The sequence below is a fragment of the Nibrella saemangeumensis genome (genome assembly GCF_039541915.1).
Taxonomy (GTDB): domain Bacteria; phylum Bacteroidota; class Bacteroidia; order Cytophagales; family Spirosomataceae; genus Nibrella; species Nibrella saemangeumensis.
On the sequence record NZ_BAABHD010000003.1, the window covers coordinates 57,672 to 173,014 of the forward strand.

Sequence of the window (115,343 nt, forward strand, 5' to 3'; positions counted from 1 at the left end):
CCCTCCCGGAATGATTTGCCAGTACCAGCGTCACCGGCGGTCACGATACCATGGACGATACCGCCCGCCGTCCGGCAGAACGTAGCAATTTCGCCAAACTGCTCTTTCACCAGCGGAGCCACGCCCGGAGCGACAAAGTCGCTGGCATTTCCGGACTTAGACTGAAACACGACCCGGTACAGATGAGGTAGATTGGTATGAAACTGATTAACACTCCGCTCGAAGCTGATATACTCCAGAATGAGCAGGCAGGCCGCCATGCCCAATGCCAGGCCGGCCATGTTGATTCCGGCGAAGACCTTGTTTTTCCAGAGGCTACGAAAGGCGATTTTAAAGTAGTTGCGGAGCATATATCGTTTGGGTTACTTTTGTCTAACTTAAAATCTACTTGTATGTACTTCCCTCCTGTAGCCGGTCTGCCCATTGTTGGCGAAGACCAGGGTGTCTGGGCACCCGTCGAACACCAGCGGGTTATTGCCAAGCTAACCGTCGGCCTGGGTATACTCTTCTACCGCGAAAAAGCGATTGACCTTGAACCCCTCCCGGAAACCATGCTCGACGAGGGGAAGGCCAGTCAGGTCCCGGATATATCGCTCCGGGATAATCAAAAAGCCCAAACGCCGGTCATTATCGAAATCTGTCATACCAACGGTCTGAAAAGCGATTTGCATAAAATTATCCAGCTAATCGACGAAGACTTCTACGGCATTCGCGAAGGCTTTCTCTATGATTATAAAACCAACCAATGGCTCCGCTATCGCTTCGGCGACGGCGGCATTGCTACCCCAACATCTTACTCTGACCTGCTCCAGTTGGACCTGGCCCAGTTTCTACAGTAAACAGTGGGCAGACCCTCAAGAAATGTGGTGGCCACTCTTGTGCCTACTGCCTCATTTGCTGCCTACTCCGATCTCAAACTCTTTACCGGGTTCGTCAAAGCCGCCTTTACACTTTGGAACGAGATGGTTAACAGGGCAATAACAATCGCCAGCACACCCGCCAGGACAAACATCCACCACTCCAGAGCGACCCGGTACGGAAAATCCTCCAGCCACTGATCCATGCCATACCAGGCAATGGGGGTGGCAATCAGGATGGCAATGAATACCAGCTTCAGAAAGTCTTTGCTGAGCAGAGCCACCACGCTGAGCACCGACGCCCCCAATACCTTCCGAACACCAATTTCTTTGGTCCGCTGCTGCGCCGTAAAGGTAGCCAGACCGATCAGGCCGAGGCAGGAGATAATGATCGTCAGTATCGCAAACAGGCCGGAGAGCGTAGCGATGCGTTGCTCGCTGGCAAACTTTTTGGCGTACTCCTCGTCTACAAACATGTACTCAAACGGGTATTCCGGATTGTATTTTTTGAAAATAGTTTCGGCTTTACGGAGGTTATCAGCCGTGGTGTATGCTCCGTTCAGCTTAATGTGCATCACGTTGAAGGAGCCTTTTGCCCCCGCAATGACCATTGGCTTGGTTGGGTAATAAGGTGACTGCAGAATAAAATCCTTCACGACCCCGATCACGTGCCAGTCGATGCCGTTGTCTTTCACAATTTGCCCGATCGGGTCTTTAAAACCCATGGTTTTAAGGGCCGATTCGTTCAGTAACATGCCGGTAGAATCGGTGGGGTATTGAGTCAGGTCAAAGTCGCGGCCGCTGACTAGTTGCAAGCCGGCGGTGGTGGCCATCTTATCATCGACAACATACCGGTCAAAATCCGTTTTGTCGTTGGGATCCTTGCCGGCCCATTGTATGCCCCAGCTGTCACTCCAGCCCTGGGTGAGCGGAGAACTCGTTTTGGTAACCGAAAGCGCGATGTTGCTGTTGAGCAGTTCGCTTTTGATCAGCTTATAATTCTTGCCAATATCGCCGGTCAGGTAATGATAGATCAGGTTATCTTTGGCGTAACCGGTTTCGCGGTCGCGGGCGTGTTTGATCTGCTCCCGGATAATGATGGTGCTGATGATGAGCAGCACGGCGAACGTAAACTGTAGGACCACCAGTACCTTGCGGGGTGTTACCACGGCATTTACCCGCCGGAACGTACCCTTCAGCACATTGACTGGCTTGAACGACGACAGGAAGAATGCTGGATAACTACCCGCCAACAGGCCCGCCAGCAGAATAAAGCCGACGAACGCCAGCCAGAAATACGCCCGGCCATAGTCAATGAACAGGATTTTATCCGTCAGTTTATTAAAGGCCGGTAAGCTGAGTTGCACTATTAATAACGCTAAGATGCCGGCAATACAGGCGATGAGAATTGACTCACCAAGGAACTGGCCAATCAAGGAGCTCTTTTCGGCACCGGCTACTTTCCGGATACCTACTTCCTTCGCCCGCTTCTCACTCCGCGCCGTACTCAGGTTCATGAAGTTAATGCAGGCAATCAGCAGAATAAATGCAGCGATAATGCCAAACAGCCTGACGAAGTCAATGAGGCCGCCCGTTTCAACCCCTTCGTCAAATCGTGAGTAGAGTCGCCAGCGGCTCATCGGGTAGATAAACATTTCCCACCTGCCGTCTTCGTCTTTATCGTAGCGCGGTTTAAAGCCCTTCATTTTGGCATTCATCGAGGCCTCCGTCGCGTTCGGCTTTAGCAGGACATACGTGCGGGTGGAGTTGTTACCCCAGTTTTCGTCATCTCCGCCAATCTGGCGCATATACGACCAAGGCAGAAGATACTCGAATTTGAAGCGGGTATTGCCGGGTAAGTCTTTGAGCACCCCCGTTACGGTGAAATTGTCTTTGTTATCCAGCTTGACAACGCGCCCCATTGGGTCGGCGTCGCCAAACAGCTTCCGGGCAAAGGTTTCGGTCACCACAATGGAGTTAACCTCGCGCAGCACCTGCTGCGGATTACCCTTTAGCAATGGAAAGCTGAACACGTTCAGGAAAGACGAGTCAACGATGTTACCCAGGGCGGTCATTCGCTTGTCGCCGACGCTGAACAGGAAATTCCTGGGCCAGTCGACCCGGACCGCCTGCTCTACCTCCGGCAGGTCTCGCTCCATGGTTCGGGCCAGAATTTTAGGCGTTGTGTTCCAGCACTGAAGCTCCCCGCTGAACTCTGCCCGGTTCCAGGCTTCGTAGATGCGGTCTTTCTTTTCGTGAAACTGGTCGTAGCTCAGCTCATGCTGGATCCAGAGCAGAATCAGAATCGAGCTGGCCATGCCGATTGCCAGACCAGAGATGTTAATAAACGAGAAGCCTTTGCCCCGAAGCAAGTTTCGGAAAGCGATTTTGACGTAGTTCTTCAGCATACGTTAACGCAGGCAGCATCCCTGCTGCTCTTTTGATTTCGGATGAAAAGCAGCACGGATACTGCCTGAGATCGCATCAACTACACAAGGGCCAACTTCACACCCAGGAAAGCGACCAAATGCTATACCAAATACATAAATACATTCAATATCAACGCCTTATATAGTTTATATCAATAAAAATGTCCGCAAACGGACAGCGGCCGTACATTTGCGGACATTACATCCTGAGCTGACTTTCAATTGCTTATTTTACTTCTTCCCCATCATTGTTGTATTTTGTTGGCCATGCAGCGACTGATTATACTTTTTACCAGACAGATAACGCTTTACCGGCAACCGATGAAATACTTTCTACTCCTGGCACTGCTCAGCAGCACCATCACCACCTTCAGCCAATCAACCGCTAACATCGATTCCACTCAGGTTACCCTACCCAAACAACCGGTGGTTATCGTGGGCGGCAACCTGATAGACGTGGAAACCGGTAAAGTGCGGGAAAACATGACCCTGCTGGTGGAGGGTGAAACCATCCGGAAGATTGGGAAGAATCTCAGGGTGCCTGAAGGGGCCACCGTCATCGACGCCAAAGGCAAATGGTTGTTACCTGGCCTGATTGATAGCCATATTCACCTTTTTCAGTCCGGCAGCATCTACACCCGCCCCGATGCTATGAACCTGACCAAATACCGGCCCTACGAAACCGAACGCCAGTGGCTCCGCGACAACATGGGCGATCTGCTGCGCCGGTACCTGGCCTGCGGGATTACTACGGTCATTGACATTGGCGGACCGCTCTACCAGTTTCCGTACCGCGACCGCTTCAACCAGCGCTATACCAGTCCGCAGATCCTAATGACCGGGCCGCTGGTATCCACCTACCAGCCCGAAGCATTTAAGGTAGATGACTCCCCCATCATTAAAGCCAGCACACCCGAAGAAGCCCGCGAACTGGTACGCCGGCAATTGCCGTATAAACCTGATTTCATCAAGGTCTGGTTTATTATTCGGGGCATGGGTAAAACCGGCGAGGAGATGATTCCGGTGGTGCAGGCCGCGATTGATGAAACGCATAAACATGGCCTCAAGCTGGCTATTCACACGCAGGAGTTGCTAGCAGCCAAGCTGGGCGTAAAGTACGGTGCCGATTTCCTGGTCCATAGTCCCGAAGATGGCGTTGTCGATGACGAACTGCTCGACCTGATGCGTAAAAACAAGGTGAGTTACTGCCCTACCATCATTGTCAGCCGGGGCATGTCCGGCTTTTTTGCCGATAATCGTCAGCTAACGGCTTACGAGTTCAGCAAAGCCAATCCGTATGTACTGGGAACGCTATTTGACATGAAGCACCTGCCGGAGCCCGCCATTCGTCAACGATACAGCAGCACCTTCATCAGCCCCGCATACAAGGCGCGTGCTGCCCGGATTGACTCCATCAAGCGGGTTAATCTGAAAAAAGTGTGGAACGCGGGCATCAATGTAGCTGCCGGTACCGATGCGGGCAACCCCGGCACCTTTCACGGCACTTCATACATCGACGAACTGAAAGCAATGCAGAAGGCTGGACTCTCCAATGCCGACCTGCTGAAATCAGCAACCATCAACGGAGCAAAGATCTTTGGAAAGGAAGGCCAGATGGGGAGCCTGGCAGAAGGTAAGATGGCTACCATTCTCGTGCTACAACAGAACCCGCTGGACAACATAGAAGCTATCACCCAAATCGAAACCATTGTCAACCGCGGATACGTCACGACACCTGAGAAGCTTCTCCCCTCCTCTCCTGAAGACCTCGCGCAGCGGCAGCTAAACGCCTATAACGCCCGCAACATCGACGCGTTTCTAGAACCCTACGCCGAGGATGTCGAAATTTATGACTTCCCCGATCAGCTGCGATACAAAGGCAAAGACACCATGCGGAAGCAGTACGGCAGCATGTTCGAACGCACCAAAGCGCTGCACTGCGAACTTGTTAACCGCATTGCCGTCGGCAACACCGTGATTGACCATGAACGCGTAACCTTCGGCTCCACTCGTGCGCCGGTACAGGCAGTAGCGATCTACAAGATTGAAAATGGGAAAATCAAAAAAGTATATTTTACCCGCTGAACCGCGGAGCTGATGGCAACAGCTGAATCCGGGCCAGTAATCAGCTTGAAGCCAAAGCCTTTTGTTCTGCTTTTTGGTTATATTTGAAAAAACTCGTGTGATGGAAGCAGTCGTTGAACACTTATCGGATTACGAACGCGGGCGCGGAAAACCCATGCCCACCCTAAATCATGCCTTTGTTCAGGCTAACATCCTGGCTGAACTGAGAACGCGTTATAGGAAGAGTTATACTTGTTTGTCAGAACTTAATCTGACTATGCCTGAACGGCCCGATGCTGTGCCCGACATTGCGGTATACCCAAAACTACAAATCGACTTCCTGCATGATGTTACATCCATGACCGAGATGCCGCTGATAGTCGTCGAAATTGTATCTCCCTCGCAGTCGAACGATGAGATTCTTGCCAAGTTTGAACGCTACTTCAAAGCTGGCGTTAAGTCGTGCTGGTTAGTTTTGCCCAGTTTTCAGGCTATCTCAGTCTACTCAGCCATTGGCAAATATCAGTTCTTTACAGAAGATTCGACCCTCTTCGACTCGGTTACAGGCATCGAAATACCGTTGAATACCGTATTCGAGTAACTACTCGGCCCGCAGACTCTTCACCGGGTTCATCAGAGCGGCTTTGATACTCTGGAAGGAAACCGTTAATAGGGCAATGACTATCGCCATAACCCCCGCCAGCGCAAATACCCACCACTCCAGACTAATCTTATAGGCAAAGTCCTGCAGCCAGCGGTTCATGACGTACCAGGCAATGGGCGAAGCGAGCAGAATAGCCACCAGAACAGGCTTGAGAAAATCCCGGCTGAGCATGGAAACAATACCCGCCACACTGGCGCCTAACACCTTCCGCACGCCTATTTCTTTGGTGCGCTGCTCAGCCGTAAACGTTGCTAAGCCGAACAGTCCCAGGCAGGCAACAAAGATGGTCAGCCCAGCAAAAATGCCGAGGATACTACCCATTTTCTGCTCAGCCCGATAGGCATCCAGAAAACGCTTATCCAGAAAGGTATATTCCAGCGGGGCATCAACGGCAAATTTGGTCCATTGTTCCTCCACCGAAGCCAGCAGACCACCGACGTCTTTAGTCTTCACTTTCGCAATCACCAGACCATTGTTATTCCCCAGGGTCATGGCCAGCGGGGCAATACGCTCGTGCAGCGATCGGAAGTGAAAATCCTTAACGACACCGATGACCCGATACGAAATCTTACGTCCATCATTTTCGGGATGGGTAATGATATGCCCCAGCGCATTAGCGCCAAGCCCATACGCTTTGACGGCTGTTTCGTTGAGAATAATGCCGGTTGAATCGGTACCAAACTCCGGAGAGAAATTCCGACCGGCGACCATCTGCATACCAAGCGTTGGAATATAGTGGTCATCGACATCATACCGCAATGCCTTTACGTATTGCGCTGAATTATTGTCGGCGTAGGTAATGAAGTTGTTGTTGTAGGATGGACCGGCCGGCAGGAAGCCGGAGATTGTTGCATTCACCACGCGGGAATCCTGCAAAAGCTGCTGCCGGAACACGGCTTCGTTCTTGCCTAACCGCCAGGTTTCCTGCAAAACCAGCACCTGGTCTTTATCGTACCCCAGCTTCATGTTCTGAATGTAGGAAAGCTGCCGGTATACCACCGTCGTGCCAATAATCAGGATAATGGAAATGAAGAACTGAAACACGACCAGTCCACCGCGCAGACTGATGCCGCGGCTACGCCCAGTAAAAGTTAATCGGCCTTTCAACACCGAAACGGGCTTGAAAGATGACAGAAAAAAGGCCGGATAACTACCCGCCAGTACACCCACCAGCAACCCAAACAGCAACAGACCGGGCAATAACCAGGGGGTCTGTGTGAACGATAAGGAAAGCTCCTTGCCGGAAAGTTGGTTGAAGGCTGGTAAAGCCATATAGACCAACCCGATCGCCAGCACCAGCGCAATGCCCGTTAGGACAATGGATTCGGTCAGAAACTGGTTGACCAGCGCCATTTTAACAGAACCCAGCACCTTGCGAATTCCTACTTCCTTTGACCGCTTTGAGGCTCCGGCTGTCGACAGGTTCATGAAATTGATGCAGGCAATCAGCAGCATAAACAGGGCAACGGTCCCGAAGATATAGACGTACCGGATATCACCCGACGGCTCCAGGTCATACGAAAGGTCTGAATGCAGGTGAATATCGGTCAGCGGTTGCAGATACAGGCCTACGTTGTTGCCTTTTTTCTGAAACTGCGCCAGACTCATGCCAAATGCCTGCTGCAACTGGGGGCCCATATGCTTCTCGACCACCTGCGGCAGCTTAGCCTCCAGCTTTTTGTAGTCATATCCCTCCGGCAGCACCAGGTAGGTATAAAACTCGGAAACCATCCACGACGTCGATTTGGACTCCGGGAAAGAAGCCATCGATACAAAAAAGTCGAAATGGAAGTGTGAATTGGCCGGTACCGGATCGATTACCCCCGTAACGGTGCAGGCAGCATTACCGCTCTTGATGGTGAGTACCTTACCAAGCGGGTCGTCGTTGCCGAAGTATTTATTAGCGACAGCCTTTGTAATGACCACCGTATTGGGGTTCACCAGGGCTGTTTTGGGGTCGCCTTTCAGAAAAGGGAAGGTAAATACCTGAAAGAAGTTAGAGTCCGCAAACGTAATAGCGGTTTCCTTAAAAACCTTTTCACCATACGCAATAATGGGGGCACCAGCCGTCCGAATGCGCGTAGCCTCCAACACCTCCGGGTACTCCGCTTTCAACGTTTGGGCGGTTGGGGGCATCACCGACGGCTCCCTCATGCTGCCTCCGTTAACAGTTCCCCGGAAAATAACCCGCACAATCCGGTCGGCTTTTTCGTGGTAACGGTCGTAGCTCAGTTCATCAATGACGAACAGCATAATGAGCAGACACGTAGCCAGCCCAATAGCCAATCCGACAATATTGATGGCCGAGAAAGCACGGTTGCGGACGAGGTTGCGCCAGGCGATTTTGAAGTAGTTGCGTATCATACCGGTGTTCAGTGAGAAAGGTGTGGCTGTTTACTGGTCAAGCAGTTGTATAGCATTGCACAAATGCAGTGCCAGCAGCCAAATCTAACCCAAAAGCGCATTTTACAAGCAGCAATGTCCGCTTTTGGACAGCCGCCGTACTGAAATGGACAGCATTATGTACAGGTTAGCCAGAGGCTGGCCCGTACACGATTACTCCGACCGCAAACTGGTAATTGGATTCCCCAGTGCAGCTTTAATGCTCTGAAAGCTGACCGTCAACAGGGCGATCAGGATTGAGAGAATAGCTGCGGATACGAACGTCCAGATGCTGATGTCAATGCGGTACGGGTAATTTTCCAGCCAAGCCCGAATGGCATACCAGGCGGCCGGAAAGGCTAAGAGAAAGGAGAACCCCACTAATCGCAGGAAGTCTGAGGAAAGCAGTTGAACAAGGCTTGAGACAGAGGCCCCCATCACTTTGCGAATACCGATTTCCTTGGTACGTCGCTCGGCCGAGAGGGTAGCCAGTCCAAACAGGCCAATGCAGGAAATGAAGATGGTCAGAATGGCCCCGAACAGCATAATCTGCTTCCATTTGGCTTCGGCTTCGTACTTACTGCGGTTGTCCTCATCCAAAAAGGTATACGCATACGGGTTAATGGGGAATAGCTTTTTGAAGGTTTTTTCGATGTAATTCAGACTGGCAGTTTCTGAGCCGGGCTTTATTTTGATGAAAGCTTTACCATAGCTGTTGCCGGGCTTCATCGTAAATAACTGCGGCCCAATCTTCTGATTCAATGACTCGAAATGGTGGTCCTTCACAACTCCCACAACTCGGTACTTCTCATTGGGATTATACCAGAAGTCGACTACCTGTCCAAGGGGGTTCTTCCAGCCGGATTCTTTCACAAACGTTTCGTTGACCAGCACCGATTGCGTAGAGTCGGTCGGCAGATCAGCCGAAAAGTTGCGCCCTTTGACAACGGGTATCCTGAACAGAGACAGATACGTGGGGTCGACCGTTTCGTAGGTGAAGTTCTGTTGCGTTTCGCCGTTTATTTTGGCTATCGTACCCCACTGACCACCATTCTTAAGCGCAACCGACACAATAGTCGGGTTCTTCAGCAGTTCTTCCCGAAACAGTTTAGCTTCGCTATGCTTTAGGCCCGACTTTTCGACACTAATCACATGGGTATCGTCATAACCCAGACTTTTTGTGGTGAGGTAATCGAATTGCGCGTGAATGGTGAGGGTCCCAATGATCAGAAAGGAAGCGATGGCAAACTGCAGCACTACCAGCGACTTCTGCAGGTAATTTCTACCCGATAGCCGGAACCGGCTGTAGAGTGTTTGGACAGGATTGAAGCTCGACAGCACCAGCGCCGGATAAAACCCAGCCAACAGCCCGGTCACAAAGAACAGCGCAATATAGCCGGCCACCAGGTTGGCATCAAACAGGTACGAGAGCGCCAATGCTTTGTTGGAGAGTTGATTGAAGGTAGGCAGCACCAACTGCACCAGAATCAGCCCGAAAGCAAACGCACAGAAGCACAGCAGGAACGACTCGCCCAGGAACTGAAGCGTCAATTGCGTTCTGCCCCCGCCTACTACCTTCCGGATCCCAATTTCCTTTGCTCGTTTCAGCGATCGTGCTACCGTCAGATTAACAAAATTGATACAGGCAATCACCAGAATAAACAGCGCAATACCCGACAGAATATAGGAGTATACGGGATTACTGCTATCCACCAGCCCATTATCGGCAGGCAGTTCTTTGTTCAGGTGCATATCGGTAAAGGGCTGAAGCGCGTACTCCACCTTGCTTTTGAACCCGTATTTAGTGGCCATCTCTTTGATAGTCTCCTTCGCATCGGCCAGATAAATCTGGTTCATTTTCGACGCTACCCGGCTTATATCCGCCTTTGGCTCCAGCAAGACAAACGTGTTCAGGAAAATATTGAACCAATTCGTCTTATTCTCCATGTCCTCCTTCGAAACCACTAATGGCACCAGCACATCAAATTTTATGGAGGAGTTTTGGGGGCTTTTCTGCGCTACACCGGTTACGGTATAGGGCTCAAACTGGCTATTCTCAGCATAGGAGTCCTTGAATTGAATGATCTTCCCTAACACATCGGTAGTCCCAAACTGCTTTTTGGCCATTTCGTCGGAAATCACCACTGACTTCGGTTGCAGCAGGGCCGTTTGCGGATTACCGCTAAGCAAGGGAAATGAAAAGACAGCGAAGAAATTGGGATCGGTAAAAAGCACCTGCTGGCTTGTCACCTCGGTGCCTTGTTTTATATCGTAGCGGTGGTTCCGGATGCGCACAAAGGACTGGATTTCCGGTACACCCTCCGAAAATTTAGGCCCCTGAAAATAGCCCGTGTTTCCCCCAACACTCTCCTGTTTGCCTTCGGGAGTAATATTCCTGGTGGTAATCCGGTAAATGTTCGGGTTGTTGGCGTGGAACTGGTCGTAGCTGACCTCATCTTTAGTATACAGCATAATCAGCATGGCCGCGGCTAAGCCGATACTGAGGCCAATCACATTAATGAAGGTATAAACCTTGTTATGGGCCAGGGTCCGCCAGGCGATGGTCAGGTAATTGCGTAACATATCAGGACTTAGTATAAAGGTGGTTCGGTACTCCGGTTGTGGATACTCGTGTGATTGTATGGGTTTGGCAAACGGTCGCAGTAATCGTAGCACACTAATGCCATACCGCCGGTTTGCCTCCTTTTCACCGACGGTCTGAACCCAATAGTCGTGAAGCTCAAGTAAATCGCCCTGCACCTCTTCGAGCGTATCAGGATGGCCCCACCAGGTCAGTAGCTTTTCTGCCCAGCGGGGCGGTTTAACAGTTCCGGGGCTATACGGTCTCATGTTCATGGCTGTATGAATTAAGAGCCCATCAGTTGCAGCGTCTGCGGAGGCAGCGCCCGCCACAATTCATCACGAACCAACTTAACCTCGTGCAAGGCTTTTCGGCCGGTCGCTGTAACCATGAAAAAGCGTTTCCGGCGACCGCCCCGCTCGGCAGTGGCTCCACCCATCCGGGACGACAAATACCCTTTCTCTTCCAGCCGCTGTAAGGTCGTATGAACGGTGCTGAAGCCGACCGCGCGACCGATTTTCTGCTCTAACTCCTGCGTAATGGTAACGCCGTAAGCCTCTTCGTCGAGGACGGCTACCGTTAGCAGAACTACTTCTTCAAACTCTCCCAAAAAGGCCCGTTTCATGCCGCTGCTATTTTATACGATAATGTCGATCAAATGGAATGCCAATATAGAAAAAGCTATATTTCAGAGAACTGGCGCGGCTACACCTTTAGATAATGTCCACTTTTGGACAGTGAATGTACTGAAATGGACAGAGATTATTTCTTAACTTCGCCTACCAATCTCGTACACCACTATGTACAACACGCGCTACTCAGGCAGCCCCATCGTCCACGAGGAGGAGATGGGGGTTAATGCCCCAATGGAACACCAGCGGGTTATTAGTAAGCTGAACGTTGGGCTGGGGAAGCTGTACTATTACGACAAAGCCATCCGGCTTGAACCCCTTCCGGAAACGATGCTGGACGAAGGCCGCACCAGTCCAACACCCGACCTGGTGCTCTATGACAATTCAGCCGATCAGATCCCCATCATTATTGAAGTATGCCATACTCGCGGTTTGAAAGGCGATTTGCAAAAGGTAATCAGCTTAATTGAAAACGCACCTTACGACATTCGCGAAGGCTTTGTGTATAACTACAAAACCAGCCAGTGGCTTCGCTACCGTCTTGGTGATGGCGGAACAGCCACTGAATCATCGTTTTCTGAGATTCTGCAGTTGGATTTAGACCAATTTCTAAAATAGATCAATTCTGCAGCCCAATGTACGGGTCAGCCGAAACGTCGGACCGCTCTGGCTGGCCCGTACATTACTCCGTCCGTAAGCTCTTCACCGGATTCATCAGGGCGGCTTTCAAGGTCTGGAACGAAACCGTCAGTAAGGCAATCAGCAGCACTACGGCAAACGGCAGCACAAATACCTCCCAGTTGGGTGTGATGCGGAAGGCATACCCCTGCAACCATTGGCTAACGGCGTACCAGGCAATGGGCGTAGCGACCAGAAAAGCGATTAAGACTAATTGTGCAAACTCTTTGTAAAGCAACCGCAGGATTTCCGGAATCGATGCCCCCAGCACCTTCCGGATACCAATCTCCTTAGTACGCTGAACGGTGGTAAACGACGCCAGCCCGAACAGGCCCAGACAGGCTACCAGAATAGCCAGACCAGTGAATAAGCCAAATACCTGTCCAAAGCGCTGGTCAGCGCGGTATTGCTCGTTGAAGCGATCGTCGAGAAACGTATACTCGAAGGGATTGCCGGGGAAGAAGCGGTTCCACTCATCACGCACTTTGTCGATGGTACTACGGATGTCACCCGCAGCCATTTTAACGGAAAAATAGCCGCGTACATCCGGTATCAGGCGGAGAATCAAAGGCTCATACGCATCCCGGAGCGACTGCTGGTGAAAGTTATCGGTTACGCCTACAATCGTAAAGATTTCACCCCAAAAGTTTATCTCTTTTCCAACGGCTTGTTCCGGTTGCGCAAAGCCCAGGTGCTGAGCCGCCATTTTGTTAAAAACAACAGCCTTAGGGTCGGTGCCGAACTCTTTGGCGAAGTTACGGCCGGCCAGCAATTTCAGATCATAGGTCTTCAGGAAATCATAATCGACGCCAATGATGCGGTACTGTTTACCGTCGCCCTCTGCGGTTCCTTTCAAGCGAATACCGCCGGCGTTCCAGTCTGATGCCTGACCGGGCACCACCGTCGACGCGGCAATATGCCGAATGGATGGCTGACGGAACAGTTCCTCCTTAAAAGCCGTCATCTGCCGCAAAAACGTAGAGTCGTTCTTAATAATGGGCGGATTAATGATCAGCGTCTGGTCGATATTAATACCCAGCGACTGCTCCCGCATGAATTGAATCTGCCGGAACACTACAAACGTACCCACCAGCAGAAACAGGGAAGCCGCAAACTGCAACACCACCAGCCCCTTCCGGAGTACGGCGCCCTGTCGCGACGCGCTTACTTTCCCTTTCAGCACAGCCACCGGATTGAAACTGGACAGCACAAGCGCCGGGTATAGTCCTGAGAAGAATACCCCAATAAGGTATAATCCAGCCAGCGCCAGCCAGAAGTTACCTTTGCTCAGCAGCGATAACGTCAGCTCGTGCCCCGACAGGTCGTTAAACAAGGGTATGGCTACCATCACCATGATTAAGGCCAGTACTACAGCCAAACCATTCAGCAAAGCGGACTCCATCATAAACTGCCGGATAAGCTGACTCCGCTGCGAGCCAACCGCTTTCCGCACACCCACTTCTTTGGCCCGGTTGATCGCCCGTGCCGTGGCCAGGTTGATGTAGTTGACCCAGGCAATGATTACAATGAAGAACGCCACGCCCAGCAGGAGGTATACCGTGGTACCGTCACCATTGGGCTCGGCTTCTTCCATGTAATGCGAGTACAGGTGGATGTCGCGTAGAGGCTGTAGCAGGTAAATGGCCGCCGACCGGTATTTTTTGTGCTCCTCTCCGGCCAGTTTGTCAACTACCGTCGGGAATTTGGCTTCCAGGGCAGTAGGGTCAGTACCGGGGCGGAGCAGCAGGTGCGTTAGGCAACCATCCCACTGCCAGGCCGTTTCGGGACCGCTACCGTCCGGGTTACCCGCTTTTACCTGATTGACAAACGTGACATACGACCGCAGCATATCTATCTTCAGGTGCGTGTTGGTCGGCAGGTCTTTCAGTACACCCGTTACCTTATACACCTGCTCCGCGTTAAGCTGAATGGTTTTGCCAATCGGGTTCTGAGTACCAAACAGCCGCCGGGCCACCGTCTCTGTGATAACCGCTGTATTAGGCTCCGCCAACGCCAACGCAGGGTTGCCCTGCACCAGCGGATACGAAAAGACTTTGAAGAAAGAAGCCGAGGCCCAGTAGACCTTCTCGATCTTCAGCCGCTCGTCGCCGTTGGTAGCAATCATGGCCCGCGACTTCACCAGCTTCACATAATCCTCAATCTCGGCAAAAGCATCCTTAAACGAATTGCCTGCGGCAAACGCGCCACCTGCCCATTGGGTACTCAGCACGCCATCGTTGTAGCGGTCCTGCCGAACCCGATAGATACGGTCACCTTTCGAGTGGAGTTTATCAAAACTCAATTCATAGCTGACATACTGAAGAATCAGCAGACAGGCCGCAATCCCGACCGACAGGCCGACGATGTTGATGAACGAAAAACTCTTGTGCCGCAGCAGGTTGCGGAGGGCGATTTTGAGGTAGTTGCGGAGCATGGTGTTTGAGTGTGCAGTTTGCAGTTCTCAAGCGGCTGATTGACCGGCATCTTATTCTGCCTACTGTAAACTGCACACTGAGAACTTTTATTCTGCCCTCAAAGACGTAACCGGATTCATAAACGCTGCTTTGATGCTCTGAAAACTTATGGTGACAAAGGCAATTAGTAACGCGCCTATACCGGAGACGACAAACACCCACCACGGCATATCAATCCGGTAGGCGAAGTCTTCCAGCCAGCGGCTCATCGCGTACCACGCAATCGGTGAAGCAACCAGAATAGCGACCAGTACCAGCTTCAGGAAGTCGAAACTGAGCATCGAGATGAGACTTGGTACAGACGCACCCAGCACTTTCCGGATACCGATCTCTTTGGTACGGCGTTCTGCGGTAAAGGTAGCCAGACCAAACAGGCCCAGGCAGGCAATCAGGATGGCCAGCCCGGCGAAGATGCTGAAAATACGCGCCAGCCGCTGTTCAGCTTTGTATTGTCGGTCGAAGTCCTCGTCCAGGAATCGGTATTCAAACGGGTAACCGGGGAAACGTGATTTCCAGAATTGTTCTACCTGGGCCACGGAGGCCGGCACATCGCCGGAGCCAAGCCGCAAGGCCATGTAACGGAACGCATACGGCGCGATAAAGGTCAGCACCGGTTTTATCTTTTCCTGTAAGCCATGCTGGTGGTAATCGGCCAGTACACCAATTACCTGCCCACCCTCGAGTCCGGCGGTGCTTAATTTCTTACCTACGGCTTCTTCCGGCTTCCAGCCAAAAGCCCGGCAGGCGGTTTCGTTCAGCAAGACACCACTGGTGGCATCGGTGCTGAAGGCAGTGGAATAATCACGACCATGCCGAATGTTGAGCCCCAGGGTTTTGGCATAATCATGGTCAACGGTAATTACCTCCAGCGTGACGGCCTGGTCCTGCGGCCGCCCTTCCACCCAAACTAACTGCCCTTCCCACCCCGATTGACCCGGCAAGGCGGCTGTTCCGGTTACCGTCTGAACATTGGGCAACGCGTTAGCCTGCTGCTTAATGCTTTCGTAGTTCTCGATGAAGTCCCGGCGCGGTGTTTTGCGGAGTTCTATCGCCAGCACGCGTTCCTTATCAAAGCCAAGTGTCTGGTTTTGCATGTATTTTAACTGACGGCTAACCACCAGCGTACTGATAATAAGCACCAGCGACACGCTGAATTGGAATACGACCAGCCCCTGACGCAGCCAGGTGCCTGTTGCCGTCGTTGAAAGCCTGCCTTTTAACGTATCCACGGGCCGGAACCGCGCCAGCACCAGCGCTGGATACCAACCCGCTACCACACCTGTAAACAGCAAAAAGCCCAGAATGACCAGCAGCGCCACCGGTTGCCGCAGTAAGGCTACGGTGATGGTCTTTTCGGTGATGTCATTTAACAAGGGCAACATCAGCACCACAATTATTAAGGCCAGTATACCCGACAACAAAGCCAGCAATAGCGATTCGCCGATAAACTGCCCTACCACGGCATAGTAGGCCGCTCCAATGGTCTTGCGGATGCCCACTTCTTTCGCCCGTTCGCCCTGGTGTGCGGTAGTCAGGTTAATGAAGTTGCTACACGCCAGCAGAAGAATAAACAGCCCGATGATGCCCAACAGCTGTAATTGCCTGGCGCTGCCGGTGGCCCGGTTGAGACCGCCGGCTTCGGAATGCAGGTAGATGTCGGGTACGGCTTCGAGGGTATGCGTTACCTCATAGCCATTGTTACGGTACTCCTGACCATTATACCGCATCGACAACGCCGAAATCTTCGACTCCGCAGCGGCCGGGCTGGCGTTTTCCGGCAGCAGTACATAACAGGTTTCGTCCCAGGTAAACCAGGGCGTGCGGTCGCCACCCGTTGCGTAAAACGTGGAGAGTGACAGCAGCACCTGAAAATCCATATGCGAAGGCTGTGGCTCAGCCAGTACACCCGTTACGGTAAACGGCAACGTATCGCCCAGCATCAGCACCTTCCCCAGGGCCGACTTCCCGCCAAAGTATTTCCAGGCCGTACTTTGGGTAAGCACCAGCGAATAAGGCTCACGTAAGGCAGTTTGCGGGTCTCCCTCCAGTAACGGGAAAGAAAATACGTTTAGAAAGTGTTCCCCAGCGAATAGCTGCTTTTCGTAGAAGTACTGGTTGTTGTATGTAATGGCCAGATTCGTCGTTCGCACCGGTACTACTTTGTCAACCTCGGGTACCTCGGCTTCTATTTTTTGCGCCAGCGGCCGGCCTACCGTGCTGTTTACGCCAGACTCACCCTTTACGCGGGTATTGGTAAGCACCCGGTAAATGCGGTTGCCCTTCTCATGGAACCGGTCAACCCGCCATTCATCAAAGATGTACAGGCTGATCAGGCCAAAAGCCGCCAGACCAATGGTAAGGCCAAATATGTTGGTAAAGGCATATACCTTGTTTTTGAAAAGGCTGCGTACAGCCACCTTCAGGTAGTTCCGGAGCATTTGCGTAGAATGGGTGAGTGGTTGATTAGCTCATCGGTTGAATAGCTGAGTAGTTAACTAATAACCAGTGAACCACTCAACTATTCAACCCTTCACGGTCTAGCCTGTGCGTATTTAGGTGGAGATTGCCAGAGTACATTCACAATGTACCAGGTGCCATTCTCCTTCATCAGGTGCAGGTAATCAATACCCCACACGGCCCTGACCTTGGCAGCCGCCGTTTTATCAGCTATTTCAAAGATTTCCACGTCTCTCGGAGATTGTCCATTAGCCCGGTTTCCGTCTTTATTCCAGACCTTGGCCAGCCGCACCAGCGCTGGAAACGGCATTTCCAGTTGTTTGGAGTAGCTGTCGGCCTTCGCATCGAAGGAAAACCCGCGCTTCTGCAACGTTGGATGTACACTCTTATACGCCAGCGTGGTATCTGCTCTATAAAAAGCATCGATGTAGTTGAAACAGGCCTGCTTAACGGCCGCCACATTGTCAATCTGGCTACTCTGGGCGTATGCGCCGGAGAAAGCAGCGGTAAACAGGGACAGGAAGATGAATTTTTTCATGGTTATCTATTATTCAGTCTTTAAACTCTTGACCGGGTCCTGAAAAGCGGCCCTGATGGATTGCAGACTTACCGTCAGAAAGGCAATGGCGATGGCCAGTATACCCGCGATGACAAATACCCACCACGGAATATCGATCCGGTAGACAAAGTCTTTCAGCCACTGGTTCATGGCGTACCACGCCAGAGGAGAAGCAATCACAAGGGCAACCACAACCAGCTTCAGAAAATCTTTAGAGAGCAGGGTTACAATGCTCATAACAGAGGCACCCAGGACTTTACGGATCCCGATTTCTTTGGTGCGCTGAGCCGTAGTGTAGGCGGACAAGCCAAACAGCCCCAGGCAGGCCAGGAAAATTGACAGAAACGCAAAGACACTGAAAATACGGCCGGTTCGTACTTCACCGGCATAAAGCTTACTGAACTCCTCGTCCATAAACTCATATTCAAACGGCCGGTCAGGTACCAGCGCTCGCCATTTAGCCTCCAGATACTGTAAGGTGCTTTCGAGCTGATTACCCGATAGTTTGACCAGCATAACATTTCCACCGCCCTCGGGAAAAATCACCAGCGGCCCGACCTGTTGCTTCATCGAGGCAAAGTGGAAATCTTCTATTACGGCTTTTACCTCGCCTTTGCGGTTGCCACCCATGTCCATTTTCTGGCCGATAGCCTGCTGTGGGGTCCAGCCCAGTTCTTTCACGGCCGATTCGTTCAGGACAAAATAGTAGTAATTCAGCGTATCACCGTCTGGTCTGGAGGCCATTTCAACATCTTTCTGGGTGAGATCCCGGCCGGCAATGATGCGCAGACCCATCGTGCGGATAAAGTCCTCATCAACCGGCAGACCATTGGCCATTTTGTACTGATCGTCGGGCATGTCCTGCCGGTGCATACCGTAGCCCCCATTGATGTACACCGGCGACTCATAAGCCAGCGTTATATCCCGTACGTTGGCATTCTGTTTGAATACGTTCTTCAGGGATTTAATCTTTTCGACCACCTGCTTGTCGGCCGGCAGCACCAGCACATGGTCTTTATTGTAGCCAAGCTTCTTGTTTTGAATAAACGAAAGCTGATTTTGTACGATGAGGGTGCTGGTAATCAGGAAAGCTGTAATGGCAAACTGAAACACGATCAGTGCCCGGCGGAATTGGCCGGCCCCGACCGTTTTCAAATTACCTTTCAGCACCTTCACCGGACGGAACCGAGCTAGTATCAAAGCCGGGTAGGTACCGGCAATGAGGCTTACCAGCAGGGCAACTCCAAGCAGCAGCAACAGGTATTTGGGCTGTACCCACATGTCAAACGTAAACGCCCGCGCCGACAACTCGTTGAACAGCGGCAAGGCCAGATAAGCCAGTAATACCCCTAGTAATAATGCCGATAACGTTACCAGCACCGACTCACCGATGAACTGCCCGAACAACTGCGCCTGAAGCGCCCCCATTACCTTTCGGACCCCCACCTCCTGCGCCCGCTCCACCGCCCGCGAGCTAGCCAGGTTGACGTAGTTAACGCAGGCAATAATCAGAATCAGGAGGGCAATAGAGCCAAAGATGTAGATGTAAATCAGGTCGCCGTTCGGCTCGAAGTTTCCTTCTACATCTGAGTACAGATGCACCCGGCGCAACGGCTCCAGATTATAAGTCAGATAATCTTTACCCGTCAGACTCAGTTCGCCGAACTGCGTTTTCATAAACGCCGGAATCTTCACCTGTAGGGGCGCAATAGACTCTGGCCGACGCAGCAGCAGGTAGGTAGCATAATTGGCTGAATACCACTGCTCAGGCTCTCTGGCTGCGGCTAGCGTGGTAAACGAAGCCAGTAAATCATACTTTATCTGGGAATTGGCCGGGCAATCCTGCACTACACCCGTAACGGTAAAATCTTTGTCACTCCGTCCGGTATTGATCCGCAGCACTTTACCAATAGGCTCCTCCTTGCCGAAGTACTTTTGCGCCGTTGATGCCGACAGCACAACCAGGTTAGGCCCGGCCAGCACCTGTTGCGGATTGCCCTTCAGGAGACGGAACGAAAAGATATTGAACAGCGACGAGTCTGCATACACAAAACGTTTTTCGCTGAACTGCTGGTCACCGTATCGCACAACCGCCTGACCGTTCAGCAACCTCACCGCCGACTCCACTTCCGGAAATTGCCGGCCAAACTCCGGACCAACTCGGGTGCCGGTCACGGGTGCTTTACTGACCTTTCCCTCCAGGCCAAACTCCATGGTAACGCGAACAATCCGGTCACCATTCTCGTGGAAATCATCATAGCTCAGCTCATGCGACAGGTACATGAACAGCAGCAGACACGAGGCCAGTCCAACGGCCAGACCAAAGATGTTAATCAGCGAGAACCCCTTGTTTCTCCAAAGGTTCCGCCAGGCGATTTTGAGGTAGTTCTTTAGCATATGTTTTAGGTTTGCAGGGGCCGACTCCTACATGTATCACTCCGCGCGAAGCGAACGAACTGGATTCATCAAGGCTGCTTTGATACTCTGGAAACTGACAGTCAGGAAGGCGACGGCTACCGCTATAGCGCCAACCACGACGAATACCCACCACTCGATGCCGATGCGGTAGTTGAAATTCCGGAGCCACTGGTCCATGGCGTACCAGGCAATGGGTGTGGCAATCAGAATAGCAATGAGCACCAATTTTAGAAAATCTTTGCTGAGCATCGAGACGAGGCTCGGTACCGACGCGCCTAATACTTTACGGACGCCAATCTCCTTGGTGCGCCGGCCAATGACGAAGGTTGCCAGGCCCCAAAGACCCAGACAGCAGATGATTAAGGCCAGACCGGCAAAGACGCGCAAAAGCGTAAACTGCCGCATTTCTTCTTCGTACTGCTCCTGCAGGCTCTGATCCAGAAACTCGGCATCGAAATAATCGTCGGGATAAAATTTGCGCCAGACGCGCTCAATCGATACCATGGCGGCAGTGTAGTTACTGGTGTGCAGCTTCACGCCAATGCTACGGTAGAAATACGGGAAGTTCATCATCACCATCGGCTGAATCGGGTTGCGGAGCGAGCTGGTATGGAAATCTTTTACAACACCTACAATCTCGGCATTGATGCCATTCAGGCCGACACCGATTTTACGTCCGAGTGCCTGCTCGGACCGCGAATACCCCAGCGCTTTCACCGCGTTTTCGTTCACCACAAACACATACCGCCGTTGCTCCTCTGGAACGCTACTCGCAATAGCCAGCGTGTCGCTGTGGGCAAGGAAGCGGCCGGCCAGCAGTCTAAGTCCATATGTCTTCAGATAATCGGCGTCGGCTATTTTGAGCGCAATGCCTATTTTCTTCTCCTGATTGGCAGGGTCAGGCCGCATGTCGGTACCAAAGTTGTTACCAGATGTGGGGGCACCCAGCGCAAACGTAATGTTGTCGACGCCCGGAATCTGCCTCAGCTCCTCAGCAATTGGTGTCAGATTCTTTGTCTGGGGTATTCCAACCGTCACAATGGCCTCCCGGTTAAAGCCCAGGTCCTTCTGGCGGAAGTAATTCATCTGCCGGTAGACAATCAGCACCCCTACGGCCAGCACCAGCGAAATTGTAAACTGAAACACCACCAGGCCCTGCCGCAGCCAGCCCTGGCCACCCCGGCCCGGTTCAGCTATCGATTTCAGCACCCGAACGGGCTTGAACCGCGACAGAAAAAACGCTGGATACACCCCCGCCGATACGGTGGTCAATAAAGCTAAGATGACCAGCAGGCCTACAGCCTCTGTCCACCGAAAGGCAATCTGCTTTTGCAGAAAATCATTGACCTGCGGCAGCAGACTATAACTGAGTACCAGGGCCAGCAAAGCCGAGAAGGCCGCCAGCCAGAAGGCCTCGCTTAGAAACTGCCGCACCAACTGGCCCTGCGTGGCCCCCACTACCTTCCGTACACCCACCTCGCGGGCGCGGGTCATGGCGCGGGCGGTAGACATATTGATGAAGTTGACGCAGGCAATCAGCAGTACAAACAAGCCCACAGCACCGAAGACGTAGATGTATGTCGGTGCGATAGCCGGAGAGAATTGGCTGCCCTCGTAATCCGTATTAAAGTGAATGTCATAAAGTGGCTGAAGCAGCAGCTCGTTCTGCTCACCTTTACGATCGGCAAAGTATTTTTGACTCGCGGCAGCCAATCGGGCGGTGTACTGCTCTGGCGCCTTTCCTTCGGGCAGCAGCGCAAACACACTTCCACCAGAGCGCACGCCCCATTGGTCGATACCGAGTTGAAAATAATCTTTCATCGTGGCAAACGACACCAGCATACTCGCGTTCAGGTTCGACTGCGAGGGAATGTCACGCATAAGACCGGTTACCTGCACAGTGACTCTGTTGTCCAGGCGAAATGTTTTACCGACCGCCGGGGCCGTGCCAAAATATTTCCGGGCGGTAGTTTCACTTAATATAACCTGGTTAGGCTGACCGAGTGCAACCCGGCCGTTACCGGTCACCATCTCCACATCGAACATATCGAGCAGCTCCGGCTCCGCAAACAGCACCCTGTCTTCCAGCAGAATTTTCTCCCGCGAAATGGTTACCGACACATCCCGGTCTGCGTGAATGCGGGTGATCTTTGACCAGTCGGGAAAATCAAGACGCATGGCCGGTGCCAGGGGATAGGGTGACGTACCCGAACGATCCACCTCCTCACCAGTCGTCTGGATTTGGTTAACCCGGTAAATACGCCTGCCGAGCCGGTGATGCTGGTCGTAGCTCCACTCGTTCTGGATGAACAGCAGAACCAGCAGACAAGTCGTCAGTCCAAGCGTTAGACCCAGCAAGTTGATACTGGTCGTGGTCGGGTGCTTCAGCAGGTTCCGCCAGGAGATTTTGAGGTAATTTCGTAGCATATGGTTATAATTTTGTACGAACCAGCCAGAGGCTGACCCGTACAATATCACTCCGACCTCAGCGAGGTAACCGGGTTCATCAACGCGGCTCTGATACTTTGGTAGCTAACGGTCAGGAAGGCGATCAGCACGGCGACTGTACCAGCGGCTACAAACATCCACCAGGGGATGTCGACACGATAGGCAAAATTTGCCAGCCATTGGTTCATCGCCCACCAGGCAATCGGTGAGGCTATGATTATGGCAATCAGGACCAGCTTCAGAAAGTCCCAGCTCAGCATCGAGACGAGATTGGGGACAGAAGCTCCCAGTACCTTGCGCACACCAATTTCCTTAAAGCGCTGCTGCACCATGAACGTCGCCAGGCCGAACAGACCCAGACAGGCAATCAGGATAGACAACGAGGTAAACAGACCAAACAGGTTTCCGAAAATCTGCTCGGAGCGGTACATTTCCGCAAACTGATTGTCGATAAAGTCATATTCAAACGGCCAGTCGGGCGCTAAACCCTGCCACTTTGTTTTGAGGAAGTCGAGGGTAGCTGCCATGTTTTCGGGACGGGCGCGTACGACAAGGCTGGTGAAGTCGGCCGGGTAGATGTGCAGCACCATCGGCTCAATTTTCTGGTGGAGCGATTTGTAGTTAAAATCACGCACTACGCCAATAACCTTCCCGCGTTTAATTGAGTCGGCGGGCGTTTTGGGAGACCATTCCTTCCACAAGATTTCTTTACCCAGCGCATTCTCCGGTTTACCCCAGCCCAGAAACTGCACCGCCGTTTCGTTCAGAATAAAAGCTTCTTCCGCATCTGTTCCGAACTTCCGGGAGAAGTCCCGCCCGGCTACTACCTGCATACCCAGGGTGGACACGTATTCATAGTCCACCAGAAACATATTCGTCGAAATATCCTTATCCTGCCCCGGCAGCTTAATTCCGTCGCCGGCAAACATACCGCCCGGGATACCGTAGCAGGCCGTAGCCGCCGTAATGTTCGGGTTGCGCAGCAGTTCCTGCTTGATGTTCTCGAAGCCTTCGCGCATGGCTTTGCCCCGCAACGGCAGCACCACAGCCTGCTCCCGGTTAAAGCCCAAATCCTTTTTCTGAATAAACTTGAGCTGACTAAACACAATACCGGTGCCGATAATCAGGATAGTGGATACCGTAAACTGAAGCACCACCAGCGTCTTGCGCAGCGAGTACCCAGCCCGGCTCCCCTTACCGACAGCCCCTTTCAGCACCTTTACCGGCTGAAAGGCCGACAGGAAGAACGCCGGGTAAATCCCCGCCAACAAGCCTACCACCAGGGTAGCCCCCAGAACACTACCGATAAAGGTCGGGTTAAGTGCCTCCTGAAAGGATAAACGTTTACCCATCCATTGGTTGAAAAGCGATAACCAGACCTGCGCGATGCCAATCGCTACCACCAGGGCCAGCAGGGTCAACAGGACAGATTCGCCAAGGAATTGCCGGACAAGTTGTATACGGTCGGCTCCAACTACCTTGCGCAAACCAACTTCCTTCGCCCGCTGCATCGACCGGGCAGTGGAGAGGTTCATGAAGTTGAAGCAGGCAATCAGCAGGGCAAACAGCGCAATAACGGCAAAGGCATATATGTGGTTGATGTTGCCTTTTTTGGCATAGTCATATTCCAAATCTGCCGAATACAGGTGAATGTCCTTGAGCGGCTGCAACCGGGTGGTATACCGCATATCGCCACGATCCAGCTCCGGCTTGGCTTTTTCGTTCAGGAACGCCGGCAGCTTAGCTTCCAGGGCACCCGCACTGGCTGATTTACCATCCCGGTTCTCCTGCAGCACAATGTACGTATTGAATTGCTGCCAGGTCCAGTTCTCCAGCCGCTTTGGGTCTGATACGAAAGTCTTTAACGTCGTAAAGGAACCGATGCAGGTCGCTTTCAGGTGCGAATGTTCGGGAATATCCTTCATTACACCGGTTACGCGCATTTTGAGTTCTCCGGCAATGTTCAGGATTTTGTTCAGCGGGTCCTGGTCGCCAAAGTACCGCTTCGCCATCGATTCGGTAATCACCAGCGTATTCGGTTCTGCCAGTGCTTTGGTCGGATTACCCCGCGTCAGCGGAAAGGAGAAGACTGAGAAGAAGGTAGAATCAGCTAAAAGCACATCCGGCTCCAGAAACCGCTTGTCTTCGTAGCTGAATAAAATCTCACCCCCGTTGGTCAATGAAAGCACCCGGGCACTCTCCTCCACTTCCGGAAAGGTAGCTTTCAGGGCAGGCCCATAGGCCGGTGGCGTCATGGCCATCTGGTTATCCCGCCCCTGCGAATAGCGATTGTTGACGAGCCGGTAGATGCGGTCGGCTTTGGCATGAAACGCATCGTACCGGAATTCATCCTGAATGAACAGGATGATGGCCAGACAGCAGGCCAGGCCAATGGATAAGCCGATTATGTTGATAAACGTAAACGACTTATGCCGCATGAGGTTGCGGAGAGCGATTTTTAGGTAGTTTCTTAGCATGGGTTTCAGTCTTCAGTGGGCGGTAGGCAGTTGCTTGGCTGGTATTTTCTGCAAACTGCCAACTGCCTACTCCTATATACCTACTCTGCTCTCAGGCTCTTCACCGGATTCATCAATGCTGCCTTAATACTCTGGAAACTGACGGTGACGAAGGCGATGAGGACCGCCAGCGCACCGGATACCACGAATACCCACCACGGAATGTCAATCTTATAGGCAAAGTTTTCCAGCCACCGGTTCATGGCGTACCAGGCAATCGGCGAGGCAATGAGGATGGCGATAAAGACTAATTTCAGGAAGTCTTTTGACAACAGGAGCACAATGTTAGCGGTGGTTGCACCCAGCACTTTTCGCACGCCAATTTCCTTGGTTCGTTGCTGAGCCGCGAAGGCCGCCAGACCAAAGAGGCCCAGGCAAGAAATCAGGATAGATATAATGGTGAAGTAGCTAACGATGCGGGATGTACGCGCTTCAGCCTGGTAGTTTTTCTGGAAGTCTTCGTTCAGGAACGTAAACTCAAACGGTTCGTCGGGCCGCAGGGCCTTCCATTTCTGCTCCAGGAAGCCGAGCACATTCTGCATATTCGCCGTATTAACGTGTACTATGATGTAATTGAAGCTCGGCCTTCTCTTCAGAAAGAACGCATACGGCTGGATGGTCTGGTGCAGATTCTCAAAATGAAAATCTTTAACCACACCGACTATCTCAAAACCATCGCTATCGAACGTAGTCATGAGTTTTTGACCAATGGCATTCTCCACAGGAATCTGAAAATCCCGCAGTAGGGCTTCATTGACTACCATTCGGTTGGTTGTGTCGCCCGGAAAATCACGGGAGAACATCCGGCCTTTTTCCAACTGAAAGCCCATGGTTTGCAGGTAATCATAATCCACCCAGTTCGTGTGGACGTCGACTCCCTGGTTAACAGGCTGGTCGGGCCGGTGGAGAATCCAGTCACTGGCGTTGAAGATACCAGGGTAATACTCTGTCCCGGAAGCGCCCACCACCTGATTGTTCCGGAGTACCTCATTCCGATACGCAGTATAGATACCCCTCGACTCCTCGCTGCGGAACGGAATCGCAATCTGCTGGTCCTGCGTGAAGCCCAGCGACTTATTACGCATATACTTCATTTGCTCCTGGATTACGAACGTGGCCAGGACCAGCCCTACCGATACCACAAACTGGAATACCACCAGTCCTCTGCGCAAGGCAACTGCCGAAAGCGAATTGACAAACTTCCCCTTAAGCACCTGAGCCGGGTTGAACAGCGACAGGAAGAACGCTGGGTAACTGCCTGCAATAAGTCCCGTGAGCAAGGCCAGCAGCAGGAACGTCAGCAGGATAGTTGGTTCAAACAAATCAGATAGTTGCAGGAGTTTGCCGGCCATCTGATTGAACAGCGGCAGCATTATAATAACCAGCACCAGGGCAATAACGAACGCCAGCAGGGTCAATACCATTGACTCTCCCAGGAACTGCCTGACCAACGCCCCCTGTTCGGCCCCCATCACTTTCCGGATACCTACCTCGGCCGCTCGCTTGGCCGAACGAGCCGTAGAGAGGTTCATGAAGTTGATACAGGCAATCAGCAGGGTGAAGATAGCAATGGACGCCAGAATGTACAGGTAGGTGGTGGTATTCGTCGGCGTTACCACATTGTTAAACTGACTATGCAGGTGCAGGTCTTTGACCGATATCAGAAAAAGATTTTTATCACCGCCCTGCTTTTTCAGGTCCTCGCGGGCGTATTTCTCAATAAAAGCCGGAAACTTCTGCTCCAGTTGTTGCGGATTGGACGGTTCGCCGTTGCGACCGGGTTTCAACCGCAGGTACGTATAAAACATGTTGTTGTTCGCGAAATCCAGCCTTCCTTCCCGCAGAAAACTACCGACCCACCCGGCATAAAGTGGCACAAAAAACCGGGCGTCGATGTGCGACTTGGCCGTTGCATCCCGATAGACACCCGTTACTTTAAAGTTTTCGCCAGAACCAGCGGTACCACTAATGCGAATGATTTTGTCGAGGGCTGGGGCATTGCCAAACAGCTTCTGAGCCACTTCTTCTGACAATACAATGGACCGTGGGTCTTTGAGCGCCGACTTCGGATTACCTTCGGTAAACTGGTAGGAGAATAGGTCGAAAAACGTAGAATCGACCTGATAGCCTTTAGTTTCGTAAAATGAGACAACTGGTTTGCCTTGCTCGCGCACCTGCAACAGCGCTTTTTCGTCGATGAGGTTCACCCATAACCGCGTGACTTCCTCAATCTCTGGGTACTCCGATTTCAGCGTAAAGGCATACGGTGCCGAGCCGGTAGCGTATTCTTCACCGGTACCCTGACCGAGTGTCGCTCTGGAGCCCAGCATATACAGGTTATCGGCATGTTCGTGGTGCTTGTCGTACGACAGTTCGCTGCGGATGTACAGCAGCAGCAGCATACAGCAGGTCATCCCCACCGACAGCCCCAGAATATTGATTGCCGTGAAGGACTTACTCCGCAGCAGGTTCCGAACGGCGATTTTGAGATAGTTTCGTAGCATGGTTAATAGGGATTGGTTGTAGGGGCCAGCGGGACCGGTGCGCCGGAGCGACGGACCCCTACAATGTCACTCCGAACGCAGTGAGGTAACCGGGTTCCTCAGCGCGGCCTTGATACTCTGGAAGCTTACCGTCACAAAGGCAATCAGCACGGCCAGCAGGCCCGCCAGCGCAAATACCCACCACTCAATATCAATCTTGAAGGCAAACTCCTGGAGCCATTTGCTCATACCCCACCATGCCAGCGGAGAGGCAATGATGATGCCGACCAGTACCAGCTTCAGGAAGTCGCGGGAGAGCAGGGCCACAATGCTGAAAACGCTGGCCCCCAGCACTTTCCGTACGCCGATTTCCTTGGTGCGCTGCGTCATGACCATGATGGCAATCGCGAACAGACCCATGCACGAGAGGATTATCGCCAGGACGGCGGCACTCATGAAGATCTGCGACATACGCTCTTCTGACCGGTACTGCCGGTTGGTGTTTTCGTCTAAGAATGTGCCGAGGAACGTCGACTTCGGGGCTACCTCAGCCCAGGTCTTCTTCAGCAAGTCCATGGTGGCCGGTGCATTGTCCGGCGCAATCTTAACAAAGATGTAGTTGACCGGCCAGTCCGTATCGATAAAAAACGTAATCGGGTTAATGCTCTGCTTCAGGGACTCGAAGTGATAGTCTTTCACAACGCCCACTACCTGCATGGGTGGCTGTCCGTCGTTAATGTTCAGCAGGGTTCCAATCGGATTTTTCTCAGCCAGTTGTTTCGCCATGGCCTCGTTGATCACAACGGCGGTGGTGGTATCCGTAGCAAACTCGCGGGAGAAATCGCGGCCGGCCAGCAACTTCAGATCAAGCGTTTTAATATAATCATAATCGACCCGGAGGTAGTGGGAGCGTACCCCCCGGTTCTTGTAATCGAAGCCGATAATGGAGGTGTATGTCGATCCATCGGTGCCCCGGCCCAGATTCCGACTGGTGCCGGTAATGCTTAAGATACGGGGTTGTTGAGCCAGTTTGTCGCGCATCAGTTCCAGGGCTTTCTGGCCGCTTACGCCACTACCCACGGGAATACTGACTACCTGGTTCTGATTATACCCCAACGGCATGCTGCGCAGAAAGGAGATCTGCTGCCAGACAATGAGCGTGCAGACAATCAGAAAGGTAGCAATGGCGAACTGTACCACCACCAGGGTGTTCCGCAGGCCGCCCGCACTAGCCGACGAACTCCGGGCCGACGAAATTTTTCCTTTCAATACCTCAATGGTATTAAACCGGGCCATAAACAAAGCCGGATAACCACCCGCCAGAATCGTAACCAGCAGGAAAGCCCCCAATATGGACAGCAGAACGATCGGGTCTTTATACGAAGCCAGCGAGAGCGCATTGTTGAACAGCTTTTTGTACTCAGACAGCAAGCCAAAAGCCATCAGGCCGCCGAGACCCAGGGAGAACAGGCAGATTATGAGCGCTTCGCCCCAGAACTGGAAAGCCAGCTGCATTTTGAGCGCTCCCAACACTTTCCGCATCCCAACTTCTTTTGAGCGGGTCAACGAACGGGCCGTCGACAGGTTAATGAAGTTGATGCAGGCAATCAGCAGGATCAAGCCGCCAATCACCAGCAGTAAATACAGATAAACCGGCTTTATGGCCGAAACGGTATCCCCTCCCACTTCTGCGTTGAAGTGCATATCACGCATAGGTAACAACCGAAAACTGGCCAGGTCGCCGTTTTCATCGGCCTGTGCCCCATCACGCTTCAGATTGCGCAGGGTCTCAACCAGGTATTTACTGGTAAATGGGCGCAGACGCTGTTCAAAAGCCGCTTCGCTTACCTTTTCGTCAAGCTGCAGGAAAACAGAATGGTACTGGCTGTCCCACTGATCTTTGCTGGCCTGATAATTCGGATTTAGCTCGAACCGGCCCAGCACCTCAAACTGGACACTGGAGTTCTCCGGCAGATTGGCCATTACGCCAGAGACAATAAACGGCTGCCATGTATCGGTCAGCAGGAGCGAAACCGTTTTACCAATGGGATCTGCACTGCCGAACAGATCGGTAGCTACCTTTTCGGTCAGCACCACACTGCTCAGGCTGTTCAGCGCGGTATTGGCGTCGCCCTTAATCAGCGGAAAGGTAAACATCTGCAGAAAATCCGGGTCTACCAGCCGGACATTTTTGCCCATCTCCTTATCTCCTACCCGAACCAGCCCACCGGCATCAACAATCCGGGAGATCCGTCGTACCTCGTTCGGAAACTCCTTCTGAACCGCCGGGGTGAACGGCGCCATCAGGACAGTCCCTTTCTGGTCCGTTCCAAGTTGATTATACACCCGGTACAACGTCTTACCGTTGGCGTGGAAGTTGTCGTACGAGAACTCGTGGTAGACCGTCAGAAACAGCAGCAGGCACACGCCGAAAGCAACAGACAGGCCGACAATGTTAACGGCGGCATAGGCTTTATGCTTCAGCAGGTTGCGGAACGCGATTTTCAGGTAGTTGAGGAACATAGTGGTGTGGAGATGTCAAAACCGCCGGGCAGCCGGCGGTTTTGCTTATACGTGGAAATTCTCGGTTACAACTTTACCGTCGAACAGGTTGACAATGCGATGCGCGAAGCCGGCATCGTAGGGGGAGTGCGTTACCATAATGATGGTGGTTCCCTCTTCATTCAGTTGCAGCAACAGTTTCATTACCTCTTCGCCGTTGGCCGAGTCGAGGTTACCCGTCGGTTCATCGGCCAGAATCAGCTTGGGCTTGGCCACTACGGCACGGGCAATGGCCGTACGCTGTTGCTGACCACCGGATAACTGCTGCGGGAAGTGATTGCGCCGGTGCATGATGTTCATGCGGGTGAGGGCTTCTTCCACGCGGGCTTTGCGCTCGGCGGCATCTACTTTCAGGTACAGCAGGGGCAGCTCGACGTTTTCATACACCGTCAGTTCATCAATCAGATTGAAGCTCTGGAATACGAACCCAATAGAGCCTTTGCGGAGTTGGGCCCGCTGCCGCTCTGACATTTTAGACACCTCCGTGCCGTAGAAATGATACTCGCCCTCACTTGGATTATCAAGCAGGCCTATGATGTTCAGCAGGGTTGATTTGCCGCAACCGGACGGCCCCATGATGGCTACGAATTCGCCATCCTGAATATCCATATTAATACCATGCAGGGCCGTAGTTTCTACTTCTTCGGTAGAAAAGATTTTTTGTAGGTTATTGGTACGTATCATTGGTGTATGAATGATTAAAACTCTAATACTTCGTTATTGCCAAAGTTCTCATACGAGGAGGTAATGACCTGGTCGCCGGGCTCCAGTCCTTCCAGCACTTCAAAATACTCGGGGTTCTTCCGGCCCAAGGTAATATTCCGCTTTACAGCCCGCTTGCCCGAGCGGTCAACGACATAAACCCAGTTACCACCGGTGTCGGAGAAGAAGCCACCAACCGGCAGCAGGGTAGCTTTAGATGCTTTGCCCAGTTCAAGGCGGATGGGTGACGACTGCCCCCGCTTGATGCCATTGGGTGCACCTTTCGCGAAGATCATGTCCACTTCAAACCGGCCGTTCCGTACTTCGGGGTATACGCGGCTGATCTCCAGGCCGTGCGTACCGCCCCCAAAATCAAACGAACCTTTCAGGCCGGGGAAGATGCGGGAAATATAGTGCTCGTCGATGCCGACACGCATTTTAAACCCATCCAGGTCGTCAATCTGACCAATGTTCTGGCCCTGATTAATATTGGAACCCACTTCAACATCCATGGTCGACAGCAGACCCGCTACCGGAGCACGCACTACGAGGTTTTCCAGCGTCTGCTGCCAGAGTGCCACGTTTCGTTGCGTGCGGGCCAGGGTGCCTTCCAGTTGCTTGATCTGTAGTTTGGCGTTTTCTTCCTGGTATTGCTGCGATTCTATTTCAATCTGGCGTTGCTTCTCCAGCCGCTCATATGTCCGTTTGGCGGTCAGGTAGTCCTGCTCAGGAATAGCTTTATCTTTAAAGAGTTTAGCCTGGCGCTCGTAGGTGTCTTTAGCCTGGTCCAGGTTAAACTCCAGCTCCGACAGGTTCCGGCGCAGGGCAAAGCGCTCTACTCTCAAACGCTGACGGGTATTTTGTAAGTCGTTTACCAGTCGGTTGGCTTCGGTCTCCGATTGCAGGAAGTTTAGTTTCAGGGTCTGATTTTCCAGTCGGAGCAGAATCTGACCTTTGTCGACCATGCTACCACCTTCTACCATTTTTTGGGTCACGTACCCACCCACTACGGCATCGAGCCGGATGGTCTTCAGCGGCTGAACAACGCCCGTTACGGCGATAAATTCTTCAAAGGGCCCTTCGGCAACGGTGGAAACGGTTATTTTATCTTTCTCAACGTTGAGTTTTGACCGATGATCGGCCAGCAGGAAGCTGTAAACCAACAGAGACGCCAGCAGCAATCCGCCAACGGTTAAAGCGATGCGTTGTGAAGTCCAGAATCGTTTTGGTAAGACGCGGTCCATTACTGATTTATTACTTAATTGATGAATTATCAAACGATGATTGAGTAGTAAAGAAATACTAAATTACCATTTCTTTGCTGAACCATAGAATGCCAATTGCCGTGCCAGCCTAAAAAATGGCTTGATTTTCAACAACTTGCAGCGTTTATAATGAATAATTCTGTCCAGATGCGGACAAAATCACGTCCGAAAACGGACACCGCCAGAAATGTCTTATCTTGCAATTTATTGAGAATGAACACCCCGGCTAAATAGGTACATCTTTTGTACGATACATGGCACGGCAACAAGCTGTTAGACCGAATACTATAATTGACTAAGACTTTCCACCACTGCCAAAACACAGCTATGTAGCTGTGTATAAATAAAGTTATGTCTAAAATACTGGTTATAGACGACGACGTTGATGTGTTGAGTGCAGCCCGTCTGTTATTGAAACGTCATTTCGGACAGGTTGATATTGAGAAGAACCCCGAGCGAATTCCTTTCCTGATCAATAATACGCAGTACGATGTGGTGTTGCTGGATATGAATTTCGAGCGGGACAACAGCAGCGGCCGCGAAGGCTTTCTGTGGCTCGACCGGATCCTGGACATCAACCCCCAGGTTGCCGTGGTGCTGATTACCGCCTATGGCGATGTCGAAATGGCCGTGCGGGCGATTAAATCAGGGGCTACCGATTTTATTCTGAAACCGTGGGAAAACGATAAACTGCTTAGCACGCTACAGTCGGTCATAGAGGTACGTCAGCAGCGCCTGGATAAAGCCGAAGGCAAAGCTACCCGGTCCGGCAACCTGCCCAATATCATTGGCAGCAGCCCGGCCATGCGGCAGGTGTTCGATACCATTGAGCGCATCGCCGAAACCGATGCCAACGTCTTGATCCTGGGCGAAAACGGTACCGGCAAAGACCTCATTGCGCGGGCGATTCACCAGCGCTCCCACCGGCGCGACAAGCCCTTCGTGAGCGTAGACCTGGGCGCTTTAAGCGAGACGCTCTTTGAAAGTGAACTCTTCGGTCACGTTCGCGGAGCCTTCACCGACGCCCGCGATGACCGCGCCGGTCGATTCGAGGAAGCCAACGGCGGTACCATTTTCCTGGACGAGATCGGGAATATTACCCAACCGCAGCAGGCCCGGCTGCTTACCGTGCTACAGCAACGGATGGTTACGCGGGTCGGTGCCAACAAACCCAAAGCGGTTGATGTACGGCTTATCTGCGCGACTAATTCCCCCATCTATCAGCGGGTTGCCGATAAATCCTTCCGGCAGGATTTGCTGTACCGGATCAATACCATTGAACTGGATCTGCCGCCCCTGCGTGAACGCGTGGAGGACATTGTGCCGCTGGCCGAGCATTTCCTGAAACAATACCGCAAACAATACAACCGGCCGGTAAACTCCCTCAGTCCTGCGCTGGTAAAGCAGATGCAACAGTACCCCTGGCCCGGCAACGTGCGCGAGTTGCAGCACGCCATTGAGCGGGCCATTATTCTGGCGCGGAGCAATACGCTGCAACCGGAAGACTTCTTCTTCAGTGCCACCCCGGCCGCTACCGAAGCGCCGTTCCGCGAAAACCTGCAACTTGAGGATATGGAGAAGCGAGCCATTCAGAAAGCGCTGGCCAAATTCAACGGCAACATCACCGAAGTAGCCCGGGAGCTTGGTCTGTCTCGGCAGGCGCTGTACCGGCGGATGGAGAAGTATGGGATGTAGGGCGCAATGATGAATGATTAATGATAAATGCATTTTACTCAATCCGGCGGCACCGGATGAAATCAGGCAATGAGGAGCTTTAGCGTAGGTATCATCTGGCGGCTGGTTCTGATCAGCATTGTTATCGGCGGCATTATGTATAGCTGGATTCAGCAGTACAGTACGCTGCTGCTTGTTGTGCTGTTTATTATCTTCTCGTCATTATTTCTCAGCCTATATCACTACGTCACCAGCACAAACCGCAAACTAACGCGATTCCTCGAGTCCGTTCGGTATTCAGATTTTGCCGTAGCCTTCAAGGCAGACGACAAACTGGGCGGCAGCTTCCGGGATTTAAACCAGCAATTCAACGAGGTACTGGAGGCCTTCCGGCAGGCCCGCGCAGAAAAGGAAGCCAACCTGCACTACCTGAATACGTTTGTCCAGAACGTCAGTGTGGGCCTGCTGTCGTTCGATGCGTCGGGTAATGTGGAGTTGATTAACCAGGCCGCCCTCCGACTGCTGGGCATTTACCGTCTGCGCAATCTGAGTGAACTGCACACCGCTCACCCCCGCCTGGAGGAAATACTGCGAACCGGCAAATCGGGAGAACCCACCATTTACCAGACCAGTCATGAGCAGGAGTTATCCATCCGCTGTGCAACGGTCCGGCTCCGGGGTCGCCCCATCACAGTTTCGTCGATCCAGAACATCCGGACGGAGCTTCAGGAGAAAGAACTGGAAGCCTGGCAAAACCTGACCAAGGTACTTCGCCACGAAATCATGAACTCGGTCACGCCCATTGTGTCGCTGGTGGGTACCATGCAGGATATCGTTAACATGGAGTTGGCCGATGGTATAGCTCCAGCCGAGTCGGTGAGTGACTTACGCGAGGCCCTGAGCACAATTGAGCACCGTGGCCGGGGTATTATGCGGTTTGTGGAAGCGTACCGGAACTTCACGGCTATTCCGCAACCGCGTTTCAAGGAGGTATCGGTCGATGATCTGCTAAAGAATGTTATTCATCTGGTACAGCCTGACCTACAGAAAGCACAGATTATTCTGAAGACAGAACCAGTACCAGTACCCATAATCATCTTCGCCGATGGTGAACAGATCGAAATGGTGCTGCTTAACCTGGTAAAGAATGCTGTAGAGAGTTTCAACGGCCACGCGAAAGGGAAAGAGATTCACATCGACGCCAATACCATAGACGGCAGAACCACCATCCGGGTGTCAGATAACGGACCCGGAATCGAGCCGGAAGCGCTGGAGAAGATTTTTATCCCTTTCTTTACCACCAAAAAGACTGGTTCGGGAATTGGTCTCAGCCTCTCCCGACAGATTATGCAATTGCACGGCGGTCAGCTTAAAGCGATATCTACGCCAGGAGAAGGCAGTACGTTCTCGTTGATTTTCTGAGGCTTAGCGGAGTAGGTTCAAGTCGAAGGTAAAGCCAGGCAAAACGTCCTCATCAGCTAATTGATTATCAAAACCCTGCACTACCTGCACGGAACCATCAGGACGGTAAACACGGGCTTGCTCGGTTTTGGGGTTAATCAGCCAGGCCAGCCGGCAACCGTTCTCCAGGTACTCCTGCATTTTGCCGGTTGCGTCCTTCAGATTATCGGAATCACTCATGAGTTCCACCACGAAGTCTGGGCAGACGGGCGGAAACTTGTCCTGCTGTTCGGCGGAGAGGACTTGCCAGCGGCCGGTACTGACCCAAGCTGCATCTGGTGAGCGAATAGCCCCGTTAGGCAGTTTAAACCCGGTGGAGGAGTCAAAAACAACGCCACTCCGTACCGAACGATTCCAGATATTTAAATCGGTCAATAGTTCTGAATTTCGCTTGCCCGTGTTACCTCCAGTTAATGCCATAATGATAATATTCCCCTGGGGGTCACGTTCAAATTTAAAATCCGGATTCTCCTGACAAAAGAAGAAAAACTCCTCCTCCGTCATGGACAGCATCCGGTCCGGTAACTTCAGACGACCCGGCCCCTCAAACGTACGCGAACTTAGTATCATAGTACCCGGCGATTTATGGTCAATATACAAACAAATCCGGCAATAGGTCACCTCACTTAGTTGTTCTGCTGCCGGCTTTTTGCATTATTCTATACCGCTTAAAGCGCTAATGGCGTACTCCGGCGAATGGCCTTGTACAAGGCGTCACCCACCTCCTGCCGTATGTTTAACTGGCTGATTTTGTTATTATTCCGGGTAGGATAAACCCGGTTCGACAGAAAAACGTACGTTAAGTTGTAGGTTGGGTCAATCCAGGTAAAGGTTCCCGTAAAGCCGGAATGGCCGAAACTGTCCGGACTGGCACTCCGGGGGGCATTGCCTGAGTATTTGAACGAGGGCTTTTCGAAACCCAGGCCCCGGCGGCTGCCCGATTCGGGAAACTGGTAGCGGGTAAACTCCGCCAGGGTTGCGGGGGAGATGTACTGCTCACCCCCGTAATAGCCCTTTTGCAAGTACATCTGCGTCAGCTTCATCAGGTCGTTGGCGGTACCGAAGAGGCCTGCATGGCCCGATAATCCATCAAGCATAGCCCCTCCTTCGTCGTGTACCCGGCCATGAATTAATGTCTTGCGAAACAGCGAATCGCGCTCGGTTGGTACAATACGCTCCAGCGGGTAGAACCGGCGGGGATTAAAGGTCAGCGTGGTTGCGCCCAGCGGACGGTAGAAGGTTTTCTTCAGGTAATCCTCAAAATCCATCTTGGTCAGCCGCTTTACAATTTTCGGATACAGGTAAAAAGACAGGTCACTGTAGACGTATTCTTTCTTCCCGCTTACCGGTGAGTTCTTAATCTGCTCGTAAATATAGTCCGGGTACTTACGGAACAGGAACAGGCTGTCGGTTACCTCAATCGGGTACCGGCGCGAACGGGTGGTCGCGAAGGTATTCGGTTTGAAGGTGCCATCCGTATTTTTTGTTTCCATCCAGAACGGAATCCAGGCTTTCAGACCGGCCTGGTGCGTAAGCACGTCCCGCCAGACCAGATTCGCCTTGTTCGACTTTTTATAGCCGGGCATATAATCCGCCATGGTTTTGTTCACATCGAATTTGCCCTCATCCACCAGCCGCATCAGCGCCGGTGTCGACGTGCTGATTTTGGTCACGGAGGCCATGTCGAACAGGTCGTCAAGCCGGGTCGGTTCGTTGCCTTCGTAGGTGTGTTTGCCGTACGCTTTCCGGAAAATCACCTTGCCGTCTTTCGCCATCTGCACTACACCACCGGGGAACGCTTTAATAGCAATACCCGCGTTCACGATTGAATCTACCTTCTGCGTCAGCAGTTTCGAATCCACACCCACTTCTTCCGGAATGGTGTACTTCAACCGGCCGATGGATTGGGTCGGAATACCAGCGCCCCGGCGGTAGCGCTCATTTACCGTGACGGGCAGCTTCCCTTCCGCGCCGACAGCGCCAAAAATCAACTGCGCCGACAAATCTTCGCCATAAGCCCAGGGTTGATAGCTGGTGACAATAGCCCGGGCCTGCTCCAGCCCCGGCAGTTTGTCCAGCGCGTAGGCATTGCCAAACACGGCCACTACGGCTTTGCCGGTGGCCGCCAGATTCTGTACCAGTTCGGCCGTGCGGTTCTGCATACCGTAACGGGCACCCGGCCGGATATTATTCAGATGTACGCCCACCAGCACCAGGTTATAGTTCTTCAACGCATTCTGCACCTGCGCAATGGTCGAGTCAGCGCTGCGCGACGACAGCGTAAAGTGGTCGATTTGGGTGTAGTTGCCGGCCATCTGCTGAAACACGGTCGGGCGGTCGGCTTCTACCGATACGGAAGCGATTCGCAGGGTATCGAGGTCGCGCAACGGCAGCAGGTCGCGGTCGTTCTTCAGGATGGTCAGACTAGCCTCCGTCAGCCGCCGGTTAATCAATTCGGAAACAGGCTGGTTTAAATCAGCTGTTAAGTTTTTCAGATTAATAGGCTTGTATTGGTTAAGGCCCGCCCAGGCCTTCGCCTTCAAGACTTTTAAGCAGCGGGCGTTGATGGAGGCCTGCGTCAAACGACCCTCTTCAATCGCCTTTTTCACCTCGGCAATCGCCCTCCCGACATCTTCGGTAAACTCCAGCACATCCATCCCCGCTTCCAGACCCAGGCGGTCGGCCAGGCCGGCCGGGTAGAATTTGGTCAGGCCTTTCATGTTCATGGCATCCGAGAAAATCAGTCCCTGGAAGCCAAGCTCATCTTTCAGCAGGCCGGTTACAATGGCGGGCGATAACGTTGAGGGACGGTTACGGGTGGTATCCAGCGCCGGTATGCTCAGGTGGGCGACCATGACACCGGTTGCTCCTGCTTCCACCAGTTTCTTAAACGGATAAATTTCCAGGCTGTCGAGCCGGGTCCGGTTATGGGTAATTACCGGCAAATCGTAGTGGGAGTCGGTACCGGTATCGCCGTGACCGGGAAAATGCTTGATAGACGTCAGGATGAAATTGTCCTGCATCCCCTTCATATACGCCAGCGACTTCCGAACCACCGCTTCTTTATCCTCGCCGAACGACCGGAAGTTAATAACCGGATTGTTGGGATTGTTATTGACATCGGCAACCGGCGCAAAGTTTATCTGAACGCCCAACCGACGGGCCTGCCGGGCAAAGTCGACGCCCATTCTATAAATTAGGTCGTCGTGGCCCTGCATGGCTCCTAATGTCATCTGATACGGGTAGCGCACGGTACTGTCGAGCCGCATGGCCAGCCCCCATTCTGCATCCATGGCAATAAACAGGGGTACCGACGACACCGCCTGGAGCCGGTTTGTCAATCGGGCCTGCCGTACAGGCCCGCCCTGAAAGAAAACAACACCCCCCAACTTGTATTGCTTTACCAGATTCACCAGCGAGTCTTCGTACACCGGCGTCCGGTTGGAGTATCCCGCGACCATGATAAGCTGCGCAATACGCTCGTCGGGCGTCATGGCGTTAAACACCGAATCGGCCCATTGCGAAGGCGACCGGAGAAAGGAAGGTGTTGTATATACCGTTTGCGCATAGCCCTGCAGCACAGCCATCAAACTAAACAAGAGCGTCAGAATGCGCCGATTAACTTTCATCAGATGGATTGGGTTAATATAGAATCTGCAAAATTAAGAAAAGAAATTGGGGACAGAAGACCGATAACTAGATCATTGGAGACAACTATACTATACGTTTATACGATTTAACGCCTGCTTCAGGTCTTCCAACAGCGCAGATGTCTCCTCCAGCCCTATATATAAACGAATTAGGGTGAAATTAGTATCCCCAGGCTCTGCCTCTCCTGTTGGGTACGTCACGCTGGCCGGGAAGACCAGCGACTCGTGTCCACCCCAGGAAACGCCCAATAAAAAACGTTTCAGCGAGTTGGCAAACGCATCAACTACCTCCATTCGGTCTGTATGTAAGGCCATGGTCAGCAGGCCTCCGCAACCGGTCATCTGCTGCTGGGCCAGTTCGTACTGCGGGTGCGAGGGCGAAAAAGGATAATACACCCGCCGGACGACCGGATGCTGCTCCAGGAATTCTACAATCATTTTCGCACTCCGACTCGACTGGGCCAACCGCAGGGGTAAGGTGCGCAGGCCACGCAGCATCAGCCAGGCGTTCATCGGCGAAATAATTCCGCCCAGCGTCATAAATTCTGAATAAAAAATTTTTCGAATCATCTCCTCCGAGCCACAGATGACACCCGCTACCAGGTCGGAGTGGCCGCCAATGTACTTAGACGCAGAATGCAGCGTAAGGTCAATACCTACCTTGATCGGCTGCTGATAAATTGGCGTGCTGTAGCTATTGTCGATCATCGTGACAATACCCCTGGCCTTGGCTAACCGGGCCACGGCCGCTATATCCTGCAGCTCAAATGTAAAAGAGTTGGGCGATTCCAGATAAATGACTTTGGTGTTCGGCTGAATGGCCTTCTCGAAGTTAGCGACATCTGTACCATCGACAAACGTGGTCGTTACGCCAAAGCGGGGCAGCAGGTCACGCATCAGCCGGAGCGTCCAGCTGTATGGTTTTGCCACCGATACAATATGGTCGCCCTGGGCTACATTGGCCAGTACCGCCGAAGCAATGGCGGCACTACCACTGGCCAGCACCAGGGCCTCCTCCGCGCCTTCCAGAGCCGCCAGCTTTTTGCACAGAATCTGCACGGTAGGGTTGTTACCACGGGTGTAAAACGGCACAGCGTGCTCCTGCACCATATCCCGGCGCATGGTGGCTACGTCGGGGAAGGTGAAATTGCTGGTCTGGATAATGGGTGGCGCAATGGCGTTGAAGTAATTCACGCGCTCTTCGCCGAGTTCATTGAGGATGTAGGACAGGTCCATCTAAGCAATTGGGCGATTGGATGATTGAGTGATTGAGTGAGTCATGGCCTGAGTGGCAGAACTTGAAATCAGGTAAAAACTAAATTATCGCTGTAAGCGTCTCAGAACACTTTTTTGAGCAGGTGATACAGCGGCCAGCCGCTCAGAAACAGCCCCCAGCCGATAGCGGCCGGCACGGGGTCACTGATGATGACATTGACCGAAACAATAAGCAGGAAGCCCACAAAAATAATGGGCAGCAGGGGGTATGGTTTTACCCGGTAACCCGTATGCGTATCCTGCCCTTTCGCCCGGCGCCGGAAGACAAACAGCGTAGCAGCCGCACTGGCCAGGGCGAGGCTGTCAATCGACATCACGTAGCTAACAATCTTCTCAAACGTGCCCAGAAAGAACAGCGACAGCAGCATGATGGCCACCAGAAACGTCAAGGCAAATTCCTGCGTCTGGGTGCGGCTGTTTACCCGTTTGAAAATAGGCGGCAGAATACCATCTTCCGCCATAGCATAATACACCCTCGGCAAGGATAGCAAACTGGCGTTCAGATACCCCAGCACCGAAATAAAAATTGCCAACGAGAAAAAGGTAAAGCCTTTTTCCCCGAACAGCGCTCGTGCCAAATCGGCCGCTATGAGTTTGGAATTTGCCAACCCTTCAAAGCCAAGCTGCCGGTAGTAGGCGTAATTCAGTCCCAGATACAGCGCCATAATGAGCAGTATCCCGGCAATGATGCCCTTCGGGGCATTGCGGGCTGGGTTTTTGATATCCGCCCCGAAGTTCAGCACCTGCTGGTACCCGCCGTAGGTATAAAACACCGCAATCAGACTGACGGCAAACGTACCTACGACATGTATGTCGTTATTACTTCCAGCCCCAATTGGAGCAGCCGACGAAACAGGCATTGACGCCGGGGAAACAAACACCCCCAGGCATAACACCAGCATCAGCACCACTTTCAGGCCACTCAGCAGGTTCTGGGTTCGGGCTCCCGAACGAATACCCAACAGGTTGATGACGTAAAACACCAACACCGTAACGATAGCCGTGCCCTGCACACCGACCGGTCCGCGCAACGATTCCGGCAGCAACGGGTTGATGTATTCCGCGCCAATCAGGGCCACGCCGACGTTACCGGCTCCGTAGGTCAGCACAATCACCCAGTTAAGCATAAAGGCAAACACCGGGTGAAAGGCATCCGAGATGAGTTTGTAAAAGCCCCCGGCCACGTGGTAGCGCGAGCCGATTTCGGCAAACGTCAGCGCCCCGCACAAACTCACCAGCCCTCCCGCAATCCAGGCGGCAAAGAATACCGTCGGCGTCCCCGCCGATTGGGCAACAATAGCAGGTGTACGGAAAATACCAATGCCAATCACCAGACTAACCACAATCATGGTCAGGTCGAAGGCGGAAAGTTTGGGCTGAATCATGAGGAAGATTTTAGACGCTGGACGTTAGACCTGTTCCTACTATTGACGTCTGGATTCTAAAGTCCAGCGTCCAGTATCCAGACATTAGCCTCCGCGTTTAGTCCGTCTGGTGGATGATTTAGCTTTTTTTTCAGCCTGTTCTTTGTCATACTCCGCCTTATGCCGCTTCTCGGCCGCCAGGTTGCGGTACAGGCCGTTCAGCACGTACAAATCATCTATTTCGTCGATGAGTTTATGCAACTCGTCACGTACCTGATTTATGTTCATACAGTTGGATTATCGGGTAAATTATCATTCAGGCTTAACAACTCCTCTAAAGTGATAACGTTTGTAAAGCCATTTGTCTGTAAACCGTTGCTGAGTTGTTTATCTTTAGTAAGAAGCGGCAGTTGCAATTCCAATGCGAGTGCCACATACGGTGTATCATTAGGGTCTACTCCCTTACACAGCATAAAAGCCTGATAGAATGACTGTGAGGAAATTAGCAGCGTTGGTACAACAGTGATATGGGTAAACAGAGCCAAGGCAAACTCTTTCAGTTCGTAGGGCGTTTGCCTGGTCTTCTGCTTAATGACGGCCTCATACTTCTGTAGCTCGGTCAGCGCAAAGTCAGGCACAAAGATTCGAATCTTTTCGAAGATAAGTGCTTTTCGGCCGCTAATAAGGTAACTGAAGATGAGATTGACGTCGGCAACAAGTTCAGGGGGCAGAGTGGATACAGCCATTCACAGGTTATGATTCGGGATGAAGAGCTTCGAGTGGCAATTTGTCGCTAATCTGATGTTTATACTCCTCCCATGCTGTTTTCCTGGCCTCTCTAGTCAATTCGTCACCATCTAAACCTGCCTTGCTCAAAACAGCTTCCAGCTTAATGGCTTTTATACGCAACGTTTCCCAATCCAGTTGCTTTTGTAACTGCTCCTGAATAGCCATTGCGCCGTAATGCGCAATAACTTCGTCGCTAACCTGAACTTGTATTGTAGTCATCATCGTAAATAAAATACTCTGCCACTAGAACCTGCCTCTGTTTAAATATAACGATTTCGGACCGTGATTTCTTAATGAAAGAAAAAGTAGCCCAGCGCGATACCCGCCAAAACCCCGGCAAAGTCGGCGATAAGACCAGCCAGAATAGCATACCGCGTTTTCTTGATGCCTACTGAGCCGAAATACAGCGCCACAATATAAAATGTCGTATCGGCGGAGCCCTGGAAAATACAGACCAGCCGGCCAACGAACGAATCCGGGCCGAACTGCTTCATGGCATCGATCATCAACGCCCGCGCCCCACTGCCGCTGAGCGGCTTCATGAGCGCTACCGGCAGGGCATCTGTAAAATCAGTGTTCATGCCGGTAAGGCCAAACAGGTATTTGAGACCACCGACCAGATAGTCCATGGCCCCGGCATTGCGAAAAGCCCCAATCGCGACGAGCATCCCCACCAGATACGGAATAATGCGCACGGATGTTTCAAACCCACCTTTGGCTCCTTCAATAAACGTACTGAAAATGTCTACTTTCCGCCGGAGGGCGCCCAGCAGAAACGCCACAATGATGGACAATAGCAGCACGTTACCGACTACTTTAGACACCTCTTCAATCTGCTCTTTTGGCAGCGACGACAGGTACCACAGGGCCAGCGCCAGAAAGGCCGTGATGCCCCCCAGCCAGCCAATAACCACCCGGTTGAACAGGTTCAGCCGCTGAATGGCCGCGACTATAGCTACGCTGACCACCGTGGTTACGTAGGTGCCAATGAGGCAGGGAATGAAAATATCGGATGGGTCTTTGGCACCCAGGATGGCCCGCTGGGCCATGATGCTGAGCGGAATAATGGTCAGGCCGGAGGTGTGCAGCACCAGAAACATTATCTGGGCGTTGGAGGCCGTGTCCTTATCCGGGTTCAGTTCCTGAAGGCTCTGCATGGCGCGCAGGCCGAAGGGGGTAGCCGCATTGTCGAGGCCGAGCATATTGGCCGAGAAGTTCATGATCATCTCGCCGTTGGCCGGGTGGTTGCGGGGGACTTCGGGAAATAGTTTATGAAAGAACGGCCCGATGATGCGTGCCAGCAGATTGATGGCTCCGGCTTTTTCGCCGATATTGAGCAGGCCCAGGAAAAAAGCCATAACCCCCGCCAGCGGCAGCGCGATGTCCATGATCGCTACCTTTGCCGAATCGAATAAGCCCTCAACAATGACCTGGAAGATGGCGGTGTCGCCAAGAAAAATCAGTTTAAAGAGTGCAATGACAAACGCTACAATAAAAAATGCAACCCAGATGTAATTTAACGCCATGTTCTGACAGGGAAATATCGTAGCAAAGTAGACCGTTTTTTGTTAAATCGCAATCCATGTCCGGGCCAGCATCCCTGCTGGCTTAGCCTTCATCCCAAATCGTACAGTCATCAATGACCCGGCTTACCTCCCACACCCGACCCTGCCTACACCCCCTGCTCATCTTTTCTCTTCTCCTTTCCCCCTTGCTCCTGCTCGCCCAACCCAAACTCGAACAAACCATGATCCGGCAGGGATTGGTGGACATTCAGAGGATCGATCCCACGATTCTGGTAGAGCTTAAGTACTCTACCCGCGACAACTTTGTCGGCGTTGATGTATACGGCGACCTCACGCGGGCCTACCTGCAACCGATGGCAGCCCGCAAACTCGCCCAGGCCAGCACCTACCTGAAACAGCAGCGACCTGACCTGCGGCTGCTGGTCTACGATGCCGCCCGGCCGCTGAGTGTTCAGCAAATTTTGTGGGATACCCTGAAAGTGCCGCTGAAAGATAAGGCAAAATACGTGGCTGACCCGAAGGAAGGCTCTATCCACAACTACGGTTGCGCCGTAGACCTGACCATCGCTACCGCAGCCGGCAAGCCGTTGGACATGGGTACCAAATACGACTTTTTCGGGGTGCTGGCCTATCCGCCCAGAGAAGAAGAAATGCTAAAAGCAGGGAAGCTCACACCGCAGCAGGTTGCCAACCGCCGACTGCTCAGGTCGGTGATGAACCGGGCGGGCTTCAGCGTCAGCACCACCGAGTGGTGGCACTTCAACGCTATCTCCCGCGCCCGCGCCAAACAAACCTACCAGATTGTTAAGTGATGAATTAAGAGTGAAGCTGACGCAAACAAGTCTTCACTCTTTCTTCATAACCGCCGGGCGGCCCCGTCATCATTAATAAACGGCCATATCCGGCTCTATCTCCCGCGCCCAGGCGTTGATGCCGCCGTCGAGGTTAAAGAGATTGGAAAACTCGCCCTGGGTATAGAGGTAGCTGGCGACATTGGCGCTGCGCATACCGTGGTGGCAATACACAACCACCGGCCGGTCGGTTGGGATGCGCTTGATGTTGTGGGGAATGATGCTGATGGGAATCAGCACCGCACCGTCCAGGTGACACAATTCGTATTCGGGTCGTTCGCGAACGTCCAGCAAAAATATTTCCTCGCCTTTGGAAAGCCGATCGGCCAGTTCGTGAACCGACATCTTTTGCGGACCGGTTACCGGCGCAGCCGACCGCATACCGGCCGCAACGCCCTGGTGAGCCAACTCGTCGGCATCGGCCCGGCGCTTCAGTTTAATTTTGTGGGAAGTCATGGCCAGCAGGTCGACCGTCAGCAGTTCCTGACGAAGCGGCTTACCAATGCCCGTGATGAGCTTAATGACCTCATTGGCCTGATAGGTACCAATTACGCCCGGCAGCACACCCAGCACCCCGGTTTCGGCACAGTTCGGTATTTCGATCTCATTCGGATATTCGGGAAAAAGACACCGGTAAGTAGGACCCCGCTGGCTGTCTCCCAGATCGGCGTTCAGCACGGCTACCTGCCCCTCAAACCGGTGAATGGCTCCGTAAACAAACGGTTTGCCCATGACCACGCAGATGTCGTTGACCAGGTAACGCACTTTAAAATTATCGGTACAGTCAACCACTATATCGTAGTTCTGCACGATAGAGCGGGCATTGCTGTGGTCCAGGGCCAGCGTATGTGTATCGAACGTAATTTCCGGATTAAGCTTCTTCAGGTGGTTAACGGCCATTTTCGCCTTGGGCTGGCCTACTTCATCCGTCGTGTACAACACCTGGCGCTGCAGATTGCTTATGTCTACCGTATCGTGGTCCACTACGCCGATAGTACCAACCCCGGCGGCTGCCAGATACAACAATACCGGGCAGCCCAGACCACCCGCACCAACCACCAGTACACGGGCATTTTTTAACTTTAACTGACCCTCTGGGCCAATCTCGGGAAGGTTCAGGTGTTTCTGATAACGCTGGTGTTCAGACGGAAGAAGCATGTTTCAGGGAGTAGATTTACGTACGTTAATACGTTGCTATTACTCGTTTTAGTTTATAGCCTATGTAATTTAACACTAAATATACTCAGAATGGTGTCAGGTGCCTTCACTTATTTATTTTCCGTCATATCCGATTTCATCAGGATGAGGCAACGGCCCTAACCAGGTAAAACACCGGAGGTAAGCGAACATTCCCTGGCCGGCGGCTTCTTTTTTATACCGGGAATATTTTACTTTGAGTCTTACCTACTTAATACCTGAGTCGATATGAAACGTCAATCATTACCTGCCCTAACCGGCATGCTTACGCTGGTACTGCTCATGCTCACCAGTTTTACTTCCCTCGGACCGGTCAGCCAGATGGTTGCCGACTGGCAGCGGGCGAAAGAGTACACAAAAGAGTACCTCGACGCCATGCCCGAAGACGGCGTCAATTACAAGCCTAATGCGGAGATCCGGACGTTTGCCGAGCAGATGCTGCACCTGGCCAACGGTAACTTCAATTTCGTGGCGGCTGGCAGCGGCAAAGCCAATCCGTATCAGGGCAAAAACCTGGAGAAGATGGAGGAGATGAAAACCAAAGCCGCTTTGTCGAAAGTTGTGCTGGAGAGCTACGACTTTGCCATTGATGCGCTGAAAGGCATGAGCGATGCCCGGATGGGGGAGGCCGTTAAAGTCTTCAACCGCGACATGACCCGCGAACTGGCCTTTGCCAAAGCGTTTGAGCACCAGACCCACCACCGGGGGCAGACAACCATTTACATCCGGATGAAAGGCATTAAGCCACCGAACGAGAAGCTGTTCTAAACAAAAAGGCCGGTTCGATGACCGGCCTTTTTGTTTCTTTAAAAGCAATTTATTTCTTCACAACTCCTATACTTAATTCGTCCAACTGCTTCTGCGCAATAGGCGACGGCGAATCAATCATCACATCGCGGCCGGAGTTGTTTTTCGGGAAAGCAATGAAGTCACGAATGGAATCGGCTCCGCCGAAGAGAGAACACAGCCGGTCGAAACCAAAGGCAATACCACCGTGCGGAGGTGCGCCAAATTCGAAGGCATCCATCAGAAAGCCGAACTGGGCTTTTGCTTCTTCGTCGGAAAAGCCCAGCAGTTTGAACATTTTGGCCTGCAGGTCGCGGTTGAAAATCCGGATAGAGCCGCCACCGACTTCGGTACCATTGATAACCATATCGTAGGCATTGGCCCGGATGGCGCCAAGTTCAATATTATCATTGCTATCGAGCAGGGAAATATCTTCCGGCTTGGGCGACGTAAACGGGTGGTGCATAGCAAACCAGCGGCCCGCGTTAGGGTGCCCCTCTTCTTCACCCCACTCCAACAAGGGGAAGTCCAACACCCAAAGCACTTTGTAATCGTCTGGTTTGCGCAGGCCCAGCCGGGTTCCCATCTCCAGTCGCAACTCATTGAGCTGCTTGCGGGCTTTGGCGGCATCGCCGGAGATAATCAGCATCAGATCGCCGGGCTTGGCCTGGAACGCTACTACCCAGTGTTTCAGGTCTTCTTCTGAGTAGAACTTATCGACGGATGATTTAATGGTACCATCTTCGTTATAGCGAACATACACCAGTCCTTTAGCCCCGATCTGCGGCCGCTTTATCCACTCCGTCAGTTCGTCGATCTGTTTGCGGGTGTAGTTAGCCGCCCCCGGTACATTAATACCCACCACCAGCTCAGCCGCATCGAACACGCCAAAATTTTTACCGGAGGTCAGGTCAATGGTGTCGAACGTTCCTTTCAGTTCCACAAACTGCATCCCGAAACGGGTATCCGGTTTGTCGGAGCCGTAGAACTTCATGGCATCGACGTAGGTCATGCGGGGCACCTCGCCAAGCTCCATACCCTTCACCATTTTGAACAGGTGCCGGATCAGCCCTTCAAACATCTGCAGAATGTCTTCCTGCTCCACAAACGACATTTCGCAGTCGATCTGGGTAAACTCCGGCTGACGGTCGGCGCGCAGGTCCTCATCGCGGAAGCATTTTACGATCTGGTAATAGCGGTCAAAACCCGACACCATCAGTAGCTGCTTGAACGTCTGGGGCGACTGCGGCAGGGCGTAGAATTCGCCGGGGTTCATGCGGCTGGGCACCACAAAGTCGCGGGCCCCTTCCGGCGTCGATTTAATCAGCACCGGCGTTTCCACCTCAATAAAATCCTGCGCATCCATGTAGATGCGGGTATGCTGTGCCATGCGGTGCCGCAGTTCCAGGTTCTTGCGAACAGGGTTCCGGCGCAGGTCCAGGTAGCGGTACTTCATCCGCAGGTCATCGCCCCCGTCGGTATCGTCCTCAACCAGGAAAGGCGGTAATTTGGCGGGATTCAGTACCGTCAGGTTCTTGAGCTGAATCTCAATATCACCCGTGAGCAGATTGGGGTTTTTCGACTTACGCTCGATAACCGTCCCGGTGGCCTGCACCACAAATTCGCGGCCCAGGGAGCGGGCTGCCTCAATAACCTCAGGAGCGGTCTGGTTTTCTTCGAGCATCAATTGCGTGATGCCGTAGCGGTCGCGCAGGTCAATCCAGATCATTCCGCCTTTATCGCGGATGCGCTGAACCCAACCAGTCAGCGTCACTTCGGTACCTACATTCTCAAGGCGGAGTTCTCCGCAGGTGTGCGTTCGCAGCATATTGGTAAATCCGGCGTTTCTGCCGGAAAAAAGTCATAATAGCTCCGGCAAGTCTACCGGTTTTGGTGCCGCAAAGCTACACCAAAACCGGTAGTTCAGCAATGCAGATCTCAGATTAGGTGGGCGGTAACTGTTCCTGATGGTGCCCACCACCTACTTACTACCTCCCACCGTACTAGCCTTATTGGCGGTGGAGGCATCGGCGTTCCTAACGTACTTGTCCAGCCAGCCGTTCATTTCCCACAACATATGCAGTAAGGATTCTTTAGCCGTGTAGCCGTGGCTTTCGTACGGCAGGAATACCAGCCGGGTATTAGCCCCGAAGCCTTTCAGGGCATTGTAGTAGCGCTCCGACTGGATCGGGTAGGTTCCGGTATTATTGTCAGCTTCGCCGTGCACCAGCAGCAGGGGCGTTTTCATTTTATCGGCGTTCATAAACGGCGACATCCGGTTGTACACCTCTGGTGCCTGCCAGTAGGTACGCTGCTCATTCTGGAAGCCGAAGGGGGTTAGTGTCCGGTTATAGGCACCCGAGCGGGCAATACCCGCCCGGAACAGGTTGCTGTGGCTCAGCAGGTTGGCCGTCATAAACGCGCCGTACGAGTGGCCACCAACACCAACGCGGCTGGGATCAACCACGCCAAGCCGGACGCCTTCGTCGATGGCGGCTTTGGCGCTGGCAACCAGTTGATCTACATACGTATCATTGGGTTCCTTGTCGCCTTCGCCCACAATTGGGATAGAGGCATTATCCAGCACGGCATAGCCCATTGCCGCAAAAATAGCGGCCCCCATCGGGTATACGCGGTTGAACTGGTAGGGTGAACCGGATACCTGACCAGCCGCATCTTTGCTCTTGAACTCGGCTGGATAGGCCCACAGGAATGTCGGCAGCGGGCCGTTCTCTTTTTTGTAGCCGGCCGGCAGATACAGCGTAGCGGTCAGATCCACGCCATCGTTACGCTTGTAACGGAGCTGCTGTTTCTGAATCCCTTTCAGTTGTGGATACGGGTGCGGGAAGGCCGTTACCTGCGTCAGCGGGTTAACTTTTTTCTTCGCGTTCAGGTTACGTATGTAATAATTCGGGTTCTCTTCCGGCGTCTCGCGGGTGGTCAGGATCAGGCCTTTGACGGCATCCAGCACGGCAACAGGGCGCTCGAATACCGGCGCTTCTGACCGCCAGAGCGGCCGCGTCTGCTTGGTAGTCAGGTTTAGTACACCTACGAATGGCCTGTCCCCTTCGGGCGACGCACCAGTCGCGTTTACCATCAGGATGTCGTTGTTCGGCAGGATGTTCAGCACTTCGCGGCCGTACTGGTTCTTGCGGGTATCAAACTGGCCGGGGTTGCCGTAACGATCCTCCGAGGAGCGATCGAATAAGGTGGTTGCCTGCCAGGTGGCCGGATTGACCAGCCGGGTTACCGATTTGCGGGTCAGCCACCAGCGTTCCGTAGCAATGGCGGTCGTCTCATTGCCCCACTCAAAGCCCGTGAAGCGGTTGGCAGCTGCGTAAATTTCTTTGGGTTGAGCCGTAAACGGCGCTTCGAGCCTGAATACTTTATCTCGAACGTCAACTTTGCGCTTGGGGTCGCCACCATCCTGCGCTTCTACGTAGGTAATGGTTGCCGGTGCATCGGCCCGCCATTCGTAGTTACGCGGTCCGGTCTGTACGGCATCCGGCCCCCAGGGTATGTTCTCCTGCAACGGGCTGTCGTGCAGCGTTTTTACCAAAGTACCGGTTATGGCGTAAACGTCCGACTTCAGCGGAAACCGGTATACCGGGACCAGGTAGGAAAAAGGCCGGTGTGAGGTTTCCACCAACACAAACCGTCCATCCGGAGAAGGCGAGGCATCCTGCACCATACCCGGTTGCCCAATAGCCTGCACGGAACCGTCCAGCCCCAACCGTACTACCTGCGCGGTTGCGTGATACTCAAATATCTTTTCGTCGGAGGGGTTCTTTAACAGATCCTGGTAGGTAGCGGCCTGCGCTTTGGTGCCCCGGTTCTCCTGAACGGCAGGTCCCGTTGGCACCCTGTTTTCCGCCGGAGCCGGGCCGCGACCGGCCGGCATGGTTTTCGCTACCAGGCTTTTGCTGTCGGACACCCAGCGGAAGGGCACGCCATAGGCGGCATTCAGGGCCAGGTCGGTAACGCGCCGGGCGGTAGCCGAGGCCACATCGGCCACGTACAACTCTATTTTGTTGTCGGTCGAATGGGCAAAGGCAATCTGGGTCTCGTCAGGTGACCATTGCACGTAACTGATACGCGGCTCTGCCGGCATACCTTTAATAGCGACCTCCTCCTTACCCGACAGCTTTTTCAGCTTCAGCCCATTGATATAGCTGACGCGGCTGGGGCCATTGTTAGCCGGATTGATGCGCAGGCCAGCCAGCCGTAGTTCCGGCTGCGACAGTTCGGCGATGGTTGGATTGGCCGCCCGCTCCATAATAAGCAGGTAATCGCCCTTTGAGGTAACGCTGACCGTTGGTGTTGGTGGTACGTTGACCAGATCGGCCAAGGCCTTGGGGGGCGTCTGATACCCGGCCGCGTCCTGAGCCTGCAACGCTGGTGCCGACAGCAGTAACCCTACCAGGAGGCCTTGGGCTGCCCGCCGGGGCATGGTGCCGTTCATAGACCCGATGAAGTGCGTGTTAAATTGCATAGTAAAGATTAGGTTAAACAAAACTTCTGAAAACCAAATGTACGGACTGGAGACCCTACCGTTAGATAAGTAGGCATGTTTTCCATTCTACTGTCACTAAATATTCATACGTTTCTAAACCTTTACTGCTTCATATTACTTTATTTAGCAACTCTTTTTGACTATGACTATCCATGCGACTTATCCTGACATTGTTTTTTGCGTTACTGGTCCAGGCCTGTAATCTGACGGCAGTACAAACGTCGGAGGCACGATTTTCCAGTGACCCCACGGCTTCGGCAATTCAGGCCGGTCAGATCGACGAAGCATCCGGTCTTGTCGACAGCCGCAGTATGCCCGGAAACCTATGGGTGCAGGAAGATAGTGGAGCGCCGGGGGTGCTCGCGCTGCTGGGCCACAACGGACAGGTAAAGGGGAAAACCGCTATACCAAATGCGCAAAACCGCGACTGGGAAGATATTGCCGTAGGCCCCGGACCCCAGTCGGGCATCACGTACCTGTACATTGGCGATATTGGTGATAACGGCGGACAGCAACAGACTTATACCATTTACCGGCTGCCCGAACCTAAAAGCCAGAACGAACCGGTTACCCAGGTGGACCGCATCACGTTCCGTTACCCCGATGGTTCCCGTGACGCCGAAGCCTTGTTGCTGGACCCCAAAACACGCGATTTGTGGGTTGTTACAAAGCGGGAAGAAAATGCGCAACTGTTCCGGCTCCCCTACCCACAAAGTACCACCGAGGTCACCACCGCCCAGGCGTATGGGGAGATCCCGCTGGTATCGGGTGTTACGGGTGGTGATATTTCACCCGACGGCAGTGAAATTCTGCTTCGCAGCTACCTGAGCATTATGTACTGGAAGCGCCAGGGCGATGAACTGCTGGCCGATGCGTTACAGAAACGTTCACCGCGTTCTCTTCCCTACCGCATTGAGCCACAAGGCGAGGCTGTCTGCTTCGACCGGGACGGACGGGGCTATTTTACCCTGAGTGAACGGAACAATGCTGCTTCTGTTTCGTTGTACTACTACCCACGAAAGTAGTTAAGAGTGAAGAATTAAGACGGGGCCGCCCGGCGGTTAGCTGACGCCGAACTTTCAACTCATCACTCTTAATTCATAACTCATCACTCAATAATGACTGCTGCCATCATCGGTGCTGGGATCGCCGGCATTGCGGCTTCGATCCGGCTGGCTGTTCGGGGCTATTCGGTCGATGTCTTTGAAGCGAACGCCTACCCAGGCGGTAAACTTTCCAGCTTTGAGCAGAATGGCTACCGGTTCGATGCCGGCCCCTCCCTGTTTACGATGCCTCATCTGGTCGATGAACTGTTCCGGCTGGCCGGCCGTAACCCACAGGACTATTTTGAATACAATCGCCTGGACGAAACTTGCCGCTATTTCTGGGACGATGGCACCCAGCTGACCGCCTGGGCCGACCACGAGGCCTTTGGCCGGGAAGTGGAAGCGAAGTTGGGGGAACCCGCCGGACACCTGCACGCCCACCTGAAAGACAGCGCGCAGAAGTTTGACGTCACTGAAAAGCTGTTCCTGCACCGGTCGTTGCATAAGGCTTCTACCTGGCTCAACCGAGATGCCCTGCGCGGTTACTGGCACCTGCCCCGTCTAGGTGTGTTTGGTACCATGAATGGTGCCAATGAACGGCGATTCCGGAACCCTAAACTGGTGCAGCTCTTTAACCGCTACGCCACCTACAACGGCTCCGACCCCTACCAGACCCCGGCGTTGATGAACATCATTCCGCACCTGGAGTACAACATCGGCGCGTTTTTTCCCAAAGAAGGCATGATCGGCATCACCAACAGTCTGGTGAAGCTGGCCGAAGACCTGGGGGTACGGTTTCACTACAACACGCGCGTAACAGAAGTAGTGACGGAAGGGAACAAAGTGGTGGCGTTACGCCTTAAGCAGGGGGGCAAAACAGCCAGTCTCCCCACGGCCCACGCCCCAGGTCCCCTGCAATTCAACGTAGTTATCTCCAACATGGACGTAGTCAATACGTTCCGAAAGCTGCTGCCGACCGCCCGGCAGCCGGAGCGGATTCTGAAACAACCCAAATCCAGTTCGGGGCTTATCTTCTACTGGGGTATCCGGCAAACGTTTCCGCAGCTGGGCCTGCACAACATCTTCTTCAGCAACGACTACAAAACCGAGTTCGACTACCTGTTCCACCGGCATGAGCTGTACCAGGACCCGACCATCTACCTGAACATAACGTCCAAGCACAAACCCGACGATGCGCCCCCCGGCTGCGAAAACTGGTTTATCCTGCTAAACGCCCCCAACAATACCGGCCAGGACTGGGATGCCATTATCACCGAAGCCCGGCAGAACGTTATCCGGAAGCTCAGTCACAATCTGGGCGTCGACCTAGCCCCGCTGATCGAAACCGAGGCTATTCTGGACCCGCGCAGCATTGAGTTCAAAACGTCCAGTTCGCAGGGTGCCCTCTACGGAAACAGTTCCAACAACCGTTTTGCGGCCTTTCTGCGCCATGCCAACTTTTCGCGTGAGTTCGATAATCTGTATTTTGTGGGCGGCAGCGTGCATCCGGGCGGGGGCATTCCGTTGTGTCTGCTGTCGGCTAAGATTGCGACGGAGATGATAGGGTAGAGGGGGCGTACGTTACCGGCAAGTTACCAAAATTGCCTAACTTGCGCGTATAGTAGATTTTGTAGCCCACCGCTCAACCGCATGGATTCATCCTATTGGATTATTATTCTGAGCCTGTCGGTCCTGATTTCGTATATCTTCGACTTGCTTAGTAGCCGATACAAGACCCCATCTGTCATTTTGCTGCTGGCCCTGGGAATGATCATTCGCCAGGCTACCAACTACCTTGAGGTCCAGCTCCCGTTTATCGACCAGACGCTGGCTCTGTTAGGGCAATTAGGCCTGATCCTGATTGTACTCGAAGGGGGCCTGGATCTGGAGTTGCAACCGGAACGGTACGGGTTGATCCGGCGAACGTTTCTGATGGCGCTTTCCTCCATCGTTATCACCTCCCTGCTGATCGCCACTACCCTCTACCTTCTACTGGAAGAATCTTTTGACAAATGCCTGGTCAACGCCACCCCCTTTGCCGTGATCAGCAGCGCTGTGGCTATCCCGAGCGTCCGGAATCTGGCGTATGCGCAACGGGAGTTTGTGACGTATGAGTCCTCTTTCTCAGACATTCTGGGGGTGATGCTGTTCAACTTTCTGGTGCTTAGCAGTGAGTCATCCGTATTCGATGCCTCGTTTGTATTCGTCCGTGACACGGTGCTGATGGCCGTTATTTCGCTGGTTTGCTGCTTTCTGCTGTTGTACCTGATCAGCCGGATCAACCACCCGGTCAAATTTCTGCCCATCATTTCGGTGCTGTTTCTGGTGTACGCCATCGCCAAGATTTACCAACTGTCGTCGCTGTTGCTTATTCTGGTCTTTGGATTATTTCTGAACAATACCGAGTTGTTTATCAAAGGCAGGCTCGACCAGATCTTTAAGAATGATTTGTTTGAGCGGGAACTGGACCAGCTCAAAAACCTGACCACGGAAGGTGCGTTTGTTGTGCGCACGTTTTTCTTTCTGCTGTTCGGCTATGCCGCCAATGCGAAAACCATGCTCGATATGGATGCGCTGATCGTCAGTCTGATTTTTGTGCTGGTTGTGGTGGGTGTGCGCTTCCTAACGTTGCGGGCTACCTTTCGCGGCTCCATCTACCCCATTCTCTGGATTGCGCCACGAGGTCTGATCACGATTTTACTCTACCTCGGTATTCCGCCAAAACTGATGTTGACGGGGTTTCGGGAAGGCATTCTGATGCTGGTGGTTATCTTTTCGGCATTGGTCATGATGGTGGGCGTGATTACGCACAAACCCAACACCAATCAGATGTAATGCCGGAAGTTGAACCAGGGGCGGCCCGGCAGATAGCCCAGATCCTTTTCATGGGTATAAGCCTCCCGCTCGAAGCTGATGTTGCGGTAGGCGATATAATGATCCCGGTACTGCCACCGACGGATGAGGTATTCAATTAAATACCAGATGTAAAACGGCAGGATACCCAGTTCCAGTTGCTGCCGCAGATGGACCCGCTCGTGGTTGATTAGCACCGGATTAGGATCAGGCCGTCGGACCAGCACCAGCGGAAAAAGCGCCATCCCTTCGACCCACAAAAAAGGCACCCGAATCACCAGCATCGTTAATTAATTTTATTCTAATTCTAATTATTCCGTTCAGAGCGGCCTAATTTTAACCCGCTATAACCAAGGTTGGTTCAACCAACCACCCATTCTACTATGCTAATTTCCATTGTTGCTGTTTTTGTAATTGGTTACCTGCTTATCGCCCTTGAACACCCCATTCGCCTGAACAAGTCCGCTTCTGCCCTGATTACGGGCGTGGTTTGCTGGACAATTTACGCGCTGTCGACCGGTAACATCGAGCATACCGTAACGGAATTATCCGAACACTTAGCGGAAATTTCCGAGATCCTGTTCTTCCTGCTGGGTGCCATGACCATTGTGGAACTGGTGGATGCCCACGAAGGATTTAACCTGATCACCGACCGTATCTCCAGCCGCAACACCCGCATGCTACTCTGGATCATCAGCATATTGTCCTTCTTTCTGTCGGCGCTGCTCGACAACCTCACTACGTCGATTGTGATGATCTCCGTGCTGCGCAAACTAGTCCGTAACCCCGAACAGCGACGGCTGATGGCCGGGATGATTATCATTGCCGCCAACGCGGGCGGGGCCTGGTCGCCCATTGGTGACGTAACAACCACCATGCTCTGGATCGGCGGTCAGATTACCACCGTCAACATCATCATGACGCTGCTGATACCAAGTATCGTGTGTATGGTGGTACCCTTAACGGTACTCACCTATCAGTTTAAGCCGGGCGCTCAGGGCGATGTCGGGACCGCAAAGCACGGTATCAGCCGACCGTACGTATCTCCCTTAAAGCGCCGGGACCGGGCCGTTATGCTGGCCGCCGGCATTGGTGGGCTGCTGTTTGTACCGGCCTTCAAAACCATTACGCACCTGCCTCCGTACATGGGTATGATGCTGTCGCTGGGTATTGTCTGGGCCATCTCCGAATTTATCCACGCCGACAAAGATGACGAAGACAAAAAGCGTTTCTCGGCCGCGCATGCCCTATCCAAGATCGATGCTCCCAGTATTCTTTTCTTCCTCGGTATTCTGCTGGCGGTAGGCGCGTTGCAGGCCATTGGCCTGCTGCGTACGCTGGCCGTTTCGCTCGACAATGCCGTGGGTAACCTGGACCTGATCATCTTCCTGATCGGTATTGTCTCGGCCATCGTCGATAACGTACCGATTGTGGCGGCTGCTATGGGTATGTACGACTTGGCCACCTATCCTACCGATTCTAAAATGTGGGAGTTTCTGGCCTATTGCGCCGGTACGGGTGGTAGTTTACTGGTTATTGGTTCAGCCGCGGGTGTTGCCGTAATGGGTATGGAAAAGCTGGAGTTTATGTGGTACATCCGGAGAATCAGCTGGCTGGCCCTGATTGGCTACGTTGCCGGAGCCATCACCTACCTGGGGCTGTATTCCATTCTTCCGCATGGCTGAGTGGCCTGCCACTGGTGGAGGGATAGTACCGTTGATATAGCAACCCTGCGGTTTCTCTACTAAACTACCATTTTAATCGTTATTTTTGAAGAATTCTGGAACGAGTAACCAACCTGTGACTCTCTTACTATGAGAAAATTAGTGCTATGCGTTGCCCTCAGCCAATGCCTGTTATGGTCGGCTGGTGCGCAAACGCCTAAAACAACGTCGAAGGCCGCTCCCAGGCCGTCGGCAACCGCTTCATCACAAACCCAGGGCCGCATTAAATTTACCGAATACGATCTGCCGAACGGCCTGCACGTGATCCTGCACCAGGACAACAGTACCCCGCTAGTAGCTGTGACGGTGATGTACCATGTCGGCTCGAAGAACGAAAAGCCCGGCCGCTCCGGTTTTGCGCACTTTTTTGAGCACCTGATGTTTGAAGGCTCGGAAAATATCAAGCGTGGCCAGTACATGAAAACGGTCGAAGGTGCCGGCGGGCAGCTAAACGCCAACACGTCCAACGACCGGACCTTCTATTACGAAGTGATGCCCTCCAACAAGCTTGAGCTGGGCCTGTACCTGGAATCAGAACGGATGCTGCACGCCAAGATCGACGAAACCGGCGTAAACACCCAGCGGGAAGTTGTCAAGGAAGAACGCCGGCAGCGCTACGAAAACCAGCCATACGGCTCGTTCTTTCCGGAAGTACTGAAGCGGGCGTACAAAGTTCACCCCTACAAATGGGCCCCGATCGGCTCCATGGAAGACCTGAACGCAGCCAAGATTGAGGAGTTCCGGGACTTCTATAAGGAGTTTTACGTACCCAACAACGCTATTCTGTCCATTGCCGGCGACATCAACATCGAGCAAACCAGGCAGTTGATCGAGAAGTATTTTGCGGAGATTCCCAAAGGAACCAAACCCATCTACCGTCCTAATGTAAAAGAGCCGGAGTCAAAGCAGGAAGTGCGCGATGTTGTGTACGATAACATTACGCTGCCCGGCGTATTCCAGGCCTACCATATGCCGGCGCAGGGCACCCCCGACTATTACGCCCTGAACGTGCTCACTACCCTGCTGGCCGACGGCGAAAGCTCCCGGTTGAACAAGGAGATTGTTGACAAACAGCAGAAAGCCCTGCAAACAAGCGTGTTCCCGCTGGCGCTGGAAGACCCCGGTTTGTTCATCACCATCGGTATTGCCAATATGGGCACCAAGGCCGAAGAGCTGGAAGCCGCCATCAATGCCGAAATGGAGCGCGTAAAAAAAGAACTGGTTTCGGACCGGGAATTTCAGAAGGTGAAGAACCAGATTGAATCCGACTTCGTAACGCGCAACGCCCGTGCAGCGGGTATCGCCGAAAACCTGGCCAACTACAGGATGTACTTCGGCGACGCCAATCTGATCAACACTGAACTGGAGCGATACAATAAGGTCACCAAGGAAGACCTGCGCCGGGTAGCCAATAAGTACCTGACTAAGGAGAACCGGGTGGTGCTGTATTACCTGCCCAAATCAATGGAGCCGAAGAAAGCAGCGGAAAGTAAAGGAGAATAAACGGGCTCAACAGTTTTTCAATTGATTTTTAGCATGAAAGCATATATCAAACACACTTTTCTGACGGCTTCGCTGGCGGCTCTGGTTACGACGGGGTTCGCGCAGAAGCTGGATCGGACCAAACTACCAGCCGATGCCCCGGCTCCGGTTATTCAGTTAGCCAATCCGGAATCGTTTACCCTCGCCAATGGGCTGCGGGTATTTGTGGTGCAGAACAACAAGCTGCCCCGCGTGGCCTTTAACCTGCTGCTCGACTACGAGCCTATTCTGGAGGGCGAAAAAGCAGGTTACGTCAGCATTGCCGGCGACCTGCTGAAGACCGGTACCAAAACACGCACGAAAGACCAGATTGACGAAGCCGTCGATTTTATTGGGGCCACCCTGAGCACTTCGCCCACGGGTATCTATGCCGCTTCGCTAAAGAAACACACCAATCAGTTACTGGAACTGATGGCCGACGTGCTGCTGAACCCCAACTTCACGCAGGCGGAGCTGGACAAGCTGAAAAAGCAAAATATCTCGGCCATTGCTTCCCGCAAGGACAACCCCAACGCTATTGCCTCGCTGGTTAGCAATGCGGTGATGTATGGCAAGAACCACCCGTACGGCGAAACCGCTACGGAGGAGACGGTTAATAAGGTGACGCTGGAGGATGCCCGGACGTTTTATAATACCTACTTCCGGCCCAACATCGGCTACCTGGCCGTAGTCGGTGACATTACCCCCGCCGAAGCCCGGACCCTGGTGGAAAAGTATTTCAGCAAGTGGCAGCGGGGCGACGTGCCGAAGCCCACCTATACTATGCCGAAGGCACCGGAGAAAACCAAGATCGTGCTGGTCGACCGGCCGAGTGCGGCTCAATCGGTCATTGCGGTGGTATCTCCGGCTGAGTTGAAGCCCGGTGCCCCCGATGCGATCCGGAGCAGCCTGATGAACGATATTCTGGGTGGCGGTGCCACGGCCCGTCTGTTTATGAACCTGCGCGAAAAGCGCGGCTATACTTACGGGGCAAACTCTTCGCTGACGTCTGACCGCCTGATCGGCCGTTTCCGCGCCGGTGCCAGTGTCCGTACCGCCGTTACCGATAGCGCCGTGGCTGAGCTGATGAATGAGTTGAGAGCCATCCGGGAAGGTAAGCCCAGCGAAGAAGAGCTGAAGCGGACCAAAAATATCTTCTCCGGCAACTACGTTTTCTCGCTGGAAAATCCGCAGACCATCGCCAACTACGCCATCCGGACGGCGCAATACGGGCTACCGGCTGACTACTACGCCAATTACCTGAAGAACGTCGAGAAGGTGACGGATGCCGAGATTCAGCAGATGGCCCAGAAGTTCATCGACCCGAGCCGGGTTTACATTGTGGTGGTGGGAAAAGGCTCCGAGATTGCCGATAAGCTCAAGCGCTTCGGCGATGTAGAGTACTACGACACGCAGGGTAATAAGGTAAATGCCCCAGCGCCTGCCAAAGCGGCTCCGGTAGGTATGAACGCCCAGCAGGTGATTGACAAATACATTGCGGCTATCGGCGGTAAAGAAGCGCTGGCGAAAGTGAACGACATCACCGTAACCCTGACGACCGAAGTACAGGGACAGGCTATGGAGATGGTTCGGAAGACGATGTCACCCAACAAATCGTCGATGGTCGTTAACGCCATGGGTATGGAAGTGGTCAAAATAATCAGCGACGGCACCAAGGTCTCCATGATGCAGATGGGCCAGGGCCGGACGCTGGAAGGCAAAGAAGCCCGGCAGATCACCCTGACCAGCGGGACGTTCCCCGAACTGCGGATGGCCCAGAATGGCGTAAAAGCCACCCTGGCCGGCACCGAAAAAGTAAACGGCAAAGATGCTTACAAAGTGGTGTACACCACCGACGAAGGCATCACCTGGACCGATTTCTTTGATTCAGAATCCGGCCTCCGGGTGCAGCAGATTACCACCCAGCCTGGTCCCCAGGGCGAGATGCAGGTGCCGGTCAGCTTTAGCGACTACAAAGAAGTAAACGGCATCAGGTTTCCGCATACCATCCAGCAATCAATGGGCCCCATGCAGTTGACGCTCAATGTGAAGAAGATTGAGGTCAATAAGGGTCTGAAAGACGCTGAGTTCGAGATCAGGCAGTAAGTCACAGCCTGCTTTTTTCGACTATACAGCCGCACCCCGGACGCTGGGGTGCGGCTTTTTTATGGGTTTTCTCTAATTTTAAGGTTTCACTTATTTTCAACCCACTTCATTTGCATGACATACCGATTGTTATCGGCTTTGCTCGTCAGTTGGCTCACTGCTGATGCCATTCTGGCCCAGACGCCTACCACTTCGTATATCAATCACGCCCAGTTAACCACCCGATTGCGGGCACTCACCGGCCGGCATGGCGGACTGTCGTCGCTGCAATCCGTGGGCAAGTCCCGCTCCGGCAAAGACATCTGGCTGTTAACCATCGGCCGGGGTCCTGCGGCCGGCAAGCCCGCGGTTGCCGTTGTAGCCGGCGTCGACGGCACGCACCTGGCCGGCACCGAACTGGCCGTCCAAACCGCCGAGAAACTCCTGGCGGCCGCCAATCAGGATAGCGTAGCCCGGCTGCTGGACAGCAAAACCTTTTACTTTTTCCCCAGCATCAACCCCGATGCCCAGGAGCAGTTCTCGGCCCGCCCCCGCTACGAGCGCAGCGGCAACGGGGCCGATACCGACGATGACCGCGACGGTCGAAACAACGAAGACCCGTTTGAAGACCTCAACCGCGACGGGCTGATTACCCAGGTGCGCGTTGAAGACCCGACCGGCACCTTTATTCCCAGCAAAGAAGACCCCCGCGTGCTGGTAAAAGCCGATCCCGCCAAAGGCGAAACCGGCCGCTACATCGTCATTACCGAAGGCATTGATAACGACAAAGACGGCTCCTTCAATGAGGATGGCGCCGGTGGTATTGCGCTGGACAAAAATTTTACGTTTGATTACCCCTTCTTTACCCCCGGTTCGGGTGAGATGCCGGTATCGGAGCCGGAAAACCGTGCGCTGCTCGATTTCCTGTACAAAGCGCCCAATGTCTATGCAGTGCTTACGTTCGGCCCATACAATAATCTGTCGGAAGCCCCTAAGTTTGACCGGGCCAAAACCACCAAGCGCATTATAACGGGTTTGCTGGAAAAAGATGCCACGGTAGGCGATCAGGTGTCTAAACTGTACAACGGCCAGACCGGCCTGAAAGACGCCCCGGCCATGCCGGCTACCAGGGGCAACTTCGCCCAGACCGCCTATTACCATTACGGCCGGTTCAGCTTCTCGACGCCCGGCTGGTGGCTACCCAAAACCGATAACACCGCCGGTACCCCGCGTGATACCACCAGACGTGAACCGGCCCGTAATGCCGGTGCGGGTACTCCGTCGACAAATGAAGAGGTGCGTTACCTGAAATGGGCAGCCGCCAACAACATCAGCGACGCTTTTGTCAACTGGACACCCATTGAGCATCCTGACTTCCCCGGCCGGAAAGCAGAGGTAGGCGGTATCGCACCTTTTGCCAAACTGAACCCTCCGGTAACCCTCCTCAACGAGAGTGCCGATAAGCACGTCCGGTTCCTCACGGCGCTGGCCCGTCAAATGCCGGTTATCGACATTGTCAATGTCCGGACCGAATCGTTGTCAGGTGGCCTGACGCGGGTAACGGCGCAGGTAATAAACCGGGGCCTGATGCCAACCGGCACCGAAATTGGCGACCGGGTACGGTTTGTGCCTAAAATGAAAGTAGAGTTGAAAACGGGTAACGGCCAGTCGGTCGTGTCTGGTCGGCGGATGGTGCTGCGCGGCCCAATGGCGGCCGGCGAATCCATGGAAGTATCGTTCCTGGTCAACGGTACCGGCCGCGCCATTCTCGAAGCCGGCAACGCCATGACCGGCACCAAAACGGTAGATGTTACCCTTCGCTAACCCTGCGTGCATCCTCAAATTATGAAAAAAATCTTTATTCTGGCTCTCAGCAGCCTGCTCACCATACCCTCATTTGCCCAGCAGAAACCCGCCCAAAATGACGAACTGACGGGCATGCGTGCCATTGGTTCGCCAGCCAATCCTAAAGTACCGATGCGCTGGAACCACTACAACGATTACGCTGGCATCACCAAGTTCTGCCAGGACATGGCCAAGGCGCATCCCAACCTCGTCAAATACGAGTCGATGGGCAAAACCGTGCAGGGTCGGGATCTTTGGGTGCTGATCGTAACGGATACAAAAACGGGCAATGCCGATCGCAAACCCGGGTTTTACATTGATGGCAACATCCACTCCAACGAGTTGCAGGGCTCCGAAATCGCCATGTATACCGCCTGGTACCTGGCCGAAAACTTCGGGAATGCCGAGTACATTACCCAGTTGCTGAAGGACAAGGTGTTTTACATCGCCCCCTCCATCAACCCCGACGCCCGCGAAGACTTTATCCGGAACCCAAACAACGCCAACTCGCCCCGATCGGGTATGCTGCCGCTGGACGATGATGGCGACGGCTACGTTGATGAAGATAAATTCGATGATCTCGATGGTGATGGCAACATTGTGATGATGCGCCGGAAATCACCCGTTGGCCGCTGGAAGCAGGACCCCAACGACCCCACGCGCATGATTCCGGCGAAGCCCGAGGAGCCCGGTGAGTACGAAATGCTGGGTTACGAGGGTATTGACAACGATGGCGACGGGCTGGTCAACGAAGACCCCGTTGGCTCCTACGATCCCAACCGCGACTGGGGCTGGGGCTGGCAGCCGAACTACGTCCAGAACGGAGCACTGTACTACCCCGGCACTCTGCCTGAGACACAGGCTATTAAGAAGTTCATTATGAGTCATCCGAATATTGCCGGAGCCCAGAGCTACCACAACTACGGTGGTATGTTCCTGCGCGGGCCGGGTGCTGAAGAAGATCAGCAGTACTATTCACCCTCGGATATTGCCGTGTATGACGTCATCGGCAAAACCGGGGAGAAAATCATTCCCGGCTACAATTACTACGTCATCTACAAAGATCTGTACACCGTATACGGGGGTGAAATTGACTGGCTGGCATTGGGCCGGGGCATCTTCACCTTCTCTAATGAGCTGATGACGTCCAACATGCTGTTCCGGCAGAAAAATAATGAGAATCGGTTCAATAATAATGAGTTCAACGAGTTCAGCAAGTACCTGCTGTTCGATGATGCCTACGTTGCCTGGAAGTCGTACAAGCACCCGCAGTACGGGGATATCGAGATAGGCGGTTCGAAGAAGAACTTCATCCGAAATCATCCCGGCTTTATGCTGGAGGAGGATGCTCACCGCAACATGGCGTTTACGCTTTTTCACGCGTACCAGACGCCTAAGGTGGACGTGCATTCGATTACGGCACGCTCGCTCGGTAATGGCCTGACGGAGGTAACGGCGCTGGTAGTTAATCAGCGCGTCATCCCGACACACTCGGCGCATGATGTGAAGTACAAAATCGAACGGCCGGATTACATCACGCTCAAGGGAGCCAATGTTATTGCCGCCATGGTGGTCGAAAACGCCGATATGAACCTGGCCAGGGAGCAGAAAAACAACCCCGCTACCATTGAGGTGCCAAACATTCCCGGTATGGGTTCCGTCCGGGTTCGCTGGCTTGTGCGGGGCAGTAAAGATAAATACACGGTAGAGGTTGACAGCCGTAAAGGTGGTTTGGTGGAGAAAACGCTGTAATATAGCCCAGGCCCGGCCGAAAGCATTTGTCCGGGCCTGGTTCTCAACCTATTCACACGCTTGACTATTCTGTTACCTATGGCTACCTTTCGATCTTAAACGCAGCCTGTATGATACGTTTGGCCTGCCTCCTGCTGTCGCTGACCGCAATCTTATCCTGCCGATCTCCCAAAGACGTTACGCCCAGAGTCTACAACTTTGAGCCTGTCACGGAGGTATTGCTGGATAGTATTGCCCGGTACCGGGGCAATGTGCTGGTGCTGGTAAGTCAGGCGGAGAGGCCGGTTTATGAGTTCGAGCTGGCCATGAACAAGCGGGAAGCCATCCCGCTCGCTTCGGCCACCAAGTGGCTGTCAGGTGCCGTCATTATGGCGCTGGTTGACGAAGGTAAGCTCTCTTTAAATGATACCGTTGGTAAATACCTGCCCAATTTCACCCGCTACGGTAAAGGCCATATTACCCTCCGGCAGCTGTTTTCGCATACCTCCGGTCTGCCCGGCAATACCCCGCAGGGTTTTGAGGTGCGCCGGGTGCTGACGCTGGCGCAGGCCGTTGATTCCATTGGCCGCACTACCAAACTGCTCTCCACACCCGGCACCGCCTTTTTCTACGGCGATCTGGGTATGCATGTCGCCGGCCGGATGGCCGAAGTAGCCTCCGGCAAAAGCTGGCCGGTGCTATTCAAGGAAAAAATTGCCCAGCCCTGTAATATGCTATATACGGTGTATACAAACGGGAATAATCCCGGCATTGCTATTGGCGCGGCCTCGGTCGGACCAGACTACCTCAACTTTCTGGAAATGCTCGTTAACAACGGGGTATACGAAGGACAGCGGGTATTGAGTGAAGCTGCTATACAGGAGATGGAAAAAGACCAGACCAACGGCGCGAGCATGGCGTACACGGTGTATCCGCAGAATCCGTATACACCAACGGGCGTTCAGACACCACTGCGGTACGGCATTGGCGTATGGCGGGATGTAACTAACCCCGGTTCCAGTACCCCTACCGAAGTAAGTTCACCGGGAATTTTTGGGGTACACCCGTGGATAAACCGGAAGCAGAAGATCGCCGGTATTATTTTTACCATGTCTTCGTACGGCGATACCTGGCTCACCAGCCTGAAAGTACGGGAATTAATCAGAAAAGAGGTCGGACAATAAGGCTTATCCCTATTTTTGCGGGACGATTCAACACCCGCATGATCTCATCACTTTCTTCTCAGACGATTGGCATTTTAGGTGGAGGGCAGTTGGGGCTAATGCTCCTGCAGGCCGCCATTGACTGGAACCTCCGGGTCCATATCCTCGACCCCGACGCCGAAGCCCCCTGCCGCCACCTGGCTACCTCGTTCCAACAAGGCTCACTCACCGACTACGATACCGTCTACCAGTTTGGTCAGTCAGTGGATGTGCTGACGATCGAAATTGAAAAGGTAAACGTCGACGCCCTGGAAGCGCTCGAACGGGAAGGCAAAAAGGTATATCCGCAGCCGTCGGTTATCCGAACCATTCAGGACAAGCGCGTTCAGAAGCAGTTTTTCCGGGACCACAACCTGCCTACCGCCGATTTTATCCTCACCGACGACCGTGGACACGTCACGCAGTTCACCGAATTCCTGCCGGCCTTCCACAAGCTCGGCCGCGACGGCTACGACGGCCGGGGTGTACAACGCATAGCCTCCGCCGACGAAGTCCATAAGGCGTTCGATGCGCCGGGTGTGCTGGAAAAAGCCGTAGATTTTAACAAAGAGCTGGCCGTCATCGTCGGCCGCAACGAGCGGGGTGAGATGATGACCTTTCCGACGGTCGAGATGGTCTTTCACCCGGAGCAGAATCTGGTGGAATATCTGTTTGCGCCGGCCGAAATACCCGAAGCCGTCAATCAGCAGGCACAGGACATTGCCCGCCAAACCGCCGAAGCCTTTGGTATTGTAGGATTGCTGGCGGTGGAGATGTTCCTGACAAAAGACGGAGACGTTCTGGTCAATGAAGTAGCGCCCCGACCGCACAATAGCGGCCACCACACCATCCGGGCCAATGTCACCTCACAATATGAGCAGCACTGGCGGGCCATTCTGAACCTTCCGCTGGGCGATACCACCGCCTACCAGCCGGCCGCCATGGTTAACCTGCTGGGCGAACCCGGCCATACCGGCCCGGCCCGCTACGAAGGGTTCGAGCAACTGCTGGGTATGCCGGGTGTCTTTCCTTTCCTGTACGGCAAAGCCATTACCAAACCCTTCCGCAAAATGGGGCACGTTACCGTGATGGATACCGACCTGGAACGGCTGCGGCAGAAGGTCGCGGAGGTAAAACAGTGTGTGCGGGTGGTATCTTAGTGTTTTTGTCCTGCTGACGCAGGAAGCATCTTAAGGGTTGGTCTACACATAAGATGCTTCCTGCGTCAGCAGGACAAAAACCTCAGCAGGACAAAAGCTACTGAACAACCGTATTTTCCAGCGCTCCTACCCCGTCAATGGTAATCCGAACCACATCGCCGGGCTGTAAGGTGAAATTGTCAGGAGGAACGATACCCGTACCGGTCATCAGGTAGCAGCCGTGAGGAAAGGACAGCTCACGGAACAGGAACGAGGCCAGTTCGTCATGTTTCCGCTTCATACGGTCAATGCGGATGCTTTCATCGAAAGCGGGTTGGCCATCCCGCAAAATCTGCAGCCGGATGGTCGTATCAGAAGGAATTGGCTCCTGCGGTATATACAGGCAGGGGCCGATGGCGGCACTACCGTCGTAGGTCTTGGCCTGGGGCAGGTACAAAGGGTTCTCGCCTTCGATGTCGCGGGAGCTCATGTCGTTGCCGCAGGTGTAACCCACAATTTTCCCCGAACTGGTAATAAACAGGGTCAGCTCCGGCTCCGGCACATTCCAGTTTGAATCCTTCCGAAGCCGCACCGCATCGCCCGAACCAACGGCCCGCGCTGCGGTAGATTTGAAGAACAATTCAGGCCGCTCGGCATCATACACCCGCTCGTAAAAATCTCCACCCCCGGCATCTTTCGATTCCTCCATGCGGGCGTTACGGCTACGGAGATAGGTTACCCCCGAGGCCCAGATTTCCTGCTGGCCGATGGGCGGCATGAGTTCCTGCTCCGTCCAGCGCCGGTACTCGTCGGAAGCGGCCGTGGAAAGGACTTCGCGTTGCAGAAAGTCGTGAAGGTTGTCTTCATTGACCAGGTAATCCCAGTCGTCAGATGGGGCGCGGAAGAAACGGGAATCGTGCTCAACCACAATGCCGGAGCGGGTTCTATAGAGTTTCATACCCGGTAAAGAAATTTTTTATTTTTTTTTACCATAACTGAACCTTTCATCGTAATATTGCGATATAATAATCGAGACACTAATACATACTAGGTATTTAACAAAATCCGGCTGCTTTGCCAGCCGGGACAAAGGATGGGCGTTACGAAAACGGAAGTATTTACGGCGGAACAGAACCGCATCGCCGATCTGGCCAAAGCGCTGGCGCACCCGGCGCGGGTAGCCATTCTGCAGCATCTGATTGCGACCAAAAGCTGCGTTTGCGGAGATTTGGTCGATGAACTACCCATTGCGCAGGCTACTGTGTCGCAGCACCTGAAAGAGTTGAGCCGGGTTGGCCTGATCAAAGGCAGCGTCAACCCGCCACGGGTATGTTATTGCATCAACGAACCCGTATGGGAAGAGGCAAAAGCGACATTGGGAGCTTTTTTGGACGCCTTCACCGGTAATACCTGTTGCTGATTTTTTTTGCCCTTATTTATCGTAAAATTACGATGACGTTGTACGAAATTTTTGTTTTACCTGTAAATTGATAAACCATGAACAACGAGAATTGCTGCGAACAAGGCTGCTGCACCCCTGAGTGCTGCGGTGGTGCTATCTGCGACTGTTGCGGTGACAGCCCGTGCTGTTAAGCCCGATTACGGGAAGATTACGGGAGTGTAATCTTCCCTTTTTCTAAAACTTCAACCTTCTTATCCCTATTAACCTGTATGGCTATCCACATAAAACCCGCTCAACCTGACCACCAGCCTACGGTATCGGCGCTTTTAGAGTCTGTTCAGCTCCCTGTCAACGATTTACCTACTGGCCTGCCGGGCTTTATTGTCGCCCTGGATGACGAACGCCTGATTGGCTCTGCCGGCGTTGAATCCTTTGAAAGCATCGGACTGCTTCGTTCAGTAGCCGTCGACCCTGACTACCGCGACCACAAACTGGGCCGCCGGCTCGTCGATGCCGTTCTGGAGACTGCCCGACAACAAGGCGTTCGGGAGGCTTACCTGATCACCACCACCGCCGACCAATACTTTGAGCGATACGGCTTTGAACGCGTTGAGCGCAACACCGTTCCATCGCCGGTAGCCGCTACACAGCAGTTCAGCCAGCTTTGCCCGGCCTCAGCTGTCGTCATGAAGAAATCATTAGTTTAAACCTTATCTATTCACACCAAAACAACCTTTCATATGGCAACGTCCACAGAACTCAAAGAAATCGTTAAGCAGAAGTACAGCGAAATCGCGCAAAGCGAACCATCCTCCGGCCCGGTCACCAGTTGCGGCTGCGGCTGTAGCTCCGAAGCCAGCGTACCAACCTCCTGCTGCAGCCCGGCTACGGACCTGCTGGAAGGTATTCAGATGGCCGAAAGCTACCAGAACATGGAAGGCTATGTTTCTGGCGCCGACCTTGGCCTCGGCTGCGGTCTGCCGACGCAGTTTGCCCAGATCAAACCCGGCGACGTGGTGGTTGACCTTGGCTCGGGTGCCGGCAACGACTGCTTTGTTGCCCGCGCCGAAACGGGCGAAACCGGCCGCGTAATTGGCCTCGACTTTACCGAAAAAATGGTCAGCCGCGCCCGCCAGAACGCCGAAGCGCTTGGCTACACCAACGTGGAATTTGTGCTCGGTGACATTGAAACCATGCCCCTGCCCAACAATCTGGCCGATGTCGTTGTCAGCAACTGCGTGATGAACCTGGTACCGAACAAGCGGAAAGCGTTTGAGGAGACATACCGGATTCTGAAGCCCGGTGGTCACTTCAGCGTATCGGATATTGTGCTGGAAGGCGATCTGCCGGAGGGGCTGCAACGTGATGCCGAACTGTATGCCGGTTGCGTTTCCGGCGCTATTCAACTGACAGATTATCTGGCGGTGGTTGACGAAGCCGGATTCCGGAACATCCGGCTTCAGAAGAAACGGGAAATTCATCTGCCCGAAGACGTCCTGCGAAACTACCTCAGCGAAGCCGACATTCAGGCCTATCGTGAGGAAGGTAAAGGAATTTTCAGCGTAACAGTTTATGCCGAAAAGTAAACCTGCTGATTCAATCTAAACACGCATGAATATTCTGGTCCTTTGTACGGGCAATTCCTGCCGCAGCCAAATCGCTCACGGCTATCTGCAACACTTCGCCGGTGACCGCGCTACGGTGTACAGCGCCGGGGTAGAAACCCACGGTCTTAATCCCAGGGCGGTAACGGTCATGGCCGAAGACGGCATCGACATCGCACAGCATACCTCAAACCACGTGGACGAGTACCAGCATGTGGATTTCGATTTTGTCATTACCGTCTGCGATAACGCCCGGGAGCGCTGCCCGTACTTTCCTTCGACCGCGCAGACGTTTCATTATAACTTTCCCGACCCGGCTAAGGCTACGGGGACACCGGACGAGATAATGGACCAGTTCAGGGCCGTGCGAGACCAGATTAAGCAGTATAGCCGGCAATTTGTTAACGAGTATATGTCGTAACTACCAACTACGGAATAGCTCAGCATGAATGCTCACAGGCACTTTGATACCATTATCATCGGCGGTGGCCAGTCCGGACTGGCTACCGCTTACCACCTGCGCCGGTACACCAGCAACTACCTGATTCTGGACAACCAGCCGCAGCCGGGCGGTGCCTGGCAACACGGCTGGGATTCGCTGCGGCTGTTTTCGCCCGCCGAAGCCAGTTCGCTACCCGGCTGGCTCATGCCGTCGGCCCAGGAGGGCTTTCCTACCCGCCTTGAGGTAATCACTTACCTGACGCAGTATGAAAAACGGTACAACCTTCCCGTTCTGCGTCCGGTGCAGGTAGAAACGGTGGAACACCACGAAGATATGTTTGTACTGCACACCAACCAGGGCGAGTACAGAACCCGAACGCTAATCTGCGCGACAGGTAACTGGAGCAATCCCTACTGGCCTTACTACCCCGGTCAGGAGCTGTTCAGCGGCACACAACTGCACTCTGCCCAGTACCGCTCACCCGATGAATTCCGGGGCAAAAAGGTCCTGATTGTCGGGGCCGGCAATTCGGCCGCCCAGATTCTAGCCGAAGTATCCCGTGTAGCTACTACCCAATGGGTGACGCTGGACGAGCCCAACTTTCTGCCCGATGAGGTTGATGGCCGGCAGCTGTTTCAGGCGGCTACTGCCCGGTATAATGCCGCCCAACAGGATGGGTCTGCCCCACCGCCGGGCGGGTTGGAGACTATTGTGATGGTCCCCAGCGTAAAGGAGGCTCGCGAGCGCGATGTACTGCACGCCCGCCGGCCATTCATTAGCTTACTTCCTGATGGCGTCGTCTGGCCGGATGGTACGCCGGAGACTATTGATGCGATTATCTGGTGTACAGGGTTTCGGCCGGCACTGCACTTCCTGAGACCGCTGGGCGTCGTAGAAGAGGATGGCAAGGTAGCTACGGAAGGTACCAGAGCCAGTCGCCAGCCCGGCTTATGGCTGGTCGGCTACGGCGGCTGGACGGGCTTCGCTTCCGCCACGCTGATTGGCGTCAACCGCTCGGCGCGGCAAACGGCCGGTGAGGTGAATGAATATCTGCAAAAGCAGGCCGCGCCTACAACTGATTAGCGGATTTAAACTGCTTGGGCGTCTGGCCTATGTACTTTTTGAAATACTTAACGAAATGGGACGGGTCGCCAAAACTGAGCTGGTAGGCGATTTCGGAGATGGTATGGTCGGTATGCAACAGGTACCGCTTCGACTCCAGGATTACCTGCTCCGCAATAAGCTCACTCGCTTTCTTTCCGCTGACCCGCCGGCAGATGGCATTTAGGTTTTGCGGGGATACGCCGAGTTGACAGGCGTATTCATATACCCGCTGCGAAATGGGTCCACCCGGTTTCCGGAGCAGACTCAGGAACTTCCGGAATAGCTGTTCGCTGCCGGCCGCGACCGTCGCTACTGCTTTCCGGTTCTGGAGTAAACGCGCAAACAACACCTGCAACAGCCCCTGCAGCACTACCTGCGAATGAGGAGTAGGGTTCAGGTACTCTTTTTCAATTTCGAGCAGCAGCAGATGCACGTCGGCCCCGACACTCAGCGAAATTTCCTGCTCCAGTTCCTTCAACAGATTGAACAGATGCGCGTCGTGAATGGCGTGTACCCATTCCTCCTTAAACAGCACGGCAAACCCTTTCGGAACTCCGGTAAACTGCCAGCAGTGTAACTGCCCCGGCTTCAGCACATACGCCGTCGGCGGAGCAACCTGGAAAGGCTCGGCATCGAGCCAGTGAAAGCCGGCTCCCTCAAACAACACGATTATCTCGTAGTAGTTGTCATGCTTATGCGGCCGGGTGCGCTTAATGAGCTCCTTAAACCGTGACACCTTGAAGAGCTTGTCCGGCTCAAGCTTATTTTTCACCTCAAACGATGATGCGGTAACGGTAAGTGGCTGCATACGGGAATGTGCTACGTGCGTTTTTCAAAAATACCAAACAAACCTTTCTTTTTACCATGGTCGGCCGGTGAACTGGCTTATTTTTGTCTGTATTTAAAAAGAAACCACAAACCTGTATCTCCTCTATTTTGCTTCTGATGACTCCGCAGTACCTCTGCCGGATTATAGGGCTGCTGTTGCTTTCGGGCTCCGTAGCCGCCCAATCAGCAACCCAGTTACAAACGCTGCTGCAACAGGCTGAAAAACGATACCCGTCGCTGAACGCCAAACGATACGAAGCCGACGCCACCCGGCAGCAGACGAACGTCCTGAAGACCTCGCTCCTGCCGTCGCTGGATGCCACGGCACAGGCCAATCTGGCTACCTACAATAACCTCACCGGCATGTTTTACCCGGCCGGTTTGCTGCCGATTAGCGGTCCGCCTTCCACGGGTAATAATGCGCAGCCAGTTGCCGGCAGTGCTGCCAGCTTCCTCATGAACTGGTCGCCGTTTACGTTCGGGTACCTCGATAGCCGGATGGCCGTGGCCGAAGCCGAATTGGCAGTGAAGCTGGCCGAAGGGTCTGATGAGCGGCTGCGCATTGTAGCTAGCGTAGCCAAAGCCTACCTGGATGCCCTTCTGCAACAGGAACTGGCCCGGCTGGCCGGGCGTAATACCGCCCGCGCCGACTCGCTGCTCCGGCAGGTACGAACGCTGGTCCGGCAGGGCCTTCGTCCCGAACTGGACACAGCCCTGGTCCGGTCAGAGCTAATCCGCGCGGAAGTCGAGCAAATCAACGCCCAGGCCGCAGCCGACCAGGCCCGCCTGACGCTGGCAGAGTGGATCGCTACCCCTGACACTACCTTTGCCCTGACCGACACCCAGTTGCTAGCCAGATTACCCCGCACCCAGCCGGCAGCGAATACCGACCTGCATCCCGCCGAGCAAATCGGCAAGACGCAGGTTGATCTGGAACTGGCGCGAAGAACGCAGATTCGCCGGTCGTACCTGCCCCGGCTTACCTTCTGGGGCACAACCTACGCCCGTGGCTCCGGCATCGATTACCGGGGTGAAGTGAATACGTGGGAAGGGCTGGCCTTTAGCCGGTTCAACTACGGTGCCGGTGTTCACCTAACAGTCCCCCTGCTCCGGGCCGCCGAACGCACGGCCCTGCTGTCGCAGCAGGATTTTCGGCGTCAGGCGGCCGCCGAGCGGCTCAACCAGACCCGGCTCACGCTGGATGGTCAGCGCCGGTCGGCCGCGCTGCTCCGGCAGCAGACCGAACAGGTAGCCCGGCGACTGCCGCTTCAGGTGCAGGCTGCGCAACAGGCGTATACGGCCCTGCAGGTTCGGTACCAGACCGGGCTGGTCAGCCTCACCGACGTTATCCAGACGCAATACGCGCTGCTCAAGGCCGAAAGTGACAATCAGGTGGCTACGCTGGCCGTTTGGCGGGCATTGCTGCTCGAAGCTTACGCCAGGGGCGACCTGTCTTATTTTTTACAAGCTCTTGACTAACGCATGATTCGCCTGATCCAGCAAGCTCTCCGTAACCCCATCACCGTGCTGGTGGTGCTGGTTGGCCTCATCGCAGGGGCCATCGGCACCATCCGGAAGATGCCCATTGATATCTTTCCTAACCTGAGTTTACCCACTATTTACGTAGCGCAGCCCTACGGCGGCTTGTCTCCGCAGCAGGTAGAGGCCCTGATTACGTCTTATTACGAGTACCACTTCCTCTACGTTACCGGTATCAAATACGTGGAGAGCAAATCGGTACAAGGCGTGTCGCTGCTGAAATTGCAGTTTCACGAGGGCACCAATATGAGCCAGGCCATGGCGGAAGTGGTTGGGTATGTAAACCGGTCGAGGGCGTTTATGCCGCCGGGAACGGTACCGCCGTTTATCACCCGGTTCGATGCCGGCAGTGTCCCGGTCGGGCAATTGGTATTTACCAGTTCATCGCGGGCGCTGGGCGAAATTCAGGACCTCGCGCTGTTTAAGGTCCGACCCATGTTTTCCACCTTACCGGGCGTATCGGCTCCCCCGCCGTTTGGGGGTAACCAGAAAACGGTGCTGGTGCGCGCCGACCCCGAACGGCTCCGCAGTTACAACATTTCTCCCGATGAGCTGATTGCCGCTATTGCCAAAGGCAATACCATCAGCCCGGCCGGGGCGCTGCGGGTAGGTAACCAGCAGTTGATTACGCCCCAGAACACGATGATCGACAACATTCGTGAGCTGGAGAGTATTCCGGTACAGCCTGGTTCGGGACCGGCCGTGTACGTCCGGGACCTGGCGCAGATTGAAATGGGGTCTGATATGACCACCGGCTACGCCCTCATTAACGGCAAACGCTCGGTGTACCTGAACGTATCCAAACGCGCCGATGCCTCTACCTGGCAAGTGGTGCAGGCCGTCAAGAAAGCCCTGCCCGACATGCAGGCGGCTATTCCGGAAGACATTGGCGTATCATATGAGTTCGACCAGTCGGGTTACGTAATCAACGCCCTGAAAAACCTGCTGACCGAAGGTGGCCTCGGTGCCATTCTGACGGGCCTGATGGTGCTGCTGTTTCTGGGCGACGGGCGCAGCGCCCTCATTGTGGTCATAACCATTCCGCTGGCCTTGCTGGCCGGGGTAATCGGGCTTTACCTGACCGGTCAGACGCTGAACCTGATGACGCTGGGCGGACTGGCCCTGGCCGTGGGTATTCTGGTTGATGAGGCCACGGTAACCATCGAGAATATTCACCGGCATCAGGAAATGGGGCAACCCAAGAGCCGGGCCATATGGGACGCAAGCCGGGAAATTGCCTGGCCCAAGCTGCTGATTCTGCTAAGTATCCTGACCGTCTTTGTGCCGGCCCTGTTTATGTCGGGAACCCCGCGTGCGCTGTTCCTGCCGCTATCGCTGGCGGTTGGCTTTTCTATGATTGCCTCGTTTTTTCTTTCGCAGACCTTTGTGCCGGTGGCGGCCAACTACCTGCTGAAAGATACCGTGTCGCATACCGGCACGGAGCGGTTTGAGCGGTGGCAAACCCGCTTTCGCCGGAGTCTGGAAACGCAGCTCCCCCGGCGACGCTGGCTGGTGCCGGTTTATCTGTTCGTTACGATAGGCTTAGCCGTTGTCCTTTATACCGGACTTGGTACCGATATTTTCCCAAAATCCAACACGGGTCAGTATCAGTTGCGGCTGCGGCTGGCGACCGGCACCCGCATCGAGCGCACCGAAGATGCTACGCACCAGGTGCTGGAAGCCGTTCACCGCATTGCCGGTCCGGGTGGGGTAGCCATCACCTCGGCGTTTATCGGTACGCAACCGTCCAGCTACCCCATCAACACCATTTACCTGTGGACGAGCGGACCGCACGAGGCTGTCCTGAAGGTTAACCTGACCGATAAGGCTGCGGTCGATACGGATGTTTTTGCCGAAAAACTGCGGGAAGAAGTAGCGAAGACCATACCGGGGCTTCAGCTCTCCTTCGAGCCGGGCGACCTGGTCGACCAGATTATGAACCTGGGTTCCACCAATCCGGTGGAGATTGCCGTAGTTGGCAAGAACCTGGCCGAAGGCCGTCAGGTAGCGGCACGGCTTCAGCAACAGCTAGCCGGTATTCCGTACCTGCGCGACGCTCAGATTGCAACCCCTTTGGATTACCCGAGCCTTCAGTTGACCATTGACCGCGTTAAGGCGGGACAGTTGGGCCTGACAACCGGCGAAATCGGGCAGTCGCTGGTCACAGCCACCTCCTCCAGCCGGTTTGTGCAGCCGAATTACTGGATTGACAAAGCGGCCGGTAACGCCTACCAGGTTCAGGTGGAGGTACCACCCTACCAGTTGCAGCAGCCCGAAGACATTGAACAGATTCCCGTGCGTTCCGGCGTCCAGAGTGTCGCCTTCAGAGAAGTAGCCGACTGGAAACGGATCACCAGCGTCGGCGAGTACGACCGGCTGAACCAGCAGCGTTTTGTTACGCTGACGGCCAATGTGGAGCAGGAAGACCTGGGCCGGGCAGTAAGCGACATCCGCCGGGCCATCGGTAACCTGGGCGAACTGCCTAAAGGTCTCAAGATAAATCTGCGGGGTCAGGCTGAGTTGCTGGAGCAAACCCTGGGCGAATTGCAGTCGGGCCTGATGATTGCCGTGGGCGTAATTTTTCTCCTGATGGCGGCTAACTTCCAGTCCCTGCGGCTGGCACTGGTGGTGCTTTCGACGGTACCGGCGGTGATTGCGGGTTCGCTGCTCCTGCTCTGGCTAACCGGCCAGACCCTGAATATTCAGTCGTTTATGGGCTGTATCATGGCCCTGGGGGTTGCAGTGGCCAACGCCATTCTGCTCGTCACTAATGCCGAAACTTACCGCCGTACGGATAGGGATCAGATTCCGGCCATACAGGGTGCTACCGCTCGCCTGCGGCCTATCCTGATGACCAGCCTGGCCATGGTCGCTGGGATGATTCCGATGGCCAGCGGACTGGGCGAAGGGGGTGAGCAAACCGCTCCGCTGGCCATCGCCGTGATTGGTGGGTTGCTCTTCTCGACGCTCAGCACGCTCTGGATATTGCCGCTGGTATACCAGGCCGTTATTGGCCGGCGGCCGGCGGTCAACGCATCGCTGGACCCCACCGACCCGAACAGCCGTTATTTTGATGCCTCTTCCCAACCTGTATAAACCGCGTATGCAACCGATAAAATTTTGCCTTATACTTCTTTCCTGTTACGGCCTTCTCCAGACGATGTCCGGCTGCAACAGGCGCTCTGAGACGGCAACGACGCCAACCACCCAGGGGCCCGACTCGGCTAAGGTAATCGTCCTTCGTGCCGAGTCGGTGCGCAAGGACATCAGCCTGCCGGCCGAATTACACCCGCTTGAGCGGGTCCAGATTTACGCCAAAGTGCCGGGGTTTGTTCGGCGCATTCCGGTAGACATCGGCTCTCGTGTTTCGCACGGTCAGTTGCTGGCCGTACTCGATGCCCCGGAGTTGGCGTCTAAAGTGGCCGAAGCCAATGCCAACGTGCAAACCGCGCTGGCCCGCTTTCAGAACAGCCAGGATCTGCACCGGCGGTTAGCGGCTGCGCGGCAGGGTGCCGGAGCCGTATCCGCCCGGGAGGTGGAAGTCGCCCGGAATCAGATGCGGGCCGACAGTACCGGCTGGGTATCAGCGCGGCAGATGCTGCGCTCCCTGCGCGACCAGCAGGCCTACCTGACCTTAAGGGCTCCGTTTGCGGGCGTAGTGACCCGGCGTACGGCCGACCCCGGTGCACTGGTGGGCAGCAATCAGCCCCTGCTGGAGATGGAAAATAACCGTACGCTGCGGCTGCGGATAGCCGTTCCGGAAGCGTTGACGGGCAGCGAGCTTCCTGCCCGGAAGCTCGCCTTTACGGTGAAAGCCTTTCCCGGTAAGCTGTTCAACGGTACCCTCTCCCGAAAGTCGGAAACGATTGCCCCCCGCACCCGAACCGAAACCTGGGAATTCACCGTCGATAACGCCAACGGGGAACTGAAAGCCGGGATGTTTGCGGATGCCCGCATGGGGGTAGCCCGGAGCCAGCCATCGTTTCTGGTACCCCCTTCGGCCGTGGTTACCTCACAGGAGCGCCGTTTTATTATCCGGCTAACCGATGGCCGCACCGAATGGGTCGATGTCAGTCAGGGTATGGGCGTCGGCGATAAGGTCGAAGTGTTTGGCCCACTGGCCGAAGGTGACATCGTTCTTCAGTCGGCCAATGAAGAAATTAAGCCGGACAAGCCGATGATTGCGCTAAAACAGTAACCTTTGGTGGCCACTCAACTCGCAGAACTTCTCCGGAAAATCCGTAGTTTAGTAAATGGGTGACGATATGGAGCATGCGGCATACACCCTGCCCCTGGCCCCATGCCGTAACGACGGACCGCCCCAGCCCCCTGCTCCATGCTACAGAAAACCCGAGGAATTTCCCTGAGCTATATTCGCTACCGCGAAACGTCAATCATTGCCCGCGTCTATACCGAAGAATTTGGACTGCAAAGCTACATCATCAACGGCGTCCGGTCGGCCAAAAATAAGTCCAACAAAATAGCCCTGTTTCAGCCGCTGACCCTGCTGGATATGGTGGTCTACTACAAAGACGACCGTGACCTGCACCGGCTGTCGGAGGTAAAAACCATTCATCCGTTTCAGAGCATTCCGTTTGAGGTAGCGAAGTCGAGTATGGCGCTGTTTATAACCGAAATCCTGACAAAATCCCTGAAAGAAGAAGCCGGTAATCCGGTACTATTTCGATTTCTGGAAGATTCGGTATTGTTTCTGGAAGAAGCACAGAGCAGCTACGAAAACTTCCACCTGGCTTTTCTGCTGAAGCTATCGTTTTTCCTGGGCTTCGGCCCCGAAAGCGCCCGCGAGTTTGAAGGGCAGTTACAGGAACATTCCTACCCATTTCTGCGCAACGAATCGACCACCGCAGCGCTTAACACCTTCCTGCGTCTGCCCCTCGGCACCCCGGTTCGCCTGACCCGCGCCGACCGCGCCGATCTGCTGGATGCCCTGGTAGCTTACTACCGCCTTCACATCGACAGCGTCGGCGAAGTCAAATCCCTGCCGGTGCTGCGGGAGGTGCTGGGTTAGAGCAGCGTCTCGGCCTGTCATCGGAGGATTAGTAGTCAGCAGCGATCTCTGTAATTTTACGTTTATTTTATCCTGCCCAATAGAGATTGTGCGCGCAGCAAACAAATAAAAAAAGCTTACTTAGTTCATAACTGCTTTTCAATTTTATTTTGTTTAACTTTTGTTAAACAAAATAAAGTGAGTTAAGGTTAGTAGTACTGTACATCATTCTCTTGTTCACTACCAACTTTATAATTCACCATTAAAAGCTTCTTGTATGAAAAAAGAATTATTCGCCGGCGTAAAAGCTTTATCTGTTTTCAAAATTGCTCTCGTGCTAAGCATTGCCGTTCTGGTTTCGTCGTGTGACCGCCAAGAGCAGCTGCAGCCCGCAGAAGCAAGGGCTGCCTCCAAAAGTATTGTCGACGTATTGGGGGGGAGTAGCCACGCTAACGCCCGCGCCAAAAAGCCAACCTTCAGTACCCTTAATGTAGCGCTGGCTCGTACCGGGCTGGCCAGTGCCGTATCTTCTAACCAACTGACGGTATTTGCGCCTACCGACGAAGCTTTTGCTGAGTTGGGTCTGTATCCCAACAACGTAGCGACTGCTTTACCCATTGAAACCCTCAAGAGCATACTACTCTACCACGTAGTGGCCGGTAAGGTATACAGCACTGACCTTACTACCGGACCAGTACCAACACTCCTGGGACAAACAGTTATGGTTGACCTAACCAGTGGTGTTATGGTTAACGACGCTAATGTCATCGTAGCGGATATTGAGGCCCGTAATGGCGTCATTCACGCTATCGATAAAATTCTGATGCCGAATTAGTAGATAAGGCTTTTATCCTAAGTAATTATGTAGAGAATGGTACAAGAAAAAACGCCGTGGGGAAAGGCTACCTTTCTACCACGGCGTTTTTTTTAGGGATAGTTCACCCAACACTAGTAGTCGCGATGCACCGTATCGGGTGAAAATGCCGGCAGACAAACCGCAATGTATTCAGCGCCTTCCGGCTCCGGGCTACTGTAGCGAATCCACTCACCGGGGTATGCCACCACAGCCTGTCCGGCCCGTACCTCCAGTGAGCCACCGTCATACTCCACCCGCACCATACCTTTCAGGACCACCGTGATTTCTTCAAACTCTGGTCGCTGCCCCGGCTCTTCCCAGCCGGCCGGCGACACCATCCGGGCCACGCTGACGTTGCTGTGGTTGCTATTCACCCGGCCGGCGTACTCTTCTATCCGCTTCGGCTTATTGCCGGCTGCTTCGATGATGGTAGGTTGTGCGAGTAAGGTGGGCATAACGCTTCACTCTTAATTCTTTAGATTTTCCGTTTGAGTTCAAAATGCTGGCCGAGGTAGAGCCGGCGAACCTGCTCATCATTAGCGAGTTCCTCGGCGGTGCCCTGCTTGAGAATCTGGCCCTCGAACAGCAGGTAAGCCCGGTCGGTGATCGACAGGGTTTCGTTTACGTTATGGTCAGTAATCAGGATGCCGATATTCCGGTGCTTGAGCCTGGCCACAATGCTCTGAATATCTTCTACCGCAATAGGGTCAACGCCCGCAAAGGGTTCATCCAGCAGGATAAATTTTGGATCAACCGCCAGCGCTCTGGCAATCTCCGTCCGCCGACGCTCCCCGCCCGAAAGCACTTTCCCCTTGTTTTTACGAACGTGGCCCAGGTGAAATTCTTCCAGCAGGCTTTCAATCTTCTCCCGTTGTTCTGCTTTGGAAAGACTGGTCATCTCCAAAACGGCCTGAATGTTCTCTTCGACCGATAAGTCGCGAAAGACCGACGCTTCCTGTGCCAGGTAGCCCAGGCCCAGCCGTGCCCGTTTATACATAGGCAGCGCTGTTATATCAATATCGTCAATGTATACCTTGCCGCTGTTAGGCTTAATCAGGCCCACGGCCATGTAGAACGATGTGGTCTTACCTGCTCCGTTTGGTCCCAGCAGTCCAACAATTTCGCCCTGTGCTACCTGGTACGAGACATTGTTGTTGACCAGCCTTGAGCCGTATTTTTTAATTAAGTTCTCGGTTCTTAAAATCATGGCCGTTTAGTCAATGGTCGATAGGTAGTGCTTTTGCCTAATGGATATCAACTAAACACTATTGACTACATTTTATATCCTTCAGATGGAGTTGTAACGACGAATTACCGTTGTAGTTGTTCTCTTCGACCTGATAACAGATAGAAAAGGGTTTGTTGTGGCGCAGGCACTGGATGAGCGGCTCATGCCAGCCGGACAGGTTAAAACCAACCGCCTGAAATACATGCCCTGAACGCCCCTGCCGTACGTTGATTCGGATGTGTTTTTCTTTCATCAGCACCGGCAGACCCGCCAGGTACACATCCTCCGTCATAAACATGGGTTGGAGGTTTTGGGGACCAAAAGGCGACATTTGCCGCACAATGTTGTAGAACTTCCGGTCTATGGCGTCGAAATCGAGCGGGAGGTCAATCTCGACCATGGGGGTCAGCTGCTCTTCGCGAATCCGGCTGGCAACAACCTGCTCAAACTTTTTCTGAAAAGCCGGAATCTTATCAATGCTCAGCGTAAGGCCGGCCGCAAAGGTATGCCCCCCAAACTGTTCCAGTAAATCGGAACACGCTTCAATCGCTTCGTAGACATCGAAGCCTGGCACCGACCGCGCCGAACCGGCCGCTTTATCCTCGTTCGATTTGGTCAGAATAATCGTCGGGCGGTGAAACCGCTCAATGCAGCGGGAGGCTACAATACCAATCACGCCTTTATGCCAGCCCTGATTAAACAGCACAGTACTTTTTGCACTCCGCAATACCTCATCTCCCAGAATCATCGCCAGGGCCTGATCGGTAATATCCTTGTCGAAGCCCTGGCGGCTCTTGTTATGCTCATTGATCTTAAGCGCAAATTCGTCGGCCTCCACATCGTTCCGGGCGAGCAGGAGTTGCACGGCGGCTTTGGCGTGCTCGATGCGACCGGCGGCATTGATCCGGGGACCTAGGCCAAACACAACATTGTTGATGTCCAGATCTTTGGTAAAGTTAGCAATTCGGGCGAGCGCCTTCAGACCGGGACGCGGTGACGCGTTCAGCCGCTTGAGCCCGTAATACGCCAGCACCCGGTTTTCGCCGTTGATCGGTACGATATCCGACGCAATGCTGACCACGACCAGATCGAGATACCCATAGAGGTCGTCCAGGGGAAGATTGCGGAAGAGACAAAATGCGTGAAGCAGCTTGAACCCAACGCCACAACCTGTCAGCTCTTTGTAGGGATAGGCACAATCATCGCGCTTTGGGTCCAGCACCGCCACGGCGGGCGGCAATGCTGCACCCGGCCGGTGATGGTCGCAGATGATAAAGTCGATGTCCAGTTCGGCGGCTTCAGTGACGCGGTCGATGGATTTGATACCACAGTCGAGACTGACGATCAGGGTAAAGCCGTTTTCGTGCGCCCATCGGATACCCTGCTTCGAAATGCCGTAGCCCTCCTTGTACCGATCCGGAATGTAGTAATCGACGTTTGGGTAAATCGTTTTCAGAAACCCGTAAAAAAGCGCTACCGACGTGGTGCCGTCTACATCGTAGTCACCGTATACCAGAATCTTTTCCTGACGAAGCATGGCGAACTGCAGCCGTTCAACGGCCTTCTCCATGTCCTTCATCAGGAAAGGATCGTGTAAATGCGTAATTTCGGGACGGAAGAACGTTCGAGCCTCGTCAAAGGTATGCACGCCCCGCTGCACAAGCAGGCTGGCCATAAACGGATTCACACCCAGGGAACGGGTCAGTTCCTCAATCGCTTTCCGCTGGGCAGGTGCATCCGGAAAAGGTTTTACAATCCAACGTTTGGATTTCGGCTCGGGCTGTGCAATCATAAATGCTAAGATAAATTCGTTTTACGAAAAACCGCCTGTCTTATGTTCTTTTTCATTGCGCTCCTGAACGCACTGCTGCCCGCCAAAACAACTGCTCCCCAAAAAATACCATTCACGGTCGAGGTGCAGAATATCCGGCAACTCACTGGCAGTGTTCACATTGGCATTTTTCGCTCCTGCAACGATTTTCCCGGCAACTGCACGCCCACCGACAACCAGATTATTTCCGCTAATCAAAAAAATATTCGCGCTACGTTCCTGGTCGAACCCGGCGACTACGCGGTAGCCGTGTATCAGGATGTTAATGCCAATGGAAAAATGGACAAAAAGATGTTTGGTATCCCTAAAGAGCCTTACGGCTTCAGCAACAACTTCAAGCCAATGTTTTCCGGTCCCACCTTCGCCGATTGCCGGGTCAGGGTCAGTGCCGACGGCAAGCAGATTACCATCCATCTTCTTTAAGACGCCTGTTTAGGCAAGAAGGAACGAAAAATCCTGTGAATCTGAAAAATCCGGTAAATCCTGGTTTAGTTTTCGTATCTTTGTCCGGCAAATAAGACAACCTGATTATTTGCCATGAGCTTAGACTCCGCCAAGTTTCTCTACGAGGCACTCACCTACGACGACGTTCTTCTCTTACCTGCCTACTCGGAGGTTCTCCCACGCGACACGCAAACCACTACCCAGCTTACCCGCAACATCCGCCTGAACATCCCGCTGCTGTCGGCTGCCATGGATACGGTAACGGAGTATGAACTGGCCATTGCGATGGCGCAGGAAGGCGGTATCGGTATTATTCACAAAAATATGTCGGTTGAAGCGCAGGCGGAGCAGGTTCGCAAGGTGAAGCGGTCCGAAAGCGGCATGATCATCGACCCGATTACACTCAGCGAAGGCGCAACCCTGGCCGACGCGCATCAGATCATGCGCGAATTCAAAATCGGGGGTATTCCGGTCGTCGATGCGTCCAACAAATTAATTGGTATTCTGACCAACCGTGACCTGCGCTTTCAGCGCGAAATGGCAAAGCCGGTCACGGAGATCATGACCCGCGATAACCTGATTACGGCGCGGGAAGGCCTGACGCTGGACGAAGCCGAAAGCATTCTGCAGCAATATAAAATTGAAAAACTGCCCATCGTAAACGACCAGAACCAACTGGTCGGTTTGATTACCTACAAAGACATCCTAAAGAAACGAAGCCACCCGAACGCCTGCAAGGATGAACTCGGCCGGCTGCGTGTCGGTGCGGCCGTTGGCGTAACGCCCGACCTGACCCGGCGTATCGAAGCGCTGGTAAAAGCAGGTGTCGACGTGATCAGTGTCGATACCGCTCACGGTCACTCCAAGGGCGTTATGGATGCTGTACGGGGTATTAAAGAGCGTTTTCCCAAACTCGATGTGATTGCGGGTAACGTCGCTACGGGTGAAGGAGCCAGAGCGCTGGCCGACGCCGGTGCCGATGCCGTGAAAGTAGGTGTTGGACCGGGTAGTATCTGTACCACCCGTATTATTGCCGGTATCGGTATGCCGCAACTGACGGCCGTACACGAAGCGGCTAAGGCACTCGAAGGCACCGGTGTTCCGGTTATTGCCGACGGGGGCATCCGCTTCTCGGGCGACATTACCAAAGCCATTGCCGGTGGGGCCAGCACGGTCATGATCGGCTCGCTGCTGGCGGGTACCGAAGAAGCCCCCGGCGAAGTAGTATTGTACGAAGGTCGCCGGTTCAAAACGTACCGGGGCATGGGTTCGGTCGAAGCCATGGAAGAAGGCTCAAAAGACCGCTATTTCCAGGATGCCGAGGATGATATCAAGAAGCTGGTGCCGGAAGGTATCGTCGGTCGTGTGCCCTACAAAGGCCGGGTGTCGGAGATTGTTTACCAGTTGGTCGGCGGTCTGAAAGCGGGTATGGGCTACTGCGGAGCGAAGGACATTGATGCCCTGAAGCAGGCGAAGTTCGTAAAGATTACCACCGCCGGCTCCCGCGAAAGTCACCCGCACGATATTTCAATTCAGAAAGAAGCCCCGAATTATTCGGTGAAATAAATAAAAGCAGAAAAGCCCGGGACCCGGGCTTTTCTGCTTTTATTTATTTCCATCCAGATAATACACCGTACTCGTTACACCCTCCGGTGAGAGGTTGATTTCACGGACGCCAATGCGGTAGTGGTCGATAATCATCTCTACAGGGTCATGTTTCATCTGGAAGAACAGTGACGGCGTAATGAGTACCGAGAGATTATCCTGAAGAACGGCTTTCTCAACATGATAATGCCCGCAGGCAATAGTAACACGGCCGGAGAGGGCCTTGAACATGGAAAGAATGTCGTCGCTCTGCCGGAAGGGGTAATTCGTGTCCATATGGCCAACACCAGCCAGAACAGGAGGATGGTGCATGAACAGCAGCATATTTTTACCAATAGCCTGCAAATGTTCCCGCAGCCACGTCATCTGCTCCGGTGAACAGTACCCTTTAGCCGTATCCATGAATACGACGGGGTAACCACTCAGCGGAAAGGCATAATAAATTTCATTACCTTTCAAGGCATGGGTAAGATCCAGTTCATCGGCCATCATTACGGGATCGTCGTGGTTACCGGCAATGGGATAAACCGAGTAGGGCAGCGGGTCCAGTTGCTGCTTTATCCATCGATAAGCTTCCCGGTCGCCCCTCTCGTAGCACAAGTCACCACCCAGCACAACGCAATCGGGTTTGATTTCCGGCAAAAAGGCTAAGGCATCCCGAAAGTTCTGGCGTACATCGACCCCAAGCGGTTTTTCTCCTTCAGCCCCGATATGCAGGTCCGTCAGGAAGGCAATTCTCATAAGATCCGTTTGGCCTCCTCCCAGTACACGTCCATTTCGGCCAGGGTCATATCTTTCAGGTTTTTACCAGTAGCTTTTGCCTGCTCTTCCAGATACTGAAAACGCTTGATAAACTTTTTATTAGTCCGCTCCAGAGCCGTTTCGGGATTTATGTCGATGAAGCGGGCGTAGTTGACCAGCGAGAACAATAGATCGCCAAACTCCCCTTCGGCTTTCTGCCGGTCAATGTCTTCGTTACGCTCTGCATTAAATTCGTGCTTGAATTCCTGCATTTCCTCCTCCACTTTTTCCCATACCTGCTGCTTCTCTTCCCAGTCAAAGCCCGCTCCCCTGGCCTTCTCCTGAATACGCATAGCCTTCACCAGCGCGGGCAGCGACTGCGGCACACCGCCCAATACGGAGCGGTTACCTTCCTTGAGTTTGAGTTGCTCCCAGTTCTGCTTTACTTTCTCCTCGGTATCGGCCACCACATCGCCGTAAATGTGCGGGTGACGGGCAATCAGCTTTTCGCAGATGCCATTGAGCACGTCGGCGATATCGAAGTGATTCGTTTCGGAGGCAATGCGGGCGTAGAAAACCATGTGCAGGATCAGATCGCCTAACTCTTTTTTAACTTCGTTGAGGTCATTTTCCAGGATGGCGTCGGAGAGTTCGTAGGTCTCTTCGATGGTCAGGTGGCGGAGGGTGTCCATGGTCTGCTTACGATCCCAGGGGCACTGTTCGCGCAGTTCATCCATGATGGTCAGCAGCCGGTCGAAGGCCAGCAACTGCTCCTGCCGTCGGGATGGCATGTTTTCTATTTGTTGCTTCAGGTTGTTCATCATAAGGTGCAAAGTTGCCGATTTTTAACCATAAAAAACACAGTTTACCCGGTTCCGGAAAACCGCAGAATACCATTATTGAACTTTCTTTGCGGGTCATCGTAACAAAGAATATGAAGGGTGAGGGCTCAGCGCGCCAGCTTTCGCTGACGACTATATTTTTTACAGTTTTTCTGGATCTGGTAGGTGTAGGCATCGCTATTCCGATCATTACACCACTCATGATTCGCCCGGAATCAGGTGTCTTACCGATTGCCTACCCGGAAGAGCAGCGAACGATTTTGCTTGGCTTCCTGATTGCGTCTTTTTCTATTGCCGGCTTTTTTGGCGGACCGCTGCTGGGCGCTCTATCGGACCGGTACGGCCGCCGGCCGCTGTTGCTGTTTTCGCTGGTGCTGACCCTAGTAGGCTATCTTGTTTTTGCCCTGGGTATTCACCAGCGAAACATCGCTATTCTGTTTCTGAGCCGGATTATTTACGGCCTTGGCGGAGGTAACGTTTCAATCATTCAATCGGCCATTGCCGATCGCAGCGATGAGCAGACCCGCACCAAAAACTTTGGGCTTATTGGCGTAGCCTTTGGGTTGGGTTTTATCATTGGGCCGTTTCTCGGGGGAGTTCTGTCCAACCCGGATATGGTCTCCTGGTTTAGTTTCGAAACGCCCTTTCTGGCTGCTGCGCTCTTATCGCTTATCAACATCCTGCTGGTTTACCTCAACTTCCATGAAACCCTGCCGGCCCCGGTTCACCGCCCGGTTACGGCCTTAACCGGATTCCGAAACCTGAAAGAAGCGTTCGCCAATGATCGGCTGCGGGTCCTGTTCCTGGGGGTATTCTTCTATTCGCTGGGTTTTAACTTTTACACGCAATTTTTCCAGGTGTTTCTGGTGAAACGGTTCGATTACAACCAGGTACAGATCGGAAATTACTTTGCTTTTGTCGGCCTGTCGGTTGCCTTTATGCAGGGAGCGGTTGTTCGCCGGGTAGCCAGGATATATACCCCCCAACAGATTCTACGGGTGAGTGTGCTGGGACTGAGCTTCGCGCTATGGCTGTTTCTACTGCCTCAGCAAAGCTGGCAACTCTTTTTGATTGTGCCGGTGCTCGCCGTGTTTCAGGGGCTAACCTCGCCCAACTCAACATCCCTGGTCTCTATGAGCGCCACGACACAGGAGCAAGGAAAAATCATGGGCATTAATCAGTCGGTATTATCGGCCGCCTTTTCCGTGCCGCCCATTATTGCGGCTTATATCGATACCATTAGCATTTACCTGCCTATTATCGTTGCCGGTTTTATGGTACTGATTGGCTGGTATTTCTTCTACACGTTTATCCGCTCACACGCCAATCCGCCTATTAATCCGGAAGAGCTCGCGGAGGAGGCCAATTTGTAGGCTTTCGTCGCTGGTTCCAAAATAAACCTTGACAGCTACCTTGTTTCTTTATTACTTTGTATTACAAAGTTCTTTATAGCTATGCATACACACCACGCTACTTCCTTTCAGCGCTCCTCAGGCGAAGGGCTCACCGCACTGGCACTGCTTACGGTTACGGGCTTGTGTATGGTCACGGCGAGAGGCTTTTTTACCGGAAACTGGTGGTTATTTACAATGCTTACCTGGAACCTGGCGCTGGCGTGGTTTCCGCTGGGCATTATGCTGGTCCTGCGCGATCTGGTGAAGGCACGGGTGGCGAACCGGTGGTTAAGTGGTCTGGCGCTGGCTGGGTGGCTGGTGTTTCTGCCCAACGCTCCGTATATCATTACCGACCTGTTCCACATTCGGAGCGTCGGTGAATCGCTGCTCTGGTTTGATACCCTTACGTTGTTTCTGTTTGCGCTGACGGGCCTGCTGGCCGGATTGTATTCTACCCTGCTGGTTCACCGGTACCTGAATGATGGTACACAACCTGCTTTGGCCTGGCTGGTCGTTCTGGCAGCGCAGGGATTATCAGGCTTTGGTATATATTTGGGCCGGTACGGCCGGTGGAATAGCTGGGATATCCTGACACACCCTGATTCGCTACTGGTTGCGATTGGCCGAGCTATGCGGGACCCAATGGTACTGAAACTTACCTTGACGTATGGGGTTACATTAGCGTGTCTGTACCTGGCCTTTTATCTGTACGGCTTGCGCTCCCATGTAGCGGCTCGCCCGATGCGTTACCTGTTCGACAATAGTGCGCTGAATGATTAACATCCGTAAAGTATTTCGCAGTTTTCGCTTTGCCTTTCGGGGTATTTTTGATCTTTTTCTATACGAGAACAATGCTAAAGTACATCTGGTCGCGGCCGTTGCCGTAGTGGCGCTGGGTTTCTGGCTGGACCTTTCCACGGTTGAATGGGCCATTATTCTGTCGCAGATAGGGCTGGTCTGGATGGCTGAGGCTCTAAATACGGCGCTCGAAAAACTGGCCGATGTGGTATCGCCGGAGCGCCATCCGGGAATTGGAGCCGCCAAAGATATGGCGGCCGGGGGCGTGCTGATGGTTGTCATTATGGCCGTAGTGGTTGGGCTGATCATTTTTGGCGGGCGGCTTTATGCCTTATTGTTTTAAAGACTCATTTACTCATTTATTTCTTTTTCTGTACCAGTATGTACGAAAGCCGGGAGCATTTACAAACCCTGACCGAGATACGGAGCCTCATGGAGCGCTCCTCCAAATTTTTGTCTTTGAGCGGACTTTCCGGCGTATCGGCCGGCGTTGTTGCGCTGATCGGAGCGGGTATTGCCTACGTACGATTACAGACCGGCTGGCTTAGTTTGTTAAGCCACGACGCCAACTCAACCCTCAGCGGTTCGTCGCGCCGGGAGCTACTGACCTTTCTGCTCGCCGACGGCCTGGTCATGCTGATTTTAGCGTTTGCGGTCGGCATTTTTTTCACCGTCCGAAAAGCCCGGCGACAGGGCCAGACGGTCTGGAACGCCACCTCTCGGCGACTACTGTGGGCAATGGCCGTACCGCTGGTAGCCGGTGGCGTTTTCTGCCTGGCCATGCTCTACCACAACCTGATCTGGCTTATCTTTCCGGCTACCCTTATTTTCTACGGCCTGGCCCTGCTTAACGCCAGTAAGCATACGCACCGGGATGTGGAATACCTGGGGATGTCGGAAATTGCGCTCGGTTTGCTGGCATTGTTTCTGACAGGCTATAGTCTGCTCACCTGGGCCATCGGCTTTGGGTTGTTGAATATCGCCTACGGAACGGTCATGTATTACAAATACGAAAAACCGGCTTGATGAAAGAACTGCTGACAGGATTTAACAAAGCATTTGAAAGCAAGGCAAGGCTCGGCATTATGTCGGTGCTGATGGTGAATGATTCGTTGAGCTTTAATGAGCTTAAAGAGTTGCTTACCCTCACCGATGGCAACCTGGCTACGCACCTGCGGGCATTGGAAGAACAGGGATTTCTTATCGTGAAGAAACAGTTTGTCGGCCGCAAACCTAATACTACTTATACGGCCACTGAAGTCGGCAAGAAGGCCTTCACCGACCACCTGAATTCATTAGAGGAATTCATCAAGAGATTATAATCAGGTTGAAAGCGGACCAGGTTAGTGAACCTCGACTGGTCCACCTAATCAGTCGGAAAGGACTCAGTCAGTCAGAAAGGACCCTTCTTTTTAAAACAACCGGCACGCAGACGACGGTTGAGCGCTTGACCACTGCTATAGGTGTGCTACTCGCCGGCTTGGTTTCTACGATTCGGCAATCAGCCTCCGGCCCAGTTTTATCCACAAACTGCTCAGCAGGTACTACATTACCACCTGCGGGTTGCCCGGAGCGCGAATAAAAACTGTTTCCTACATTCAACGAGAAAACCTGGTCGGCCGCCTTAATGAATGGGTCATTCGCAGGCAAAGGGCTAACTGGACCGAAACAGCCGTTACCGCTGAAGGTGAATAAAGGAACTGCTACCCCAGCCTTAAATTGGCCATAATCTGTTTCTGTAGGAAACTTACCGATAACGTAATAGGCAAAAGCAGGGTCAAGGCCAACGTTGCCCCAATTCTGTTTTGCCTGACCCGGCCCTAACTTCAGCGGTTGCTTTTCCCAGGAGCCCTTTATATCCTGAATATCGCTGATGATGAAAGCGGCTGGTACCTTAAGCGTAAACTGAGCCGTAGCGCCCTTCTCTATTACACTGCTGTTATTTGGGTTGGGTAAATTATAATCTGGTACAACCCAGGCCGTATAGCGACCCGAAGCTGGTGTATACGTAACTTTATAATGTATCGTATTAGAAGCTCCCCGTTGACAATACCCTGACGTGATTGACAATCCGTAACCAATCCAGAATATTATTTGCAGAAAATGCTTCATATGCCGCGTAGCCATCAGGGGTTTTACTACAAAAACTATGCAGATATAACGACAGTTATTTTTCCGTCACTTAGATGGCTCATCACAAAAATAGACGTATGCAGGGCATAAAGGTTAAATAGACTCATGCTGGCTCATAATTATTGTGTAACAACTCTTATCAGCTACCCAACATCGTTAATCCGGTACCACCGATTATTAAACCTAATCTCCTCCCCCACCTTCCGGTTAATCAATCCAGTTCCTATAGGAGACGCTAGTGAAATCGCAAAATAGTCGACGCCATCCAGGGAAATCTTTCCCGCACTGATACTGATAAAGAAATTCCCCTGGTCAGTAATAACCAGACTACCCCGCTGCACCAATTCATAGACGGCTTCTACGTTGATTTGCTCCAGGTCTTTCTTCAACTTTAACGCTTCGGCGAGTTGGGCAGCACTCATGTCGCGCTCCCGCTGGGCCATAGCCCGACCGGTCTCGTATTTGTCCCCCGCGCTGCTTTTGGTTTCGGAGTTGGCCGCTTCCTGAGCGGCTTCCATCGAACTCCGGGCTGTTTCGATGCGTTGTTCTACGTACGCCAGGCAGCGGGCGTACAGTTGTGCTTTGATTCGTTTAGCGTCTGTCATTCTGTAGTTCTGGGTGAGTGACAAAATAGTTAACTTGTTTTCAACCATATAAATTTCCGAACTTCGGCAGATGCTGTAGCTTCACGTACGATCGATCTATGAATTACCCGGCCTACTTCGACTACAACGCCACCACTCCGGTTGACCCGGCGGTGCTGGAAGTAATGCTGCCTTATTTCAGTATGCACTTCGGCAATGCGGCCTCGCGCACGCATGTGTTTGGCTCAAAAGCCGAAGAAGCCGTTGCCAATGCCCGAAAGCAACTCGCCCGCCTGCTGGATGCCGACCCGAAAGAGATAGTATTCACCAGCGGAGCCACGGAGTCAATCAATCTGGCGCTGAAAGGTGTTTGGGAAGCAAATCGCCACCGGGGTAATCACCTTATTACGGTCAGCACGGAGCACAAGGCGGTGCTGGATACCTGCGACCATCTGGCTCAGTTGGGCGCCGAAGTCACCTTCCTCCCGCCCGACCAGGAAGGGCTTATCACCGCTGAGCAGGTGGAAGCCGCCATCCGGCCCGATACCCTGCTGGTGTCGGTGATGCTGGCTAATAACGAAACGGGGGTATTACAGCCCGTTCAGGCCATTGGCGAGGTGGCGCACAAACACGGCGTTCTGTTTCATACCGATGCAACGCAGGCGGTAGGCAAACTACCCATTTCCTGGGCGAATAGCCCCATCGACCTATTGAGTCTGTCGGGCCATAAGTTCTACGGGCCTAAGGGCGTTGGAGCTTTACTGGCCCGCAAAACCGTCGCGCTCACGGCTCAGCAGGACGGCGGCCGGCACGAACGGGGCCGCCGGTCGGGTACTTTAAACGTGCCGGGTATTGTTGGTCTTGGCGAAGCCGCCCGGCTGGCGCACCTTCACCTTCCTTCCGAGAAAGACCATATTGCTGCGCTGCGCGACAAACTGGAAGCCGGCATCCTGAGCCAGCTACCGCAGACATCGGTCAACGGCAGTCGGCAATACCGCTTACCGAATACCACCAATATAGCCTTTGCGGGTGTTGATGGTGAATTGTTGCTGCTATCCCTGAATGAGATCGCCGTCTCCAACGGCTCAGCCTGTACGTCGGCCACTACCCTCCCCTCACACGTGCTAAAAGCGATGAGGTTATCCGACGATTTAGCCTATAGTTCGGTGCGATTCAGTCTGGGCCGGTTCACTACCGAAGAAGAGGTGGATACCGCCATCCGGCACGTCGCCAGGGTCGTTAATCAGCTCTCTTAACCGGAAAACACCTTTGTAAGTATACATTTCAGAGACAAAAGGTTAATAGATTAATCTCCACCAAATTAGCTGGGTATCAGGTAAAATAAGTAGTCGCAAAAAAATTTCAATAATTTTAGATTAAACATAAACAATCAGCTATTTTTAATGGTTTCTCAGGCAGCTTAATACCCTACCGTCTACCTACGTAACTTGATGAAACCTTTAACAGAAACCTCATGCACCGCATGCGGTAAAGCTGCTTCACCGCACAGAAAAATTCCAGGTCGCTGGTCCTCCACGGCGTCGGGTCTGCTTATCCTGTTTTTGCCCAAATGCCCATTTTGCGTAGTGGCCTATACCAGTTCAATGGCCATCTGCGGAGCCCCGTCCGTTTTACAGCATCATACCGATTGGGGTGCCTGGCTGGCGGTAGCCTTAGCGCTCATTTGTATCTACAGCCTGGTGAAAAATTACCGCGGTAAAGGAACCCGGACAGCGATTGTCATCGCTTCATTCGGGCTGTCTCTGCTACTCGTTGGCCTCTTGATACCCAACTCGATGCGTTGGTATTATAGCGGAGCAACCCTTCTGTTTGTTAGCAGCATCTATAATGGTCCCGGCTACAAATGGCTGAACCATACACGCCTGATACGTCGATTCCCCCTATTAACAAATTCATAACCCCCAACGGAAAAGCCTATGCTATAAACCAACCCAGCCCCGGCCCCTGTCTGCTACTTCATTATATGTAGCTGCATTAAATGTTAATACCTGCATTCACTAATCACTTTTCATATTCCTACCTACCACATGATTGCTGCAGAATTCAACTACGAAGCCCCAACCACGCTCGATGAAGCCATTGCGCTGCTTCAGAAGTATGGCGACGAGGCTAAAATCCTCTCGGGTGGGCACAGCCTGATTCCCATGATGAAACTCCGGTTTGCCTCGCCGGAACACATCATCGACATCAACAATATTCCGGGTCTGTCCGACATCACCATTGAGGACCAGACGCTTAAAATCGGGGCGCTGACCCGAGAAGCTCAGTTAGAGCACTCCGACGTGCTGAAACAACACTTTCCGATTTTCGGCGACGTCACCAAACTCATTGCCGACCCGCAGGTACGCAACATGGGTACCCTTGGCGGCAACCTGGCTCATGGTGACGCGGCCAACGACCACCCGGCTGTCATGATGGCCCTTAACGCTACCGTCGTGGCAACCGGTCCCGAAGGCAGCCGCGAGATTCCCATCGACGAGTTTTTCTACGGCTTTTACACCACGGCCCTGCAGCCTGACGATATTCTGACCGAAATCCGGATTCCGCTGCCGGGTCCCGGCACGGGCAGCGCCTACCACAAACTGGAGCGCAAAGTAGGCGATTACGCCACCGCCGGCGTAGCCGTGCAACTGACGCTCGACAGCAACGGCGTGGTTACCTACGCGGGTATCGGCCTGACCAACGTCAACCCCGTACCCTTGCGGGCTGCCCGCTCTGAAGAAGCGCTGCTGGGCAAAACGCTCTCCGACGAGGTCATTGCCGAAGCAGCCCAATATGCATCGGAAGACTGCAACCCCTCATCCGACCTGCGGGGCGACGAAGAATACAAACGCGCTATGGTGGGTGTGCTGGTGAAGCGCATGATTCACAAAGCCGCCGAACGCGCCATGGCATAAAGGTCAGCCCGGCTTTGTATTCAGTCATTCACTCATTCACTCATTCACTAAATACCCATGAAACAAATTACCGTTACCGTAAACGGACAACCCCACACGGCCGAGGTAGAGCCACGGTTGCTGCTGGTCCACTATATCCGGGAAAATCTGAACCTGACGGGCACCCACATTGGCTGCGACACCAGCAGTTGCGGAGCCTGCACCATTCTGCTCGACGGCAAGTCGGTTAAATCCTGCACCGTACTGGCTGTACAGGCAAACGGCAAATCCGTAGCGACGGTCGAAGGCCTTTGCGCACCCGGCGCGGCCCTGCACCCGATTCAGGAAGGCTTTAAGGAGAACCACGGCCTGCACTGCGGCTACTGTACACCCGGCATGATGATGCGGGCCATTGAACTGCTGGAGCAGAACCCCAACCCGACCGAAGAAGAAATCCGCTGGGGTATTTCGGGCAATCTGTGCCGCTGCACGGGCTACAACAACATTGTGAAAGCCATCCAGTACGCCGGAGCCAAAATCCGTGGTGAAGAAACGCCTTCCACCGAACCTCAGTTTGTCTAACTCCGAACGCTTAACCAACTGACATAATGACACAGCAGTGTAAAACCTCGAAAGCAATTGGTGGGATGGGGCATTCCATCAAGCGAAAGGAAGACGTACGATTTGTGCAGGGCAAGGGGAATTATGTAGACGACATCAAGCTCGACGGCATGCTCTACATGGACATTGTCCGGAGCCCTTATGCCTACGCCAAAATCAAGAAAATAGACGCGGAAGCCGCCCTGAAGATACCGGGCGTCGTGGCCGTGGTAACGGGTAAAGACCTGGAGCAGTACAACCTGCACTGGATGCCGACGCTGATGTCGGATACGCAGATGGTGCTGCCGACAGATACCGTTATGTACCAGGCGCAGGAAGTAGCAGCCGTGATTGCCACCAGCCGCTATGCCGCCCGCGACGGTCGCGAAGCCGTACGCGTGGACTACGAGCCGATGAAGCCGGTCATTGACCCGTTCAAGGCACTAGACCCCGACGCACCCGTGCTGCGGACCGACAAACCCGGTAAGACCGACAACCACATCTGGCACTGGGAAGTAGGCGACAAAGCCAAAACCGAAGAGGTATTTGCCAATGCCGAGGTAGTCGTGAAAGAGCAGATGCACATCCCGCGCATTCACGTGGCCTCGATTGAGACCTGCGGCTGCGTGGCCGATTATGACAAGGTGAATAACCACCTGACTATGTACATGACCACGCAGGCTCCCCATGCCATCCGGACGGTGATTGCGCTGGTAGCCGGTCATGTGGGCCTGACGGAAGAGAAAGTGCGGGTCGTGGCGCCGGATATTGGGGGTGGTTTTGGCGGTAAAGTACCCGTGTATCCGGGCTACGTTATTGCCATTGCCGTGTCGTTCCTGGTGGGGAAACCGGTGAAATGGATTGAAGACCGCAGCGAAAACCTGCAGGCTGACTCCTTCGCCCGTGATTACCACATCACCGCCGAAATGGCTGGTACTAAAGAAGGCAAAATCCTGGCGACCCGCTTCAAAGTGCTGGCCGACCACGGCTATACCGATGCCTCGGCCAACCCGTCGAAGTTCCCGACCGGAATGTTCTCCATCGCGACCGGTTCGTACGATTACCATACCGCGTACATGGAAGCCGATGCCATTTACACCAACAAGCCACCGGGCGGGGTTGCCTACCGCTGCTCGTTCCGCGTGACGGAAGCCGTACATGCCATTGAGCGGATGACCGACCGTTTTGCGCTCGAGATCGGCAAAGACCCGGCTCAGCTGCGTTTCGAGAACTTCATCAAAAAAGAAGATTTCCCCTGGCCTTCGCCCACCGGCTGGATTTACGACAGCGGTGATTACGAAGCCGGTCTGCGCAAGGCGATGGACGCAATCGGCTACGACGAACTGCGGAAGGAGCAGGCCGAAAAACGCGCCAACGGTGAACTGATGGGTATTGGTATCTCGACCTTCACGGAAGTGGTCGGGGCCGGTCCGTCGAAGGACTTCGATATCTTGGGCATTAAGATGTTCGATAGCGCCGAGATTCGGGTACACCCCACCGGCAAGGCCATCGCCCGCTTCGGGACCAAATCGCAGGGACAAGGCCACGAAACCACCTACGCCCAGATTATTGCGGAGGAGTTGGGTATCCCCGCCGAAAACATTCAGGTGGAAGAAGGCGATACCGACACCGCGCCCTACGGTCTTGGTACCTACGCCAGCCGGAGTACGCCAACTGCCGGTGCAGCCGCTGCCATAGCTGCCCGTAAACTACGCGACAAAGCCCGTAAAATTGCCGCATACTTACTCGAAGTGAGCGAAGACGACCTGGAGTGGGAGCCGGGCAAGTTCTTCGTGAAAGGTGCGCCCGAAAAGGCCAAAACCATTCAGGAACTGGTGTTTGCGGCCTACACTAATCACCCGCAGGGTATGGAGGCCGGTTTTGAAGCTACCCACTACTACGACCCCCCGAACCTGACGTTCCCGTCCGGTGCGTACATCTGCGTGGTGGACATCGACAAGGAAACAGGCGGTATCAACGTGCGTCGTTTCGTAGCCATTGACGATTGCGGCAACATCATCAACCCGATGATTGTGCAGGGTCAGGTTCATGGTGGCCTCACGCAGGGCATCGCCCCCGCCATGTACGAATCCCTCGTGTACGACGAAGCAGGTAACATCCTGAACGGTACGTTCATGGACTACCTTGTACCCACCGCCGTTGAATCACCGAACTGGGAAACCGGTCACGTGATTACACCCTCACCCCACCACCCCATTGGGGCCAAAGGTGTCGGCGAGTCGCCAACGGTAGGAGCGCCCCCCGCCATCGCCAACGCCATTGTGGATGCTCTATCACCCTACGGCATCACGCACCTGGATATCCCGATTACGCCGTACAAGGTGTGGAAAGCGCTGAAGGAGAAGGGAGCGATTTAAAATTTCGGATTTCGGATTGGGGATTTCGGATTGTCAGAACAGGCACCGCAAATCCCCAATCCGAAATCCCCAATCCGAAATTACTATGACAACAAACCTCACAAAATCATTTGACGTCGAGCAGCCGATTGACCTGGTCTGGGCAACGCTGACCGACCCACCACAGATTGTGGATTGCGTACCGGGCGCATCGCTGACCGAGCAGGTCGACGCAGACAATTACAAAGGCTATGTCGGGCTGAAGTTCGGTCCGGTCAAGGCGGGTTATGATGGCCTGGTTACGTTCGTGGAGCGAGATGCGGTCAACAAAAAGATGGCGCTGAAAGGGATGGGCATCGACAGCAAAGGAAAAGGCAATGCCGAAATGCTGATGAATGCCACCCTGACCGAAGTCAATGGTATGACGCACGTGGAAGCTACCATGGATATCAGCATCACGGGGATGCTGGCGCAGTTCGGGGCGCGGCTCATCAACGACGTATCGAACCAGGTCTTCGACCAGTTTGTTAACAATTTCAAGAAGAAATTGGCTACTGCGGGGATTGAGTCGGGCGAAGCACCCGCCGAAAGTACTGCGGAGGAATCAAAATCCGGTATCGGTGGATTCATTAAAAAACTATTCTGAGATACTTGCGGCTTTAGACCAGCACCAGTACGTCGCCGACGAAGAGTTGGCGACGGCCTTGTTTCTGATGCTCCGGCTTCGTAAACCGCTGCTGCTGGAAGGTCCGCCGGGTGTTGGTAAAACGGAAATTGCGCTGGTGCTGAGCGAGTTGTTAGCTACCCCGCTCATCCGGCTGCAATGCTATGAGGGGCTGGATATTAACTCGGCGGTGTACGAATGGAATTACCAGAAGCAACTGCTCGGTATCAAATTGCAGGAAGGCAGTGGGTTATCGGTGGCCGAAAAAGAGAAGCATATTTTCGGCACCGACTACCTGCTCAAACGCCCGCTTCTGCAGTCGATTACCCACGAAAGCGGGTCGCCGGTGCTGCTGATTGACGAGTTGGACCGCTCCGACGAAGAGTTTGAAGCGTTTCTGCTCGAACTGCTCTCGGCGTTCCAGATTAGTATTCCGGAAATCGGAACGATAAAGGCCACGCATAAGCCGTACATCATTCTGACCTCCAACCGTACCCGCGAGCTGAGCGACGCCCTCAAACGGCGGTGTTTGTACCACTGGATTGACTACCCGTCCCTCGACAAGGAGATGGCAATTATCCGGAAGCGATTACCAGAAATTGAAAGCGAGCTACTAACCCAGGTGGTTGAATTTGTGCAGGAGTTGCGGCAGCGGAAACTGGCCAAAACACCGGGTATTTCGGAGACCATCGACTGGGCCGAGTCCCTGATGGCGCTGGGCTACCGGGAACTGAACCGGAAAGCCATTGAGCAGTCGTTGGGCAGTCTCCTGAAATCGGTGGATGACATCAGAGCGGTAAAAGATGAAGCTGCAAGCGTTCGCCACGAATAGCCTCACCGAGTCCATTGTCGCCTTTGCGCAGTTTGCGCGGAGTCACGGCCTCAACGTGGGTATTCAGGAAACACAAGACGCGCTCGAAGCCGCCAGCCAGTCGCTGCTGAGCACCCGGCAAAGTCTGAAGTATTCGCTGAAGGCCCTATTCTGCACCTCGCCTGACGAGCGGCAGTTATTCGACCGCCTGTTCAGCCTGTATTGGGATACCAACCTCCCGATTGACCTGCGCGAGGAAAAGAACAAAACCACGGTGCAGGGAACGGTTAAGAAAAAGACCAACCACACGCTGGTCATGCTGGGTGCCGGCAAGACCGCCGACTCGCTGGAGGACGCCAAAACGGTATCGGGGGCTAATGAGGTAGAACGGCTCCGGAAAACCGACTTTGCCAAGGTAAGCGAGGTAGACGCGCAGCAACTGGACGACATCGCCCGGAAGCTGTTCAAAGAAATCGCCCTGCGGCTGCGCCGGCGCATGAAGGCCAGCCAGACCGACGGTCAGCTAAACCTGCGCCGGACCATCCGACGCAGCATCAGCTACGGGGGCGAACCGCTGGAACTGTACCGCCGGGCCAGAAAACCGAAGAAGCAACGCTTGATTGTGCTGCTCGACGTGAGCGGTTCGATGGATAAATACAGTTTTTTTCTGCTGCGGTTCATTGTCGCCCTGCGCGAACACTTCCGGCAACTGGAAGCCTTTGTGTTCAGCACGACGCTCATCCGCATCAGCAAAGCCATTCAGCACAACCGGCTGGAAACCGTGCTGGCGCTGCTGAATCAGCAGGCCGATAACTGGTCGGGCGGGACCAAGATAGGTGCCTGTCTGGAGACCTTTTGTGATAAATACGAAAAACGGTTCCTAAACGGCTCCCCCACCGTCATTATCCTGAGCGACGGCCTGGAAACGGGAAGTGTGGAGCACCTGGCCGGGCAGATGCAGCGCATTCACCGCCGGGCCAAACGCGTGGTGTGGCTCAACCCCCTGAAAGGGATGCAGGGCTACGAACCTACGGCACGGGGCATGGCAGCCGCACTGCCGATGATTGATACCTTCAGGTCGGCGCACAACCTGAATAGTTTAGTAGAACTTGAAACCATTTTAGCCCATGCTTGACGAATTCTTAGACCAATATACCCGCCGTCGCCAGCAGAACGAGCTGTTTGCCACGGCAACGGTCGTCTGGCGCGAAGCCCCCAGTTCGGGGCAGGTTGGCAACCGGGCCATCATCACCAGCAACGGTGAGATCTGGGGCTGGGTTGGTGGCGGCTGTAGCAAAGGCATTGTGCTAAAAGAAGCCAGTGCTGCCATGCAGGACGGTGTTGCCCGACTGGTTCGCATCAGACCCGACGCCGAAGAGACGGAAAGGACAGGTGTTAAAGAATACAAGATGACCTGCCAGAGTGGCGGCAGCATCGATATATTTATCGAACCCGTTATGCCTCAGACCCACCTGGTTATCATGGGTAAATCGGCCATTGCTAAAGCGCTGGCGACCATGGCAAAACTCCTCGACTACCGGGTAACCGTAATGGCGATGGGCGTGAACGAAGCCGACTTTGCCGGGGTAGATGACCTTAAAATGGCCTTCAGTTTCGGAAAACTATCGGTCACCCGAAATACGTTTGTGGTCGTAGCCACGCAAGGCGAGCAGGACGAAATGGCCCTGAAAGCCGCCCTGAAAGTGCAATTGCCGTATCTGGCGTTTGTAGCCAGTCGCCGGAAGCGCGATTCCGTATTTGCCTACCTGCGGGCAGCGGGCGTATCAGACAGCGAACTGGACACCGTAAAAGCTCCCGCCGGGTTCGATATAAAAGCGAAGACGCCCGCCGAGGTTGCCATCAGCATTCTGGCGGAGATTATTCAGACCGTCCGGAGTGAACAGACGCAGCCTGCCCCCCCGCAGAATCTGCCGGCTGAGGAGCGGTTTTACAACAATCCAGTTTGCGGGGTGCCGGTCGACAAAACAGCACCGAAACATATTGTTACGTATAAGGGTGAAAACTTCTATTTTTGTTGCGACGGCTGCAAAGTGAAATTTGAGGCCGAACCCGAAAAGTATCTACAGGCATGAAAGAGATAAAAGCCATCATCGACGGCTACGACCACATTGACCACCAGACCACACAAGCGGCCTTAGCGACCGTGGTGCGGGTGGAAGGGTCTTCGTACCGGCGTACGGGTGCCCGGATGCTGGTCATGAGCGACGGCGTCTGGATTGGTGGTATCAGTGGCGGCTGTCTGGAGGGCGACGCTCTCAAACGGGCCCGGCTGGCCATTGCCAAAGCCTCGGCGTCGAAAATCACCTACGATACCACCACCGACGATGAACACCAGATTGGCGTCGGGCTGGGCTGCAACGGCATCATCGATGTGCTGTTTACCCCCCTCGATTTTGCCGATACCAACAATCCCGTTGAAATACTGAAACGCAGCATGAACGAACGGCGCCAAACGCACGTGCTGATTACCGTTACCGGCCTGGAAGGCGACTGGGCATCCGTCAAAGAAGGCGATGTCATTCGCTATACCGGTGCCGATAGCCTCAATACACTGGGTAACCCCAGCATTCAGACGGAACTGGAGGAAAAAATCCAGGCCCGCATCACCAAGGGCGTATCGGCTCCCTACCAGTTTGCCAGCCCGGAGGGGCAGGTGCTGGAAGCGTTTATTGAGATATTAGCCCCCGAAACGCACCTGGTATTGTGGGGGCATCAGTACGATGTATATCCGCTCACGCGGCTGGTGAAGGAGCTTGGCTGGCGGGTCACCATCATAGCCAATCCGCTGAAGGTAAACCGGAAAATTGCCGCGCTGGCCGACGAGGTTGTCCCGCCCGAAAACTACACGGACATCATCTTCGACGAACACACGGCCGTGGTGCTGATGTCGCACGACTACAAAACCGACAAGGCCAACCTGCCTAAAGTGCTGGCGACCAATGTCCCCTACGTTGGTATGCTGGGGCCACGCGTCCGCTCCGAACGCATCTGGTCCGAACTCGCCGAAGAAGGCTACACAATAACCGAAGACGAATACGAGCGCATTCACGCGCCCGTAGGCTTAGATATTGGTGCCGTCTCCCCCGAAGAGATAGCCCTCTCTCTAGCCGCCGAAATCCGCGCCGATTTTTCTAATCGCGACGGTTCATTTCTGCGGTTGCGGCAGAGTCCGATACATGTAAGGGAGTAGTATTGAAAAGGGTGAAAAGCTAATAAGTCTTTTCACCCTTCAATGCAGTCAAAATAACAACGGTTGTTTCCTACCAACAAGTCGTACTTAGGCACTGAGCAGTTATATCTATCTGAGTATTCATTTTAATGCCAGCCATAATATGCTTTAATAGCGTCTGCCAGAAGATTTCCTGCTGTTCCAATCCCAATTGCCCAAGACCCGTCAAGGCTTTTTATAATCATTTTGGATATCCAACCATTTACTTTTTCCCCAAAAGTTCGCCTTTCTTCATTTGGGCTATCCATTTCTAGGAGACTCTTTAACTCCGTGATGTCTTCATCAAGAACATAACTATCTCTCAGCTTTTTTGCTAATGCCTCAAAGTTCCCCTTCTTGGTTTCTATATTGCTAGAAATGTGTGCATTATCTCCCGTATTGATTAATACTCCTTCTGCACCCAACGCTATACCTGAATTATTATCTCCAAATACAGCGTTACCACGCACTGTTATAGAGGGCTGCTTGTCCATTTGTGTTTTCTTATGAACCATTTCTCTCCATATATCAAACCCACCTATCTCTAAAACCAGATAACCAGCTTCATCTAAACGGTACGTATTACCATGTGGAATTATTAACTTATATGCGAGTGCTTTTCGAAAGGCGTCCCGGTACTCACTAGGAGTGTCTTTTGTCAGAGCCACAATAGCATTTTTAGCATCCGATAGAACGTTGGTAATCCATTCTGACTCAGTCATAGCTTCGAATTATATTATCTGATTCAAGTTGCAATATACACCCTTCCGAAAATACCAGCAATGGCCATACATACTGCTAGTTTCACAGCCATTTAGCTAGTTTATCGGCTGTGATTTGCAAACCCACCTTGCGGAGAGAATCAAGAACTTGCCTGTGCGTCAGGGGTGGATTCTTCAAAAAGGAAACTTGTTGCTGAAAGGCGAACAAACCTTTCTCCGGATTTAAGTCCAACAACTCTGCTATAAATTGGTCCGGATGCTGAGCATCCAGGTCAAATTGACGCAGGTACTCACCAGGAAAATCTTTCAGATTAAACGTCACGATGACATCAGCCCCACACCGTATAGCGGCAGCCAGTACATGACAGTCGTCTTCATCCGGTAAGCTAATTGACGGGATGAGAACTTCATAACCGGATATATTGGCATCTGGAAAGGCTTTTTGCATAGCCTCCATGGTCTTCTGGAGTTGCCCTGCTGTGAGGTCGGGCCTGTTTAGCAGCAAATTTCTAGTCCATTCCTCATGGATGCGACCAGTCCATTTAGGAGTGAATAGCTCTACATCAGCTAAATGCAACAAAATATCCCGAATTGGAGCAGGGTAAAGTACACACGCATCCAGCACCGCCACAAACTGCGGGGTAGGAATCATTCGTAGCCAAGATTTAAGTCTTGAGCTTGCTCAGCTAAGAACTGCAGGCTCCTGTTGCGCTGTTCTTTTTGTTTGGCTTCATAGTGGAGTAAATCCTCCAGCCGAATTCTACGATGGCTGCCAACTTTCCGGAAAGGGATTTCTCCGTGTTCAAGCAATTTGACAAGATGTGGCCGTGACACATTCAGCATATCAGCAGCCTGCTGGGTACCGACTTCCGAGTCGGATGGAATTAACGAAATGGCATTACCCGCTGCCATATTCGATAGTATATGAGCCAATAGCCGTAGCGCTTTTCTGGGAATGGTAATCAGTTCTCCACTTTCCTGAATCTGAATCGTCATCCGGTCCGAATTTCGTTTTTCAACGGCCGCTGTGAAGCTATCCAGCGATTCACTGGCTACTTGTTGCTCCTGCAGCGTGGGTTTTTCAACAATAGCTTCCATACGTTTACCTGTTTATACAAATCTACTAAACGAAATAAACGAAACAAGGTTCCCTTAATAACTATTTTAACTCCACTTCTACACCTGCCAAATCTCTATCTACTTCAACACATCACCAGCCTCAGCCTCTTTGATGTATTTCTGCACATCTTCATCGAGCAACAGGCGCTGGCGGGCTAGGTTGCGGGCGCTTTGCCGTACGGCTTTAACATAGCCCCGGTGCGTTTTATAGCGTTCCTGCAGCGACAACCGCGAATCAATGATGCCGGTATTCCTGGTAGCCAATCGTTCGGCTTTCGTCTTCCTGAACGGTATGTACTGACCGGCGGATTCACAACCGTCGTTTTCGCCGTAGCCGTCCCGGCGTAGGGCCCAACCCGTTGTGGTGGCAACAGGGGCTGCCACCGGGGGCAGGCGGATACCCGCTTGTTCGTTACCATCCGGGTCTACTTTTGACACAAAACAAGGGTAGACTGGCCGACCAATTAAACTCGGCGGATAATTCGTCAGGATTCCTTTGTCAAATTGGGGACCGAAGTCGAGCTGGTACCGGGTAGTGATGGTTCCGGTATAGGTAACGCCCGGAATGGTGGGCCAGCCAAGAGCCGCCTGCGGAACAATGCCGGTTGGGGAGCCGGGTTGGGCAACGGCCATGACGGTGGTGCCGTCGGACCGCCGGGGTACCCGACTGGCAGGGGGGTCAATACCGCGGGTCACCCAATCGTCGAGGGCGACAAACAGCGCCCGCAGCACGGGTTCGGCATTGGTGGGGTTCTGCAACTGCTGACATATACCCCGGCTGGTGGCGTTACCCGTGCCGTGCTGAGCGCCGGCGATTAGAAAAAACCGCACATTGTCGGGGTCGGGCAGGTCGTTGCCCTGCAAATCGGTATGCAGCAGCGAGGCCGCTTTCACCCAGTATTCGTTGGCTGAGTTAATCTCAAACACTTTGGGACAGGTGTTGCTGGCCTGACAACGGGCCAGTCGTCCGGCCGTTTTGCCCGTATACGGGTCGGTCAGCACCGGGTACCCGAAGGGGAAAACAGCTTCGGGGTATAAGTGATTCTGCCGGTTACGCTCTGTGCGCGACGGCTGTGCAAACCGGTAATTAATCGCCAATCAGCTACTGCCGCCCAACCAGTTTTCCATGCCGTCGATTACCCGGCGGCCCTGTTCATCGCCGTTGAATCCCAGCGTCTGGAAGTCATTCAGGTAGCGGCCCGGTTGGGATAGGGTATACGAAAATGTGTACTGCACATCGCCGGCTAGCGGGTTCGGGTTCCCAAAATCGTCGGCCGTAGCGTAGCGCAGAAACGACACAAAGTCACGCGTGGCGGCTAACCCCAGTCCTGCGACCAACGGGTCTTTCGCCGTGTAGGTAAATTCGTAAATAGCGCTCTGCCGGAACGGAGTACCCGCCGGCAACAGACGAATTGAACGCTCGTTGACGTACTCCCAGCCATCCGGCGGTATGGTCACAGGGGTGTCGTTCAACCGGTTACGCACCGTCAGGGCAGCCCTGGCCTTATCGAGACTAGCCGCAGGGTAGGCCAGGGTGTAGGACTGCACTCCCTGATTATCAAACACGATGTACTCATACGAGGGCCCGGTTATGGGTGTGCCATCCGGGTTGGTAGCCACGGGCACCGTAATGGTTAGGTTATTGTTGACGGGTGCCGCCGATATATCCCAGCCGTTCCAGACCAGGGTATAGCCCCGGTTCATCAGAAAGCCTTCGCCGGCATCGGCGGCCGTGGTCGGGTCATTGCCGCCCCGGCTGTTATTCAAGCCGCCAAACAGCTTACCGCCCCGGTTATTCACTTCCAGAAAAAGCTTATGGTTGCCACTGCCCAGCCTAACGGGCTTCATAATATAAATATCCATAGCATACTCAACCATACCTCTGGCGTTTCGGGGTGCCAGGACAATATCGGTAATCAGGGCATTTTGCGGATGATTAGGGTCAATTTCGCCATACGCCCGGCCTCGTAGTTTTTCGTAAGCACCCACCGGGCCGAAAACTCTGCCGTCGAACGTTGGCGATTGCCGGCTGGTAATGTCAATGCGGACAATCCGCGCCCAAATGAGCGGGCATATACCGGGAAAACCGGCCCAAAGGGTGAGTATGAGGGCAAAACGTATGCAGATCTGCATTTAATAGTTGTCCGTAAAAAGGAAGAGGGCAAGTTATCTTTTTTTCTCACCTATTTCTAACAGGTTCTAGCTTTCAAACGTAGGGCGCGGTAACAGCCTTTTGCTGCCACCGCGCCCTACGTTTACTTACGGGCCGTTAAGACGTCCCTGTCCACAAATCACTAATTCATCCAACAACGTCACCAGACATTATCAGTTACTCACTTTTAGCAGTCTGAGCTGTTTTCTCTGGTTGCTTTGCTGGACTTCCAACAGGTAAATACCCGGACTGTAGTTATCCCCAAACGTCAACGTCTGATTGGATGGGAGTTGCTCCCGTTGTTCGATCAAGCGCCCCCGCACATCGGTGACCCGCATGGTCATTTGCCCGCCTGACCCGCCGTCTACCTGGATGGTAAATGCACCGGCAGAGGGGTTGGGCATTGCTTTCAGATTCAGTTCAATGGCCTCTTCCGACACATCAGCTACTCGGGCCGGCTTACCCGGCTTCGACTTATCTTTACCTTTGCCCTTAGCATCGAGCGGACAGACCAGATTATTGTACTTATCCAGAGTAGAGGCCAGCTTCAACATGGTGTCTCTGTTTCCGCTGCTCAGGGCTGCGTTCACCTGCGCAATAATCTGTGCCTGGGTAAGCGGGTAATCCACATCGCCATGGTAAGCGTTGAGCAGGGCCGTTGTGGCTGCGCGGAGCAAGGTTTGGGCTGCTCCCACTACACCTGAACCGCCCCCCCCCTGTACTGCCTCAAGTAGGGTGGCGTTGTCAAGGCCGAGGTTATCAGGCACCTCAAACACACTCTCTACGGTCTGCGCCGGTGAGTAGTTGGTGGTTACCCATGAATTTGGGTTGTTTTTCCAGTATCCAGGGCTGCACCCTTCGTTACCGATAGCTTCGCAACGCAGATAGACCGTTGCGGTTGTACCAGTACAGGTGCCGCTCTTGGCAACCAGCACCTGATAATTACCCTCCGTCAGGAAGACAAACGTGGGCGTGCCGGCAATGAGCGTGCCGTTCTCCTGCACCACCGGGCTGCCATTGACGTCCTTGACTAAGGTATACTGATAAGGTGCAGTAATACCGCCTACCTGTACGTTGAAGCTACCATCATTGGCCCCGCAGGTGGGCTGCTTGAGGTTAGCAGGGGTCATAGTAAGTTGCTGCTGAGGCAACTCTACAGTCACACTCCCCGAGCAGGTACCCCCTTTGGCGATGAACACCTGATAGGTCCCCCCCGTCAGGAAGACAAATGTGGGCGTGCCGGCAATGAGCGTGCCGTTCTCCTGCACCACCGGGCTGCCATTGACGTCCTTGACTAAGGTATACTGATAAGGTGCAGTAATACCGCCTACCTGTACGTTGAAGCTACCATCATTGGCCCCGCAGGTGGGCTGCTTGAGGTTAGCAGGGGTCATAGTAAGTTGCTGCTGAGGCAACTCCACGGTCACACTCCCCGAGCAGGTACCCCCTTTGGCGATGAACACCTGATAGGTCCCCCCCGTCAGGAAGACAAATGTGGGCGTGCCGGCAATGAGCGTGCCGTTCTCCTGCACCACCGGGCTGCCATTGACGTCCTTGACTAAGGTATACTGATAAGGTGCAGTAATACCGCCTACCTGTACGTTGAAGCTACCATCATTGGCCCCGCAGGTCGCTGTGTGTATGTTGACCGGAGTCAGGGTAAGGTCACATTGCGCCTGCGCTTCAAGTAAAGAGAACAAGACAAGGACGACTGAAAACATCACAGCACAAAGTCTCCTGCTGTGAAATAGTGGTCCATGCTGAATCCGTTGCCACCCGGACAGGAGTTGCATACAGGTAAAAATTGCCATGTTTTTAGGATTTAGAGATGATAGGTAGAAATTTTAATGTCCCGCAGCATTAGTAAGGACAGGGGGCGAGTTATCACAGAATAGTGTTTTCATAACCAGTAGTTAACCGTTCTGCATAAATATTACACCTGGCGGGAGCAAAAGACAGTCAATTGCCATTACAGCCTAACTGTGAAGGAAATATATAGTAAAATAATTATCTTTTTTAGCATTATTTTTTTCTGCTACACTGGAGCGGCTTGGCACTACCACTAGTGGCTCTGTCCCCAATTTACCGCATCGAAAAATAGATGAAACCCTATGAAAACAGGAGAGAAAGATGGGTATTAGAAGCGATAATCACTTCGGGCGTATTCCTTTTAGGTGACGCGCCGGACGAGGTGTATCAGGCCAGATTAAACCCCGGCCCTACAAACAGGCCTGTCTACGCTACTCTATATACGATGCCAGGGCAGCTAAGGTTACGCAAAGGAGGCTGGCAGACACTTCCCGGTAAAACACAGCCAAAAAATAGTATTTGCTTGATTGTATGCCCACCGAACGTAATATTTACCCAACTTCGTTTTCATGAAAGTGCTGTTAGTTGAAGACGAAGAGCGGGTGGTCTCCTTTATCCGCAAAGGTATTTCGGCCGAAGGCTACGAAGTTGCCGTCGCCTACGACGGACGGACGGGCCTGTCTTTGTTTCGCAAAGATGTTTATGATATCATCATTCTGGATGTCAATCTGCCGCAGATGAACGGCTTTGAGTTGTGCCGGCAGATCCGGGCGGAGAATGAAGATGTGCCCGTGCTGATGCTAACCGCGCTGGATAGTCTGGCTGACAAGGCGGATGGCTTCAACGCCGGCGCAGACGATTACCTGGCCAAACCCTTTGAGTTTCAGGAATTGCTTTTGCGGCTCCGGGCCCTGACCCGCCGGCACGGTCCCAAACAGAAGCAGATACTCCGTCTGGCCGATCTGGAACTGAACCTGGACACCAAAACCGTGACCAGGGCGGGTAAACGCATCGACCTGACCACCCGCGAATACTCCCTGATGGAATACCTGATGCTCAACAAAGGAAAAATCATCTCGCGGGTAGACATCAGCGAACGGGTCTGGAGCCTGAATTTCGATAGCAACACCAACATAATTGACGTATATATCAGCTACCTCCGCAAGAAAATCGATAAAGGTTTTTCGCCTAAATTACTGCATACCATTGTGGGAATGGGATATGTGCTACGGGAAGGATAGATTTGGTTGATTGGTTAACTGGTTGTTTCGAACTAACCACTTATCTAATGAACCACTCAACCAGTTAACCAATTAACCAGCCACACATGCTTATCCGCAATCGCCTGACAATCATTTTTACCTTGCTGGCTACGACCATCCAGGTTACACTGTCGATGCTGGTGTGGTACTTCTATTCGCTCTACCGGCAGGAGGAATTTTACAGCCGGTTGGAGTCAAAAGCCCGTGTGGCTGGACGAGTACTGATTTCCCGGCGGCATCTGCATGACAACTTCTTTAAAAACATGGTGCGCACCGACCTGCTCACCATCGTAGAGGAGCAAATCAGTATTTTCGACAACCAACACAATCTGGTGTTTACCAACCGCAACTTAAAGGAATCAGAGTATTATAAAGAAAAGATACCCCTGCTGGCGACCAATTCCCTGTTTGAATTCAACAGTGGTCATCTCGAATCCATTGTTATACCTTATCAGGATCGAAACCAGCTGTTTTACATTTTTGTCTCGGGCTACGACCGGATCGGATTAGCTAAACTGGGAACACTGCAACAAATTCTGCTGCTGGCTAATCTGCTGGGTTTTGCGTTGACGATGGTGGCCGGTTGGTATTTCTCCGGCCGGGTGCTGAATCCCATTTCCCAGATCGTAGAGGAAGTGGAGCAGATCACCGCTCAGGATCTGCACAAGCGGGTGAACGAAGGCAATCGCCAGGATGAAATTGCCCAACTCGCCATCACCTTCAACCGGATGCTTTTTCGGCTGGAAGATGCCTTTGTTTCCCAACGCAGCTTTGTTTCTCACGCTTCCCACGAACTGCGCACCCCGCTCACCAATACCCTGGGGACGCTGGAGACATCCCTGCGGTACGACAAGAATCCAATCGATTGGCGCGAAAGCATGGAAGTAGCCGTTGACGAACTCAAAAAAGTGATTGCTCTGACGAATGGGCTGCTGGGTTTGGCCAAAGTAACCGACGGTACGGTGGCACTAACGGCCGTTCAGGTAGATGATTGCCTGCTCACGGCCATTGAGCAGGTCCAGGCCAGGTATCCGGGCCGGAACCTGCCCCTTCAGTTTATGGCAGGTGAAGAAGAATCGTTTACGGTGAAAGGCAACGCAACGCTGCTGACCACGGCCTTTTTGAACGTGCTGGATAATGCCTGCAAATATTCCAGCGATGCGGTTTCTATACAACTGCAGGTTAGGGAAGACCAAATTATAATAACCGTAACTGACCGGGGGCGGGGTATTGACGAAACCGATGCGGCCCAAATCCTTGATCCGCTTTTCCGGGGAAAAAACGTAGAGGGGGTCCCTGGCTATGGCATAGGTCTGGCCGTCACGCAGAAAATAATCGATCTGCACCAGGGCACGCTCCAGATCAACTCCGCCGTGAACCAGGGCACCTCGGTTACCATTCGTTTGCCAAACCAGGAGTAACCCTTCTAATGTTTTCTAATTTCACTCTCACACCGTTCTAATATTGTCAGGCGTGCTTTGTATCAGTCACAGAAGATACAAGGTATGCAGCGTCGGACTTTTCCCTCTATTTTACTCTACGGGTTTGGGCTCGCATTAGCGCTTTCGCTCATGTTCAACGGCTATTTGCTATACAGGCAGAGCCGTCAGCGAAGCCTCAATGAATACGAGTTATATAACACGGCTAACCTGTTGAACCCTGCGGCCTACCAACAGCAGCTTTCAGAATGCATACGGGCCAACGAACAGAAAGACAGCCTGCTTCGCCGGCTGGAGCAGGCACCTAACGCACCTCCGGGCAAGGCTGTTGCCGTTCAGCACTCTGCGGCACCATAGCCTTCGTAAAAACACAAACCGCTTTCTAGCCTCTCAGGCATTTTCACATATCTGTCTTTTAAAATCGTCAAAAATCCCCTGAATTATAAAAAATACATGAAACAAGTCCTCATGTTCATCAGCTTGTGTGCCATCTGGGGCTGTTCAAGCTTTGCTAATAAAGAAGAAGAACCGAAGGAAGAACAAACCAGGTTTCTAGTGACCAGCCCCTTGCAAAAGGACACAACGGTTATTAAAGACTACGTCTGTCAGATCCATTCAATACAGCATATTGAACTCAGAGCGCTCGAGAAAGGCTATCTGCAGAAGATTTATGTGGACGAAGGCCAGTTCGTACCAAAAGGGCAGCTTATGTTTCAGATCATGCCCATGCTCTACCAGGCCGAACGCCAAAAGGCGGAAGCCGAAGTTAATTTCGTGGGTATTGAGTACCAGAACACCAAAAAGCTGGCCGACAGCAATGTCGTCTCCCGTAATGAGCTGGCCTTGGCCAAGGCCAAATTAGATAAGGCCAAAGCAGAATTGACCCTGGCCCAGACTCATCTGCAATTTACCCAGATCAGAGCCCCGTTCTCCGGTATTATGGACCACTTCCAGGTACGGCTGGGGAGCCTTGTCGATGAAGGTGATTTGCTGACCACGTTATCTGACAACAGCAAAATGTGGGTTTATTACAACGTTCCGGAAGCAGAATACCTTGATTATAAGGCAACCAACGGACAGACAAAAGTTAATCTGCTCATGGCCAACAATAAGCTGTTCGAGTATCCCGGCGTAGTTGAAACCATTGAAGCTGACTTTAACAATGAAACCGGAAATATTGCGTTCCGGGCCACCTTCCCTAATCCTAAAAGGCTGTTACGACACGGAGAAACAGGTAGCATCCAGATGACGGTACCGCTGAAGAATGCGCTGATCATTCCGCAGAAAGCCACCTTCGAAGTGCTGGAAAAGAAGTATGTATATGTGGTGGATAAAGACAACATGATCCGGTCGAGGGACATCACCATAGCCGCCGAGTTACCCCACATTTTCGTCGTTAAAGCGGGGCTGAACAAAGGGGATAAGATCCTGCTGGAAGGCTTACGGCAGGTACGGGAAAATCAGAAGATACAGTACAAATTCCTGCAGCCTGATTCGGTCATCAATCAGTTGGACTTATACGCCGAGTAAGCCTCTTTCCAGAAAATCAGCCAGCAGAAGCCTAGAAAATATGTTTAGTAAATTCATACGCCGACCGGTATTTGCCATTGTCATATCAGTCATGATCGTCTTTATTGGGATACTGGCCATCAAGAAATTGCCAATTTCTCAATTCCCGGATATTGCCCCCACCACCGTCAATATCTTTATTGCCTACCCCGGCTCCAGTGCCGATGTCCTGGTCAAATCTACGCTGATTACGCTGGAACAGGCCATCAACGGGGTTCAGGATATGCGGTATATAGCGACCGATGCTACCAGCGCGGGCGAGGCTACCCTGCGGATTATTTTTGAGCCGGGTACGGACCCCAACGATGCCGTTATCCGGGTAAAAACCAGGGTAGACCAGGTGATGCCGCTGCTGCCGGAACTGGTTCAGCGGGAAGGGGTCATTATTACGCCCATCCAGCCAAGTATGCTGATGTACGTTAACCTCTACTCCAAGACGAAGAGCATAGACGAGAAATTCCTGTTCAACTACGCTACCGTGAAGATGATCCCCGAGATCCAGCGGACCCGGGGGGTAGCCAGAGCGCAGATATTGGGGAGCCGCCGGTATGCGATGCGCGTCTGGCTGAACCCCGACCGCATGCGGGCCTATAACATCTCCGTCGAGGAGGTCATGAAAGCATTAGGCGAACAGAGCATCATTGGCCGACCCGGCCGGATCGGCCAAAGCTCCGGTATAGCGGCCCAGTCGTTGGAATATGTGCTCACCTACAAAGGCCGGTATAACAAGCCGGAAGAGTATGAAAGTATTATTATCCGGGCCAATGCAGCAGGCGAAAGCATTCACCTGAAGGATATTGCCACAGTAGAACTGGGCAGTGAATTCTTTGACATCTATTCAAACCTGGACGGCCACGCGTCGGCCGCCATTGTGTTGAAGCAGAACTACGGCAGTAATGCCAGTGATGTGATTGCCGAGGTAAAAGAAAAGCTTGCGGAAATGAAAGCTTCCTTTCCGCCGGGTATGGACTATAAAATCAGCTATGATGTCTCCCAGTTTCTGGATGCGTCGATCGAGCAGGTCATTCATACCCTGCGCGATGCCTTTCTCCTGGTCGCCTTTGTGGTGTTCATCTTCCTGGGCGACTGGCGTTCTACCCTGATCCCGATCCTGGCGGTGCCGGTATCGCTGATCGGTGCGTTTTTTGTGATTCAATTCTTCGGGCTTTCCATCAACCTGGTAACGCTCTTTGCCCTGGTGCTGGCGATTGGTATTGTGGTGGATGATGCCATTGTGGTGGTCGAGGCCGTACACGCCAAGATGGAAGAAGAGCCGCATCTGACGCCTTATGGTGCGGTTAAAAAAGTGCTTGGGGAAATCAGTGGCGCCATTATCGCCATTACCATGGTAATGGTGTCGGTATTCCTGCCCATATCCTTTATGTCGGGCCCGGTTGGGACCTTTTACCGGCAGTTCTCCATTACCATGGCCAGTTCAATCGTGATTTCGGCGCTGATCGCGCTGACGCTGACGCCCGTGTTGTGTGCCATGCTGTTGAAAAATCACAATAGTCATCCCAAGAAGAAGAACCTGCTGACCAGAGCGCTCGACAGTTTCAACCGGTCGTTTGATAAACTGACCGGCCGGTACGTGAGCCTGTTGAAACTGATCGTCAACCGGAGAGTCGTAACGTTCGGCGTATTGCTAGCCTTTTGTGCGGGCATATTCTACGAAAATACCATTCTGCCGGCCGGTTTCATTCCGAACGAAGACCAGGGCACGATTTACGCCATTATCCAGACCCCTCCGGGCTCTACCCTGGAGAAAACCAACGAGGTGTCGCAACGGCTCCAGAAAATCTGTGAAGACATCGAAGGGGTAGAATCGGTATCGTCGCTGGCCGGTTACGAGATCATGACCGAAGGCCGGGGTTCCAACGCCGGTACCTGCCTGATCAACCTGAAACCCTGGTCGGATCGTCACCAGAACGTGAAGGAGATTATGGAGGAACTGGAGGAGAAATCGAAAGGTCTGGGAGCCATTGTTGAGTTCTTTGAACCACCCGCCATTCCGGGATTTGGTACCTCAGGCGGTTTTTCCATGCGTTTGCTGGACAAAACGACGGATACAGACTATCGCGAATTCGATAAAATCAATAAAGAGTTCATGGATAATCTGGGCAAGCGCAAAGAACTCACCGGCCTGTTTACCTTTTTTGCAGCCAATTATCCGCAATACGAACTGGAGATCGACAATAATCTGGCGATGCAAAAAGGCGTATCCATCGGGAGTGCCATGGAAAACCTGAATATCCTGATTGGCAGCACCTACGAACAGGGCTTCATTAAGTTCAATCAGTTTTTCAAAGTGTACGTACAATCTTACCCCAGCTTCAGACGGCTTCCTTCCGATCTGTTAAAGCTGTTTGTCAAGAATGATCATGGCGAAATGGTACCCTACTCAGCCTTCATGCGGCTGAAAAAAGGCCAGGGGCCCAATGAAATTACCCGGTTCAATTTGTATAACTCATCCGCCATTCAGGGCCTTCCGGCCAAGGGTTATACCACCGCCGATGCCATACACGCCATCCGGGAGGTTGCCGCCAAGACATTACCAAGGGGGTACGACATTGCTTTTGAAGGCCTTTCCTATGACGAGTCGATCCGGGGAAATGAAGCGCTGTATGTGTTCCTGATTGTCCTGGCCTTTGTCTACTTTGTGCTTGCCGCGCAGTACGAAAGCTTCATCATTCCGCTGGCGGTGGTGTTTTCGCTGCCGGCTGGGGTATTTGGTTCGTTTTTGCTGCTGAAGCTGATGGGGCTGGAAAACAACATTTATGCTCAGATCGGCCTTATCATGCTGGTGGGTCTGCTAGGTAAAAACGCCGTCCTGATCGTTGAGTTTGCCGTTCAGAAGCGCCAACAGGGCGAAACGATCCTGAACGCAGCCATTGAAGGAGCCAGGGTCCGTTTCCGCCCTATCCTGATGACCTCCTTCGCTTTTGTTGCCGGTTTGATACCCTTAATTATTGCTACGGGGGCAGGCGCTATTGGTAACAGAACCATTGGTGCGTCTGCGCTGGGTGGGATGTTGTTCGGCACCATTTTCGGAGTCATCATCATCCCTGGTTTATACTACATATTTGGCCATCTGGCCGATGGCCGGAAGATGATCAGGGGGGAAGAAGATGATCCGCTGACCGAAAGCCTGGTTCATCAATTAGACACGTTTCCTGTAACTGAAGAAAGTACGAATCATGTTCAATAAACGCATACATAGATGGTTGGACCGCGTCGGCGTACCGATAGCCTGCCTGTCATTTGCCTTTGCAGCCTGTAAAACGCCTGCTTTACTTACCAGAACAGAGAACAGGACATTGCCTGCTTATTTCAACAACGCGCAGGATTCGACGAACACGGCAAAAATCAGTTGGCGCAGCTTCTTTACCGACCCCACCCTGGTTGCGCTGATTGATACAGCCCTGAAAAACAACCAGGAGCTGAACATCACGACGCAGGAACTAGAGATCGCCCGCAACGAAGTCAGAACCCGACAAGGGGAATACCAGCCTTTTGTCGGACTGAGAGGGGGCGCCGGTGTCGATAAAGTTGGCCGCTATACGCTGCCGGGTGCTACCGTGGAAGCCACCGAAATCAAACCCGGCAAAAGTACGCCCGATCCGCTGCCTAACCTCTACGGGGGAGCTTACGCTACCTGGGAAATAGACATCTGGCATAAGCTCCGCAATGCCAAGAAGGCAGCCGTGAACCGGTACCTGGCCAGCGTGGAAGGCCGAAACTTCACGGTGACGAATCTGATTTCCGAGATCGCCAATTCGTATTATGAATTACTGGCGCTGGATAATGAACTGGAGATTGTCCGGCAGAACATCGAGATTCAGACTAATGCGCTGCGAATTGTCCGTATCCAAAAAGAGGCCACCCGCGTAACCGAACTGGCCGTACGCCGGTTTGAAGCCCAGGTGC

General features: G+C 53.4%; 92 protein-coding genes (2 of these 92 cut by a window edge). 50 read left to right on the forward strand and 42 right to left on the reverse strand.

The window, feature by feature from the left end:
- Positions 1 to 350, reverse strand: the 5' portion of a protein-coding gene (locus ABD949_RS01355; RefSeq protein WP_345239853.1) for an ABC transporter permease. The gene continues 2,086 nt to the left of window position 1, outside the view; only the first 350 of its 2,436 coding nucleotides appear in the window; it begins with the start codon at positions 348 to 350; its stop codon lies beyond the left edge, outside the window.
- Positions 351 to 392: 42 nt separating this feature from the next.
- Between ABD949_RS01355 and ABD949_RS01360 the strand changes: the two genes are divergently transcribed.
- The gene (locus ABD949_RS01360; protein WP_345239855.1) at positions 393 to 839 is read left to right on the forward strand and encodes a hypothetical protein; all 447 of its coding nucleotides are present in this window, start codon (positions 393 to 395) and stop codon (positions 837 to 839) included.
- A gap of 62 nt (positions 840 to 901) precedes the next feature.
- Here ABD949_RS01360 and ABD949_RS01365 read toward each other — a convergent pair whose 3' ends face one another.
- Positions 902 to 3,265 carry an ABC transporter permease gene (locus ABD949_RS01365; RefSeq protein WP_345239856.1) on the reverse strand — a complete coding sequence of 788 codons (2,364 nt, stop codon included), beginning with the start codon at positions 3,263 to 3,265 and terminating at the stop codon, positions 902 to 904.
- A gap of 342 nt (positions 3,266 to 3,607) precedes the next feature.
- On the opposite strand from ABD949_RS01365, the gene ABD949_RS01370 reads away from it, so the two are divergent.
- Both ABD949_RS01370 and ABD949_RS01375 read left to right on the forward strand, forming a co-directional pair.
- The gene (locus ABD949_RS01370; protein WP_345239858.1) at positions 3,608 to 5,371 is read left to right on the forward strand and encodes an amidohydrolase family protein; all 1,764 of its coding nucleotides are present in this window, start codon (positions 3,608 to 3,610) and stop codon (positions 5,369 to 5,371) included.
- 154 nt (positions 5,372 to 5,525) lie between these two features.
- Positions 5,526 to 5,951, forward strand: a complete 426-nt coding sequence (locus ABD949_RS01375) for a Uma2 family endonuclease (protein ID WP_345239859.1) — start codon at positions 5,526 to 5,528, stop codon at positions 5,949 to 5,951.
- Here ABD949_RS01375 and ABD949_RS01380 read toward each other — a convergent pair whose 3' ends face one another.
- From ABD949_RS01380 to ABD949_RS01390, 3 genes are all read right to left on the reverse strand, one after another.
- Positions 5,952 to 8,378 (reverse strand): ABC transporter permease, encoded by a 2,427-nt coding sequence (locus tag ABD949_RS01380; RefSeq protein WP_345239860.1) that lies wholly within the window; start codon positions 8,376 to 8,378, stop codon positions 5,952 to 5,954.
- Positions 8,379 to 8,570: 192 nt separating this feature from the next.
- Positions 8,571 to 11,252 carry an ABC transporter permease gene (locus tag ABD949_RS01385; RefSeq protein ID WP_425576713.1) on the reverse strand — a complete coding sequence of 894 codons (2,682 nt, stop codon included), beginning with the start codon at positions 11,250 to 11,252 and terminating at the stop codon, positions 8,571 to 8,573.
- Positions 11,253 to 11,263: 11 nt separating this feature from the next.
- A complete protein-coding gene (locus ABD949_RS01390) occupies positions 11,264 to 11,602 on the reverse strand; it encodes a PadR family transcriptional regulator (RefSeq protein WP_345239863.1) in 339 nt (112 codons plus the stop codon).
- A 175-nt stretch (positions 11,603 to 11,777) separates the two neighbouring features.
- Between ABD949_RS01390 and ABD949_RS01395 the strand changes: the two genes are divergently transcribed.
- Positions 11,778 to 12,227, forward strand: a complete 450-nt coding sequence (locus ABD949_RS01395; protein WP_345239865.1) for a hypothetical protein — start codon at positions 11,778 to 11,780, stop codon at positions 12,225 to 12,227.
- 64 nt (positions 12,228 to 12,291) lie between these two features.
- On the opposite strand, the gene ABD949_RS01400 is transcribed toward ABD949_RS01395, so the two are convergent.
- The 10 genes from ABD949_RS01400 to ABD949_RS01445 all read right to left on the reverse strand — a co-directional run bounded on the left by ABD949_RS01400 (position 12,292) and on the right by ABD949_RS01445 (position 32,150).
- Positions 12,292 to 14,721 (reverse strand): ABC transporter permease, encoded by a 2,430-nt coding sequence (locus ABD949_RS01400; RefSeq protein ID WP_345239867.1) that lies wholly within the window; start codon positions 14,719 to 14,721, stop codon positions 12,292 to 12,294.
- A gap of 87 nt (positions 14,722 to 14,808) precedes the next feature.
- Positions 14,809 to 17,199, reverse strand: a complete 2,391-nt coding sequence (locus ABD949_RS01405; protein WP_345239869.1) for an ABC transporter permease — start codon at positions 17,197 to 17,199, stop codon at positions 14,809 to 14,811.
- 92 nt (positions 17,200 to 17,291) lie between these two features.
- Positions 17,292 to 17,756 (reverse strand): nuclear transport factor 2 family protein, encoded by a 465-nt coding sequence (locus tag ABD949_RS01410; protein ID WP_345239871.1) that lies wholly within the window; start codon positions 17,754 to 17,756, stop codon positions 17,292 to 17,294.
- A 9-nt stretch (positions 17,757 to 17,765) separates the two neighbouring features.
- Positions 17,766 to 20,174 carry an ABC transporter permease gene (locus ABD949_RS01415; RefSeq protein ID WP_345239873.1) on the reverse strand — a complete coding sequence of 803 codons (2,409 nt, stop codon included), beginning with the start codon at positions 20,172 to 20,174 and terminating at the stop codon, positions 17,766 to 17,768.
- Positions 20,175 to 20,210: 36 nt separating this feature from the next.
- On the reverse strand, positions 20,211 to 22,622 hold the full coding sequence (locus tag ABD949_RS01420) for an ABC transporter permease (RefSeq protein WP_345239874.1): 2,412 nt from the start codon (positions 22,620 to 22,622) through the stop codon (positions 20,211 to 20,213).
- Positions 22,623 to 22,669: 47 nt separating this feature from the next.
- Positions 22,670 to 25,120, reverse strand: coding sequence for an ABC transporter permease (locus tag ABD949_RS01425; RefSeq protein ID WP_345239876.1), 2,451 nt, complete (start codon positions 25,118 to 25,120; stop codon positions 22,670 to 22,672).
- A gap of 80 nt (positions 25,121 to 25,200) precedes the next feature.
- The gene (locus ABD949_RS01430) at positions 25,201 to 27,663 is read right to left on the reverse strand and encodes an ABC transporter permease (RefSeq protein ID WP_345239878.1); all 2,463 of its coding nucleotides are present in this window, start codon (positions 27,661 to 27,663) and stop codon (positions 25,201 to 25,203) included.
- A gap of 66 nt (positions 27,664 to 27,729) precedes the next feature.
- A complete protein-coding gene (locus tag ABD949_RS01435) occupies positions 27,730 to 30,165 on the reverse strand; it encodes an ABC transporter permease (RefSeq protein ID WP_345239880.1) in 2,436 nt (811 codons plus the stop codon).
- Between the two features lie 45 nt (positions 30,166 to 30,210).
- On the reverse strand, positions 30,211 to 30,888 hold the full coding sequence (locus ABD949_RS01440; protein ID WP_345239882.1) for an ABC transporter ATP-binding protein: 678 nt from the start codon (positions 30,886 to 30,888) through the stop codon (positions 30,211 to 30,213).
- Between the two features lie 14 nt (positions 30,889 to 30,902).
- Complete coding sequence (locus ABD949_RS01445; RefSeq protein ID WP_345239883.1) at positions 30,903 to 32,150, reverse strand: efflux RND transporter periplasmic adaptor subunit; 1,248 nt, start codon at positions 32,148 to 32,150, stop codon at positions 30,903 to 30,905.
- A 372-nt stretch (positions 32,151 to 32,522) separates the two neighbouring features.
- Between ABD949_RS01445 and ABD949_RS01450 the strand changes: the two genes are divergently transcribed.
- On the forward strand, positions 32,523 to 33,866 hold the full coding sequence (locus ABD949_RS01450; RefSeq protein WP_345239885.1) for a sigma-54-dependent transcriptional regulator: 1,344 nt from the start codon (positions 32,523 to 32,525) through the stop codon (positions 33,864 to 33,866).
- Positions 33,867 to 33,935: 69 nt separating this feature from the next.
- Positions 33,936 to 35,267 (forward strand): sensor histidine kinase, encoded by a 1,332-nt coding sequence (locus ABD949_RS01455; RefSeq protein ID WP_345239887.1) that lies wholly within the window; start codon positions 33,936 to 33,938, stop codon positions 35,265 to 35,267.
- 3 nt (positions 35,268 to 35,270) lie between these two features.
- On the opposite strand, the gene ABD949_RS01460 is transcribed toward ABD949_RS01455, so the two are convergent.
- The 8 genes from ABD949_RS01460 to ABD949_RS01495 all read right to left on the reverse strand — a co-directional run bounded on the left by ABD949_RS01460 (position 35,271) and on the right by ABD949_RS01495 (position 43,910).
- A complete protein-coding gene (locus ABD949_RS01460) occupies positions 35,271 to 35,876 on the reverse strand; it encodes a Uma2 family endonuclease (protein ID WP_345239889.1) in 606 nt (201 codons plus the stop codon).
- Positions 35,877 to 35,974: 98 nt separating this feature from the next.
- Positions 35,975 to 38,935 carry a serine hydrolase domain-containing protein gene (locus ABD949_RS01465; protein ID WP_345239891.1) on the reverse strand — a complete coding sequence of 987 codons (2,961 nt, stop codon included), beginning with the start codon at positions 38,933 to 38,935 and terminating at the stop codon, positions 35,975 to 35,977.
- A gap of 90 nt (positions 38,936 to 39,025) precedes the next feature.
- On the reverse strand, positions 39,026 to 40,192 hold the full coding sequence (locus tag ABD949_RS01470) for a trans-sulfuration enzyme family protein (RefSeq protein ID WP_345239893.1): 1,167 nt from the start codon (positions 40,190 to 40,192) through the stop codon (positions 39,026 to 39,028).
- Positions 40,193 to 40,293: 101 nt separating this feature from the next.
- A complete protein-coding gene (locus tag ABD949_RS01475) occupies positions 40,294 to 41,616 on the reverse strand; it encodes an APC family permease (protein ID WP_345239895.1) in 1,323 nt (440 codons plus the stop codon).
- An 84-nt stretch (positions 41,617 to 41,700) separates the two neighbouring features.
- Positions 41,701 to 41,883, reverse strand: coding sequence for a hypothetical protein (locus ABD949_RS01480; protein WP_345239896.1), 183 nt, complete (start codon positions 41,881 to 41,883; stop codon positions 41,701 to 41,703).
- Positions 41,880 to 42,341, reverse strand: a complete 462-nt coding sequence (locus tag ABD949_RS01485) for a PIN domain-containing protein (RefSeq protein ID WP_345239897.1) — start codon at positions 42,339 to 42,341, stop codon at positions 41,880 to 41,882. The genes ABD949_RS01480 and ABD949_RS01485 overlap by 4 nt, the downstream gene beginning before the upstream one ends.
- A 7-nt stretch (positions 42,342 to 42,348) precedes the next feature.
- Positions 42,349 to 42,606 (reverse strand): hypothetical protein, encoded by a 258-nt coding sequence (locus ABD949_RS01490; protein WP_345239898.1) that lies wholly within the window; start codon positions 42,604 to 42,606, stop codon positions 42,349 to 42,351.
- A gap of 68 nt (positions 42,607 to 42,674) precedes the next feature.
- Complete coding sequence (locus ABD949_RS01495; protein ID WP_345239900.1) at positions 42,675 to 43,910, reverse strand: nucleoside recognition domain-containing protein; 1,236 nt, start codon at positions 43,908 to 43,910, stop codon at positions 42,675 to 42,677.
- A 221-nt stretch (positions 43,911 to 44,131) separates the two neighbouring features.
- Here ABD949_RS01495 and ABD949_RS01500 point away from each other — a divergent pair, with 221 nt between their 5' ends.
- Positions 44,132 to 44,722 carry a M15 family metallopeptidase gene (locus tag ABD949_RS01500; RefSeq protein WP_345240047.1) on the forward strand — a complete coding sequence of 197 codons (591 nt, stop codon included), beginning with the start codon at positions 44,132 to 44,134 and terminating at the stop codon, positions 44,720 to 44,722.
- 72 nt (positions 44,723 to 44,794) lie between these two features.
- Here the strand turns inward: ABD949_RS01500 and moeB are convergent, their stop codons facing one another.
- A complete protein-coding gene (gene moeB / locus ABD949_RS01505; RefSeq protein ID WP_345239902.1) occupies positions 44,795 to 45,919 on the reverse strand; it encodes a molybdopterin-synthase adenylyltransferase MoeB in 1,125 nt (374 codons plus the stop codon).
- Between the two features lie 267 nt (positions 45,920 to 46,186).
- Here moeB and ABD949_RS01510 point away from each other — a divergent pair, with 267 nt between their 5' ends.
- Positions 46,187 to 46,726, forward strand: a complete 540-nt coding sequence (locus ABD949_RS01510) for a DinB family protein (RefSeq protein WP_425576714.1) — start codon at positions 46,187 to 46,189, stop codon at positions 46,724 to 46,726.
- A 49-nt stretch (positions 46,727 to 46,775) separates the two neighbouring features.
- Here ABD949_RS01510 and aspS read toward each other — a convergent pair whose 3' ends face one another.
- Positions 46,776 to 48,572: an aspartate--tRNA ligase gene (gene aspS / locus ABD949_RS01515; protein ID WP_345239904.1), complete on the reverse strand. Its 1,797-nt coding sequence runs from the start codon at positions 48,570 to 48,572 to the stop codon at positions 46,776 to 46,778.
- Between the two features lie 153 nt (positions 48,573 to 48,725).
- A complete protein-coding gene (locus ABD949_RS01520; RefSeq protein ID WP_425576716.1) occupies positions 48,726 to 51,194 on the reverse strand; it encodes a S9 family peptidase in 2,469 nt (822 codons plus the stop codon).
- Between the two features lie 215 nt (positions 51,195 to 51,409).
- Between ABD949_RS01520 and ABD949_RS01525 the strand changes: the two genes are divergently transcribed.
- From ABD949_RS01525 to ABD949_RS01535, 3 genes are all read left to right on the forward strand, one after another.
- Entirely contained in the window at positions 51,410 to 52,282 is an 873-nt protein-coding gene (locus ABD949_RS01525) for a PE-PGRS family protein (protein WP_345239907.1), read from the forward strand.
- Positions 52,283 to 52,375: 93 nt separating this feature from the next.
- Positions 52,376 to 53,872 (forward strand): 1-hydroxycarotenoid 3,4-desaturase CrtD, encoded by a 1,497-nt coding sequence (gene crtD / locus ABD949_RS01530; protein WP_345239909.1) that lies wholly within the window; start codon positions 52,376 to 52,378, stop codon positions 53,870 to 53,872.
- 81 nt (positions 53,873 to 53,953) lie between these two features.
- Positions 53,954 to 55,138, forward strand: a complete 1,185-nt coding sequence (locus ABD949_RS01535) for a cation:proton antiporter (RefSeq protein ID WP_345239910.1) — start codon at positions 53,954 to 53,956, stop codon at positions 55,136 to 55,138.
- On the opposite strand, the gene ABD949_RS01540 is transcribed toward ABD949_RS01535, so the two are convergent.
- Positions 55,129 to 55,440 carry a hypothetical protein gene (locus ABD949_RS01540; protein WP_345239911.1) on the reverse strand — a complete coding sequence of 104 codons (312 nt, stop codon included), beginning with the start codon at positions 55,438 to 55,440 and terminating at the stop codon, positions 55,129 to 55,131. The two genes, ABD949_RS01535 and ABD949_RS01540, sit on opposite strands and share 10 nt — an antisense overlap.
- Before the next feature lie 99 nt (positions 55,441 to 55,539).
- Between ABD949_RS01540 and nhaD the strand changes: the two genes are divergently transcribed.
- The 7 genes from nhaD to ABD949_RS01575 all read left to right on the forward strand — a co-directional run bounded on the left by nhaD (position 55,540) and on the right by ABD949_RS01575 (position 66,424).
- Positions 55,540 to 56,841, forward strand: coding sequence for a sodium:proton antiporter NhaD (gene nhaD / locus ABD949_RS01545; protein WP_345239912.1), 1,302 nt, complete (start codon positions 55,540 to 55,542; stop codon positions 56,839 to 56,841).
- A 129-nt stretch (positions 56,842 to 56,970) separates the two neighbouring features.
- Positions 56,971 to 58,383: a M16 family metallopeptidase gene (locus ABD949_RS01550; protein WP_345239913.1), complete on the forward strand. Its 1,413-nt coding sequence runs from the start codon at positions 56,971 to 56,973 to the stop codon at positions 58,381 to 58,383.
- Positions 58,384 to 58,416: 33 nt separating this feature from the next.
- A complete protein-coding gene (locus ABD949_RS01555) occupies positions 58,417 to 60,507 on the forward strand; it encodes an insulinase family protein (RefSeq protein WP_345239915.1) in 2,091 nt (696 codons plus the stop codon).
- Between the two features lie 114 nt (positions 60,508 to 60,621).
- Complete coding sequence (locus ABD949_RS01560; RefSeq protein WP_345239917.1) at positions 60,622 to 62,310, forward strand: M14 family metallopeptidase; 1,689 nt, start codon at positions 60,622 to 60,624, stop codon at positions 62,308 to 62,310.
- 21 nt (positions 62,311 to 62,331) lie between these two features.
- Positions 62,332 to 64,083 (forward strand): M14 family metallopeptidase, encoded by a 1,752-nt coding sequence (locus ABD949_RS01565; RefSeq protein WP_345239919.1) that lies wholly within the window; start codon positions 62,332 to 62,334, stop codon positions 64,081 to 64,083.
- A gap of 110 nt (positions 64,084 to 64,193) precedes the next feature.
- A complete protein-coding gene (locus ABD949_RS01570; RefSeq protein ID WP_345239921.1) occupies positions 64,194 to 65,246 on the forward strand; it encodes a serine hydrolase domain-containing protein in 1,053 nt (350 codons plus the stop codon).
- A gap of 38 nt (positions 65,247 to 65,284) precedes the next feature.
- Positions 65,285 to 66,424, forward strand: coding sequence for a 5-(carboxyamino)imidazole ribonucleotide synthase (locus ABD949_RS01575; RefSeq protein ID WP_345239923.1), 1,140 nt, complete (start codon positions 65,285 to 65,287; stop codon positions 66,422 to 66,424).
- Between the two features lie 97 nt (positions 66,425 to 66,521).
- On the opposite strand, the gene ABD949_RS01580 is transcribed toward ABD949_RS01575, so the two are convergent.
- Complete coding sequence (locus ABD949_RS01580; RefSeq protein ID WP_345239925.1) at positions 66,522 to 67,361, reverse strand: fumarylacetoacetate hydrolase family protein; 840 nt, start codon at positions 67,359 to 67,361, stop codon at positions 66,522 to 66,524.
- 135 nt (positions 67,362 to 67,496) lie between these two features.
- On the opposite strand from ABD949_RS01580, the gene ABD949_RS01585 reads away from it, so the two are divergent.
- The 5 genes from ABD949_RS01585 to ABD949_RS01605 all read left to right on the forward strand — a co-directional run bounded on the left by ABD949_RS01585 (position 67,497) and on the right by ABD949_RS01605 (position 70,934).
- Positions 67,497 to 67,823: an ArsR/SmtB family transcription factor gene (locus tag ABD949_RS01585; RefSeq protein ID WP_345239928.1), complete on the forward strand. Its 327-nt coding sequence runs from the start codon at positions 67,497 to 67,499 to the stop codon at positions 67,821 to 67,823.
- A 251-nt stretch (positions 67,824 to 68,074) separates the two neighbouring features.
- The gene (arsN2, locus tag ABD949_RS01590) at positions 68,075 to 68,512 is read left to right on the forward strand and encodes an arsenic resistance N-acetyltransferase ArsN2 (RefSeq protein ID WP_345239930.1); all 438 of its coding nucleotides are present in this window, start codon (positions 68,075 to 68,077) and stop codon (positions 68,510 to 68,512) included.
- A 33-nt stretch (positions 68,513 to 68,545) separates the two neighbouring features.
- The gene (locus tag ABD949_RS01595; protein ID WP_345239931.1) at positions 68,546 to 69,391 is read left to right on the forward strand and encodes an arsenite methyltransferase; all 846 of its coding nucleotides are present in this window, start codon (positions 68,546 to 68,548) and stop codon (positions 69,389 to 69,391) included.
- 25 nt (positions 69,392 to 69,416) lie between these two features.
- Positions 69,417 to 69,830 (forward strand): arsenate reductase ArsC, encoded by a 414-nt coding sequence (locus ABD949_RS01600; protein WP_345239933.1) that lies wholly within the window; start codon positions 69,417 to 69,419, stop codon positions 69,828 to 69,830.
- Positions 69,831 to 69,854: 24 nt separating this feature from the next.
- On the forward strand, positions 69,855 to 70,934 hold the full coding sequence (locus ABD949_RS01605; protein ID WP_345239935.1) for an ArsO family NAD(P)H-dependent flavin-containing monooxygenase: 1,080 nt from the start codon (positions 69,855 to 69,857) through the stop codon (positions 70,932 to 70,934).
- Here ABD949_RS01605 and ABD949_RS01610 read toward each other — a convergent pair.
- Positions 70,921 to 71,763 (reverse strand): helix-turn-helix domain-containing protein, encoded by an 843-nt coding sequence (locus ABD949_RS01610; RefSeq protein ID WP_345239937.1) that lies wholly within the window; start codon positions 71,761 to 71,763, stop codon positions 70,921 to 70,923. The two genes, ABD949_RS01605 and ABD949_RS01610, sit on opposite strands and share 14 nt — an antisense overlap.
- A gap of 137 nt (positions 71,764 to 71,900) precedes the next feature.
- On the opposite strand from ABD949_RS01610, the gene ABD949_RS01615 reads away from it, so the two are divergent.
- The 5 genes from ABD949_RS01615 to ABD949_RS01635 all read left to right on the forward strand — a co-directional run bounded on the left by ABD949_RS01615 (position 71,901) and on the right by ABD949_RS01635 (position 79,165).
- Positions 71,901 to 73,262 carry a TolC family protein gene (locus ABD949_RS01615; protein ID WP_345240051.1) on the forward strand — a complete coding sequence of 454 codons (1,362 nt, stop codon included), beginning with the start codon at positions 71,901 to 71,903 and terminating at the stop codon, positions 73,260 to 73,262.
- Positions 73,263 to 73,265: 3 nt separating this feature from the next.
- Positions 73,266 to 76,418, forward strand: coding sequence for an efflux RND transporter permease subunit (locus ABD949_RS01620; RefSeq protein ID WP_345239939.1), 3,153 nt, complete (start codon positions 73,266 to 73,268; stop codon positions 76,416 to 76,418).
- A 7-nt stretch (positions 76,419 to 76,425) separates the two neighbouring features.
- Positions 76,426 to 77,520 (forward strand): efflux RND transporter periplasmic adaptor subunit, encoded by a 1,095-nt coding sequence (locus ABD949_RS01625; protein WP_345239942.1) that lies wholly within the window; start codon positions 76,426 to 76,428, stop codon positions 77,518 to 77,520.
- A 138-nt stretch (positions 77,521 to 77,658) separates the two neighbouring features.
- Entirely contained in the window at positions 77,659 to 78,351 is a 693-nt protein-coding gene (gene recO / locus ABD949_RS01630) for a DNA repair protein RecO (RefSeq protein WP_345239944.1), read from the forward strand.
- A 256-nt stretch (positions 78,352 to 78,607) separates the two neighbouring features.
- Positions 78,608 to 79,165 carry a fasciclin domain-containing protein gene (locus ABD949_RS01635; protein WP_345239947.1) on the forward strand — a complete coding sequence of 186 codons (558 nt, stop codon included), beginning with the start codon at positions 78,608 to 78,610 and terminating at the stop codon, positions 79,163 to 79,165.
- 113 nt (positions 79,166 to 79,278) lie between these two features.
- Here ABD949_RS01635 and ABD949_RS01640 read toward each other — a convergent pair whose 3' ends face one another.
- Genes ABD949_RS01640 through recJ form a run of 3 tightly spaced genes read right to left on the reverse strand, consistent with a single transcriptional unit; the run spans position 79,279 to position 82,206 of the window.
- Positions 79,279 to 79,641, reverse strand: coding sequence for a cupin domain-containing protein (locus ABD949_RS01640; RefSeq protein WP_345239949.1), 363 nt, complete (start codon positions 79,639 to 79,641; stop codon positions 79,279 to 79,281).
- 20 nt (positions 79,642 to 79,661) lie between these two features.
- Entirely contained in the window at positions 79,662 to 80,393 is a 732-nt protein-coding gene (lptB, locus tag ABD949_RS01645) for an LPS export ABC transporter ATP-binding protein (RefSeq protein WP_345239951.1), read from the reverse strand.
- 58 nt (positions 80,394 to 80,451) lie between these two features.
- A complete protein-coding gene (gene recJ / locus ABD949_RS01650) occupies positions 80,452 to 82,206 on the reverse strand; it encodes a single-stranded-DNA-specific exonuclease RecJ (RefSeq protein WP_345239952.1) in 1,755 nt (584 codons plus the stop codon).
- Positions 82,207 to 82,248: 42 nt separating this feature from the next.
- On the opposite strand from recJ, the gene ABD949_RS01655 reads away from it, so the two are divergent.
- Both ABD949_RS01655 and guaB read left to right on the forward strand, forming a co-directional pair.
- Positions 82,249 to 82,668 carry a DUF2141 domain-containing protein gene (locus ABD949_RS01655; protein ID WP_345239953.1) on the forward strand — a complete coding sequence of 140 codons (420 nt, stop codon included), beginning with the start codon at positions 82,249 to 82,251 and terminating at the stop codon, positions 82,666 to 82,668.
- A 114-nt stretch (positions 82,669 to 82,782) separates the two neighbouring features.
- The gene (gene guaB, locus ABD949_RS01660; RefSeq protein WP_345239955.1) at positions 82,783 to 84,255 is read left to right on the forward strand and encodes an IMP dehydrogenase; all 1,473 of its coding nucleotides are present in this window, start codon (positions 82,783 to 82,785) and stop codon (positions 84,253 to 84,255) included.
- A gap of 39 nt (positions 84,256 to 84,294) precedes the next feature.
- Here the strand turns inward: guaB and ABD949_RS01665 are convergent, their stop codons facing one another.
- Both ABD949_RS01665 and mazG read right to left on the reverse strand, forming a co-directional pair.
- A complete protein-coding gene (locus ABD949_RS01665) occupies positions 84,295 to 85,035 on the reverse strand; it encodes a metallophosphoesterase family protein (protein ID WP_345239957.1) in 741 nt (246 codons plus the stop codon).
- Positions 85,032 to 85,859, reverse strand: coding sequence for a nucleoside triphosphate pyrophosphohydrolase (gene mazG / locus ABD949_RS01670; RefSeq protein ID WP_345239958.1), 828 nt, complete (start codon positions 85,857 to 85,859; stop codon positions 85,032 to 85,034). Before mazG ends, ABD949_RS01665 begins: the two co-directional genes overlap by 4 nt.
- Positions 85,860 to 85,969: 110 nt before the next feature.
- Between mazG and ABD949_RS01675 the strand changes: the two genes are divergently transcribed.
- The 5 genes from ABD949_RS01675 to ABD949_RS01695 all read left to right on the forward strand — a co-directional run bounded on the left by ABD949_RS01675 (position 85,970) and on the right by ABD949_RS01695 (position 89,391).
- Positions 85,970 to 87,250, forward strand: a complete 1,281-nt coding sequence (locus ABD949_RS01675; protein WP_345239960.1) for an MFS transporter — start codon at positions 85,970 to 85,972, stop codon at positions 87,248 to 87,250.
- 81 nt (positions 87,251 to 87,331) lie between these two features.
- On the forward strand, positions 87,332 to 88,051 hold the full coding sequence (locus tag ABD949_RS01680) for a DUF1361 domain-containing protein (RefSeq protein WP_345239962.1): 720 nt from the start codon (positions 87,332 to 87,334) through the stop codon (positions 88,049 to 88,051).
- Positions 88,044 to 88,412, forward strand: coding sequence for a diacylglycerol kinase family protein (locus tag ABD949_RS01685; protein WP_345239963.1), 369 nt, complete (start codon positions 88,044 to 88,046; stop codon positions 88,410 to 88,412). Before ABD949_RS01680 ends, ABD949_RS01685 begins: the two co-directional genes overlap by 8 nt.
- Before the next feature lie 38 nt (positions 88,413 to 88,450).
- Positions 88,451 to 89,095, forward strand: coding sequence for a hypothetical protein (locus ABD949_RS01690; protein ID WP_345239965.1), 645 nt, complete (start codon positions 88,451 to 88,453; stop codon positions 89,093 to 89,095).
- Positions 89,095 to 89,391 (forward strand): winged helix-turn-helix domain-containing protein, encoded by a 297-nt coding sequence (locus tag ABD949_RS01695; protein ID WP_425576715.1) that lies wholly within the window; start codon positions 89,095 to 89,097, stop codon positions 89,389 to 89,391. The genes ABD949_RS01690 and ABD949_RS01695 overlap by 1 nt, the downstream gene beginning before the upstream one ends.
- Positions 89,392 to 89,458: 67 nt before the next feature.
- Here ABD949_RS01695 and ABD949_RS01700 read toward each other — a convergent pair whose 3' ends face one another.
- Both ABD949_RS01700 and ABD949_RS01705 read right to left on the reverse strand, forming a co-directional pair.
- Positions 89,459 to 90,181 carry a hypothetical protein gene (locus tag ABD949_RS01700; RefSeq protein WP_345239968.1) on the reverse strand — a complete coding sequence of 241 codons (723 nt, stop codon included), beginning with the start codon at positions 90,179 to 90,181 and terminating at the stop codon, positions 89,459 to 89,461.
- Positions 90,182 to 90,345: 164 nt separating this feature from the next.
- Positions 90,346 to 90,807: a 3-oxoacyl-ACP synthase gene (locus tag ABD949_RS01705; protein ID WP_345239970.1), complete on the reverse strand. Its 462-nt coding sequence runs from the start codon at positions 90,805 to 90,807 to the stop codon at positions 90,346 to 90,348.
- A gap of 98 nt (positions 90,808 to 90,905) precedes the next feature.
- Here ABD949_RS01705 and ABD949_RS01710 point away from each other — a divergent pair, with 98 nt between their 5' ends.
- From ABD949_RS01710 to ABD949_RS01750, 9 genes are all read left to right on the forward strand, one after another.
- Positions 90,906 to 92,042, forward strand: a complete 1,137-nt coding sequence (locus ABD949_RS01710) for a cysteine desulfurase family protein (protein ID WP_345239972.1) — start codon at positions 90,906 to 90,908, stop codon at positions 92,040 to 92,042.
- 792 nt (positions 92,043 to 92,834) lie between these two features.
- Complete coding sequence (locus ABD949_RS01715; protein WP_345239973.1) at positions 92,835 to 93,704, forward strand: FAD binding domain-containing protein; 870 nt, start codon at positions 92,835 to 92,837, stop codon at positions 93,702 to 93,704.
- 57 nt (positions 93,705 to 93,761) lie between these two features.
- Positions 93,762 to 94,265 carry a (2Fe-2S)-binding protein gene (locus ABD949_RS01720; RefSeq protein ID WP_345239974.1) on the forward strand — a complete coding sequence of 168 codons (504 nt, stop codon included), beginning with the start codon at positions 93,762 to 93,764 and terminating at the stop codon, positions 94,263 to 94,265.
- 26 nt (positions 94,266 to 94,291) lie between these two features.
- Positions 94,292 to 96,661, forward strand: a complete 2,370-nt coding sequence (locus ABD949_RS01725) for an aerobic carbon-monoxide dehydrogenase large subunit (RefSeq protein WP_345239976.1) — start codon at positions 94,292 to 94,294, stop codon at positions 96,659 to 96,661.
- 85 nt (positions 96,662 to 96,746) lie between these two features.
- Positions 96,747 to 97,286, forward strand: a complete 540-nt coding sequence (locus ABD949_RS01730) for an SRPBCC family protein (protein WP_345239978.1) — start codon at positions 96,747 to 96,749, stop codon at positions 97,284 to 97,286.
- A complete protein-coding gene (locus tag ABD949_RS01735) occupies positions 97,261 to 98,136 on the forward strand; it encodes an AAA family ATPase (RefSeq protein WP_345239980.1) in 876 nt (291 codons plus the stop codon). The genes ABD949_RS01730 and ABD949_RS01735 overlap by 26 nt, the downstream gene beginning before the upstream one ends.
- Complete coding sequence (locus tag ABD949_RS01740; RefSeq protein WP_345239982.1) at positions 98,108 to 99,250, forward strand: vWA domain-containing protein; 1,143 nt, start codon at positions 98,108 to 98,110, stop codon at positions 99,248 to 99,250. Before ABD949_RS01735 ends, ABD949_RS01740 begins: the two co-directional genes overlap by 29 nt.
- Entirely contained in the window at positions 99,243 to 100,208 is a 966-nt protein-coding gene (locus tag ABD949_RS01745; RefSeq protein WP_345239983.1) for an XdhC family protein, read from the forward strand. The genes ABD949_RS01740 and ABD949_RS01745 overlap by 8 nt, the downstream gene beginning before the upstream one ends.
- Complete coding sequence (locus ABD949_RS01750) at positions 100,205 to 101,326, forward strand: XdhC family protein (protein WP_345239985.1); 1,122 nt, start codon at positions 100,205 to 100,207, stop codon at positions 101,324 to 101,326. Before ABD949_RS01745 ends, ABD949_RS01750 begins: the two co-directional genes overlap by 4 nt.
- Before the next feature lie 125 nt (positions 101,327 to 101,451).
- On the opposite strand, the gene ABD949_RS01755 is transcribed toward ABD949_RS01750, so the two are convergent.
- From ABD949_RS01755 to ABD949_RS01780, 6 genes are all read right to left on the reverse strand, one after another.
- The gene (locus tag ABD949_RS01755; RefSeq protein ID WP_345239987.1) at positions 101,452 to 102,066 is read right to left on the reverse strand and encodes a hypothetical protein; all 615 of its coding nucleotides are present in this window, start codon (positions 102,064 to 102,066) and stop codon (positions 101,452 to 101,454) included.
- A gap of 82 nt (positions 102,067 to 102,148) precedes the next feature.
- Positions 102,149 to 102,718, reverse strand: coding sequence for a PIN domain-containing protein (locus ABD949_RS01760; RefSeq protein WP_345239988.1), 570 nt, complete (start codon positions 102,716 to 102,718; stop codon positions 102,149 to 102,151).
- Positions 102,715 to 103,164, reverse strand: coding sequence for a helix-turn-helix domain-containing protein (locus tag ABD949_RS01765; RefSeq protein WP_345239989.1), 450 nt, complete (start codon positions 103,162 to 103,164; stop codon positions 102,715 to 102,717). The genes ABD949_RS01760 and ABD949_RS01765 overlap by 4 nt, the downstream gene beginning before the upstream one ends.
- Before the next feature lie 99 nt (positions 103,165 to 103,263).
- Positions 103,264 to 104,283, reverse strand: coding sequence for an alpha/beta hydrolase domain-containing protein (locus tag ABD949_RS01770; RefSeq protein WP_345239990.1), 1,020 nt, complete (start codon positions 104,281 to 104,283; stop codon positions 103,264 to 103,266).
- Positions 104,284 to 105,318, reverse strand: coding sequence for a hypothetical protein (locus tag ABD949_RS01775; protein WP_345239991.1), 1,035 nt, complete (start codon positions 105,316 to 105,318; stop codon positions 104,284 to 104,286).
- A gap of 192 nt (positions 105,319 to 105,510) precedes the next feature.
- Positions 105,511 to 107,058 (reverse strand): T9SS type A sorting domain-containing protein, encoded by a 1,548-nt coding sequence (locus ABD949_RS01780; RefSeq protein ID WP_345239993.1) that lies wholly within the window; start codon positions 107,056 to 107,058, stop codon positions 105,511 to 105,513.
- 657 nt (positions 107,059 to 107,715) lie between these two features.
- Here ABD949_RS01780 and ABD949_RS01785 point away from each other — a divergent pair.
- From ABD949_RS01785 to ABD949_RS01810, 6 genes are all read left to right on the forward strand, one after another.
- Entirely contained in the window at positions 107,716 to 108,387 is a 672-nt protein-coding gene (locus tag ABD949_RS01785) for a response regulator (RefSeq protein WP_345239995.1), read from the forward strand.
- Between the two features lie 86 nt (positions 108,388 to 108,473).
- Entirely contained in the window at positions 108,474 to 109,829 is a 1,356-nt protein-coding gene (locus tag ABD949_RS01790; RefSeq protein WP_345239996.1) for a HAMP domain-containing sensor histidine kinase, read from the forward strand.
- 84 nt (positions 109,830 to 109,913) lie between these two features.
- A complete protein-coding gene (locus ABD949_RS01795) occupies positions 109,914 to 110,204 on the forward strand; it encodes a hypothetical protein (RefSeq protein WP_345239997.1) in 291 nt (96 codons plus the stop codon).
- A 96-nt stretch (positions 110,205 to 110,300) separates the two neighbouring features.
- Entirely contained in the window at positions 110,301 to 111,377 is a 1,077-nt protein-coding gene (locus tag ABD949_RS01800) for an efflux RND transporter periplasmic adaptor subunit (protein ID WP_345239998.1), read from the forward strand.
- Positions 111,378 to 111,417: 40 nt separating this feature from the next.
- Positions 111,418 to 114,624 (forward strand): efflux RND transporter permease subunit, encoded by a 3,207-nt coding sequence (locus ABD949_RS01805; RefSeq protein WP_345239999.1) that lies wholly within the window; start codon positions 111,418 to 111,420, stop codon positions 114,622 to 114,624.
- Positions 114,614 to 115,343: the 5' portion of a TolC family protein gene (locus ABD949_RS01810; protein ID WP_345240002.1), read on the forward strand. 719 nt of this gene lie beyond the right edge of the window; 730 of the gene's 1,449 nt are visible here — the first part of the coding sequence; it begins with the start codon at positions 114,614 to 114,616; its stop codon lies off the right edge, out of view. The genes ABD949_RS01805 and ABD949_RS01810 overlap by 11 nt, the downstream gene beginning before the upstream one ends.

Coding starts and splice junctions, on each gene's coding strand:
- ABD949_RS01710 (WP_345239972.1), top strand. CDS start 90,906: ATGAATTACCCGGCCTACTTCGACTACAACGCCACCACTCCGGTTGAC.
- ABD949_RS01390 (WP_345239863.1), bottom strand. CDS start 11,602: ATGAAACGGGCCTTTTTGGGAGAGTTTGAAGAAGTAGTTCTGCTAACG.
- ABD949_RS01570 (WP_345239921.1), top strand. CDS start 64,194: ATGATACGTTTGGCCTGCCTCCTGCTGTCGCTGACCGCAATCTTATCC.
- guaB (WP_345239955.1), top strand. CDS start 82,783: ATGAGCTTAGACTCCGCCAAGTTTCTCTACGAGGCACTCACCTACGAC.
- ABD949_RS01410 (WP_345239871.1), bottom strand. CDS start 17,756: ATGAAAAAATTCATCTTCCTGTCCCTGTTTACCGCTGCTTTCTCCGGC.
- recO (WP_345239944.1), top strand. CDS start 77,659: ATGCTACAGAAAACCCGAGGAATTTCCCTGAGCTATATTCGCTACCGC.
- ABD949_RS01395 (WP_345239865.1), top strand. CDS start 11,778: ATGTACAACACGCGCTACTCAGGCAGCCCCATCGTCCACGAGGAGGAG.
- ABD949_RS01715 (WP_345239973.1), top strand. CDS start 92,835: ATGATTGCTGCAGAATTCAACTACGAAGCCCCAACCACGCTCGATGAA.
- ABD949_RS01675 (WP_345239960.1), top strand. CDS start 85,970: ATGAAGGGTGAGGGCTCAGCGCGCCAGCTTTCGCTGACGACTATATTT.
- ABD949_RS01580 (WP_345239925.1), bottom strand. CDS start 67,361: ATGAAACTCTATAGAACCCGCTCCGGCATTGTGGTTGAGCACGATTCC.
- arsN2 (WP_345239930.1), top strand. CDS start 68,075: ATGGCTATCCACATAAAACCCGCTCAACCTGACCACCAGCCTACGGTA.
- ABD949_RS01635 (WP_345239947.1), top strand. CDS start 78,608: ATGAAAAAAGAATTATTCGCCGGCGTAAAAGCTTTATCTGTTTTCAAA.
- ABD949_RS01760 (WP_345239988.1), bottom strand. CDS start 102,718: ATGATTCCTACCCCGCAGTTTGTGGCGGTGCTGGATGCGTGTGTACTT.
- ABD949_RS01365 (WP_345239856.1), bottom strand. CDS start 3,265: ATGCTGAAGAACTACGTCAAAATCGCTTTCCGAAACTTGCTTCGGGGC.
- ABD949_RS01620 (WP_345239939.1), top strand. CDS start 73,266: ATGATTCGCCTGATCCAGCAAGCTCTCCGTAACCCCATCACCGTGCTG.
- ABD949_RS01730 (WP_345239978.1), top strand. CDS start 96,747: ATGACAACAAACCTCACAAAATCATTTGACGTCGAGCAGCCGATTGAC.
- ABD949_RS01415 (WP_345239873.1), bottom strand. CDS start 20,174: ATGCTAAAGAACTACCTCAAAATCGCCTGGCGGAACCTTTGGAGAAAC.
- ABD949_RS01700 (WP_345239968.1), bottom strand. CDS start 90,181: ATGAAGCATTTTCTGCAAATAATATTCTGGATTGGTTACGGATTGTCA.
- ABD949_RS01510 (WP_425576714.1), top strand. CDS start 46,187: ATGAAACGTCAATCATTACCTGCCCTAACCGGCATGCTTACGCTGGTA.
- ABD949_RS01360 (WP_345239855.1), top strand. CDS start 393: ATGTACTTCCCTCCTGTAGCCGGTCTGCCCATTGTTGGCGAAGACCAG.
- ABD949_RS01400 (WP_345239867.1), bottom strand. CDS start 14,721: ATGCTCCGCAACTACCTCAAAATCGCCCTCCGCAACCTGCTGCGGCAC.
- ABD949_RS01665 (WP_345239957.1), bottom strand. CDS start 85,035: ATGAGAATTGCCTTCCTGACGGACCTGCATATCGGGGCTGAAGGAGAA.
- ABD949_RS01745 (WP_345239983.1), top strand. CDS start 99,243: ATGCTTGACGAATTCTTAGACCAATATACCCGCCGTCGCCAGCAGAAC.
- ABD949_RS01625 (WP_345239942.1), top strand. CDS start 76,426: ATGCAACCGATAAAATTTTGCCTTATACTTCTTTCCTGTTACGGCCTT.
- ABD949_RS01455 (WP_345239887.1), top strand. CDS start 33,936: ATGAGGAGCTTTAGCGTAGGTATCATCTGGCGGCTGGTTCTGATCAGC.
- mazG (WP_345239958.1), bottom strand. CDS start 85,859: ATGATGAACAACCTGAAGCAACAAATAGAAAACATGCCATCCCGACGG.
- ABD949_RS01780 (WP_345239993.1), bottom strand. CDS start 107,058: ATGTTTTCAGTCGTCCTTGTCTTGTTCTCTTTACTTGAAGCGCAGGCG.
- nhaD (WP_345239912.1), top strand. CDS start 55,540: ATGCTAATTTCCATTGTTGCTGTTTTTGTAATTGGTTACCTGCTTATC.
- ABD949_RS01555 (WP_345239915.1), top strand. CDS start 58,417: ATGAAAGCATATATCAAACACACTTTTCTGACGGCTTCGCTGGCGGCT.
- ABD949_RS01560 (WP_345239917.1), top strand. CDS start 60,622: ATGACATACCGATTGTTATCGGCTTTGCTCGTCAGTTGGCTCACTGCT.
- ABD949_RS01465 (WP_345239891.1), bottom strand. CDS start 38,935: ATGAAAGTTAATCGGCGCATTCTGACGCTCTTGTTTAGTTTGATGGCT.
- ABD949_RS01750 (WP_345239985.1), top strand. CDS start 100,205: ATGAAAGAGATAAAAGCCATCATCGACGGCTACGACCACATTGACCAC.
- ABD949_RS01695 (WP_425576715.1), top strand. CDS start 89,095: ATGAAAGAACTGCTGACAGGATTTAACAAAGCATTTGAAAGCAAGGCA.
- ABD949_RS01800 (WP_345239998.1), top strand. CDS start 110,301: ATGAAACAAGTCCTCATGTTCATCAGCTTGTGTGCCATCTGGGGCTGT.
- ABD949_RS01490 (WP_345239898.1), bottom strand. CDS start 42,606: ATGATGACTACAATACAAGTTCAGGTTAGCGACGAAGTTATTGCGCAT.
- ABD949_RS01425 (WP_345239876.1), bottom strand. CDS start 25,120: ATGCTAAGAAACTACCTAAAAATCGCTCTCCGCAACCTCATGCGGCAT.
- ABD949_RS01500 (WP_345240047.1), top strand. CDS start 44,132: ATGATCCGGCAGGGATTGGTGGACATTCAGAGGATCGATCCCACGATT.
- moeB (WP_345239902.1), bottom strand. CDS start 45,919: ATGCTTCTTCCGTCTGAACACCAGCGTTATCAGAAACACCTGAACCTT.
- ABD949_RS01540 (WP_345239911.1), bottom strand. CDS start 55,440: ATGCTGGTGATTCGGGTGCCTTTTTTGTGGGTCGAAGGGATGGCGCTT.
- ABD949_RS01790 (WP_345239996.1), top strand. CDS start 108,474: ATGCTTATCCGCAATCGCCTGACAATCATTTTTACCTTGCTGGCTACG.
- ABD949_RS01765 (WP_345239989.1), bottom strand. CDS start 103,164: ATGGAAGCTATTGTTGAAAAACCCACGCTGCAGGAGCAACAAGTAGCC.
- ABD949_RS01440 (WP_345239882.1), bottom strand. CDS start 30,888: ATGATACGTACCAATAACCTACAAAAAATCTTTTCTACCGAAGAAGTA.
- ABD949_RS01475 (WP_345239895.1), bottom strand. CDS start 41,616: ATGATTCAGCCCAAACTTTCCGCCTTCGACCTGACCATGATTGTGGTT.
- ABD949_RS01785 (WP_345239995.1), top strand. CDS start 107,716: ATGAAAGTGCTGTTAGTTGAAGACGAAGAGCGGGTGGTCTCCTTTATC.
- ABD949_RS01525 (WP_345239907.1), top strand. CDS start 51,410: ATGCGACTTATCCTGACATTGTTTTTTGCGTTACTGGTCCAGGCCTGT.
- ABD949_RS01605 (WP_345239935.1), top strand. CDS start 69,855: ATGAATGCTCACAGGCACTTTGATACCATTATCATCGGCGGTGGCCAG.
- ABD949_RS01640 (WP_345239949.1), bottom strand. CDS start 79,641: ATGCCCACCTTACTCGCACAACCTACCATCATCGAAGCAGCCGGCAAT.
- ABD949_RS01740 (WP_345239982.1), top strand. CDS start 98,108: ATGAAGCTGCAAGCGTTCGCCACGAATAGCCTCACCGAGTCCATTGTC.
- ABD949_RS01585 (WP_345239928.1), top strand. CDS start 67,497: ATGGGCGTTACGAAAACGGAAGTATTTACGGCGGAACAGAACCGCATC.
- ABD949_RS01610 (WP_345239937.1), bottom strand. CDS start 71,763: ATGCAGCCACTTACCGTTACCGCATCATCGTTTGAGGTGAAAAATAAG.
- ABD949_RS01375 (WP_345239859.1), top strand. CDS start 5,526: ATGCCCACCCTAAATCATGCCTTTGTTCAGGCTAACATCCTGGCTGAA.
- recJ (WP_345239952.1), bottom strand. CDS start 82,206: ATGATTGCACAGCCCGAGCCGAAATCCAAACGTTGGATTGTAAAACCT.
- ABD949_RS01600 (WP_345239933.1), top strand. CDS start 69,417: ATGAATATTCTGGTCCTTTGTACGGGCAATTCCTGCCGCAGCCAAATC.
- ABD949_RS01615 (WP_345240051.1), top strand. CDS start 71,901: ATGACTCCGCAGTACCTCTGCCGGATTATAGGGCTGCTGTTGCTTTCG.
- ABD949_RS01495 (WP_345239900.1), bottom strand. CDS start 43,910: ATGGCGTTAAATTACATCTGGGTTGCATTTTTTATTGTAGCGTTTGTC.
- ABD949_RS01460 (WP_345239889.1), bottom strand. CDS start 35,876: ATGATACTAAGTTCGCGTACGTTTGAGGGGCCGGGTCGTCTGAAGTTA.
- ABD949_RS01470 (WP_345239893.1), bottom strand. CDS start 40,192: ATGGACCTGTCCTACATCCTCAATGAACTCGGCGAAGAGCGCGTGAAT.
- aspS (WP_345239904.1), bottom strand. CDS start 48,572: ATGCTGCGAACGCACACCTGCGGAGAACTCCGCCTTGAGAATGTAGGT.
- ABD949_RS01380 (WP_345239860.1), bottom strand. CDS start 8,378: ATGATACGCAACTACTTCAAAATCGCCTGGCGCAACCTCGTCCGCAAC.
- ABD949_RS01575 (WP_345239923.1), top strand. CDS start 65,285: ATGATCTCATCACTTTCTTCTCAGACGATTGGCATTTTAGGTGGAGGG.
- ABD949_RS01755 (WP_345239987.1), bottom strand. CDS start 102,066: ATGACTGAGTCAGAATGGATTACCAACGTTCTATCGGATGCTAAAAAT.
- ABD949_RS01485 (WP_345239897.1), bottom strand. CDS start 42,341: ATGGCTGTATCCACTCTGCCCCCTGAACTTGTTGCCGACGTCAATCTC.
- ABD949_RS01420 (WP_345239874.1), bottom strand. CDS start 22,622: ATGCTACGAAATTACCTCAAAATCTCCTGGCGGAACCTGCTGAAGCAC.
- ABD949_RS01655 (WP_345239953.1), top strand. CDS start 82,249: ATGTTCTTTTTCATTGCGCTCCTGAACGCACTGCTGCCCGCCAAAACA.
- ABD949_RS01385 (WP_425576713.1), bottom strand. CDS start 11,252: ATGAACATGAGACCGTATAGCCCCGGAACTGTTAAACCGCCCCGCTGG.
- crtD (WP_345239909.1), top strand. CDS start 52,376: ATGACTGCTGCCATCATCGGTGCTGGGATCGCCGGCATTGCGGCTTCG.
- ABD949_RS01690 (WP_345239965.1), top strand. CDS start 88,451: ATGTACGAAAGCCGGGAGCATTTACAAACCCTGACCGAGATACGGAGC.
- lptB (WP_345239951.1), bottom strand. CDS start 80,393: ATGATTTTAAGAACCGAGAACTTAATTAAAAAATACGGCTCAAGGCTG.
- ABD949_RS01480 (WP_345239896.1), bottom strand. CDS start 41,883: ATGAACATAAATCAGGTACGTGACGAGTTGCATAAACTCATCGACGAA.
- ABD949_RS01430 (WP_345239878.1), bottom strand. CDS start 27,663: ATGCTACGAAACTATCTCAAAATCGCCGTTCGGAACCTGCTGCGGAGT.
- ABD949_RS01405 (WP_345239869.1), bottom strand. CDS start 17,199: ATGCTCCGGAACTACCTGAAGGTGGCTGTACGCAGCCTTTTCAAAAAC.
- ABD949_RS01795 (WP_345239997.1), top strand. CDS start 109,914: ATGCAGCGTCGGACTTTTCCCTCTATTTTACTCTACGGGTTTGGGCTC.
- ABD949_RS01520 (WP_425576716.1), bottom strand. CDS start 51,194: ATGCCCCGGCGGGCAGCCCAAGGCCTCCTGGTAGGGTTACTGCTGTCG.
- ABD949_RS01535 (WP_345239910.1), top strand. CDS start 53,954: ATGGATTCATCCTATTGGATTATTATTCTGAGCCTGTCGGTCCTGATT.
- ABD949_RS01445 (WP_345239883.1), bottom strand. CDS start 32,150: ATGGACCGCGTCTTACCAAAACGATTCTGGACTTCACAACGCATCGCT.
- ABD949_RS01370 (WP_345239858.1), top strand. CDS start 3,608: ATGAAATACTTTCTACTCCTGGCACTGCTCAGCAGCACCATCACCACC.
- ABD949_RS01705 (WP_345239970.1), bottom strand. CDS start 90,807: ATGACAGACGCTAAACGAATCAAAGCACAACTGTACGCCCGCTGCCTG.
- ABD949_RS01680 (WP_345239962.1), top strand. CDS start 87,332: ATGCATACACACCACGCTACTTCCTTTCAGCGCTCCTCAGGCGAAGGG.
- ABD949_RS01725 (WP_345239976.1), top strand. CDS start 94,292: ATGACACAGCAGTGTAAAACCTCGAAAGCAATTGGTGGGATGGGGCAT.
- ABD949_RS01595 (WP_345239931.1), top strand. CDS start 68,546: ATGGCAACGTCCACAGAACTCAAAGAAATCGTTAAGCAGAAGTACAGC.
- ABD949_RS01550 (WP_345239913.1), top strand. CDS start 56,971: ATGAGAAAATTAGTGCTATGCGTTGCCCTCAGCCAATGCCTGTTATGG.
- ABD949_RS01720 (WP_345239974.1), top strand. CDS start 93,762: ATGAAACAAATTACCGTTACCGTAAACGGACAACCCCACACGGCCGAG.
- ABD949_RS01450 (WP_345239885.1), top strand. CDS start 32,523: ATGTCTAAAATACTGGTTATAGACGACGACGTTGATGTGTTGAGTGCA.
- ABD949_RS01565 (WP_345239919.1), top strand. CDS start 62,332: ATGAAAAAAATCTTTATTCTGGCTCTCAGCAGCCTGCTCACCATACCC.
- ABD949_RS01685 (WP_345239963.1), top strand. CDS start 88,044: ATGATTAACATCCGTAAAGTATTTCGCAGTTTTCGCTTTGCCTTTCGG.
- ABD949_RS01805 (WP_345239999.1), top strand. CDS start 111,418: ATGTTTAGTAAATTCATACGCCGACCGGTATTTGCCATTGTCATATCA.
- ABD949_RS01435 (WP_345239880.1), bottom strand. CDS start 30,165: ATGTTCCTCAACTACCTGAAAATCGCGTTCCGCAACCTGCTGAAGCAT.
- ABD949_RS01775 (WP_345239991.1), bottom strand. CDS start 105,318: ATGCAGATCTGCATACGTTTTGCCCTCATACTCACCCTTTGGGCCGGT.